Origin of the sequence: Bacillus sp. 0102A, assembly GCF_036765155.1 — a bacterium.
Taxonomy (GTDB): Bacteria; Bacillota; Bacilli; order Bacillales; family Bacillaceae; genus Bacillus; species Bacillus subtilis_G.
In genome coordinates, this window is the sequence record NZ_JBAIZW010000002.1 from 461,372 (window position 1) to 576,714 (window position 115,343).

Here is a 115,343-nt window from a genome sequence, read left to right on the forward strand (position 1 = left end):
TCAATATCCAGGTAAGCATCAATCGGTTTTTTTCCTTCGCCAACCAGATACGCTTCATCTGCTTTATAACGATGATAGGAACCGGAATCTTCTTTTGAATAGACCGCAACTGTACGAATATTTAATTCTGTACAAGCACGGAATATACGGATTGCAATTTCTCCCCTGTTTGCTACTAACACTTTTTGTATAGATTGCTGTGACAAACTTTTTCCCCCTTACCCGAAATGGAATATAATCTATCATAAAGGAATATCCTTCCCATGTACACACTTGTTTTTTACAGATAAACAGTTTTTTCAAGCTGTTTCTTCTTCATTCCCTTTGACGCCACGGGCTCTTTCTTTTTCTTATTCTCTGAATATTTCACGAACATACTGATATTGGCTAATATTCCCATACTCGCCAGCAGCAGCACTAAAGAAGACCCCCCGTAGCTGATAAACGGCAGCGTAACTCCTGTAATGGGAATTAATCCGCTGACACCGCCAAGGTTAACAAACGATTGGATGGCAATCATGCTTGAAATACCGATCGCTAGAAGACTTCCAAACGGGTCCTCGCATTTTCTGGCTATATAAAAGCCTTTTATGACGATAAACCCCAATAGAATAATCACAAACAATACCCCAAAAATACCAAGTTCTTCGGCAATGACAGCCATAATAAAGTCAGTATGCGATTCAGGAAGATAACCGTATTTTTGAATACTTTCACCTAGTCCCATACCGAAAATACCGCCTGATCCGATTGCATAATAGGAATTAATCACTTGCAGGCCAGATGAATCCGCATATTTAAACGGATCTTCAAGGCTCTCAAAACGATCTAAACGCTTTTCTGACAGGATTTTATCCTTGTTTAAATAAATAATCGGACTGACCAAGAGTAAAACAATCCCCCCCAGTAAAATAAGCCTTGCCAAAGTCTTCCCGCTGAAACCGGAACACAAAATCATGCAAGCCGCAATTAATCCGATAATCGCCGCAGTTCCGAAGTCAGGCTGCATAGCGATCAAACCGCAAAGAATGATTGTCATCACCACCGGAGGCGCAACTCCCGTTAACAGATGATCAATATAGCTTTGTTTTTTGGCGTATACGGCTGCAAGGTACAATATGACCACTAGCTTGACAAATTCGCCCGGCTGCATGCTCAGTCCGCCAATTTTAAACCAGCTTTGCGCGTTTCCGGCAACATGTCCGAATACGAACAGCGAAATGAGCGCAAAAACAGAAACAAGCAGCATTCCCTTCTGAAACTTTTGGTGAGCCAATGCTTTGTAAGGAAACAAAGCCATGAGAATAAAAAGAGCGCCACCCGCAATTAAAGCAAACAGCTGCCGCATGAAGAAAAAATTACTGCTTACGTTATAACGAGAAACAGCCGTAATCATACTTGAACTGTATACCATCACTAAACCGAATCCGCATAATAAAACAATTGCGAATATCAGTGAGTAATCATAAGATTTCAGCATTTTTTTTAACATAACATCCTCTTCCCTGCTTCCAACTTCCATTATCTATGGTTTTTATGTATTGATCTTTTTTATTTTACTACAATTTATCAAACAAGATGAAGAATCTCTATACGATTCGGAAGGAATGTGTAAAAAAAGACCGTCTCCGAGAAGGTGGGAGAAAATGTGCGGTTATAAAAAAACCCAAACTGTTAACAAGTTTGAGTTTTATCATTTATTTACCTGTAAACGCGTCATGCAAAGCAGACAATTCGCGCTCCAATGTGTATAAAAGGTCTTTACCGTCTTTTTCATCAACCAATCCCAGGCGGACAGCAAAATCGATTTCCCTCGAAAGCCCGAACATTTGAGTATCTAATACCTCTTCATATAGAGGACATTGAGGCATCGTTAAGTTATCCATTTGTACTCGGATCAGCTTCAAAATCTTCTCAGCGTCAACTTTTAAGAGCTCAAAAGCTTTTTGCCGATGGTCAACTATCATCTCTGAAGCCAAAAGTATCCCTCCGTTCCCCAGGCGAGTACCTAATTCTTCTATTTATCATAAAGGGTATCAGCAGAAAATGCAAGAGGATTTAAGCAGATGACATAAATTAAAAAATACTCAGTTTGTACATTTCAGACATGATTTCCAAAAGCTTCACACCCGCAATGCTGTTCCCTTTTTCGTCCAATGCCGGGCCAAAAATACCAATCCCGAAATCGTATGGCGAAATGCCCATAATCCCTCCGGATACGCCGCTTTTCGCAGGAATTCCGACCTTAATCGCAAATTCGCCGCTTGCATTGTACATTCCGCACGTCACCATAAATGTTTTGCAAATTCTCGCAACATCTTTTGAGATAACTTGCTCCCCAGTCTCGGGGTGTCTGCCGTTCAGCGCAAATACAGATCCGATTTTCGCCAAGTCCAGACTGTTCATTTCAATCGCACATTGCTTCGTGTATAAATCCATTACCGCTTCTACATCATCTTCAAAAATCCTGTACTGTTTCATATAATAACACATTGCCCGATTAATCATCGACGTGCTGTATTCGGATTCAGCCACTTCCTGGCAATATGTAATCTGTTGGTTGTTTGTCAGTTTTCTGATAAAAGAAAGTAAATAATCAAGTCTCTCTTTTACCGTTTTCCCTTTAATCAAGCTGGTCACTACCAATGCACCGGCATTGATCATAGGGTTTAACGGCTTGCTCGGATTCACTGTTTCAAGCTTGATAATTGAATTAAACGGATCACCAGTCGGCTCCTGTCCGACATAGCTGAAGACCTTATCCTTGCCGTATTCCATTAACACCAAAGCAAGCGAGAGCACTTTCGATATACTTTGAAGCGTAAATGTTTTTTCCACGTCACCCGCTGACAGACAAGTAGTATTGGAATAATAAATCGCCACTGACAGATCGTGTTGATCAGCTTTTGCCAAGGCAGGAATATAACTGGCTACCTCCCCCTTGTCCGTCATCTTTTTCGCTTCGTTCACTAAGGTTTCAAGCTCGTCATTATGCCGGCATACCATGCAACCACCCTCGCTCCCTGAGCATTTCAATACACATAATTTGTACACAAAGTGACAATTCATGCGAAAACTTTTATAATTTTGGGAGAAGGGGGTCATAACCATGAGTGTTATACAAGTAAAAGGCAATGTTACATATCCGATCACCATCGATCCGAGCGTATGGATTTTTGATGACCGCAAATTTTCGTTTGAACGCAAAGGGGACAGTCAAGATATACATTCACAATCAGTCGGGGATGAATCCGCTCTTGACCCTGAACGCGTGATCAGAGAGGGCCGGATTGCACCGCCGACATTAAAGACGGAAAAACAATACGAGAAGCAAAAACTAATGAACGGCAGTTTTGCCATGAAACTTGGGACTGTCCTGAAAAATGCTGAGCCTCTCAGCTCCGCGACACAATGCGTATTTGTCACAAGTTCGAAAAAGGCCGCCGTTCCTCTGGAAACCGCACTGAACAGTATTGTCCATTTCAGTGAGGCAGGCAAGCCAATCCAAGAAGGCGGCCCCGTTCATATTTATTTTGAAGATCCAGTTGATCACGATCAGCCGATCACCGATATAAAAGAAATTGAAATCATGTAAGCTTACAGCAAGTCAGCGGCAAGCTGGGCGAGACCCGATCTCTCGCCTTTTAGCAGCTTCACGCTGCCTGAGATGGGTTGTCCTTTAAACCGCTCAACCACGTAGGCTAAACCATTGTTCAGACTGTCTAAATATGGGTGATCAATTTGTTCTGGATCGCCCATTAAGACAATTTTACTGCCCTCACCGACTCTCGTCAGCAGCGTTTTCACCTCATGCCTGGTCAAATTTTGAGCCTCATCAATAATAATAAATTGATCCGGAATGCTTCTCCCCCTGATATAAGTCAGCGCTTCCACCTGAATTGAGCCAATACCCGCCAGAATGGCCTCAAGCTCCCCCGGTTTTTTCGCATTAAACAGAAACTCCAAATTGTCAAAAATCGGCTGCATCCAAGGCTTTAGCTTTTCCTCTTTTTCGCCGGGCAAATATCCAATATCCTTGCCAACAGGAACAATCGGCCTTGCGACGATCAATTTTTTATATATTCCCAAGTCTTCTGTCTGTAATAGCCCCGCCGCCAATGCTAAAAGCGTTTTGCCGGTTCCTGCTTTTCCGATTAGGGTGACGAGCGGAATATCTTCACGCAGCAAAAGCTCTAATGCCATTGTCTGCTGTACATTTTTCGGCCTGATTCCCCATACATGTTCATCGTCAAAAACAAGCCTTTTTAAGACCGTGCCTGTTTTATCCGCCATTCCGACGGCTGAAGAGGATCCTCCCAGCTCATCTTTCATTAATGCGAATTGATTCGGATAAAATGTGTGCTGTTTCATTTCATTTACTGTAATTTGATTTTTCCCATAAAAAGAGCTGAACAGCTGCTGGCTGATATATAAATCCTTATAGCCGTTGTACATTTCATCATTGTCCACAACCCGGTCATTTAAGAAATCTTCAGCATGCAGTCCGATCGCGTCCGCTTTCACTCTGACCAATACATCCTTGCTGACGAGAATAACCGGCCTGCCATCTTCCTTCGTTTCTTCCTCGAGGCTTAAATTTTTCGCAACAGCCAATATACGATTATCGTTCGTTTTTTCAATAAAGATCTCTTGCAGCTGGTGAAACGAACGATGATTCAGTTCAATTCTCAGTGTACCGCCGGTGTCGAGCGGGACCTGCTCATGCAGCCTTCCCTTTTGCCTTAAAGCATCGATCAGCTTAGATACGTGCCTTGCATTCCTCCCAACTTCGTCCATATACCTTTTTTTCGAATCAACTTCTTCTAATACAACAGCAGGGATGACAACCTCATTTTCTTCAAAAGAAAATATCGCGTTAGGATCCTGTAATAACACATTCGTATCTAACACATAAATTTTACTCAAGTCTCAGCCTCCTGATATAAAGGTCAAAGTTCTTCCTGCTTCTCTTACGATAAAAAAGGTGAATGCCTGCTAAAATATATGTTTTTGTGAATAAAGATAGAAGGTTAATTCAACAATAAAATTAATGAATGCATTTCAAGGAGGGAACCCGCAAGTGCGAATTCTTTTCATTATGATACAGCTGACGCTTATCCTGTCCGCATGTGCCTACCAACAAGGAAACCAGGATCAGAATGTTGAAAAAGAATCAACAAGGCAGCAGGAAACCAAACCGATTCACGTAAAGGACACAACTCAGGAGACAAAAGACAATGGGACAAGAGCGGATATTGCGAAGCATCTTGTCAGCGTTGCTGAAAAAATCCCCGATGTTAAGGATGCAACAGCCGTTGTGCTGGGAGGTTATGCCGTTGTAGGGATTGATGTCGATGATACTTTGGACAGAAGCAAAGTGGAAACCATTAAATATTCTGTAGCACAGGCTCTGAAAGATGATCGACACGGTGCCAACGCAGTTGTCATTGCTGACCCGGATACGGTCAGCCGCCTGAATGAAATGAGCAGAGAAATCAGTGAAGGCCGGCCGGTGACAGGCATATTAGATGAATTGGCTGCAATTGTCGGCCGAGTGCTTCCGGAAGTGCCTAACGATGTGATTGACGATGAAGATGAGCCGCAAACAAAGCAGCAAAATGACCAATTAAACAGAAAGCAGCAGCAGGAATTGGAACAGGAGCAAAACGATCAATCTGATCATCATATGAAAAAATAATAATCATGAAAAAGCTATAGCCTCGCGCTTTAGCTTTTTCTTATTTTGGACAGCTTCTGATCCGTGCTATAATACATGTTAGTGAAAGAGGTGATATGATGAGGGTCCAATGTTCTATTTGCGATAAAATTGAAACAATTGATGATGATACCCTGATCGCGAAACGGCTTCGAAACCGCCCGATCCATACATATATGTGCCAGGAATGCCACGATCGGATTACCGAAAAAACAGAAGAACGGCTGAAAACGGGAAAATTCGCATTTCACCCGGGACAGCAGAAGAAAGAAAAAGTCAAAAAATAAAGCGGCAGCTTTACCATACAGAACAAAAAGACTCAGCTCTTCAGCTGAGTCTTTTTATGATTTTGCAGACTGTCCTTTTTTCGACTGATACAGCCGAATTTTGTAAATGATTAAAATCAGCGCAGCGACGACCAATCCCTCTGCCACAGGCAAAAACACTCCTAAAAAGGTTAAAACAGTGCAGCCCAAAGCCAGAAATACATACACCACTGCTGATTTTAATACCGGAAGCCGTTTAGCAAATCCAAGCTTAAATACAATAACGGCCAACACAAAAATCGTGCCGTACAGCAGCCACATGCCTGCCGCAGGCTGCCGGTCTACTTGATATAGAGCGGCGAAGAACGACAGGCGTTCGCTTACGTCATTCAAAAAGATTCCCTCCCCTGTAAACGTACGGGTTCTATCTTTTCAAATTCTGCAAGAGATTAAGACAATCCTGCTGTTTTTTTCTTTTTAGCCGCTTTTTCACGTTCGTTTTTATTGAGGATTTTCTTTCTTAAACGGATGGATTCAGGCGTTACTTCACAGTATTCATCTTCGTTTAAGTACTCTAGAGACTCCTCAAGAGACATGATGCGCGCTTTTTTAATTGTAGTTGTCTGATCCTTTGTCGCAGAGCGGACGTTCGTCTGCTGTTTCATTTTGCTGACGTTAACAACAAGGTCGTTGTCACGGTTATGCTCTCCAACAATCATTCCTTCGTATACTTCAGTACCTGGCTCAACAAAGATGACACCACGGTCTTCAATTCCTTGAATACCATAAGATGTCGCTTTTCCGTTTTCCATTGACACAAGCACACCTTGACGGCGTCCGCCGACTTGGCCCGCCTGCATCGGCTGGTAGCTGTCAAACGTATGGTTAAGAATACCAAAGCCGCGTGTTAATGATAAGAACTCTGTGGAGTACCCGATCAGTCCGCGGGAAGGAACAGTAAAGATGAGACGGACTTGGCCGTTACCATTGTTGATCATGTCAATCATTTCGCCTTTGCGGGCACCCATTGATTCCATGACAGAGCCTGTATGCTCTTCCGGTACATCGATTTGCACACGCTCAACAGGCTCACAGCGTACACCGTCGATTTCTTTGATGATAACTTCAGGTTTTGAAACTTGAAGTTCATAGCCTTCACGGCGCATATTTTCAATCAGAATTGACAAGTGGAGCTCACCGCGTCCGGAAACAACCCAAGCATCAGGAGAAGCTGTTGGCTCAACACGCAAGCTCACATCCGTCTGAAGCTGTGAATGAAGACGCTCTTCAATTTTGCGGGCCGTTACATATTTACCTTCACGACCTGCAAACGGACTGTTATTCACGACAAATGTCATTTGAAGTGTCGGTTCATCAATGCGAAGCACTGGAAGCGGATCTTGATGGTCTACAGGACAGACCGTTTCACCAACATTAATATCTTCCATGCCGGAAACCGCAACGAGGTCTCCCGCTTTTGCTTCTTCAATTTCCACCCGCTTTAAGCCTTGGAAACCGAAAATTTTTGTTACACGGAATGACTTAGCCGTTCCGTCAAGCTTCATAAGAGAAACCTGCTGACCGACTTTCATCGTACCGCGGAATACGCGTCCGATTCCGATACGGCCTACATAATCATTGTAGTCAAGAAGGGCAACTTGGAACTGAAGCGGCTCCTCTGCATTTTCAACAGGTGCCGGAACATGCTTAATAATGGTTTCATATAAAGATTCCATGTTTTCATCCTGCTGTTTCGGATCAAGACTCGCTGTACCATTAATCGCTGAAGCATATACCACTGGGAATTCAAGCTGCTGTTCATTGGCATCAAGCTCAATGAACAGATCAAGAACCTCATCGATTACTTCCTCAGGACGAGCAAAGTCACGGTCAATTTTGTTGACAACAACAACCGGGTTCAGGTTTTGCTCAAGGGCTTTTTTCAGAACAAAACGAGTCTGAGGCATACAGCCTTCATATGCGTCAACGACAAGCAGTACGCCGTCAACCATTTTCATAATCCGTTCTACCTCTCCCCCAAAGTCTGCGTGTCCAGGGGTATCCAAAATATTGATGCGTGTATCTTTATAGTTAATCGCTGTATTTTTCGCCAAAATTGTAATGCCGCGTTCGCGTTCAAGATCATTAGAGTCCATTGCGCGTTCAGCAACCTGTTCGTTGGCACGGAACGTACCAGCTTGATGTAAAAGCTGATCAACTAGAGTCGTTTTTCCATGGTCAACGTGGGCAATAATCGCGATGTTGCGAAGATCGTTTCGAAGTTTCACTTTTTCATCTCCTAAAAAAATTAGATAACTTTCATATTATACCACACTTCCTCTTTAAAAGCGTCACGTTTTTCAGTAAACTTACTATAAGACGTAAAAGGGGATGGAAAATATGAAAAAAAAGAATTGGCTTTTCCTATTATTTGCATTTGCAGCAGTTTTCAGCATTATGCTGATCGGCGTCTTTATCGCTGAAAAAAGCGCCATAGGCATTGCAGGGAGCATTGTACTTGTTTGCGCCGTTATGGGCGGCGGATTTACATTAAAAAAGAAAATGCGCGAGCAGGGCTTGCTTGATTAAAAGCATTGCCCCGCAGGAAATATTATAATCAAAAAACACCGCAAAGAAAGCAGTGTTTCAAATTGTTGACAAAATGCTAAAATGGTTTTCATTTTAGCATTTTGTATCTTTTCAGTGTGATTGAAAACCCTTGAAGTCTAGGAAGGGCGTGCATCGGAGCACAGCCAATGTTCGAATTCGTGAGCACCGACGTGCAGCCTTGACAACGAATGCGAGAGTTTGTCGACACGCTGAAACACCGCAAAAAAGCGGTTTTTTTCATTTTATTAAGCCTTATCTCCCCTGTTTCTTAGTCTGGAAGATGTAAAACAGCATTCATACATAGACAAACGTTCTCATGATGACTCATGTGACCGGTAAAAAATAGTCCGGCAACATATACATAAAAGTCCATAGAGCCTATTTCTCCTCCTCCAATCTCTCCCTATAATGGGATTCGTAGCACAATTCATAAAAGGGAGAGAAGAAACATGAAGAAAACATTTGTAAAAAAAGCTATGCTAACAACTGCCGCAATGACCTCAGCTGCTCTATTCACGTTCGGCCCTGATGCAGCCAGCGCAAAAACATTGACTGATAACACTGCTGTTCATGTTCAGCATCAGACAATCACTAACGAAGATCTCAATACATTCATTGATATATTAAATCAATGTATATACGAACAAGACGGTGTGTATTATTTTGACAGTGAAAAAGCTGTCGAGTTAGGAATGACAAAAGAAGAGGCTCAAGTAATTTCAACATTATGGGAATCGACATCAGAATTTTTCAGCGTTGTTTCACAATGTGTGTATGCCGAAGATGGAAATTACAAATTTGATACAGAAAAAGCAATTGAACTTGGCTTCACAGATAAAGAAGCACTCGCACTTGAACAATTTTTCTCCGCTGTTTCCTTAAAGATTCACATTCTTCAAGCAGCAATTGTATTACAAGAAGGTGTGTACAGCTATGATAAAGATGCAGCCGTACAAGCAGGGGCGACACCTTCGCAAGCTGATGTTTACGGCAAACTCTTCAGTGCTCTGCCACAAGAACAGCTTGCCGCAATCTACGATATGATCCATCCTGAAGCTTAATCTAAAAAAGCGCTTGCCGCAGTCGGACAAGCGCTTTTCTTTATATGAGCAGTTTGATGATCAGCATCACGGCTACCGCCGCTCCGAACCAGCAGGCAGCTTTAACGATCAGCAAACCATAGTACCTCTGTTTGAACCGCATTTCTTCTTCCGGCAGAAAAGCCTCCTCAACGGCCTGTCCACCTTCCAATTCAAAAGGCTCAACCATCATGTCATACATCTCTCTGCAGCTGCTGCAGGTCTTTAAATGTTCTTCAATGACGTGTTCCGTTTCACTTTTACAATCACCTTCAAGATACAGAGGAAGCAGGTCTCTTACTAGAAAGCAGGTCATATCCGCTCCTCCTCTCTTCTTTTCGCCATGTTTTTCTTTAGCTCTAATCTGGCCCGGTGCAGTGTGGTTTTCACCTTTGAAAGACTCCATCCTAATATCTCAGCGATTTCTTCATAAGAAAGCTCTTGGAATTCTCTTAAAATCAAAACGGATTGATGCTGATCTTTTAACAGCAGGATCTCCTGCCGCAACGTTTCGCTTTTTACCGTCCGTGACAGATACTGTTCAGGCTGCTCATAAGTTGTTTGCGTTAATCCTTCATTTTTGCTGATATCAGTCAATTGGTATTTGACATCCCTGCGGTACCAATTGACAAAGGTATGATGTGCAATGGTGTAAAGCCACGTTCTGATGGAAGAATGCCCCCTAAACGAAGCCAGGCCGTTAAGAGCTTTTACAAACGTGTCCTGCGCTAAGTCCTTGGCTGTTTCAAGATGATGAGTCCTTCTGAATAAATAATTTAAAATTTCTCGGTAATACTGTCGATACAAGTCCTCAATAGAATCCCTATGCTTCATTAGAAATAAAACCACACCGTCATCCAAATAGCCAATAAAATGAAACAGATATACATGGCAGACAGGTATACTTTCATATGTCTGATTTGGCTCTCTTCTTCAGCACCCGGGCTTCTTTTTGAACAAGATTCACTCTTTAAGCCTTCCGCATTCTTTTGAAATAACGGCTCTTGCTGTCTCATCCATTCCATTGATTCATCCTCTAGCACTCCTTCTTTATATAGGTCATATAAATCTAAAAATACAGACGCTTTTTCTTTATGATTCATATAGGCTTTCCACCTCTTGTGTGTCTCCATCCACCACATAAGCATCATGGCGGTTTGAGCCAAACGGCTGAATAATGATCAGCCATGCATAATGGCGTTCATTCCCTCTTTGAACGATAATTGGACGCATACGTTTTTTGTAAATGACATCCTGGTATGCAGAAGCTACTTTTTCATAAGCCAATTTTCCATCACGATACGTATATGGAAATGCCCTATCGAGTGTATCGCTGTACACATAAGCGTTTAGCTGACCTTGATCTTCAAAAAGCTCATATGTTTTAGAAGAATCAGTAAACATCACCATGTCACTCTGCCTGCTTTTTTTCTTCATTTCTGATACATCAGCATTGAAGACCGATAATATCTGCCGCTGCAGCTTGTTGTTTGTCAGTGAAATATTCTTTTTCATTGGAAGCGAAAGACTATGTAAACAACCAGATTCACTCTCGAATTCCAAAACAATTCCATCTCTCGTTTCAACGCGCACCAAGCTTCCAAGCAGGCTGTCGCTTTCAATATCAGTGATCTGATAAGGCTGTTTCGGTATGTTTAAAGCTGTAAACACTTCCTTCACTTTGTCTTGTATGTCTTGTTCTGTTACATGAACATGCAGAAGAGAATCAAGCTGATAAATTGAAGGGTCTTCACTAAAGCCCATTAGTGTTTCCTTTTCCCAATAAAATACCGTTCCATCATCTTCATGATCTTTTTTATGAAGTTGATTTTTCAGATATATACGAACGACTATCTGGCCGTCTTCTTTAGATACCGTTGTTTCGATGTGATCTTTATTTAACATACGGCCGTGTCGCTCAAGGAAAGCGATGGACTTCCGCATGTATTCCTGATCCGTCAGCGTTTTCCCCCGCGGCTTTTTCAAGTACTGATAATTTTTAATCAGCTGTGATACTTCATCCACTTCAGCCTCATAGCTCAAGTTTTCAAATGAATAGAAATAATGCACATCCATCTTTGTATCATGTAAATACAATGTCTCATCCGTAGGAAAAAATGACTTAATAATTTGTTCCGCTTTTTCAGATGAAATGTGCTCTCCTACAAAATTGAATGAGTCATGAACATTTGCCGGCTTTGATACAGCGAAAGCAGCCGTTGCTACGTTATATATCGGATTTAAGAGAAAGACAAAAAACAGAATGACAGCCATCGGCAGCCACTTATTCACACGCGCATAAACCTTGCCTGACTTTTGGAACAGATGATAGCTCATCAAAAATCCCGCCATTGCTAAATAAATCGTATATGGCATTACTGCACCATAATCTATGGAGATTTGATTGGGATATGGCGTAAGCAGCAGGACGAGCAGTCCGATAATCAGCGTATAAAATAAACCTAGTAAAATCTTATTTGTTCTCCAATACAGCTTAAAAAACAGTACATTCAACACAATAGGAAGAATGATGATGAAAAACAGGAACACGAATTCAATTGGTTCGATCCCAGTAGGATATTCATTCCAATACGAAAAGAAACTGAATATCATTTGTACGATCGGCAAACTGACAACGGCGAGATCGAACGTATAAAACATACCTTTTCCGCCATGATCACGAGGCATCAGCATATAGTGAAAAGCCGTCAGTAGCACATACCCGTATAACAAAAAATGCACCAGCGGTAGCAGTTCATTGCCGTCCTCTCTTAAGTAAGCGCTGGTAAAGTTTGTTGCTTGCACCTGATGAATGAGTTCAACAGACACCCCGGCCAGCAACACAATCCGCAATGAGACACCTGCCAAGAAAATGGTGCGGTACCGGTTTATCTTGGGATGGTGCACCAAAACATATAAGCCCGCCAAAACTACAATTGCCCATTGAATCAGCAAGGTGCTTTGCCTGCTTAATATAAAATAACGTTCGAAATGCAATACATAATGACTGAATAAATCCAACACGAACAACAATCCTTTACTTCTTATTAAGGCCTCATTCGGTTAGACAGCCGGCTTGCCCAAAAGTTTCAATAAGAAACAAATATTTCTTTTCTTCCCCATAACTCTTGCAATGAGCCATCACATGACACTTGACTCATCTGGATATTATTCAGCAAAAATAAACACAGGACATTTCTATCAATTTTGTCTAGTTATGTTAGTTTTTGTTGAGTATTCCAAAATGCTAGTTTAATATAACGATATAAATATTTTTCAGTATTTTCAAAAAAAGGGGGATTTATTGTGGGTTTAGGTAAGAAATTGTCTGTTGCTGTCGCTGCTTCGTTTATGAGTTTGTCAATCAGCCTTCCTGGAGTTCAGGCTGCTGAAAATCATCAGCTTAAAGAGAATCAAACTAACTTCCTCTCCAAAAACGCAATAGCTCAATCAGAGCTCTCTGCACCAAATGACAAGGCTGTCAAACAGTTTTTGAAAAAGAACAGCAACATTTTTAAAGGTGACCCTGCCAAAAGGCTGAAGCTTGTCGAAAGTACTACTGATGCCCTTGGGTACAAGCACTTTCGATATGCGCCTGTAGTTAACGGAGTGCCTATTAAAGATTCACAGGTGATCGTTCACGTTGATAAATCCGATAATGTCTATGCGGTCAATGGTGAATTACACAATCAATCTGCTGCAAAAACAGAAAACAACCAAAAAGTCTCTTCTGAAAAAGCACTGGCACTCGCTTTCAAAGCCATCAGCAAATCACCAGACGCTGTTTCTAACGGAACAGCCAAAAATAGTAATAAAGCCGAGTTAAAAGCGATAGAAACAAAGGATGGCAGCTATCGTCTTGCTTACGACGTGACGATTCGCTATATCGAGCCTGAACCTGCAAACTGGGAAGTCTTAATAGATGCCGAAACAGGCAGCATATTAAAACAGCAAAATAAAGTGGAACATGCTGCTGCCACTGGAAGCGGAACAACTCTAAAGGGCGCAACTGTTCCTTTGAACATCTCTTATGAAAGCGGAAAATACGTTCTAAGAGATCTTTCAAAACCAACAGGCACGCAAATCATCACATATGACTTACAAAACAGACAAAGCCGCCTTCCAGGTACGCTTGTCTCAAGCACAACTAAAACATTTACATCTTCATCACAGCGGGCAGCCGTTGACGCCCACTATAACCTCGGCAAAGTGTATGATTATTTTTATTCAAACTTTAAACGAAACAGCTATGATAACAAAGGCAGTAAAATCGTTTCTTCCGTTCACTACGGCACTCGGTATAACAATGCTGCATGGACAGGCGATCAAATGATTTACGGTGACGGCGACGGATCATTCTTCTCTCCGCTTTCCGGCTCATTAGATGTGACAGCACATGAAATGACACATGGCGTCACTCAAGAAACGGCCAACTTGATTTATGAAAATCAGCCGGGGGCATTAAACGAATCATTCTCTGACGTATTCGGTTATTTTACAGATACAGAAGACTGGGACATTGGTGAAGACATTACAGTCAGCCAGCCTGCTCTCCGCAGCCTGTCCAATCCGACAAAATACGATCAGCCAGACAATTACGCTGACTACCAAAACCTTCCAAACACAGATGAAGGCGATTATGGCGGCGTACACACAAACAGCGGAATTCCAAATAAAGCCGCTTACAATACCATTACAAAACTAGGTGTATCTAAATCACAGCAGATCTATTACCGTGCGTTAACAACGTATCTTACACCTTCTTCAACGTTCAAAGATGCCAAAGCAGCTCTCATTCAGTCTGCCCGTGATCTTTACGGCTCAACTGATGCCGCAAAAGTTGAAGCAGCCTGGAATGCTGTTGGATTGTAATGTTAGGAAAAGCCTGAGATCTCTCAGGCTTTTTTTCGTTACATGTATTGATTTCCTTTTCTGTTGTAAGCATAACCATTACAACGAAAGGATGATACCATGAGAATCAGCACCCGCTTCACGATAGCCGTACATATCGGTTTTACCCAGCATCATACTCTTAACATTGTAAAAGATTTTTTTAACTGCTATCTAAAGAATGAACGTATGCATATGAAATAAAGGAAGTTCATACGACTGAAGATAGAGCAAAAACATTTACAAAAAATTTTATTTGTGCTATAATTTACCATTAATATATTTGTATGTATAATAAGATTCTCCTGGCCAGGGGAATCTTATTTTTTTATGGAGGATCATTTCATGAGGAAAAATCAGTCCAGCTTAACGTCTTTGATTTCAGCTTTTGCCCGAGCGTATCACAGCCGATATGACACGCCTCTCATTTTTGATGATTTTATTGCAAAAGATCTTATTAACGAAAAAGAGTTTTCCAACATCAGCGAGAATATGATTCAAGGAATCACGTTTTTCAACAAAGAGATTGCTGAACGCCTGCAAAATGATCCCGAAGAAATATTAAAATGGGTTACGCAAGTCCAGCTGTCACCCACGCCCTTAGCACGTGCTTCGTATTGCGAAAAAGTCTTACACAACGAATTAATGCTTGGAGCAAAACAGTATGTCATTCTTGGGGCCGGGCTGGATACTTTCTGTTTTCGGCATCCTGAATTGGAAAACAGCTTAGAAGTTTTCGAGGTTGATCATCCGGCTACACAGCAATTCAAAAAAAATAAGCTGAAAGATGCAAAGCTGACCATCCCGGAGCACCTTCACTTTGTTCCTATGGATTTTACCAAAACGTTTTCCTATCAGCCTCTTATAGATGAAGGATTTGAAAACACAAAAACATTCTTCAGCCTTCTGGGAGTGTCTTATTATTTAACACGAGAAGAAAATGCAAGCTTGATCAGCCATTTATTTTCTCATGTCCCCTCAGGGAGCTCTATCGTTTTTGATTATGCCGACGAAACACTCTTTACTGCAAAAGGAAAGTCAAATCGAGTTGAACATATGGTGAAGATGGCTGCTGCAAGCGGAGAACCGATGAAATCGTGTTTTACTTATCAAGAAATTGAACATCTGTTAGAGTCAGCAGGTTTACTCATCTATGAACATCTATCACCCGACGACATTCATGACCTTTTCTTTGGCAATCGAACAGACGAGTTGTCAGCGTTTGAAACGATTCATTATATTCATGCGGTTAAAAAATAATGTTTCTTTTATCACAGATTCGCCTCTCATTTTTGGGAGGCTTTTTATGGTTAACAGCTTACAAAAAATAAGCTGCTGTTATCATACAGCAGCTTCCGCTAAAGGCTTCACCAGGATCATAAATGATTTGCCTCTATCATATTTCTCCATTTTCAACTGTTCAAACCCGCATTGACCCAAAAACAATATCCATTCACTGCGATCAATAGAAACTGCCGCAAACATCGCTTTATGTTTGGCTCTGAGCGATTTGCTGATCCGTTCAATGATCATCCTCGCATGCCCCTTTTTTTCTTCATCCGGGTCTACAAGCACCGTTCCCAGCCACGGCTTTCCGTTGGAAGGCGCCCATTCGAGATGATAGCTGAGGGCAACAGGCCGACCGTCTTTTTCCCATACAAGCCAGGATCCGTTGTACATGGAGTAGGAGATCATATAGCTTTCAGCATCTTTCTCCCCAAATTCCTCCTCTTTCCATACAGGATGAGCCTCCGCGAGCGTTTCTAACAAGCTGAGGTCGTCCTGTTCAAATAACCTACTTTCCAGCACGAAGGTACTCTTCAAATACTGTTTTATGTATAGTTGGTTTTCCGGCCAAAACACTGTGATTTTCTAAAAAGGTAAACGGCTCACCCTCAATGGTCGAATAAATGCCTCCCACTTCATTTAACAGTACACAGCCGGCCGCGTAATCCCATGGCGCAAGCCGCATCGTAATGTATGCATCTATTCTTCCTGCCGCGACATTCGCCAGCTCTAAAGCGGCAGAACCGTAGGAACGTGTGCCTCTAACTCTTTTCACAAGGGGCGCTAACACACTTGAATCAATTCTTCTGTTTTCCGTTATCCATGTCGCATTAATGCCAAGAATGGCTTCTTCAATAACGGTTTCTTTCAAAGGAGCCAGCTTCGTTTCATTCATATAAGCTCCTCTGCCGCTAAATGCGTGATAAAGTTCATCATGCACCACATCATAAATTAATCCGATTTTCCCTTCTCCGTTTTCAAAAATTCCGATTGAAATCGCAAAATTTCTTTGCTGGTGAACAAAATTCATCGTCCCGTCAATCGGGTCGATAATCCAGACGACTCCCTCCAATGAGTGGAGTTTGTCTCCTTGCCCTTCTTCGCCAAGTATGCGGTGTCCCGGAAACGTTTCTTGAATGCGGTCAATAAAAAACTTTTCCGTTTCTTTGTCAATATTGGTGACTAAATCATTCGGATTTGATTTTGTTTCAATTGTCAGGCTTTCATGCATGGAGTGTTTAATTCTCGCGCCTGCTTCCCTTACCCATTTTTTTGCAATTTCATCAATTTCCGTCCAATTTGTCATTCTTGTGTACCCTCTCTTCTATGTAGACCTTTATTTTATAGGATACTGATAACGGTGGTGAAAAAGCAAGGAAAATGAAAAATATCCCTTCTCATGTAAAAACGAACCATTCATGCGGTTCGTTTTCACTATCGCTTTTTACCCGTTAAGACGAATCCATTCTTTTCTGAGTCGCTCAAGTTTGTTTTTGCTTTGTTCAATTTGTTCTTCATTTTCTTTTTGAATTGCTTCATACAGGGTTGCCAATTCATAATCTACCTCTAGTCTCCAGACAGCTACACGATTGTTTTTCTCTTCCTTAAAACCCTCTTTCACAACTTGCCTCATTGTCTTTCGCCCCTTCCAGAGATCATTTGTTTGTAAAAAAGCATCCCATTTTGCCATTCAACAATGATTACTTCTTATATCGTATGATTGTTCTATTTACGCGTAACATGATTCTGAAAATTGTGTGTTTACCTATTGGTTTATTACCACATTTCCCCTTTCTTCAAACGCGTTCAATCTTTTTGACGCTCGTATGAACTGTGATAAAATATGTTTACTTGCATGAAGGAGGAAAATCATGACACAAATGCGTTTTACAGAAGAAGACTTTAACACATTTACAATAGAAGGCTTAGACGCGCGCATGGAGGTATTAAAAGAGACGGTCCGTCCGAAGCTTACAGCTCTAGGCGAACATTTTGCCCCGACTTTATCAGCTTTAACCGGAGATGAAATGTTTCCGCATGTGGCAAAGCACGCAAGAAGATCCGTCAATCCCCCTGCTGACAGCTGGGTGGCGTTCGCAAACAGCAAAAGAGGCTATAAAAAACTGCCGCATTTTCAGATTGGTTTATGGGAAAGCCACGTATTTGTGTGGTTCGCGATTATTTATGAATCCCCTATCAAAGAAGAATACGGCAAATGGCTTGAAGCGAATCAGGAAACCATAACAAAGAATATCCCAGACAGCTTCGTTTGGTCCGCAGATCACACAAAACCCGGAGTACATAAGCAGTCTGAAATGGATAAGGAACAGCTGAAGACGCTGTTTGAGCGTTTGCAGACTGTAAAGAAAGCCGAGCTGTTATGCGGCATTCAGCTTCAAAAAGAAGAAGTGCTGAATATGAATAACCAGGAATTCCTTCAGCGTATCGACGATGCTTTTCAGCAGCTTGCTTTCTTGTACCGCTTCACCCAAAAGGTATCACAATCATAAACAAGAGCCGGGGCAGGAATTGCCTCCGGCTCTTTCTTACATCTTAATCTTCGCCTGATCAGATTCTCTCGCCTGTTTCACCGTTCGATACGGAGAGTATGTACTTTGTTCTTCAAACTCGCCGCATAGCTTTTTTTCCTCGGCCTTCCCCGGTACAATTTCTTTAAAACGGCGGTAAACTTTAAGAAGCTCTTCGCGATCTGCGCCTTTTTCATATGCAAGCTCAACCTGCTGGAAAAACGCAATCACATCCACTGCTTCTTCAGTTGTCCAATCTTCATTCATTGGGTATTGATATCCCATTTTCTTCACTCCTTATAGATTTGCTCCCCTTAAGAGAAAGCATCTTCATTTGATCATAAATTGTTCTTTACATTCTTTCAAGTTCATAATATAATTCATTTGTTTTACGTCTAAAAAACGGTTGAGAAACTGATTTTAATACACACTATTATGCAGAGGTATGATTACAAAGGTGGGAAAACAATTGTCGCAACATGAAACACCCTTATATACAGGACTGAAAAAGCACGCAAGCAGACAGCCTGTTCAATTCCACATTCCCGGCCATAAAAAAGGGGCAGGAATGGATCCAGAATTCAGACAATTTATCGGTGAAAACGCGTTAAGCATAGATTTAATCAATATTGAACCATTAGATGACCTGCACGCGCCTAAAGGCATCATCAAGCAGGCACAAGATCTGGCGGCTGAAGCATTTGGCGCGGATCACACATTTTTTTCTGTTCAAGGAACAAGCGGCGCCATTATGACAATGGTGATGGCTGTATGCGGACCTGGAGATAAAATTATTATTCCAAGAAATGTGCACAAATCAATCATGACAGCTATTGTATTTTCCGGAGCAATTCCAATCTTTATTCATCCTGAAATTGACAATGAATTGGGCATTTCTCACGGCATTACGCTTGAGTCTGCTAAACGGGCGCTTACCGAACATCCAGATGCAAAAGGGCTTCTTGTTATCAATCCAACTTATTTCGGTGTTGCAGCCGACTTAAAAAGCATTGTTGAACTCGCTCATTCGTTTGATGTGCCCGTTCTAGTTGATGAAGCACACGGCGTTCACATTCATTTTCACGACGAATTGCCGCTTTCAGCCATGCAGGCAGGAGCGGACATGGCAGCTACAAGTGTACACAAGCTGGGGGGATCACTGACGCAGAGCTCTATTTTAAATATGAGAGAGGGTCTTGTTTCCAAAGACAGAGTGCAATCCATCCTGAGTATGCTGACAACAACGTCTACTTCTTACTTACTTCTCGCCTCTCTGGATGTTGCCAGAAAACGTCTTGCGACAGAAGGCCATCAGCTTGCTGAGGAGACACTGATGCTTGCCAACCAGACGAGAGACCGCCTCAATCAGATTGAAGGCATTTATTGTGTCGGTTCTGAGATTCTTGGTTCGAAAGCAGCTTACAGTTATGACCCGACAAAATTGATTATCTCTGTTAAAAGTCTTGGACTCACAGGTCATGATGTTGAAAAATGGCTTCGTGAATCCTTTAATATTGAAGTTGAGCTTTCTGATCTGTACAATATTTTGTGTATTTTCACCCCTGGTGACAGCCAAAATGATGCAGACCGGCTTGCAGAGGCTTTAACAGAGATTGCACATCATATGTCAGAAAAAGATATAATGCACCAGCAAACTGAAGTACTGCTTCCAGAAATTCCTTTATTGGCAATGACTCCGCGTGATGCTTTCTACGCAAATACGGAGGTCATCCCATTAAAAGAAGCATCCGGACGGATTATCGCTGAATTTGTAATGGTATATCCTCCTGGCATTCCGATCTTCATTCCAGGTGAGATTATTACAGAAGACAACATCAGCTATATTTTTAAGAACCTTGACGCAGGTCTACCGGTTCAAGGACCTGAAGATTCGACATTAAACATGATCCGGGTCATTAAAGAGCAAAAAGCGATTCAATAAATAAAAAGCATGCGGGCTCAGCCGCATGCTTTTTATTACTCTTCATCAACAGGACATTGACATTGTCCGCAGCATGATCCATATAATGTTGTCACTTTCTCATCTTCAAAGTAATGAATGGCTTCGTTGCAATCTTGGCAAACAATCGTTCCCATCTCTTATTCCCCATTTCTTTGAATTTTGAAAACGCTTAATTTCTCTTGTTGCTATTATATTAATATGTCACATTTAAAATGTCAACCGCAAACTGTATGTCACATTTAATTTTTATTTCGTTATATATAGTGTTTTTTTATTTTTCACCATACAATATCTTCTTCACGAAACAGCTTTAATCGATACATATGCAAAAATACATCCCGTGATTTCATGTTTTCTTGAACTTTTATGAACGAACGCAGCAATAAATTCTGTATACCCCCAGAATGGCATTTTAAACGATTGATATACTATGTAATCTCACTTTAAAAACGGTTTCAATTATATAACAATTAGGTAACAAGGAGCAGATTCAGCCGCCTCTCATGATAAACTAAAGCTAGTTTACTATTGTTTATACAGAGGAGAAGATAGATGCGATATCGCGCGGTATTCCCCATACTGATAATAGTATTTGCTTTATCGGGCTGTACGCTTTCCACCATCAATCCGATAAAAAAAAGCCGGATTGACAACATTCATCATACACAAATTTTGTTTTTTTCTGATGAAAACCAAATTAACGAGGAAGCGCCATATTACGATGCACTGCTTGATTTAGAAAAAGATTATCCTGAGCAAATAGATAAAATGAAGGTTTATGATAACAAAGAAGGCTGGGAAGATGAGATTGAAACCGTCCCTACCCTTATGGTTGTTGATCAGCGCCATGTCGTTGTAAAAATCGAGGGATGTGTGAAAAAGAAAGAAGACATCATTAAACCATTGCAGCATGTACTGTCAAAATAAATAAAACAGCCCCGCATTGAGCGAGGGCTGTTTTTGGTATGAGCATTATTTTACGATGTGAATCGGACTTCCGATTGCCACTTCAGCTGCTTCCATTGTGATTTCGCCCAATGTTGGGTGAGCGTGAATTGTCATCGCGATATCTTCAGCAGTCATGCCGCCTTCGATCGCTAAGCTTAATTCAGAAATCATATCAGAAGCACTTGCACCGGCGATTTGTGCACCGATTACAAGACCGTCCTCTTTACGAGTGATCAGCTTCATGAAGCCGTCTGTTTCGTTAAGAGAAAGGGCACGGCCGTTTGCTCCAAATGGGAATTTAGCAGCAACAATATCAAGGCCTTCTTCTTTCGCCTGTGCTTCAGTGTAACCAACTGATGCAAGTTCAGGCTCAGAGAAGACAACCGCAGGAATACCAAGGTAATCGATTTCTGCAGGCTCTCCAGCGATAGCTTCTGCTGCGATTTTACCTTCATAAGATGCTTTGTGAGCAAGCGGAGGTCCTTCGATGATGTCACCGATTGCATAAATGTTAGGTACGTTAGTGCGGCACTGTTTGTCAGTTTTCACAACACCGCGGTCCGTCATTTCAATACCGACTTGCTCAAGACCAAGCTCATCAGTGTTTGGACGGCGTCCTACTGTGATCAGTACGTAATCAGCATCAACAGTTTTTTCTTCGCCTTTTACTTCAAAAGTAACTGTTACGCCGTCTGGTTTTTCTTCAACGCCTTTAGCCATCGCATTTGTATGGATTTCAACGTTGCCTTTTTTCTTCAGTCTGCGTGTAACAAGAGAACTCATTTGTTTTTCGAAGCCAGGAAGAAGTTCATCTCCGCCTTCAAGAATCACAAGCTCAGTGCCGAAGTTAGCATACGCAGTTCCGAGCTCAGTTCCGATGTAGCCGCCGCCGATCACAACGAGCTTTTTAGGAATTTCTTTAAGAGCCAAAGCGCCTGTTGAATTTAGGACACGCTCAGTATATTTGAAGTTTGGCAATTCGATAGGACGAGAACCAGTTGCAATGATTGCGTTTTTGAACGTGTATGTTTGAGCAGAATTCTCATCCATGACACGAACTGAATTGCTGTCTACAAAGTAAGCTTCGCCTTTTACAACATCTACTTTGTTGCCTTTAAGAAGGCCAGCTACTCCGCCAGTAAGCTTGTTTACAACAGAAGCCTTCCATTCTTGAACTTTTGTGAAATCGACTGATACGTTCTCAGCAGTGATTCCCATGTCGTCAGAATGCTTTGCATTCTCATAACGGTGGCCTGCATTGATCAGCGCTTTTGAAGGGATACATCCAACGTTCAGACAAACGCCTCCAAGAGTACCTTTTTCAACGACTGTTACTTTTTGTCCAAGCTGTGCAGCGCGGATGGCAGCTACATAGCCGCCAGGTCCCGCACCGATTACAAGAGTATCTGTTTCAATAGGGAAATCTCCTACTACCATAACATTACGCCTCCATTAAAATTAATTGTGGATCGTTCAGTAAACGCTTGATGTGATTTAATGCATTTTGCGCAGTTGCTCCGTCGATCATACGGTGGTCGAAGCTGAGAGAAAGAGCTAAGACTGGAGCTGCTACGATTTCGCCATCACGAACAATCGCTTTTTCTGCAATGCGTCCGATACCAAGAATCGCAACTTCTGGATGGTTGATAACCGGAGTGAACCATTGTCCGCCGGCAGAACCGATGTTTGTAATTGTGCAAGATGCGCCTTTCATTTCAGCTGGAGCAAGCTTGCCTTCACGAGCTTTTGTTGCAAGGCCGTTGATTTCATCAGAAATTTCAAAGACAGATTTACGATCTGCATTTTTCACAACCGGTACAAGCAAGCCTTTTTCAGTATCAGCAGCGATACCGATGTTGAAGTAATGTTTTTGGACTACTTCTTCTGTTTTATCGTCAATTGACGTGTTTAAAACAGGGAATTTTTTCAGTGCAGATGTCAGAGCTTTTACAACGTAAGGCAAGAAAGTCAGCTTGATTCCTTGATCAGCAGCAACCTGTTTGAACTGTTTACGATGTGCAACAAGGTTTGTTACGTCCACTTCATCCATTAACGTTACGTGAGGAGCAGTGTGTTTAGAGTTAACCATCGCTTTTGCAATTGCTTTACGGATACCGCTCATTTTTTCGCGTGTTTCTGGGAATTCGCCCTCTGGAGCTGGTGCAGCAGCCGGTTTAGCAGCTGTTTCCTGCGGTGCAGCTGTTTCTTGCGGTGCAGCAGCTTCTTGCGCTCCTCCGTTTACAAAGCTGTCGATATCTTCTTTCACAACACGTCCGTTATTGCCTGAGCCAGTTACTTTACGGATGTCTACGCCTTTTTCACGAGCATATTTACGAACAGAAGGCATAGCGATGACGCGTTTGTTCGGGTCAACTTCAGCTTGATCCTGCTGTCCTGCGCCAGTTGCTTTTGCAGGCTCTTGAGCTTGCTCTTCTTTCGCAACGTCTTGTCCAGCTTCTGCAGTTGATTGAACTTGTGCTTCAGTTTTCGCATCGTCTGACTCTTCGCTGCCTTTAAATTGAAGGTCTTCGTAACCAGGTGCATCAAACGTAATGATCGTTTGTCCAACAGTTGCAACCGTTCCCTCTTCAACTTTTAATTCTAATACTTTTCCTTTAACAGGTGAAGGAATTTCTACTACTGCTTTATCATTTTGCACTTCAGCCAGTACATCATCTTCGTCTACCTCATCGTTAGGCTTGACAAACCATTTTACGATTTCGCCTTCGTGGATACCTTCCCCGATATCTGGAAGTTTAAATTCAAATGCCACAGTTTTCGACCTCCTAGTTTGATTAAGCAATTTTAACGTTTACATCGTAAGTAACAGATATATAATGGAGGGAAAACGCCCATCTTCCCTCTGAATTATGCAATTTGATTAAAATTCAAGTACTTTTCTTGCTGTTTCAAGAACGTCTTTATGGTTTGGAAGCCATACGCTCTCTGCTTGGGAGAAAGGAAATACTGTATCAGGCGCAGCCACGCGAAGTACAGGTGCTTCCAAGCTCAAGATCGCACGGTCATTAATTTCTGCTACCACATTAGCAGCAACACCGGCCTGTTTTTGCGCCTCTTGAACTACAATCGCGCGGCCTGTTTTTTCTACAGATGCGATGATTGTATCGATATCAAGTGGACTGACAGTACGAAGATCAATTACCTCAGCAGAAACGCCGTCTTTCTCAAGCTCCTCAGCAGCTTTTAATGATTCATGAACCATTGCGCCGTAAGTGATGATTGAAAGGTCAGTACCTTCACGTTTCACGTCAGCTTTGCCAAGCTCAATTGTGTATTCTTCTTCAGGAACTTCCTGACGGAAAGAACGGTAAAGCTTCATGTGCTCTAAGAAAACAACAGGATCATTGTCTCTGATTGCAGAAATTAAAAGTCCTTTGGCATCGTAAGGAGTTGACGGAATGACAACTTTGATACCAGGCTGCTGTGCAATAAGACCTTCTAAGCTATCAGCATGAAGCTCAGGAGTATGAACACCGCCGCCGAACGGAGAACGAATGGTTACAGGTGAAGTCCAGCGTCCGCCAGAACGGTAACGAAGACGGGCCATTTGTCCAGAAATAGAATCCATTACCTCATAAACGAATCCAAAGAATTGGATTTCCATAACAGGACGGTAATCCTGCAAACCTAAGCCGAGAGCAAGCCCGCCAATTCCAGACTCTGCAAGCGGCGTATCAAATACGCGATCCTCACCGAATTCTTTTTGAAGGCCTTCAGTTGCCCGGAAAACGCCCCCTGCAACGCCTACATCCTCTCCAAAAAGCAGAACGTTTTCATTGTTCTTCAGTTCTGTGCGTAACGCATCAGTGATCGCTTGAATCATTGTCATTTGCGCCATGGCTTATTTCGACTCCTTCTCTTTGTAAATTTCAAATTGTTCTTTTAAGTTAAATGTCGGCTCTTCGAACATATTCTCAATTAACTCTGTTACTTTTGGTTTTGGTTCGCTGTCAGCTTTTTTGATGGCCTGTTTGATTTCTTCTTTAGCCTGTTCGATGACTTTGTTCTCTTCTTCTTCAGACCATAGCCCTTTATTCTCTAGGAACTTGCGGAAGCGTACGAGCGGGTCTTTAAGTTCCCATTCGTTTTCTATTTCTTTTGTACGGTACTTAGTCGGATCGTCTCCAGACATTGTATGTGGTCCGTAACGGAATGTAAGAGTTTCAATCAAGGTCGGACCTTCACCGTTAATTGCACGTTGGCGCGCTTCTGCTGTTGCAGCGTAAACAGCAAGGGCATCCATTCCATCAACTTGAACACCTGTAATACCGGCTGCAACTGCTTTTTGGGCAATTGTCTGTGCTGATGATTGCTTTTCTACAGGCGTTGAAATCGCATATCGGTTGTTTTGCACGACGAAAATCGCTGGCGCTTTAAATGCTCCGGCAAAGTTCATCCCTTCATAAAAGTCACCTTGTGAAGCTCCGCCGTCTCCTGTATAAGTGATCGCTACCGATTTTTTACCTCGCTTTTTAAGTCCTAAAGCTACACCTGTTGTTTGAATGATTTGTGCGCCGATGATAATTTGAGGTGATATCGCATTTACTCCCTCAGGCATTTGGTTGCCTTTAAAATGGCCTCTTGAGAATAGGAACGCTTGGTATAAAGGAAGTCCGTGCCAAATCAGCTGAGGGACATCTCGATAACCAGGAAGAATAAAGTCATCCTGCTCAAGGGCAAAGTGTGATGCAATTTGAGAAGCCTCTTGACCTGCTGTAGGCGCGTAGAAACCTAAACGTCCTTGACGTGATAGAGAAATCGAACGCTGGTCTAAAATGCGGATGTATACCATTCTTCTCATTAATTCTTTTAGTTGATCGTCTGAAAGATCGGGCATTGCCTCTTTATTTACGACTTCTCCTTCAGCATTTAAAATTCGAAACGTTTCAAACTGCTTATTAATAGCGTCAAATTGTTTTTTGCTATCAACAATTGAAGTTTTTGTCTTTGCAGCCATCTTTTAAACCACCTCTTCTTTTGTTTAAACGGGGTTTGATACCGTTCATAATCCGTATTAAAAACACTCTTATCATGCTCTGCAATTCTAAAATTAATCATTCAGAAAATCACAAAAAATAAGCAAAGATAATGACGTTTAAACTGTACTAATAAAAATAACTTTTTCATTAGTACAATAATCAACAAACATAGTTTACAGCAATTCCACAGAGCCGTCAATTATTTATAAACTAAAATTGAAACCGCTTTGAAAATAGGGAGAGTGCGAAAAAAACTGTACTATAAAAGATGAAAAACTGTATTATAAAAACAGAATGTTGTAATACAGTTAAAAAAGTAAAAAAATAAAATAAGTTTTTTAACGAACTGTTACAAACCGTAAAGTGTCGGGGAAGTAAACGCAGTGTGAATAAAGAGGAGGTATTTTTGGGTTCCGCCTGCTTGGCAGGCGGAACCCAAAAATACTTTTACTAATTTTAATCTGTTATCCGTTTATTCAATGCCAGCCCACACAATGTTCAGCGGAGTTAAAACAGCATGAGGATTAAACTCTGAAATCGGCGTGAAAAACACATACGTAAACTCTTCTGCCGGATCTGAAAAAAGACCGCACCACCCCATTCCGAGATGCGAAAAGGTTCCTTCACTCATAAAATAATGTTCCCCGGCAGGCCATAGATTGATTCCTAAACCAAAATCCCCTTTTTCTCTCGGAGCTCCGAAGAAGTAAAAGGGAAGTCCCTCCTTTATTTGATTTCGCAACATAGACTCGACTGTTTTTTTACCAAGTAGTTTCTTCTCTTCAAACCGGCCTTTATTTCTAAACATTTCTGCCAGCTTCCAAATGTCTTTCAATGTCGAATACAGCCCTGTAGTCGCTTTATTCGGAAAGTAGGGGTGTCGTTCTTCAACCAGCTGCTCACTCTCGTTATTATTGATAATACAAACTTCAGATTTTAAAGCATTAGGGACATAAAAAAATGTTCTATCCATACCAAGCGCTTTAATAATATGCTTTGTCACATACTCTTCGTAAGACATACCGGTTACTTTTGAAATGATTATTCCTAAAATAACAAATCCAGTTCTGGAATAATTCCAGGCCTCATCAACTTTGTACTCTAGAGGCGTATTGACCAGATAAGCGACCCATTCATTCTCATTTGTTAAGTCAATGCCATTTGCCTTTTGAAGATCCAGATCAAAAGCCAATCCTGCCGTATGAGTAAGCAGATGAAGTATTTTAATTTCGTTAAATCCAGGTTTATCAAATGCAGAGAGAAATAGTTTAATAGGCATTTTTAAGTCGAGCAGTCCCTTTTCTACCAGCTGCATAACAGCAATTGCGGTAAAGACTTTTGTTAGAGAACCAATTTCTCTGATTGAATCAAGTTTGAATTTTTTCGTCTCATTCTCTTTACCCAGAAACTCTCCAAGCGAATCGGCTGCAAAGATTTCTCCGCCCCTTGACATAATGTAACTTGCACATTGTAAGTCTCCATCATCTATCATAGTCTGATAGTGACGGCGCAGCGCGTCAATTTGCTTGGTATCAAAAGCTGGATTACTCAATGTATGTTTCACAGTTGTTTCTCCCCTTATAGAATTATCGTTTTAGACTTTCTAAATAAATATGTTCAATTCTTTATAAAATCAATGACAGTCTTATTAAATTCTCTTGGATGTGTAACATTAGAAAGATGTCCCGCTCCTTCGATTTCCTTTGAAACGGCATTTGTAAGATATTTCTGAAGCAAGTTTGTCTCCTCTAGGTCAACAACCGCTTCATTCTCACCTGTAAGTATAAGCGTTCTTGTTTTAATCTCCTTTAAGAAACTTATAGTAGAATAACCTTCTCTATTATGAATCTCCATAAAGTGCTCAATAGATGCATTTAAAAATTGATTGCTATATAACATTTCATATTCATTCAATCTTCCGATGTTTGCAAAATCCTCCTTAAGCTTCTCCACCACACTATGGTCAGGATCTTCTTTATAGGTGGTGTAACTGCCTGATAGAGTTAGTGTTTTCACTTTTTCAGGATATTCATAGGCTATTCTTTGCCCTACCATTCCTCCCCAAGAAGCTGCTGCAATGTGAATTGGCCATGTTACTCCTATATCTTCTAACACCTCAATAAAAGCACTACTTAAACCACTCAATGTAAAATCATCACTTCCTTTACTCAATCCATAACCTGGGGTGTGTATGACGATTACATTAAAATGATTCGCCCACTCCTTTATTTGCTCTTTCCACATATAAGCCGTCGTTGCAAAACCGCAAATAAGTAAAATTGTTTCTCCTTTTCCGCTCATCACTATTTCCATATTACGGACATTTGCAGTGTTTATCAGAAAATGAACTGTCTCCATTTTCCTGTTCTGATAAAATGAGATCAGTTTTTTAGCGGCATCTATATGATGATTTTGCGAAGGAACACCTTTTTTTATTCTGCTCCAAAAGTTTAAATAATCATCAAGATCGCTGTTGTCTGCTGTGCCCAGTAATTGAACGGCAGAGCCTGTTTTTTCGGGAATGTACGATGAAGCATCTATATCTGCTGCTATCGATGAGTCTCTTACAAGCACTACCCCTGAACTGGAAGGTAACGGTTGAAAGTATGTTATTACTTTTTCTTTTTTTCCATATAACACAATCATTTGATGGCCGGTCTGAGCAAGCGACCTTTTTATAGCTTCTATGCCGTAAAAAGTTTCAAGCGGGTGCAGACCGAGATGGGTTTTCATAATTTTCTGTACTTCATTATCTATTGACATACCTCCGTTTTTCCAAAAAGGCCAATTTACAGAGATTGTTTTACCTTGTCTTCCTGCTGTCTTTCTTATACATTCTCTCCATTCTGCAAAATTGTCTAAAAAACTATTGGCATATGCGTAATCTGCTTGCCCCAAGCTTCCTATTTCCGCGGAAATAGAGGAAAATAAAATAAAAAAGTCTAAAGGCATATCGGCGAGTGCCTCGTCCAAATGAATGACTCCGCTTATTTTAGATTGAAGCACCGAATGTACATCATCGTCCGTTTTATTCATAATAAAAGAATCTCTGATTACACCGGCACTATAAAAAACGCCATTAATTTTCGCAAAGTCTGAATAGACTTTTTCGAGTAATTGGGTTACTTGTTTTTTAACTGTCATGTCAGCTTGAATATAGGTGATTCTTATACCGCGGGAACGAATCTTTTCTAATTTTTCTTCCATCTTTGGAGTCAGTTCTGACCGGCCAGCAATAACAACATTGGCGCGAATATCTGAATAAATAAATTTTGAAAATATCCAGCCAATGCCCCTTAATCCGCCAATTACAAGGTAGACCCCGTTTTTTATTAATGTTGCTTCTGTCTTATGCATTGTTACTGACGGGACTTCTCTATATTTTGAGACAAATCTTCTATTGTTTTCATACTTAACGGTTTGATTAAAATCTCCATTTATTTCATCGAGTAATACAGGTGCTATTTGGATGGTTTGATTTGTTGTAAACTCTATTGTTTTGCATTCAATATTCGGCTGCTCTGCTTGCAAAGTTTTAAAAAAGCCTGAGACAGCCGCATAAGACGGATTCGTATATTGATCTTTGCTATACATGTACAGAAATTTTAATCTGCTGGTTAATTTTTGACTCAGTAAAGCTTTACTTACATAAAGAACAGAATAAAAACTGTGTGTTAAATCCGGATCTAATCTGTTATCCTGGGTTTCTTTTGACAAAAAGTGAATAATTGTCTCGGGAAATAGTCCTGATAACTTTACATCATTTAATATTCTCATGTAATGCTCAGGATTTTCAGGATGGAATTTGTAATGCCTATCACTTATTTTAAGATACTCGGAATCGGCTTGTGCATAAATAACAGTTTTACTGCCTGCATGCTTTTGAATATCATCACTCATAGATCGTTCAAAATCTAAAATTAAAATATTACCTTTAGGAACACCTTCAGATAATAAAGGCGACTCGCTCCACTCTTTTTGCATATATATATTTTCCAAATGCCCTGCATCAGGTGCTTCCTTGCTTTGTTTTTTATCTTCTTCTGATTCCGTTTGTGTTAGCATCTCATATTTTTCTTCTAAATAACTTGCCAAATCATGAATATTGTTATAATCAAATAATAAAGTCGGGTATAACGAAGCACCAATTTTTTCTTCTATCATTTTAGATATCTGCAATAGCTGTCTTGAATCAAGACCCAATTCATAAAACGACCGATATTGGTTTACTTCATATGCTGAGGTCCTTGTTAAATCACCAATAATAAACGCCAACTCATTGGATAAAGTTTCTTTGAGATCTGTTTTCGTAACAGATGCTGCAGGCGGCATGATTTTGTCACCATATTTCCCACACAGGTATTCAGTTAATTCTCCAATTGTAGAGTAATCAAATAATAATGTTGGATACAGCTTGGTCTGCAAGAGTTGTTCTAATGTTTTAGACAAGTTTAATAACTGTTTAGAGTCTAATCCAAGCTCATAAAATGTGATATCAGTTTTGACAGATTCTTCGGGCTTTTGAATCATGGCCGCTACCTGTTTAATAAGACTCTTGTCGAGAGAATCATCCGCAATTTTAATGACTCTATCCTCTTCATCTTTTATTCCCTTGTATTCCAGCCTTTGTATTGACTCCTCGTTCCTAACTCTTTTCACACCGAACCGTTCATAATAAAACGAAAGTTCCCCATCCGAGTTGTATACTTGTATGTCCGCATATAAAATGTCTTTAGAAGATGGCTGCGTGATATTATTTTTATCAATATAAACAAAACAAGTCTCACCCGTCTTATTCAGAGAACGAAAAGTTTTAATATAAATCGGAATAAACGCATCGTTTAATGCATCCGATTCAGCAGACGCAAGCACTCCCAGAAGGCTTAAAGAGCCATCCAGAAAAGCGGGATGCAAATAAAAATCATCAATATACTCTTTTGCAAGTCCGCTTAAACTGACCTCTCCCAGAATATAATCTTTCCCTTCATACACTGTCCCTTCTAGTTTCATAAACTCTTTATGGATTAAGCCGCCTTTCCGCAAATTACTATAAGCGGTTTCAGCATCTGTTGTTCGGAGTGCCCCTTTCTTTAAATCCTTAGGCCGGATTTTTTTTTCGCTTACCTGTTGCCCTCCGCTGGTGATTTCCGCCTGCAAATTGACTGACACTTCATGATCTGCAACATTTCTATCGATCCATTTTCTGCTAACTGTTTCAACTAGCCATCCATTCTTTTGTTCCGTAAACTGAAAGGTAACTTTTTTATCAAATTGGGCAGAAGTTGCAACCGGTTCCTGAAATAATACATGTTTGATTTCAAAGCTTCTAGTGTTAATCCCTTTTGCAGATAAAAATCTTGTAATTAAATCTAAATATGTAACGCCGGGAACGGTGTGCACCTGATGAAGGACATGGTCTGTGACTATATAATCGTCATTTTTGACTAATACGCTGAACCTCATGTAATTCGACAACCTTTCTCTTTTGCAATTAAAAGAAACAGAGTGAGTGTCACTCTGTTTCATCAATAATCTCAAGAAACTGCTTTTTATGCTGTTTCTTTTGTTTATGCGAATAAGCTTTAGGCCAAAACTCTCTTTTATTGAATACGGCCGGTGTCAGCGGTTTTCGAACAATATTGTGCAATTCATCATACCCACTGACCAAAATGTGGGCGTTTGTTCCGCCAAAACCGAAAGCACTGATGCCTGCTCTCCTTTTTTCTTCTTTCCATTCTTTCAGCCTTGTATTTGGATAAAAAGGCGACTGCCCGAATTCAAAGCGAGGGTTTGGCGTTTCGCAATTCAATGTAGGCGGGATTTTTTTATGCCATAGTGACAAAATCACTTTAATAAAACTAGCCGCTCCGGCTGCGCTTAATAAGTGTCCCACATTTGTTTTCACACTGCCAACTCCGCAATATTGAGTTCGCCTTGTATTTTTTTGAAATACTTTTGTTAACGCCTGAAGTTCAATCGGGTCTCCAATCATAGTACCGGTTCCATGTGTCTCAATGTAGCTGACTGAGTCAGGCTCTATTTTTGCTTTTTCAAAGGCATCCTGAATCACTTGCTCCTGCAGTTTTGGGTTAGGAGTTGTAATGCCCATCGTTGCACCGTCATTATTAATAGCGGATGCATCAATTATACCGTATATCTGATCACCGTCAGTTTTCGCTTTTTCCAGCGGCTTTAATAATACAGCTCCAAAACCCTCACCAGGTACAAAACCGTTTGCCCTTTCGTCAAAGGTAAAACACTGACCGTCCGGAGAAAGGGCCCCGCCTTCGCTTAGCATCAAGTAAGGAACTTCATCCAGCAGCAGGTCTGCCCCGCCTGCAATTGCCATCTCTGAATCACCTTCTTTTAAACTTTGGCAAGCCAAATGAATACTCACTAACGAAGAAGAGCAAGCTGTATCCGATACGATGCTTGGGCCGTGAAAATTAAAGAAATGCGATACATGTGCGGCAATAAAGTTCTGGCTGAGACCAACTATATTATGAGTGTTTTCTTTTCGTAATTTATGACCGTACCCCCCCATTCTTGAACCGACAAACACACCGATTTTCTTTCCGGATAATTCTGTTTCTTCATAACCCGCATCCCTGACAGCCTGTACACTAGTTTCTAAAAAATGTCTGATTAATGGGTCAGTTTGGACGACTGTTTCCTCATGCATCCGGAAAAAAACTGGATCGAAACTTCCAATCCCATCAATAAAGCCTCCCCATTTACTAATGCTTTTTCCCTTTGTCTTTACAGGGGAATAGTATTTTTCAATGCTCCAGCGGGATTCTGGAACTTCCTTTATATGCTTTCTTCTTTTTTTTAAGTTAAGCCAAAACTCTTCTTTATTCGCTGCGCCTGGAAATTTGCATCCGATTCCAATAACGGCTATTTTTGCAGATGACGTTTGCAGCTTTTCATGTTTTTCCATGTGTCTTCTTGATTCGGCTACTTTTTCAAAGACATTATGAACAGAAAAAGAGTCAAGTTGTGCCGTTTGTTCCTTCAATTGAAATCCTGTTCCCTTTACATATTCTGCAAGTTTATGAATAGTGTTGTGTTCGAAAAGTATAGTAGGATCCAAGTTCTTCTGAATAATAGCTTCTATACGATGGATAATACTTACAAGAAGTATAGAATCTACGCCATATTCTTGAAAGACAACAAACGGGTCTAGCTTTTCAACCGGGATGCTTAATTCTTCGGCAAAAATGCCTGACAGCTCTCCAACAAGAGCATCAGTACGGTTGTTAGAAATATCTGAAATCTCCGCTTTGCTGCTAAAAACCGCACTAAGATCACTCTTATAAACTTTCAGAAGCGTGTCTGCCTTAAAGACTGCACTATTTTTCACAATAGGCATCATAGCAGCTGTTTTTTTGCAAAGTGCATTGCGTAAAGTTGCCATTCCTTCTTGCGTCGATAGTGAACCCAATCCTAAATCATTATATGAAGGACTCGTTACCCTTCCCATCCCCACCTCTTTCCAGCTTGGCCAATTGATAGATGTAAAATAGGATTTTCCCATTTGAAAATGATAAGCCGCAAAATAGTCCATATACGCATTGGCTGATGCATAATCAGACATCCCTTTAGATAGTTGCGGGACTTGAGCTGCAATTGATGAAAATAGAATAAAGAAATCCAACGGATCATCTTTAAAAATCTGATGCAGATTTTGCAGACCGACGATCTTTGGTCCGTAAACTGTTTTGAAATCTTCAATGCCTTTATGAATAAATGCTGGATTTCCGTTGCTGTGCTGGCCGGCACAATGAATCACTCCGCATATATCCCCGAGGTCTTTTCTGGCTTCAAGAAAAAACGAACGCAGTTTCTCTTTATCTGTAAGAGAGCCGCTGTAATACCGATAGCTAATGCCTCTCTCTTCAAGATTCATAAATAGTTTAATATTGTCGATGATCTTTTGATCTATACTTGCATCCTCTAACAAACCCGCCCATTCACTTCGCAAAGGTAATGGGCGCGTGCCCGTAAGCACTAGTTTTGTTACTCCCCGTTTTACCAGTTCATCTATTATCTCCCTGCCAATGCCACCTGTTCCGCCAGTTATTACTATGGTTTTATCTAAACGAAATGAAAAAGACTCACTCGGTTGAACCCTATCTTCTTCAAAAAACGGAATATACCTGATACCGTGGCGATAGCATACTTCAACCTCTCCAGCATGATTTTCTTGTTCATTTTCTATCATTTGCTTCAGCTCATACGAATTCTGCACACTGTCTGTATCAATTGTTTTACCATTAACATAAGTGTATTCTGAAGAAACAGATTTTAAAAGACCGGCTAATTCTGCTCCTCTCATTCTCGGCTTCTCTGTTTTAAAAATTTGAAGGCCATTTGTCAATTGAAGAACCGATAACGGAGATTCCTTTTTGCTCCGTTTAATAAGCTCTTGAATAATAACAATTTTCCCATACGGTATAAGATTTTGGCTATCGTTGAGATTGCTGATATCAGAAAAATCGAATAGGTTCTCGATCTGCTGCTTCCGGCTCATCAAAATTTCATTGACAGCGGTGTATGCTTGTTTTTCATCTAAAAAAGAACAGTCATACAAATAATCTGATTGTCTTATAAAAGAAGAATTATGCCTTATAATAATAAGATTTTTCTCCTCTATCTCTGAGCATACAGAACGAGCAATTAATTCGGTATCATGATGCACCAATGCTATTGTTAGCCCCAAAACCGGTTTTTCTGAGTTTTTTGCAATATTAAGCTCTCTCCATTTTTTTTGCAAATGGATTTTCGGAGCTGAAGCTTTCACCTCTGAGTTCTTCTCAATTAGACCAGGAACCCAATAGGATTCTTTTGCAAACGGATATGTAGGGATGGAAATACGTTTGCCTGTTTGCCGCGAATACTTTTGAACTATTTTCCAGTCGATATCCGCGCCCCATGCCCACAATTGAGCGAGCTTTTCCATTTCACCGTACTCAATCACGCTTTTTACAAACTGCTCACCGGCTTTACCTTCTATCAATGCCTTCATTTGTTCAACTTGCTGTAGAGCATGCTGATTTAAATATACGCCAGAAATACGTTGAACTTCTAGACAAACATCGTTTAATTTATCCTGTATCTCTTTCAGTGTTGAACCGACAATTGCTAATCTGGATTCCATGGCTTCCCTGCCGACTTGTGTTGTGTAAGCCATATCTCGTAAAACTATTTCGTCCGTTTGTTCTTCTCCATAGCCTTCCTTCGGAAAGAGTCTGCTAACCTGCCCAGTATACTTTTTCAATAAGTATTCCGTTATAGATTGTATTGAATGAAAATCTGTTAAATGATGCATGGAAAGCTCTATTTGAAACGTTTCGTTAATAAAACCTGCAATACTGTTTAACTCTACAGGCCCAAATCCAAATTCCGCAAGATTCTCTATCGGATCGATTTCTTTCGGATTGACATGAATCAATTTTGAAACAAATGGTTTCAGTATTTCATTCACCTTTTCAACCATATCCGGCTGTCCGCTTCGCATTGCGGGTTTTAGAGAGTTTTTGATATACTCTTTCATTTTATCTGCATACTCGAGAAGCCTTTCGTTATTTTTTGCCGATAACAGAACGACGTGCGGCTCTTTTTCAAATTGTTCTGCCGATTTGTTGGCTTCTTCATATTCTTCCAGAATCACATGAACGTTTGTTCCTCCCGCCCCAAATGAACTGATCCCCGCTCTTCTCGGAACCGAAACCTCTTTTCCGCTTTCTTTCAGATTAGGTTTCTCCCAATCTTGCAGTGACCGTTGCACATAAAAAGGCGACGCTTCAAAATCGATATTCGGATTTAATGTCTCTGCATGAATAGAGGGGAAAAGCTTTTTAAGCTTCATTTGTATTAGAACCTTTGTCAGACCTGCAATACCTGCAGCAGCCTCAAGATGTCCGATATTCGATTTAACAGAACCGATCGAACAATATTGAGTCCGGTCCGTATATTGGCGGAACGCTTTCGTCAATCCGGTTATTTCAATTGGATCTCCAAGAGAAGTACCGGTTCCGTGTGCTTCAATATAGCTGATCGTTCGAGGATCAATATCAGCTTTTTTCAGTGCGGCTCCTATCAGTTCAGATTGAGCATTAGGATTAGGAACAGTAAATCCGTTTGTTTTGCCTCCATGGTTTACTGCCGTTGCTTTTATCACCGCATAAATATGATCTCCGTCATTTATTGCATCTGCGACCGGCTTTAATAGAACAGATCCTACTCCTTCGCCCGGTACATAACCGTCGCCGCCTGCACCAAATGTACGGCACCGCCCATCACTCGCAAAAAAGCGACTTTGTTTCAATAAAGTATACTTATTTGGATGAAGCGTAAGATTGACACCGCCTGCAACAGCAATGCTGCTTTCTCCCCGCAGAATACTTTCACAGGCTAAATGAATAGCATTGAGAGAGGATGAACACATTGTATCAACCGCCATACTAGGTCCCGTAAAATTGAAATAGTACGAGACTCTGTTTGCAATTGCAGAAAAAGGAGAACCTACGGCTAATTCATTTCCATTCATAGATTCTTCAACGCCGAAAAATTGATAACTCCCGTATGTGACTCCTGCAAATACCCCGACTTTCTCCTGAGCCAAATCTGACTTTGTATACCCCGCATCCTCTATAGTGTTCCAGACTGTTTCTAAGAAAAGCCGTTCCTGGGGATCAAGATAAGCTGCTTCTTTCGGTGATATCCGGAAAAACAAAGGATCAAATCGATCTACATTTTTAAGAAATCCCCCCCAGTTATAACAGCTCCCTTCCAACATTTTCTTTCGATCATCGGGAATTTTACTAATGCAATCCCGTCCATTCAGAAGTACATTTTGAAAATCCCTAATACTTTCTGCGTCAGGATATCTGCCGCTTACTCCAATAATGGCAATATCAGCAGAAATTGAACGCCTCGGAACTTTCTTTTGTACGTTCTCTTTTATAGAGTTTGGAGCATCGGTTTTTACTGATGTTATTCTTTTCTGACGCAATTCATGTTGGGGTTTTGCAGCAATAGGATTCAACAGTTTCAGCATACGCTCACTATGGTGGTTCAGAAAATAATCCGCCAATTCAGTAATCGAGTGATATTCGAAAAATAAGGTTTTTGATAGTTTGCCGATATTTTGCTCTAACTTTTTGGTTAGACGCATAATCATAATTGAATCAATACCGTATTTCTCAAGATATTGTTTTTCATCAATGAATGAAGCCGATAATTTTAATTCTTCAGACAGCAGTTTTTTCAAATAATGAATAATTTCTTGTTTTAATTCATCGTTGCGTTCATTTTTTTCATCTCGCTGTTCAAAAAGGCTATTGATTATATCAGCACGGTTCAACGCGTCGTCAATTTTTTCTTTTTGACCTTTTACTACAATCAGCTGTTCAGATGTCTGGCACAAGCTATCTTCTAAGGCTCGCAGCCCAGCACTTTCATCTAAAGATTCAAGGCCGAGTTCCCTTCTCATTATTTGTATTCCTTCATAGTCAATATTCATCCCGCCGGCTGCCCACAGCGGCCAATTGACGGAAACTGTTTTTTGGGCATATCCTTTTGCTGAAATAACTGCTGCATACTGATCTAGAAAAGCATTGGCAAAGGCATAATCACATTGGCCGATTGAACCGAAAATAGATGATGTTGAAGAAAACAATACAAACAAATCAAGATTTAATTTTTTTATTTCATTCGCCAGCCATACCGTTCCGTAAACTTTCGCTGCTGTTACCTGATCGATTTCTTCTTTTGTTTTTCTTAAAATAAACGAATCGCGGAGCACTCCGGCGATGTGAAAAACACCGTTTAAATGACCGAATTGATCTTTTACAAAAGTAAATACCCGCTCTGTCTCATCTTTTTTTGAAATATCTGATTGTATATACTCGATGTGAGAACCTGAGCTTCTCAAATCATTAATCTTCCGAGACTGCTCTGCAGTTAAAGAAGAACGTCCGGTCAAAATGAGGTTAGCCTTCCATTTTTCCGTCAAATATTTCGCAATAATATAGCCGAGCCCGCCTAATCCTCCTGTAATTAGATAACACCCCTTACGTTTAAGCGGCTGAGATAATCCGTCAATGTTTGCGCTTTTATAATGTTTCGTGAATCGGCTACCATTTTCGTAGCGTACTTCGAATTGCGAAGTTTGATCGCCTTCACATTCTTTTCGGTAAATATCCGCAATCTCTGAATAATTGTCGACACCCATATCCTGTGCATTATTGACATTGATGATCTGATAGTGAAAATTTGGATACTCCTGATGAACCGTTTTAACAAAAGCGCCTAAAGCGTGATGTAATGGCAGTTGAGCCTTATGTTCAGTTTGAAATATATGTTTCAGCTTTACAGTATTCTTGCATTTCATCTCAATCAATGCCTGTGTAATGTATAGAAGAGAAAATATACCGCTTTCCAGTTGTTTTTTTATTCCTTCTTGGCTTATATTATCCTGACTGTCAGACCATAAATGAAGGATATTCTCAGGCAGCATGAATTGATCTTGGATATACTTAAAAAGTTTTATATAGTCTGCTTTTTTCGCTGGATTAATAGTAAGCACATTGCGATTGTTGGTAGAAAATTTTTCTCCTCGACAAACAAACAAAAGGTTGCAATCCACTAATGAATCGCTTAGTTCTTTTATTTTCCAGTCATTTTCAGCAAAAATAAGAACTAAGCCAGACAAGTCTGCATTTTTCGTATTCGGAATATTTGATTCTATCCATTCAGGCTTATAATATAAAGGCGGATTATCAGTTGCTAGTTCGCCATTGTCTTGAATAGATTTTACACGGGCATATCCTTCGTCAGCCGTTATATTTCCTGTTTCGATCAGCTCAAGAATTTCGCTGATTTGTTCACGTTTTCCCCTCATGATTCTTCCCCCATTAGTTGCTTCAATACAGCCGTTTGATCAATGTCATTTGCCTCCAATTTGCGAAGCAAACAAATTAATTCATCATCGGATTGATCAGCTTTTTCAGTATAGCTATTGCTAAACACTAGCCCTCTGCATTCAGCCAGGATGCTGCCATTTGTGTCTGCAAATGTAATATGGCACGTCAAATCAATATTGTTAGATTGTTTTTCAATTTGAGTATAAATATAAAAATCTTGAGTAAAAACTTGATAGATGGTCACTTCATTCATTCCAATCAGTTCAGCAGGGGTCCCGCCGTTTACAAATAGACCGGATGTCTGAATCGCAGACTCAAATGCAAATGGAAGAAAAGTGAAATCTCCACTGTTTTCATAAAAGTGATCCGGAATGAAAAATAGTGACAGCATTTCACTGTTGTTTTTTGCTGTTTCAGACGCATAAGGTATTGCGAAACCATGTTCAAGCATATCCGATTTTACTTTCGAGATATCTAATAAAGAAGGGAGTAAATCGTTTTCTTTTTGCTCGACAATATGCGCTTTTCCGTGAACAAGCCTTATTTTGTTCTTACTTGAGCTTTTTGCGTATATTTTGAATTGCGCAAAACCTTCTTGAGGCGTTAACTCTATGATTAGCTCTTGTATGTCAGCGGCGTCGCAACTGCCTTGATTCCAAGATATTTCAGTTATTTTATTGACGCTATACCCAAATGCCTCTGACGCATTTGCTGCAGCCATTTCGATTAAAGACACAACAGAGAAAAAGGCCTTTCCGTATTCTGTAAGACTCATTACAAATGGATTGTCCCTGTCGATTGTTTTCGTAAAACTGTACTGATTAAAAGTAGACGTATTAACTCCTAAGAAAGGGTGCCTTGGTTTAAGCTCCCTATTTAAAACATATTCTTTCGTCTGTTCTTTGATCCAGTACCGCTTCTTAATCAACGGCTGCCCCGGGATAGAGACTCGAAAAGAATGCCGGTTTTCCTCAAAAGCCTCCCAATCTATTAGCTCACCTTTTACCCATCTCCGTGCAACTTCTTCATAATCTTTATGAATGCGGGGAGCTTCAGCTTTAACCTCACATTTTAAAATATTACCTGTATAGCTTGATTCACTGGTTTCCCCTCTGGTATAGCCTAAAAGTTCTTCAGCGATCGACAAGCTTGAATCTGCTACTATTGCAAGCCTTTCCTCCATATGCTCACGTCCCGTTTGCAGGGTATAGACAATATCTTGAAGTTTCACACGATCATTCTCGTTTTGCATTTCATTTTCAGATAAAAAGCGGGCCATAACCTCCGCATACTTTTTCAAACGGTTTTTATCTTGTGCAGACAAAATAAAAATAACTCTGCTGCTTTGAGGTTGATTAGTATTTAAGGATTCATATGCTTCCAGAATGAGGTGTGCATTGGACCCCCCTGCCCCAAAGGCACTTACACCTGCTCTCAGTGGATAAACGGTTTCACTGATTTCAGCACCTTTCCATTCAGCTGCGTTCTGCTGCACTTGAAAAGGAACTTGATCAAAATCTATATATGGATTGACAGTATCGGAATGTAACGAAGGAACAAGCAACTTATGCTTCATCTGAAGAAGCACTTTCGTTACTGCAGCTATACCGGCTGCCGATTCTAAATGACCGATGTTTGATTTAACAGATCCAATGGCGCAAGGATGATCCAATTGATAAGAGTCTCGAAGGCCTTGAATTTCAATAGGATCGCCTAATGATGTACCTGTGCCATGCGCTTCAATATAACTGATGGAATTTGGATCAATATCAGCTTTACGAAGCGCTTCTGAAATGACTGTTGTCTGCGCATCTGGATTCGGAATAGAATATCCGCTTGTTTTTCCGCCATGGTTAACAGAGCTGCCCTTAATCACACCATATATTAGATCTTGATCTTCAATGGCTTTTTTCAACGGTTTTAACAAAACAGCTCCTATTCCTTCGCCCGGCACATAACCATTCCCATCCTTCCCGAAGCTTCTGCATCTGCCATCACTTGATAAAAACTGTCCCATACTGAGAAATTTATATTTATTAGGGTGTAATGACAGATTCACTCCTCCGGCTAACGCCATATCGCTCTCTCCGCAATGTATGCTTTGGCATGCATAATGAATAGAAGTCAAAGAGGAAGAGCACATCGTATCAAGAGCTAAACTAGGACCTTTTAAATTAAAGTAATAAGAAACCCGATTAGCAATTGAAGAGTAGACAGAAGCAGGTGTGAAAGACAGTCCGTTTTCTTCTCCTTCAAATAATTGATACTGCCCCCACATTGCACCTACAAATACACCGACTTTCATTTTTTCCAGCTTGTTTTTTTGGTATCCTGAATCTTCAAAACATTCTTTAGCTGATTCTAAAAAGAGCCTTTCTTGCGGGTCCATTAGTTCTGCTTCACGAGGTGATATATTAAAGAAGAGCGGATCAAATTGATCAGTTCCGTTGACGAAGCCGCCCCACTTGCTGTATGACTTCCCTATCACGTCTCTTTCTTCGCTGAAGAATCCATTCAGCTCCCAACGATCAGATGGAACTTCAGTGATACAGTCTTTCCCCACTTTTAAATTCTCCCAAAATTGATTAAGATTATCAGCCATTGGATACTTTCCGCTTAAGCCGATAATGGCTATATCTTGGTCTCTCACAACCGCAGGTTCAACTTTTTGTGTATCACCTGCTTTATCCTTCACAAATTTCTCATGAAGGGCCGCCTTCAATTTTTCTTTGTCACCTTCAAATACAATTAGCTGAGGCAGACGCAGATAAATAGAGTCATAAAAGGCTTTAATCCCGCTGTTTTTCCTAAGGGGAATCATACCGATTTTTTCCTTCATCCAGTCTTCGGTTTGTTTATCCACTTTCATGCCCCCGTCTTCCCATAGCGGCCAGCTAATGGCTACTGAGATACCAGACCGTTCTTTATTTTGTCTCAGTCCTTCCCGCCAGTCAGCAAAAAGATCAACGAAACGATTGGCTAACGCATAATCTGTCTGACCAATGTTACCGAAGATTGAGCTGCTTGATGAAAACATTATAAAGAAATCAAGTGGTTCATCTTGCAACAGGCTGTCCAGTAAAACGGTTCCATATATTTTCGGTTTAAGCACTTTTTGAATTTCACTTTTTGTTTTCTGTATTAAAAATGCATCATTAACTATCCCTGCACTGTGTATAACACCGTCAATTTTCCCGAACTGCCGTTTAATGTTCTTTATCATTCGTTCAGCATCGCGGCTATCCGAAATATCGCCTCTAATATATTGAACTGACGACCCGCAGGCTTCTATTTGTCTGATTCTGTTTTTTTTGCTTTCCGATAGCTCCGAACGGCCAGCTAAAATAATACAGGCCGTTGTTTGTGCGGCAATATGTTCTGCAAATAAAAGTCCGAGGCCTCCGACGCCTCCAGTGATGAGATACACTCCATTTTCTTTAAATGCGGAGTAGGATTTATCTATGGGTTCAGCCTCTCGGAGGACACGGACAAAGCGTTCTCCCGCTTCGTAATAAATGTCAGTTTCCTCTGAAAGCACTTCAACGGATTCATTAACGATTATTCCAGCTTTTTCTTGAACTGAAATCGGTTTACCTGATAAGGAAATGCCTATTGTTTTAAAAACCATTTTCGGGTTCTCCAATGATATTGACTGTCCGGCGCCATGTACTGAAGCGTATAACGGCTGAGCGCTTTTATTATCCGCCGGATAAAGATAAAGGGACACAATCTCCTTTGATGCCTTGCTTCGCATTAAAGCCTTGCTGAAAAATAAAAGCGGGTAGACACCTATAGAAAGCTGTTCATTTATTATGCCGGCACCGGGCGCAAACGATCCATCCGGCCATCCGTAGATCACGACGTCAGGTATTTGCTGTTTTTGCTTTAGTTCAGATGTTAATCTTTCAAAATGGGCTTCCTCATTGTGATCTATTTCATATACACCACCGCCATGATAGTGAAAAGTGTCTCCTGACAAAACTAATATAATTTGTTCGGTATCGTTATTAAAATCACTTTGCATGTTATCGAACAGCGCCCTGTCATGCTGAAACAGCAAATACGTTTTTTTAGCTGTTTTAACGTTATAACCTTTTATATGAATATCTTTTCGTCTCCATTGCGGCGTTAAATAAGTTGTAGCTGTAATATGGTGGTCTTTCTCAGGGTTTTTGATCGCCGAAAGCTTCTCATTATTTGCAGCAAAGTAATTTGCCAGCTCTCGAATTGTTGTATATTCAAACAGCAGAGTAGGGTATAACTCCCTGCCCGACTTTTTCTCTAACGCCTTAACAACCTCCAGAAGCGTTACAGAATCTAAACCCTGCTCATAAAATCCTTTTTCAATAGAAAGGTTATCAGGGGTTATTCCTTGAACATCTGCAATCAGTAGCTGAATCTCTCTCTCTGTCATATGCGGTGAACATAAAGCTTGACCGGATGATGATGCTAAATTTTCTTGTGCATTAGGAATTTCAGCCAATATCTCAGGAGTTGAGAAATGGTTATTCATTTTTTTATTTTCTTCAATATAAGCGGCCAGTTCCCGAATTGTTTTATACTCAAACAGGAGTGTCGGATACAGCTGTTCCCCGGTTTTACGCTCCAGTTCTTTGACGATACTCAACAAAGATGCAGAGTCCAACCCCTGTTCATAAAAACCGATGTCAGCCTTAATGTCATGGCTGCTGATATTCGCTGTCCCAGCTATTAGTCCCTTCAGCTCTGATTCAATATCATTAATCCGCTTTTTGTTCGTTTCTTTTATTGTTTGATTGTCTTTCAGTTTATGGATTGAATTATTTTGGAAGTTGCCTGATGTCTTTTTAAGATTTTCAATTAATTCTTTAGATCGGATATGCTTAACAGATAGCCGGGTAAATTGTGCGATCTTATTTCCCGATACATCGTATAAGCCATAGCTTACTCTGATAACATCTCCGGTATCATGATTTTGGTCTTGTTTCTCGATGTACACATAGCATGTATCCGACAGACGTTTTACCATTTGAAATGATTCAATATGAATAGGAATATACGTTTTGAAACGGCTGGCAGCCGCTCCTTTTGTGAAATATTCCGGACATGCCTGATATAGAACTGTGATAATGGTGGATGCATCAAGAAAAGTAGGATGCATCTGAAAGTAACCGACATATTGTTTCGCTATCTTGCTGAGTTTTAACTCGGCAAGTACATAATCTTCCGTTGCATAGACTGTTCCGAGACTTTTCATAAATTCAAAATGCTCAATGTCGACTTTTCTTAAATAGGCATAGCATGTATCCATATCAGAAACACGCTCAGCTGTATTTTTTATCCTGTCAATATCTATTGAAATCAAGTCGCTGCCTGTTTTCGGCATTAGGCGGCATTGCATATTTTTATCCCAATTTTCGTTTAAAACATGTCCGTCTTTCACTTTTCTGCTTTTCGCTTGAATCTCCCATCCCTGGTGTGAACCTTGAAAGGAAATAAGAATTTCTCTGTCAAAGGTATTAGATGTTGCTACGGGCTCTAAATAGAGAATATTTTGACACTCCAGTTCTTCAATAGGCAAATCTTTGCTAAGTGCCATTCGATAAATAATATCTAAAAACGTAACACCAGGTATGATCCGGGTGCCATGCACCCGGTGATCTCTAACAATATAGTCTGTGTGTTTTATTGTTAATGTGAACTGATAGTTTTGATTACTAGCCACCTGTCTCATCCCTCTTTGGTCTTTTTCATCATAGTTCTTTAAACTCTAGTAGAGGTAAAAGCATGTCTGCTTCTTCCTCTTTATGAGAATGCCTCTTATCCATCCAACACCGTTTTTTATTGAAGACAGCTGGCGGGAGCGACTGTCTTTTCGGCTCTGTATATCCCATTGTAAAATGCATGTTGCTCAATAACATGTGTGCATTTGTTCCGCCAAATCCAAAAGAACTGATTCCAGCCCTCAACACTCCTTTTCTAGGATTCCAATCTTTTAAAGCAGTGTTCGGGAAAAAAGGAGATTGATCAAATTTAAATCTAGGATTCGGCATTTGGCAATGCAATGTTGGAGGCAGCTTCTGACTCCAGATGGATAATGCCACTTTAATAACGCTTGCTATTCCAGCTGCACTCATTAAATGTCCAAAATTCGTTTTTACGCTACCTACACCGCAAAATTGCTTCTCTTCCGTTACTTCCCGGAACACTTCAGTCAGTGCTTTTAATTCAATCGGATCGCCTATCATCGTACCAGTGCCATGTGTCTCGACATAACTGAGTGAAGAAGCGTCGATCCCTCCGTTTTTCAACGCTTTTTTGATCACTGCACTTTGCGCTTTCGGATTCGGTGTTGTCATTCCCATCGTCTGTCCATCGTTATTTACTGCAGAGCCATCAATTACCGCATAAATTCGGTCCCCATCAGTGAGAGCTTCATCAAGCCTCTTCAGCAGAACGGTGCCGCATCCTTCTCCCGGTACAAATCCATCCGCCTTTTCATCAAATGTACGGCATTTTCCCTCAGGTGAAAGCGCTCTGGCTTCACTTAACATTAAGTAAGGCTTTTGGTCAAGTAAAATATCAACCCCTCCTGCTATGGCCATGTCCGATTCTTTTGATATCAGGCTTTGACAAGCAAGGTGAACGCTGACTAATGAGGAAGAACAAGCCGTGTCCACAACCAAATTCGGCCCTTTTAAATTTAGAAAATGCGAGATATGAGCTCCGATGAAATTTTGTCCAATACCCACTATTGTATTTTTTGAAAGTGAACTTATTCTAGACATGAACGTCCCTGCCCGTGAACCGATAAAGACACCAACCTCTTTGTTTGACACCTCTTCTTTTCGGTAGCCGCCATCTCTCAGTGTCTGTACGCTGACCTCCAGACATTTTTTAATTAATGGATCAAGCTGAGATGCTTCACTTTCACTCATATTGAAAAACACTGGATCAAAATGTTCAATATCCTCGAGAAATCCGCCCCACTTACTGATACTTTTTCCTTTCTTGTAAGTATCTGAGTAATATTGAGAAGTATCCCAGCGTGATGTTGGAACTTCGCGGACACTATCTTTCCCTTTTTTGAGATTTTGCCAAAACATCTCTTTATTTTCGGCATCCGGGAAATCACAGCCTATCCCGATAATTGCGATTTGATTCGATTTTTTTTGCTTCTCTTGAAACTCGTTTTGTTTCGGAATCGTTTTCTTATTCATGCGTGTTTTAAAGCCTAGTAAGCCATTGCTTTTTAATGAGCCGTCCTCCAGCTTTACTTCTCTTTCATTTCCCAGAGCGTCAGAACTATGCTGCATGGATACATCCTCATCTTCAAATAATTGATTTAAATAGTACGCAAGCTGTTTGAAGTTGGGGTATTCCAGGAAGGCTGACGGTTCAATTTTTATTTGGAAAGCAGCTTCTGCTTTTTTCACAAGCTGAACTAGCAAAATAGAATCTACCCCGTATTCCGAAAAAGAAGTATCTTGATCTAATTTCTCGCAAGGAATTTTAAGCTCTGTTGAGAAAATATCTTTTAAAATACTAATAATCGCTTCGTTATCAATATCAACAGAGAACTGTTCGTTTACAGCCGATGACTCATGAACACTGGTTTGAATTTTTGTGAGAGGCAGCTGTTGTAATGAGAATTTCTCATGGTTTGCCTTAACCGGAATAAGGCATGGATATCCAGTCACTTTCATTATTTGGTCGAGCATGACTATGCCTGTTTCAGTCCGATGTGACAATAGCCCTAACGCCTGATATGCAGGACTTTTCACCTCACCCATTCCAATTCCCTTCCAACTAGGCCAGTTTATCGATTTATAATAAGTTCGGCCACACGCATGCTGATAAGCCGCAAAATAATCCATAAAAGCGTTTGCCGCAGCATATTCACTCGTTCCCGCTCCTAACAACGGAAATGCGCTCGCGACCGAAGAAAATAAAATGAAGAAATTGAGGTTGTCCTCCAGAAAAATGTCATGCAACACTTGGAGTCCCTGTATCTTAGGCTCAAATACCTCCTTTATTTCTTTACTGGTTTTATGAATGAAAGCCGGATTCACATGATTAGCTACCCCCGCACAATGGATGACTCCTCCAATTTGCCCGAGCTTCTTTCTCACTTTTGAAAAGAACTGCTGTAATTTTTCTTTCTCAGTAAGCAAACCCCCATATATTTCTATCTGAACCCCTTTTTGCTCTAACTCTTTGAGCAGCTTCAATTTTGAATATAAGGTGGATTTTTTATCTGTCTGTTTTAACAGGTCAGCTCTTTCATCAGACTGAGGCAATTCAGTTAGCCCCATTAGTACAAATTTTTTTACTCCCTTGTCAGAATAGTGTCTGGCAAGCTCTGCACCGATTCCCCTCGTTCCGCCAGTAATAACAAGTGTTTGATCCGGTTGGCATACAGGCAGGCGGATTTCTCTGCTAAACTCGGATGAATGTAATTTCTTCACATACTGCGTATACCGAACCCCGTTACGATAACAAATTTCACTGTAAAGATCGTCAGCTGCTGCTTCGTTTTTGATCAATTGTTGTAGTTTGTCCAGACTTTTTGAATGCTGATCTATATCTATTGTTTTCGCTTTAATTTTTTTATACTCGGCGCTTAGCATCTTAATTAATCCTGCTGTTTCCGCACCGGCTAAGGTAGGCTGTTTATTCTTAAACGTTTGCAATCCTTCTGTAATGTGTAAAACAAATAGATGCTTTTGAGCTTTTATCATTTCCTGCAACAGCGTCAGTTTCCCAACAGAGTCGGCTGCAGCCTTTACCGGCTCTCTCCATAAATCAGACAAGTCAACAATACCGGTGATGTCCGTGTTCTCTTTGAGGATCGCCAAAGCCGTCTCCTTTGCACGCAGAGGATTGTCAAAGCTAAAGCCTTCGCCGCTCAGATGTAATTGACTATCAGCTTTTCTGCAAATGACAGTGCAGCCCATGAGAGGATCTGAAGCGAACAGCTCAGAAGCAAACTGCTCATTTTCAATGTTAGCCAAAATAATGATCTGGCCTTTTGAAAGAAAAGACGATGAGACTTGGCTTTCTTCCCAAGATTTACATAGTAAATCAAACGGTATATCATTAGGCTTATCTACTACTGTTTCCCATCCAGAGAAAAACATATTCCGGAAGACCGCCATACATTCTCCTTCGTGTGAAAGTAAGTAAACTGTAAACTGCCTCTCTTCAACGGTTGATTCGTTCAGATCCACAAACACGCAACATTCATTTGGAACAGATTGATAAAAACAAATCTCTTCAATCTCCTGTAAGTAAAACCCTTGATCACCAGTGTGCCTTGCTGCTAAAACAGCTGCTGCTTGAATGGCTCCTTCAACTGCAGCAGGATTTACAGTACATTCTGTATACAAGTCTTTTTCCGGTATAGCGACATCGGCAAGCAAGAAATCATTATGCAAAAATAAATCTGTGAGAACGCGCAAATCCGCATCATAATTTATCAAATTGGTTTCCAGAAGATCATAGCATTCGGACCCGGTCATAGACTCTTTACAATTCGCTTTATAGTCAGCTGAACATTTAAAACGAGCACCTGTTTCACGATTCGCTTCCTTGTATTCCAGTTCTCCGTTTAAAATGATCTGTTCAGCCTCGCGTTCTGAACTTTCATACAATTCGAAAGATACCGCACCTTGTTGATCAAATAGTCTAAGCTCAGTTCGCACGGGTTGTTCTGTTAATTCAAATAGGGCATGTAAACAAATATTTTTCATTCTCCACACATTCTGTTCGGCAGACATTGCTCCACCGGCAGCTGCCATTTCAATTAGTGCGCTAAAAGGCAGATTTTTTTGCTGATTGATACATAAGGCAGGCCATGCAAAAGATGCTTCTGAAAAATCAGTAATAAATTTTTGCATCTTCAAGGTCGAGACATTTTGATCTAGTAAAGGATGCAATCCCGATTGTACTCTTGTCAATCTATTTGTTTGTGTGATTTTTGAGCTTGGCACCCAATATCTATTCCTTTCAAACGGATATGCTGACAGAGAAATTATTTTCGGTGATTCTGTTCTGTACTTGTCTTCCCAATCAATTTCACCGCCATTTACCCAATGAAGCGCTATATCATATAAGTTCTGGAATTGTGATGATGCTAATAGGGTCTTATGATTATTGGAACTAATACGGGCGTTTCCTCTATATAATCCGTGTACTTCCTGACTTGATTGTAAATACTTGGTGAGCTTATCGACAAGCTCACCAACGTCCCGTGCCTCTACAGCCAGCCGTTCTTCCATGGCTTCTCGTCCCGTTTGTAATGTATATGCCACATCAGTAAGTGATGTATTCAAATCAAGTTCATTTATGAGTGAATCAATTAAGATACGGAGCCGCTCTTTGTTTTTAGCAGACAGAAGAATGAGTTGCATTTCTTCGCTCTTTGCGGGATTGGTATTTATTTCGTCTATATACTCTTCAATAATGATATGAGCATTAGATCCCCCAGCACCAAATGAACTGATGCCTGACCTCCTAACATGACTTTCAGGAACCTCCCAGTCTTTTAGTTCAGTCTGGACATAAAACGGTGTTTCATCGAAATCAATATTAGGATTTAACTCATCAGAATGAATGGAAGGTGCCAGCTGTTTGTATTTCATTTGCATCAGCACTTTAGTGATTGAAGCTATCCCAGCAGCAGCCTCTAAATGTCCGATGTTTGACTTTACGGAACCGATTGCACAGCGAAAGCTGCTTTTGGGATTGCTGAAAGCCTTAGACAGTCCGGAAATTTCAATGGGGTCTCCCAGCGATGTACCTGTCCCGTGCGCTTCTATATAACTGATGCTGTCTACACCAATTCCAGCTTTATCAAGCGTTTCGCTGATAACATTTGCTTGTTCATTTGGATTCGGGACAGTGTAGCCGTTTGTTTTTCCTCCGTGATTAACTGAAGTACTCTTAATAACGCCGTAAATAGTGTCTCCTTCGGCAACTGCCTTCGAATGCGATTTTAATAAAATAGCTCCTACTCCTTCACCTGGTACATAACCGTCACCTCCAGCCCCGAAGCTTCTGCAGCGTCCATCGCTCGAAACAAAATGATTTTGAGAAAGCAATGTATATTTATCGGGATGTAAAGATAAATTTACTCCTCCGGCAATTGCAAGGCTGGATTCTCCCCTTTTGATGCTTTCACATGCGAAATGAACAGCAGATAGTGAAGATGAGCACATTGTATCAATAGCAAGACTTGGACCGTGAAGGTCGAAGAAATATGATACCCGGTTAGCGATTGACGAATAAGAAGACAAAAGTGCCTTACGGTCATCATCAGATGCTCCTGCTGCAAAAAGCTGATAGTGACTGTATGTCACTCCTACAAATACACCTGTCTTATACCGTTTTAATTTTTCCCTTGTATAACCGGCATTCTCAAATGTGTGCCATGCAGTTTCTAAAAACAACCGTTCTTGCGGATCTATTAATTCGGCATCACGAGGAGAAATTGAGAAAAACAGCGGATCGAACTTATCAGCGTCTTTAATAAAACCTCCCCATTTACTTTTATGCCGAGCTTTTTCACCAGTATTAAAGTATCTTCGGTGATCCCAGCGTTCGCTTGGGATTTCCGTTATACAATCTTTCCCTGAGGCAATATTATCCCAAAACTTTTCTACATTCTCAGCCATCGGATAACGTCCGGCTATGCCGATAATTGCAATATCTTCTTCGGTAACCGCTGTGGATCTGCAGCGTCTTCGTTGCTGCAGTTGTTTTTTTTCGGCCGTTATTTTTCTTCTCTGTTCTGACTGCGGCGAAAATGCCTTGACTAACTTGTCATAATGATGTTCTAAAAAATACTCCGCTAACTGCTCGATGCTGCTGTATTCAAAAAATAAAGTCTTAGATACACTGCCAAAGTGTTTTTCTAGCCTGGAAGTTAGTCCTAAGATCGTTAAGGAATCAATACCGTAGCGGTCGAACGTATCCCCGGACAAAATACTGTCAGTTGGTCTCCCAGTCTCAGCTCCGATGATTTCTTTCAATAGACAGACCGTTTGATTTTTTAATTGATTTTCACTAATTTGAGGAAGTTCATAATCAGATTCGGATGTTACATCTGTCTCTGTATTATCAACCGAAAGCAATTGGCAGATCTTTTCTTCACTTCCGTTAATAACTGCCAGCTGAGAAGCATTGCTGCTCATGCAATTCTGAAAGGAGGCAAGACCGGATTCCGCTGATAAAAGATCCAAACCGGTTTCCCTTAAAACTTGCAGCTCTCTCGGACCGACTGACATATTCCCTGCGCTCCATAACGGCCAGTTAATAGAGAGTGTTTTTCCCGGACGATTCTTTATGATCCTGTAATCGGTATAACTGTCCATACAGCCATTTGCAAATGCATAATCGCTTTGGCCCGCATTAGGCAGGATGGAGGACAGGGACGAAAACATGACGAAGAAATCAAGAGATTCCCCTTTCGCAGCTTTGTCAAGCCAAACGGTTCCAAATACTTTGGGTGCGATGACCTTTTCTATTCTGTCTCTCCTCTTTTTAATAACAAATGCATCATCTACAAGTCCGGCACTGTGTAAAATGCCGTTTAATTTTCCAAATGTCCGCCGAATCTGATCAATTAATATGTCGGTCTCTTTTTCCTTCGATATATCTGCTGGGATATAAACAGCTTCAGCCCCGAGCTTTTTCAGCGTGTTAATTTTTTGCTCTATTTCCATAGAGCTCGGTGAACGACCAGTCAATATAAGATTAACTTTTGCCAGTTTCGCCAAATATTCTGCGAATAGAAACCCAAGACCGCCGGCACCTCCCGTAATCAAATACACACCGTTCTCTTTGATGTTAAAGTTATTTTCCCGGGATCCAGCTTTATTCACTTTTTTAACTTGCTGTATATAATAATGTCTCGGGTCGTAACATGTAAAACTGCTCGATACACATTGATTATTCCATTCATAAAAAATGACATCAGCGATAAGCTCCTTTGAAAACGGCTCATTACTCATCGACTTCAATTCTGCAGTCTTACACCTAAAATTTGGGTTTTCGGCTTGAACGGTCTTGAGAAAACTCTCAACCGCTCTGTAAATAGGCTGAGCCTCTTCTTGGACATTTTCATATAAATATAAGAACTCTGCTTTCGGACAGAGTTTATTCTCCATTATGGCTTGCAGCAAATAAAATACAGAATACAGGCTTTTATCGAGCTGCTCTCTCATTGTCTTTTCAGTGTCACGAAATGCCCCGACCGAGAGAAAATGAACAATATGCCGGGGCTTTATATTCTGAGAGACAAGCGCACGGCACAAAACTTCATAATCTTCTTTTTGTGTAAAATTCATTTTAAAACAGCCATTTCGGCCAGCTTCGAATCGGTCTCCGGGAGAAACATAAATAAAAGGCGCCGCGGCGCCTTCTAATTGTCTCTTCATTACGCTGTACAAACTTTCGTCACTGGCCAAAAATAAAATTGGCTCTGTCATCTGACGAGGCTGCTCAGTACGTTGAAATATATATTTTACCCATTCCTTTTCATAAATATGCGTTTTACCCAAACCTTTAATTAATCCCAATCCCTCTTCAGGAGTCAGCTCTCGTTCTTTCACCTTCCTAACTATTTGTTCAATTTGTATAGTTTGTTCATTCATGTAAAAGCAACTCCTCTATCAGCTCTGTTGTATCCTTCGTATTAACCTCACCTGATTGTGCTTTTTCAAGAAGCGATATAATTTTAACATCCGAGCTTTCTTCATTTGATTTATGAACCGCCGGCATTATTGAAGGTCTTTCAGCCTGAGGCGTAAATTCTTGTTTAATCCAATGTCTGTTTTTTCTGAAAGGATAGACTGGAAGGGAAAGTCTCATAGGTTTATTTTCTCCCTCATACAGATCTCCCCAACTGATTTCATAACCGATCGTCCACATTTGAGCCAGTTTTGTCAATTTTCTTTTTTGAATTAGCGATTGAATATATGAGTGACCCTCGGGTCCATCAAAAAGCGGGAAATACACTTTATGAAATTGTCTAGCATTTCCTTCAAAAACCTCTTGTAGATCTTCCCCCTGAAGGTAGCCGTTTATCTTTTCAGAAAGCTCCTCTAAGCTTGAGCAAATAATAGCAAGACGCGATTCGAACGATTCACGGCCGGTTTGAAGCGTGTAAGCTATTTGTTCAAGGCTGTACCCTGTTTGATCTCCATGCTGAGATGTAACCTGATTGTCAACAGGCATATTCGATTCATGACAGATATAATGGAACAAATCGTTGAGTGTTGGTTGCTCTGTATATATGCCAATCGGGACCTTTTTTCCAGATATTGTGCTGATGAAAGAACTTAATGCAGTTAAGGTCATCGGATCAAATCCCAAGTCTGTTAAATGTGTCTCCATGTCTATTTCATCTGCATCTAAACTTAGGATTTTTGCTGCCTCTATTCTGATTTCTTCTCGTAGATTATGCTCTCTCACCTTAGGCTCTCCGTACCGGCCAGTTGTCTGCTTCTCTTTTAAAAAGCTTGAAAAATCTTTGGCGTAAGCAATTAATCTTTCTTTTGATTTAGCTGAGAGTACAATTACATGTTCTTGTTCCCTATTTACTTGATTTTCCTGGCTATACTCAAATTCCTCTACAATGACATGGGCATTAGTTCCTCCAAATCCAAATGAGCTGACTCCCGCTCGACGGGGAATTTCGTTTCCTTCCCAATCTATCAATCTATTCCACATTATTGATTTATTCACAATATAAAATGGCGTTCCAGTTAACTGAATGTAAGGGTTCAACTGCTTAACATGCAGGGTAGCCGGCAGGATTTTATGCTTCATGGCGAGCAATACTTTTATCAGACCCGGCATCCCTGAAGCAGGCTCTAAATGTCCGATATTGGTTTTCACAGAACCGATTCCGCAATATTGGTCCGTATTTCTTGTGCTGTCCGACTTAAGGGATACAAAAGCTTTTTTTAAGCCCTCGATTTCAATTGGATCTCCAAGTTCCGTGCCGGTTCCATGTGCTTCTATATAGGATACTGTTTCAGCAGGAATACCAGCATTTTGGTAAACTGATGTTAACAGCGCTGCTTGAGCTTCCGGATTTGGGGCGGTCAGCGAAGCAGCTCTTCCCCCGTGATTTTCACCGGTTCCTTTCAATACTCCGTAAATATTGTCCTTGTCATCAATAGCTTTTTGCAGAGGCTTTAGCAGCAGCACAGCTGCACCTTCACCTCGCACATAACCGTTGGCAAGCTTATCAAACGTTTTGCATCTGCCATCTGCGGACAAAATTCCAAGTTTATCTGTATATAAGTGGGTCACGGGATCTAATAGCAATGACACGCCTCCTGCTACTGCCAGCTCGCTTTCACCAGCTTGAATCGACCTCACTGCTCTATGGATGGCAACAAGACTGCTTGAGCAGGCTGTATCAATAGATTCACTTGGACCTCTGAGATTAAAATAATGAGATACCCGATTACTGATGAGCGCCTGGCTGTTTCCAGTTCCAACTAATGCATGTGCCTTGTCTAAATGCTTCATTAACAGTTGGCGATAATCATTAAATTGAATGCCGGTGAACACTCCGATGTTTTTGCCTGACAGTTCTGATGCCTTGTAACCCGCATCTTCTATCGCTTTCCAAGTTTCTTCTAAATATATTCTGTGCTGCGGGTCCATAAGTTCAGCTTCTCGAGGATTCACGTTGAAAAAAGATTCATCAAATTTATCAACATCCGTGATAAAACCGCCCCATTTAGAATTTATACGGCTGTTTGCTTCGTTATTTTCATAGTTTTTCCAATCCCACCGCTCGAGCGGAATTTCCTGAATCATATCTTTTTCATTGATCAAGTTTGACCAGAATTCACCCGAATTTTTTGCTCCGGGAAAAACGCAGCTCATTCCGATAATTGCAATCGGTTCTTTTTGCAGAGGCTTTTTTAACTGACCTGTTTGCTTTTTTGCAGGCGGAAAGCGGATTTCAGACTTTTTCAACTTCTCAGTGTGCCGTGATTCTCTTTTTTCTTGAATATCTATATCAGATTTCACATTTTCTTTAGCTTCCACAGGCAGTTCACCAACTATAAAGTCAGAAAGCGATTCGATATTACTATAAGTAAAGAAAATCGCCGGTGTTAATTCCAGCTTATATCTTTTGTTTATTTGGACAGAGAGAGTTTTCAAACTGATGGAATCGAAGCCAAAATTGCCGAAATTCTCTGATATATCCAAGCGATCGATATTAATTTTCAGTAATTCAGACACCATCCGTTTCAACTCATCTAATACATGAGCCTGTCTAAATAATTGTGTATAATCACCTTTTTCTTGATCCAACTCAGCTGTTAATTCTTGAACAGACTTATCTTCAGCTGCTGTAAACCTGCCGTTGTTACCAGTAAGTACGGCAATTTGCAGATCTTCATTTGATAAGATTGCCTCAAATGCTGTTATTCCGTCTTCTGTTTCTAAATAGCGGAACCCCGAAGTTAAAAGGTATGCTGATTCAGCTTCTTTACTTAAATGCATGCCGCCTTCTCGCCATAATGGCCAATTAATTGAAATGCTTCTACCCTGTCTTTCATGCTTTAGGCTCTTTTCATTTCGCCAGTGGATATATCGATCTTGGAAATAATTACCTAACGAATAATTAACCTGTCCAAAGTCACCAAATATCGAAGAGATGGAAGAAAACACCACAAAGAAGTCGAGCGGTTCTTCTTTCGTTATTTGATCTAAACATATCGTTCCTTCAATTTTAGCAGCCAGCCCCTTCGAAAAATCAGCGAGACTCATTTCCGTAAATAGACGATCATCAGCATGACCAGCTGCGTGAATAACACCTTGAAGGGGTCCCCAGTTCCGTTTCGTTTCATCTAATACCTGCTTCATCGCATCTTTATCTGTTACATCAGCTTGAAAATACAGCACGGCAGCACCATGTGCCTTTAATTTTTCAATTTCATGCTGTTTTTCAGCTGTTAACGCTGACCTTCCCGTTAACACTAATCTCGCCTTATATTCAGACGCCAAATATTTAGCAAATGTCATTCCAAGACCGCCTAAACCGCCTGTTAACATATAAACCCCTTTATTTTTAAGCATTTTGCCGCCTGCATTCGTTAGCTCTCTATCTTCCAGGGTTTTGACATACCTTATATCCTTTACATACTTGACTTCTTCAGCTGTAATAAGGCCTTTTGCAGATACAATTTCTTGAAGGCAGTGTTCAGCCTGCTTGTCGGCTGAAGTATGTTCAGAAAAGCTGATTGATGCGGCATGCTCTACAGAAGGCAGCACCATGTTTATCGTTTTCAAATAACCTGGTAAAGTCTCACCAAAAGGATCACTCATATCTTCTCTATAAGACTGAGTAATCAGTAAATGTTTAAGAGATAAATTTTTTCGGTCACTCAGCGCCTTTAATAAATGAAAGACCGAATACAGTCCTCTAACCGGATGTTCGCCCGCATCAAAATCTCCCCCTGTATGCAGAACAATGTCTGGGAGCATCTTGTTTTTTTCTAATTTTTCAAACAAATTATTATAATCTGACAGTATTTTAGGGTCTATGCTGAAGGTCAGAGCGTTCTTTATAAGCTGTCGTTGATACGGTGTTACAAGAATTATCCGGTAAGCAGATTGGTCTATTAGCGCCTCAGCAATTTCTTTATCATCTGCAAACAACAAGATCGTACCTGCATTTTTATTTCCAACTTTCACAGGAGAAAGGTTCTTTTGCACCCACTTCTGCAAACAATAATTCACCTCAGTATGCGGCTGTGGATTTACAGTCAGGCCCTTAACCTCTACAAGCACCCGTCCGTTGCCGTCTAACAGAAATACGTGATAAGACGATTTGCCATATTCACTTGGTACTGCGTATGCATATACAGCTTTGGCCTCTTCATCAAAAATGGTACACTCTTCTACTGTTTTAGGCACTGTCCCCGTATTTTTCTCTAAGAGACATAATATCGTCTGATAAGCACTTTCAAGGACAGCGGGATCGAGCGTATAACCCTCTGCCTTGTCGCTTGCCTTTAAGATTGTAAGCGCCTTTCCGTCCCGTATCACGCAACGGTCTATGCCTCTAAGTTTACTGCTGCAATCATAGCCGTTTTCAGCAAGCCGCTGATAAAACGCTTCTCCTGATATCCAGTCAGTATACTCTGACATAAACGGTTTAATATTGATAAATTGCCCCTTTTCATTAAGCCCCTCTAATACAAGTTTGCCGGAGAAATAAAATGATGATCCATTCTGATCTTTTATAAAAAATGAAGCAGTATCGTCTTCCGGTGCCAGCACAATTTGAATTTGGTCATTTAGACCGCTTTGTAAGATCGGTTTTGAAAAAGAAAGATTTGTCAATCGAGTAATCGGATGCCCTGAAGCTATTTCTCCTGCCGCCCTCGCGATTTCTATTTGTAAAAGATACGGAAACATCCTTTCATTGTGTTTTGCTTTTACGTATAAATTATCACCTTTAACATTTATATTGAACTTTTGTTCATTAAAATCTGAAACATTGCAGTTAATATGCGGATGCAGAACATCAATTGCATCTGCCTTTTGGCCGTTTCCAGGTTTAGAGGCGCTTATTCTGCATAATTCTTTGGCAAATGGATATGTCGGTGCAGAAATCCGTCTAGGTTTGTCATTTTCATAGAGGAACGACCAGTTTATCGCGTATCCGCTGATCCAAAACTCAGCAATCCTGGAAAGATCCCTCTCTGCAATTGCTTTTTCAATTTCTTTTTTTGTCTCATGACTTTCAAATTCAATGGTGTTTGATACGGATGTAAGTTCAGATGTAAATAGCTGCTCTGATAATGTTTTTCCCTTTGAATAATCTAAAAGCTTCTTAATCAATTCCTCTTTTGAAGATGCAACGACGGCCAATCGGTATGCCATTTCTTCTCTGCCTGTCTGTAAAGTATATGCTGTATTTCTAAGTGCCTCTGAAGTATAATCTTTTGTCTGTATGTACTCCGCTGCACCCTTTGCATAGTCAACAAGTCTTTCAGCATTTTTGGCGGAAAAAACAAATAAAAGCGGCTCTAGCTCGGTTGTTTCAAATACGGCATTCTCACTATTTACGTACTCTTCCAAGATGATATGGGCATTTGCCCCTCCGGCTCCGAATGAACTTATACCTGCACGCCTTGGAATTGATATTTTTTTTCCGTCACTCTCTGCAACGGAATGCACCCATTTTTCAGGACTTTCCGGTACATAGAAAGGCGTTTCTTGAAACTGAATATGCTCATTCAATTTAGAAGAATGAGTCAGCGATGGAACGATTGTTTTATGTTTCATTTGTAATATTACTTTTGTAATTCCAGCTATGCCTGCAGCTGCCTCCAAATGTCCGATATTAGATTTAATAGACCCGACTGCGCATGTCTTTCTGACTGTCATTGCATCGGCAAATACTTTGCACAATCCGGCAATTTCAATCGGATCTCCTAATGCAGTGCCTGTGCCGTGAGCTTCTATATAACTGATACTTTCCGGGTCAACCTTTCCTTTTTTCAGGGCTCTGCTAATCACCTTACTTTGAGCGGTCGGGTTAGGCACAGTATATCCATTCGTCTTTGCCCCATGGTTGACAGCTGTTGCCTTAATGATGGAATAAATTTGATCACCGTCAGCAATTGCTTTTTTTACAGGCTTCAGTAAAACAGCACCGGCTCCCTCCCCGGGAACATAGCCGTCTCCCCCAGATCCAAAGCTTCTGCAACGACCATCGCTGGACAAAAAACCGCCTTGAGTGAGGAGTTTATATTTATTAGGATGAATGGAAAGATTAACTCCTCCGGCAATTGCAAGCTCACATTCATTCGTTATTAAACTCTCACATGCCAAATGAATAGCAGTCAAAGACGAGGAACACATTGTATCCAAAGCAATACTAGGTCCGCTGAAATTAAAAAAGTAAGATACTCTGTTTGCGATGGATGCATATGAAGAAGAAACGGCCTGCTCATGATTTCCAGCACTGTACAGCTGATATTGCCCGTACATGACACCTGCAAACACGCCGACATTTTTCCTTTCAAGCATTTTCTTCGCATACCCCGCATCTTCTATGGTATGCCACACTGTTTCCAGAAAAATTCTTTCTTGAGGATCTGTTAACTCCGCTTCAGCCGGAGAAATATTGAAGAACAACGGATCGAAATGATACACGTCATCAATAAATCCTCCCCATTTGCTTTGATTTTTTATGTCATGATCAGCTTCCGGCTGATAATGCAGGCTAAAATCCCAGCGGTCTTTAGGGATTTCAGTTATACAATCTTTCCCTTCCATTAAATTTCTCCAGAGAGTGTCAAGATCGTTTGCCATCGGATAGCGGCCACTGATTCCAATGACGGCAATATCAGTGTCCTGATATTTTTCTGCTATTTTCAGGTTTGACTGATGAGCCAGTCCTTTTGATTTATGTTGAAAGCTCGGTACTACTGGATCAGCAGCTTCCGCCGCCTGTTGAACATTACAGCTGTCGTTTACTCTTAATTTCAGCATATGAACCAGAGCATCATGGTGCTTTTCAATGAAATAAACTGATAATTCGGCTGCAGTTTGAAACTCAAATAACAGGGTTTTTGAAAGCGCACCAAAATGCTTCTCCAGCTCATTGGTTATATTGATGATCATGACTGAGTCAAGTCCGTATTTATCCAGCGCTGCCTCTGCGTCTATTTTGTCTGCTGGCATTCTGAATTCTGCTGAAATAATTTCTTTTATAAATGTCAAAGTGTCAGCTTTCAGCTTCTTATCAGGCTTTACCGTCTCACTGACGGTTGTTTCTTCTTGAAGCAGACCGCTATCACGTTCGTACAATTTATGTACATGTCTATCTATATGATCATCTCCGCAAAATACCGTGAATTGGGAAAGCCCGGATGACAAACCTGCTGAAAACGCTCTGATCCCCTCCTCTTTCTCCAAGGGATAAAAGCCCGATTTTTTCATCGTCTCCAACGTGCGCTCATCTACTTGCATGCCGACTTCTTTCCAAAGTGGCCAATTCAGAGATAGGAACATTTTGCCCGGATTCTGAGCGGCACGCATGTTCATCAAATGATCCATATAACTATTTCCGAATGCATAATCAGCCTGTCCAATATTTCCTAAAACGGCTGAAGTAGAGGAAAAACAAATAAAAAAGTCGAGACGCTCCTGCTTTGTGGCTTCATCCAGCCAAAGTGTGCCCAATACTTTCGGCTTAATCACCTGATTGAATTCTTCTATTGTTTTTTTATGAAGAAATGAGTCACGGATGATACCCGCGCTTTGAATGATTCCGTTTATCTTTCCATATGCTCTTTTTGTTTCATTGATTATATATTCTGTCTCTTCTTTTATTGAAATGTCAGCCTGTAAATAAATAGAAGTGGCTCCTAAGGCTTCTAATTGTGCTATCTTGTTTTGTATTTTGTCTGAAAAAGGTGATCTCCCCGTTAAGACAATCTGGCATTTGGTTTGTTGAGCCAAATATTCAGCAAAGGTGAATCCTAATCCGCCCGCCCCTCCTGTGATAACATAAACACCATTTTCCCGCAGTATATATTCCTCACTTGCATGTTTGTTTGCAGGTTTATATGTTATCAGGCGTTTAACAAATCTCTCCATTCCTTGGTAACGGATTTCGATCTCAGGAGAGCTCAAGTCTCTCAATTCATTGATCAAAATATCGCCTAAGCTGCCGTTTGCGAAAGCCGACCGCTCTAATTCAATGATTTTTGGCGAAATTAGCGGATTCTCCTGCTGCCAAGTCCGCAAAAAGCCGCTTGCCGATGCGTAAAGGGGCTGTTCTCCTAAACGCTCGGAAAAATACGCATACAATACGTTTACTTTTTTGCGCTGTTTACTCTTGAAGAAAGCCCGGTTTAATAAAAATAAAGAGTAAACGCCGCTGTCACATTGTCTTTCGATCGCTTTCTCATTACTGCTAAACGGTTGGTCAGACCATAGATGGACGGCTTCTCTTATGTCTGCTTTCTCTTCTTTCAGTAAAGCAAACAAGCTTGTATAATCTTTTTCAGACCGAGGGTTGATTTCAAACACACCATTCCTAACACGTCGAAATTCTTTCCCAGGTATGACTAAAATAATACTTTTATCATGCCGTACAGTCAGTTCCTTAAGCAAATCCTCATTTGTATCAAATAATAAAAGACTGCCCTCTCTTCGGCTGTCTTTTGGATCTAAATCGAGATCAGCTGGCTGCCAATCCGTCTTATAATAAACAGTCTGTTCCCTTCGCTGAGCCATACCAGAATCAAGTTGCTTAATCCGTATTACTCCTTCTTCCAAGGAAATCAGGCCGCTTTTAATGTCAGAAAGTATTTTTTTTCTTACATCACGAGTTACGCTCATAAAACATATCATCCCCTTTACAAATTACATTGTTGAACATCCAGTGTTAATCCAGCATTTGAGCAAGCAAATGATCAGCTTCCTCTGTCGTCAACTCGCCAGCCTGCAATTGACCGAGCAGCTCGGTCAATTTTTCTTGTGTCACGGAAGAAACCTGTTTCTTTTGATACGGATCTCGATCTGAAAATACCTCGCCTTTTCGGAGTGTTACGTTTTGCAGTTGCACAAGCAGGTCTCCTTGATGATTCACCAGCATAATATCGTAAGTAAACTCGAATTGATCTTTTTGGCTTGTTTTGCGTGCATACACCCAGCATTCTTCCGGTACTTTCTGGTGGATATAAATCTCACCTATTGAATAAGGTACATATACAAAAGCACGTTCTCGTCCTTCGGTGATGCCAAACAATGATTGCAAAGCCCCATCAAGCAGAGACGGCGGCAGTATATTGTTATTAAAGGTATGTGCTGCTTCTTGAGGTAGTATTAAATGCGCTAGAGCTTCTGTGTCTCCGCCCCATAATCGTTGAATTGACTGAAAGCTGCGGCCATAGTCAAAACCGTTTTCCCGGAAGTGTCGGTAACATTCATCATGTTCATGGATAAAAGCGCTTCTCTTGATGATCTCGTGTCTGTCAATACTCTCTATGTGCTTGGCATTTTGATGAGCATCATAGCTTAATTCTCCTGATGCAAATACGGCTTTTGTACCTGCATCTTCGTCAGCCGCCATTTTAAAAAGGATGCGTCCGTCTTCGACAGAAATGAAGGAGTAAACAATTATGCTCTCTTGATATAACATTGCCGGTCTAATAAATGTAATGTTTTTCAAACCAGAGACCTTTTTCCTGCGATGTGATAAATTTCCTGCAGCGCATGCCATTTCAAGAAAAACCGCCGCAGGTAAAATACGCTTATCTTTCACCACATGATCCTTTAACCAGATCTCTTTTTCCATTACTGTTTTTTTAAAATATTGCTGCTCAAGGGTAGATTCGTTAGAATCAAGCAACGGATGCAAGACGGTTTTATTTTGCAATGCTGAAAGCTTTTCATCAGAAACACGGGGCACCCAATAAGATTCCTCAGCAAACGGATACAAAGGAAGATCCACCCGCTGCGCTCTAGGTCTATCTTCATATAAATTTCTCCACTGAATATCGACACCGTAAGACCATAACTTAGCAAGGTCATTGACATCCCTTTTTTCCATAACAGCTTTAAGGAATTGTTCTTTCATTTTCCGATCATGGAAAACAAAGACTTTATCATAATCTTTAGTCACATTGCCCTTGTATACATTGTCTCCAATTATTCCTTCATCACAGAAAAGCTTCAAATTCCCCCTAAGTTCACGCAGATCCGAGGCCACAAAAGCAATTCTCTCTTCCATCGGCTCCCTACACGTTTGCAGTGTATAAGCAATATCAGCGACCGATACGGCTGTCTCCTGGTCTGTGTATTGAAGAAGACGACGGGCGTATTCCCTCAGCCTGTCTTCGTTTCTTGCGGAGAGAACTGCGGCATAAGGACCGCTACCTGTATTTTTAACAGAATCAATATGATTTTCATATTCTTCAAGAATAATATGGGCATTCGCCCCCCCTGCTCCAAATGAACTAACCGCTGCCCTTCTACGAGTTATACCGGCTTCTTTACGCCACTCCTCTTCTTTTTGCTGAACATAAAAAGGCGTATTTTCGAAATTTATATTAGTATTTAATCGCTCAGAATGAATGGAAGGCGCCAATTTTCGGTGCTTAAACTGAAGCAGTACCTTTGTAAGCGCCGCTATGCCTGCAGCGGATTCTAAATGTCCGATATTTGATTTAACTGAACCAATTGCACAAAATTGTTTATCATCGGTAAATTGTTCAAAAGCTTTTGTCAGCCCCGCAATTTCAATCGGATCTCCAAGTGAAGTACCCGTTCCATGTGCTTCCAAGTAACTGATGGATCTTGGACTAATGCCTGACTTTTTAAAGTTTTCGGCGATCAGCTCAGCTTGCGCATTTGGATTTGGAACAGTAAAACCATTTGTTTTCCCTCCATGATTTACAGCTGTTCCTTTAATCACACCATAAATACAGTCTTGATCATTGATTGCTTTATGTAACGGTTTTAATAGTACGGCTCCCGCCCCTTCTCCTGGAACGTAGCCGTTCCCACCTTCCCCGAAGCTTCTGCATAGACCTTCTGTAGAAACAAAATTCCCTTGGCTCAGCCAAAGATATTTGTTAGGGTGTATGGACACATTTATGCCCCCAGCTAACGCAATCTCACTTTCTCCCCTTTTTATACTTTCACATGCCAAATGAATGGCTGTCAAAGATGACGAGCACATCGTATCTAATGCAATACTTGGTCCAGAGAAATTAAAAAAGTATGAAACTCTATTAGCTATAGAAGAAAAAAAAGAACTGAGCGCAACAGCATTTCCTTTTGCTGTCTCCTCCGCACCAAATAATTGATATTGCCCGTACATTGCTCCTACAAACACCCCGGCTTTCATACCGTCAAGCCGATCTCTCGTATACCCGGAGTCTTCAAACGTATGCCAAGCGGTTTCGAGAAAAATACGTTCCTGAGGGTCCATCATCTCAGCTTCTTTATGGGAAATGTGAAAAAACAGCGGGTCGAATTGATCAACACGATTAATAAACCCTCCCCATTTACTGTTGATTTTCCCTCTGTCCATTCTGTCAGGACTGTAGTCCGATCTGAAATCCCACCGTTCTTTAGGGATCTCGGTAATACAATTATTTCCACCAATGATGCAATCCCAGAATTCCATAACATTATCTGCCATTGGATATCTGCCGCTTACCCCAATAATTGCAATATCTTCATTAATTGGTGTATTTACACTCACTGCATGTGCAGACTGTCTTTCCTGCTGCATTTTTGTATGTTTTTTCAGTTTTGGTGCGGCTTCTATTTGAGCTATCCCAGCTTCCTTCAATACTGTCTCTTTAAACGATTTCAGAAAGAAATCAGCAAGCTCATCGACGTTTCGATATTCGAAAAAGATCGTTTTAGGCAAATCCCCGAACGTATCTTCAAGCTTTGATATAAGCGACATGATTATAAGTGAATTAATCCCGAACTTTTCAAAAGAATCATAAGCATTTATTTTATGATTAGGGATTTTCAATTCACTGCAAATGGTTTTGATAAAATAATCATTAACTTTATCCTTAATTACAATTTCATTATCTTCAGTGTTTTTCTCTATTTCCGTTTGATTGTCTGAAGGAGTCAGTTTGCGGAAAGGGATTGTTTTTAAGAGCTTGTCCCGGTCTCCTTCCACAGGCATTATGTTACTAAATGAAGATTGCATCATTTTATCAAAAGCTCCAAAAGCCGCTGTTGAATGTATCGGAATCATTCCGAATTTCTCTTTCAAATGGACAACAGCACTGTCATCAAGATTCATTCCGCCCTCTTTCCATAGCGGCCAATTTATTGAAAGTGTCTTTCCATTTCTGTTCAGCTGATTTCGGAACATCGCATAACTGTCCATAAAACTGTTGGCGTACGCATAATCACTCTGACCAGCATTTCCGTTCGCAGCAACAGAAGAAAACAGAATAAAGAAATCAAGATTTTCATCTTTTGTCAGCTCATCCATCCAAATCGTTCCGAATACTTTCGGCTTTAATACTTCAACAAACTCACTCAGATTTTTTTTAGCAATAAAAGAATCTTGAATGAGACCTGCAGCATGGATAATGCCGCTTATTTGGCCACGCTGCTGTTTCACGTCACGGATAAATTGCTCAGCCTTTATTCGTTCCGATATGTCCGTCTGTATATACTCAACAAAAGACCCTTTTGCGTTTAGTTTTCTGAGCTGTTCCTTCTGAACTTCGCTTAAAGCTGAACGGCCTGTCAATATGATGACCGCCTCAACTTCGTTCGCGATATGTTCCGCAAACATAAGACCGAGTTTTCCTGCACCGCCGGTAATGATATACACGCCGCCTTTATGATATGATACATGCTTCGGAGCTAATGAATTTGCATTTTCTAAATCAATATGCTGCATTCCTTTAATATACCTGCTGTGAGAGTCAATTAAAATTTGGCATTCATTTGATTGAAAGCTTTGTAATTCATTACATGCCATCTCCCACAATTGCGAAGCGGTAGGATCTGAATCAGGCTTTTCTCTATGAATTTGAAGCGTTTTCGCCTTCAATTTGGAGCTTTCCATATTTACCGTTTTTATAAAACCCCCGACCGCTTCATTAAACGGCTGAATCTGACCGTTTGTCCAATACATATGCAATAATTTCGTATTATCATATTTTGCATTTATTAAAGCCTTTGTTAAAACAAACAATGGCAAAATCCCATTGAGAAGTGCCTTATGAATCAACTCTTCACTTAATTCCGGAACAGCGCTGTTCCATAGATATAGAACACATCCAGGTGTAAATTTGCTTTTTTCCAAGTCTGCAAACAGGTTTTCATAATGAGCCTCATTTGACGGATCTATTGTGTATACATTTTGCTCCGGACAGCTGAAATAAACATTAGGAGTTACGAGAATAACATGCACTTGATCTTTGTAAAGCATACTAATATATTCTGAAAGTCGTTTATCTCGATCAAAAATTAATATGCTTCTTGGCGCCTGTTGTTTCTGTACATCATCATTTTTTGACGATATCCAATCTCTTTTAAAAAAGACAGTTTGGGACGCAGCTTGCGATTGCTGCTCCGTCCCATTTTTTATTTGTTCTTTTCTGTAAGTGCGAATTAGTTCTAATCCTGTATCAGGAGACATCTGCTGTTCTTCAATCAAGGAAAGTATTTGTTTAATATGCACTATTTTACCTCCAGCAGTTGATAGACTTGGTCAGCGGAGAGCTCACCGTTTTTCAGTTGTTTTAATAGTAAAAGAATTGTCTGATCTTCACTGTCTTCCGGCAGTAATCCTCCCGCGTTCACTTTTCTGACAGAAAAGTTATTCATGCTTGCAGCAATTTCTCCGTCCTCATTAATAAATTGGATGCTATACGTGCAAAATCCAGTCTCTTTTACACGTGCAAAACATTTTTCCTCAAGCGGGCCACAAATAACAAGCTCCTCAAGTGAATAAGGAACATATAAACTTCCTTTATCATTATCATTTAACAAAAATGCGACCGATTGAAATCCTCCGTCAATCAATGACGGGTGAAGTTTAAAATGCTTAAAATCGTTTTTCAGCTGCTCTGGCAGCACAAGTTCTGCCAGTACCTCCTGACCGTTGCAGTAGACGGCGGTCAGGGTTTGAAACCCAGAGCGATAATTCAGCCCCATTCTGCTAAAATGGTGATAACATTCTTTGCGGCTAATTTTTGTATCACTGCTGTGTTTAAACAGTTCAATATCAAAGTGTTCAAGCGGTCTGATAATATTTGATTCCTCGAACTCTGCAATACTTTGTGAGCAGATTTGCAATTCACCCTCCGGCTCTCCTGTGCAGATTGTTATATTCAGTTTATCTTTTTGCATTTGAAGACTTGAATAGATGTGAAACGGTGTTCCTTCGTAGGTAATTGGTTTGTTCCATACGACATCTTTAATCTTACATATAGTGCTCTCAACAGCTATTTCCGCGGAGACAAGAGCCATTTCAAGATATGCTGCTCCCGGTAAAACAGGACGCCCAGAAACAAGGTGATCAGTGATAAAAAATTCAGAGCCGGTAATATTTGTTTTAAACTTCAAGCTCTTTAAAGTTGACAAATTTTCGCTTAACAAAGGATGAAGCTGCTTTTCCAGTTCAACGTTTTTGATTTTCTGTCTGAACCAATAACTCTCCCTTGCAAAGGGGTAGGATGGCAACGGCATTTTGTTATATGTTTTATTGAATATTTGCCGCCAATTCACTTTTGCTCCCTCGGCCCACCATTGAGCCACCAATTCCTCTTTACCGCTATGAATAGCCTCTAGAAGAAGCTCTTCAGTTATAACTGTGTATTTCTTTTTATTTTCATTGATAAATACGCCTTCTTGTTTCTTGTTAAACTCAAGGAAGCTGATGTATTTGTCTCTTAACTCTCTTATATCAGAAGCACATATAGCGATTCTTTCTTCCATTTCTTCGCGCCCGTTTTGCAGCGTACTTGCCATATCAGTCAAATTAACCGAAACTTCTTTTCTGATTGCATGATCCAAATACTGAATCATCAGCTTAATATAGTCGAGCAATTGATCTTTGGTTTTCGCTGACAACACAAAAATGTGGTTTCTTCCACTTTCCGATATTCTCCTGTTCTTTTCTCTGTATTCTTCTATAACAATATGTGCATTTACACCTCCAAATCCAAAAGAGCTGACACCTGCTCGCATTGGTATGTCAGCGTACAGTTCATCTTTCATTCTTTTCCATTTTTCATTTGTATCTGTTATATAAAATGGTGTGCCATCTAGTTTGATATATGGATTAAGTTCAGAAAAATTAACAAGTCCAGGGAGTTTTTGGTATTTAAACGCCAATAATACTTTGATCACCCCAGCTATTCCAGCAGCCGTTTCTAGATGACCTATATTTGTTTTAACGGAGCCTATCCCGCAAGACTTTTGTTCAGTAAAAGGAATGCCCCATTCTTCATATAATGTTTTGAATGCTTTTACAATGCTGTTTACCTCAATTGGATCGCCAAGGCTTGTCCCTGTCCCGTGAGCTTCAATATATCCGACCGTTGCAGGACTGACACCGGCTTTCCTCCAAGCTTCAGTTAATAAATCTACCTGCGCCTTCGGATTTGGTGCAGTCAAGGAATTGGCGTGTCCCCCATGGTTTATCGCTGTTCCTTTAATCAGGCCATATATGTGATCCCCATCCGCTTGTGCTTTACTGAGCGGTTTAAGCAATACCGCCGCTGCTCCTTCACTTCTCACATAGCCGTCCGCTCTTCTATCAAACGTTTTACACTTTCCGTCTTTTGCCAGCATACCTGCTTTGTCGAAAGCTATAAACAGGGTCGGGCTTGTCATAATATGAACGCCCCCTGCAATGGCCATGTCAAATTCTCCCCTCTGAATTCCCTCTGCCGCACGATGCAGCGCAACCAATGAACTAGAGCAAGCCGTGTCAACCGGTTCGCTTGGGCCCGTAATATTCAGCAGATAAGAGATTCGATTCGCCAGTATACAATGATTTAGGCCAGTAGCTGTCTGTGCCTGAATCGGGGTAAGATTTTCACTGAGTCGTTCAGCATAGTCTGTTGTAGCAACACCTGCAAATACAGCGGTTTTAGTCCCTGCCAAATCAGAAGGTTTATAACCTGCATCTTCTATTGCCTTCCAAACTGTCTCTATAAAAATCCTTTGCTGTGGATCCATTAATTCTGCTTCCGCAGGAGAAATTCCGAAAAACAAGGGATCAAATTTATCTGCGTCGTTTATAAATCCCCCTCTTTTTATATTCGTTTTATTTCTCTCTTTTATCGGATCACCATCAAATTCTCTCCAGTCCCAGCGGTCTTCAGGAATATCTGTAATCAAATCACGGCCCTTTTCGATTTGTTCCCAAAGTTCCTCTATTGTGTCTGATTGAGGGAATCGTCCGCTTATCCCCACTATTGCAACAGGCTCATTTAACGTGCCTTCTGCTTCACTGTTTTCTTCCGAAGATGTAAGAGCAAGATCAGCATATCCGTCATCATAATCCAAAGACGGTTCCACTTCGTCTATTTTTTCAGCGTCTGTTTTGGAAGAAGAATCGGTTGAAAAACTGTAACTGTCCCCATACTGATCTATTAAATAACCTGCAACTTCATCTAACGAATTGTATTCAAAGAAAATGGAAGGCAGCAGGTCTGTTCCATACCTTTGATTAATTTCATTTCCAAGCCTTGTAAAAGTGATAGAATCAAACCCGTATTCACCAAATGAAGTTTCTCCTTCTATTTCTTGCCTTTCTATCTTCAAAAGAGCTGAAATGATATGTGCAATTTCCTCTTTCAGATATTCTCTGGTGTTCTTATTCTCATGATCTAATAGATTATTCTGCACCTGTTCTTGTGAACATTCATCATGTATATAATCAAGCAATTCATAAAAATCATAAAAATCAAAAAACTGGGATGGCATTATTGAAATTCCTAATGATTCGTTTAATTCATTACCCAGCATTGTAAACATAATTGAATCAAATCCATATTCACTTATAGGCAGCTCAAAATCAAATTCACTTTCATTAATCTTCAATACGGTGCATATAATGCGTGCCAAAGTGTTTTTCAGTGAAGATATAGTTCTATCTGGCTCATTATTTTCTTCAATGGCTTCTCTATTACCTTTTTCTTCGGCGATACCTATGATTCGCTCCAATTTTAATTCATTGCCGCTAAATACCATGATTTGATGTTCACACCCTGTCATTGCTTTATCAAATGCTGATAGACCCTCTTGTTCACCTAAGGACAACATCCCAAAATGTTCATATAGAAATCTCTCTGAGTGTCTGTCAACTTGCATGCCGCCTTCTTTCCATAACGGCCAATTAATAGAGAGTGTCTTTCCAGGTTTGTCTTCAGCTACTCTCAGCTCCGCAAAATAATCCATGAAACGATTAGCATAAGCATAATCCGTCTGTCCCGCATTCCCTATTTTTGCACTAATTGATGAAAACAGGACAAAAAAGTCCAGTGGCTCTTTTTCTGTGTACTGATCAAGCCAAATCGTACCATGTACTTTGCTTGCTAAGACAGCTCTCACGTCCTCTTCACGTTTGTTAATGAGTAATGAATCTCTTATAACGCCCGCGCTGTGTATAATGCCCTTTAAAGAGCCTAGTTTGCTTTTTATAAGATTTATCAGATCAGCGGTATTTTTTTCCTCAGAAATATCAGTCTTAACATAAAAAATTTCCGATCCGGAGGCTTCCAGTTCTTTTATAAGCCTGACAGATTCCTCAGAAAGTTCTGACCTCCCTATCAACACTATCTTTATTCTGCCTTTTTGTATAAGGTGCTTGGCAAATATCAGTCCTAGTCCGCCTGCTCCTCCTGTAATGAGATAAACTCCATTTTCTTCTACTTCAACTTTTGAAATGCCGTTCGTATATTTAATACCGACGGACTTCTTCACGTATCTGATTCCATCCACATATCTGATTTCTGTGGAGCCGCTGTCGCTAGCAACACTTTCTTTTACGATGCAGTCCAACTCCGGGAAAAGGCCATTCGGCAGCAACTTCTGCCCGCTGCATATTTCAATATTTCTACCTGTAATCATAGGCTGTTCTAGATGAAGCGCCTGAAAAAGACCGCTTAACGCCATTTGATAAGGTAAAACTTGATTTTTTTTTGTAAAAAACACATGAGATATTTTTATTTTATTTTTTGGCTTCACTGACATAAGTGCTTTCGTTATATAGAAAACCGGAAAAACAGCCTCATCAAGTTTACTTTTAATATCATGCGAGATTTTCGTTTCGGGACTCTTTCCAAACAAAACCACATGTCCGATTGTTACTTGCCTTCGCGTAAGAATCCCCAGCAGTGTCTTGTAATCGTCAAGTTTATGACTATTCAGCTCATATGAATAGATTCCCTTTTCTTTAAATTGGTTCCCAGCTCGGACAAAGATTAGCTTCAGGCCAATGCTTTCATACGCATTGCGAATGTGCTGCTCTGTTATATCGTCATGGAGCACAATAGCCAAACAGGTGTTTGAATGGCAGATTTCATCTGAATGGTGATTAAATTCCTGAACCCATTTGTCCTTATAATAACTGATAGAATGCTCCGTTTTTACAATTTGATTGTGCTGTGGGCTCTTTAGTGCTTTGAGAGCTAAGTTTCTCAGTTTCAAACTTACTTGGCCTTTATCATCCATATACATAATATTGAATCTTTTTACAGATGAAGCATTCTTTTCATCAGCTGGTATGACATAAGCATAACCGCTATCCGAGGGAGCACTCAAAATCTCCAGCTCTCCTAATTCAAAAGGCAAATATGGCACTTGACCGCCATCATGCTCAAGCGTAAATCCGATAGTTGACTGGAAAATACCGTCTAACAAACATGGATTCAGCATTCCTCTGGCTCCATTTAACTGAAGATTGTCAGCAAGAGATATGCGTGAAAGAACCGCGTTTGGAAGGATAAACAGCTGCTTAATCACTTGGTAACTGCTGCCATAGTCCAAGCCTGCCTGCTTAAAGCTCTTATAGCACTCATCACCATTGATTGTGCTTTTTTGCTCCTTTAGCAAATTATTCAATTCAAATAGTTCTATTTCACGTGCTGCTTCTGCCTCGTAGAACTTAAGTTTACCTTGTGAATGAACAGCGGTTTCAGAATGCAAATCACTTTTTACTATAAACCTGCTACCTTCTTGATTGGGAAACAGATCAATAGCAATTGTCTTTTCTTCTTGAACGGTAATTGGAAGTGACCATACGATTTGACTCAATTTCACAACTTGTTTTCCATTTAATCTCTCTGCTACTTCTCTTGCGGCTTCAATGACCGCAGCTCCCGGTAAAACAAACTCGCCATTTATGATATGGTCTTTCAGATAATAATCAGAACTTGACAGCTTTTTGTTAAACCGGCTTTCTTCCGCTGAAAAATTAAACAAAGGGTCTGGATCGGCCAATTCTTTTTTCTGCATATGAACAGACTTCGAAACCCTAAGTTTATTCTTTAAAAAAGGATATGTGGGAAGCACAATTTTGCTTGCAGCTCGCTCAATATGGAGATCTTCCCATGCCAAATCTCCCCCTGAGATCCAATAATCAGCCATCTCTGCCATTGTTCGTTTATCTGCCTTCATTTGTATACCGGTTTGTTTTTGTCTTTGCTTCTGATTAATCTTTTTTCCTCTGAATATATTTTGATCTGTAACCCCATTAATGAACTTATTCAGTTTAGAGATTAAATCATAGACATCTTTTGATATAATGGCGAGCCTTTCAGACATGGGCTCACGTCCAGTCAGGAGCGTAAAAGCAATATTTGAAAGACGTAAGGATTTGCAAAGTCCCTCTTGCTCGTAAAAATCACTGACTTGTTTCTTATTTTGTTCCAAAAAGCGTTCTGCCGTAAAATCTTCTGTATCTTGCGGCTGCCTGCTTCTTAAATTGTAAAAGTTATAAATTTCGTCAATCCATGACATGAACAGGTCTGACTGCCAATCGGTGCTTTTCGCAGTCTTTATGTCAACGCCGCATTTTTCAGCTGCTTTTTTAAACTCTTCCTTAACTGCTTGCACAAGAGAATGGTCATGTTTTTGACTGGCCCTTTGGAGATACCCTGCAAGCTGTTTTGCATACTCCTGTAAACTTAGCGGATGTTTTGCTGAAAGTACAATAAGTTCTTCACCTTCCTGCCAGCTGGTATCAGAAATTGCAGGAGGCTCGTACTCTTCAACAAGGATATGTGCATTTGACCCACCAGCTCCAAAAGAGCTTAGTCCCGCTCGTCTTGGATATGTTTTTTCGGGATTTTTCTCATCAGTAAGCTTCACCCACTCAGATGTTTCCTGCTGAAGATGGAACGGTGTCTCGTCAAGATGAAGATCTGGATGTATTCGCTCAGCATGAAGTGTGGCAGCTATTTTTTTATATTTCATCTGTAATATGATTTTTGTCAGGCCGGCAATACCTGCTGCTGCTTCAAGATGACCTATGTTTGATTTAATGGACCCAAGCGAGCAATATGATGACTCGTCCGTATATTCTCTAAAGGCTTTTGTCAAGCCTCTGACTTCAATTGGGTCACCCAGCGGGGTACCTGTGCCGTGGGCTTCAATATAGCCGATGCTTCTGGCGCTCCAATCAGCTGTAGCAAGAGCCTCTTGAATAAGGCTTGCCTGAGCTGCTGGATTAGGAACGGTATAACCGTTCGTTTTCCCTCCATGGTTGATCGCTGTCCCTTTAATAACTGCGTACACCGTATCATTATCCCGAATTGCATCTTTCAGCGGTTTTAGAATAACTACTCCTACACCTTCTCCGGGTACAAAACCGTCACCCCCTGCACCAAAGCTCCTGCATTGCCCTGTCTTTGAAAGCATCCCCATTTGACAGCGGTACAAGTAGTCCGACGGATGTAAATACAGGTTAACTCCCCCGGCAACAGCAATAGAGCACTCACCTTTTTTTAAACTTTCACACGCCATATGGATTGCAGTTAATGATGAAGAACAAGCTGTGTCAACAGGTACGCTTGGCCCTGTAAAATCAAATGTGTAAGAAACTCTGTTCGCAAGAGACCATGGAAACGAGTTTGGGATCACAGTATTTTTATCTGTCGGTATTCGTTCACCGAGCAGTTTATAAGAATTAGTCGTAACTCCAGCAAAAACCCCAACATGTTTTCCCGCTGTTTTTTGCAAACGATTCAGGGTATACCCTGAATCTTCAAACGCCTTCCACACAGTTTCTAGAAAGATACGTTCCTGAGGATCCATGGCTTCTGCTTCTCTTGGTGATATATGAAAAAACAAAGAATCAAATGAATCAGCACTCGGTAAAAAACCGCCCCACTTACAATAAATCTTTCCCTGTTGGGCTTTAGCAGGATCAGAATCATAATAAGCGCGGGCATCCCAGCGTTCTATCGGAACTTCTGTGATAGTATCTTTCTTTTGAGATAATACATCCCATAATTCCTCGATGTTCTCCGCACCGGGATATCGCCCGCTTATGCCAATGACAGCTATACCATCGTGTTTTTCTTTCTCCTTCATTACAGGCGCAATATGAAATTGAGCTGGATTAACAGCTGTAGAACTCTGAATTAGTTTTTCTTTCTTTTTCGCAGGAAATAAACTTTCCAGCCGATCCGGATATTCCTTTATGAGATAGTCTGCCAAGTCTGTGATGGTCTGGAACTCAAATAAAAGCGTTTTTGAAATAGCTCCTAGCGCCTGCTCCAGCTTTGAATTACATTGATGTATCATGACCGAGTCCATACCATATTCAGCTAAGTGCACAGAATGGTCTATTTCCTCAGGTTTAACACCAACTTCGCCTGAAATAATGCTTGCTAAAAATGATCTCGTCTGTATTTTCACATCACCCGAAGCCAACTGAATTGTGTCACTTATTTGTGTGTAATTCGTTTGAAATCGTTGCTTCATAAATTGTTCAAAACGGTCTGAATCTCCGCAGACTGCAATATTATGCAGCTGTCCGGACATCACAATCTGGGCGAACCAATCCGCCCCAGCTTCAGAAGACAATTCTTCAAGACCGGAATCACGAAAAAGTGATGTTCTCGCCTGATCTGATATACTCACTCCCATTCCGGTTTCTTTCCATAACGGCCAATTGATTGTTAAAGTACGCCCGTTGCGCTGAGATTTTTGACGCTTCTGTTCCCTATACTCAGCAAAGTGGTCTAAGAAGCTGTTTGCATATGCATAATCAGTCTGACCTTCGTTTCCTGCAATAGAGACCACTGATGAAAAAACAGCGAAAAAGTCCAATTCAATCTCCTTCGTCGCATTATCCAGATACAACGTTCCTTGCACTTTCGGAGCTATGACTTCTGAAAGCTCTTGCTTTGTTTTTTGAAAAAGGAATGAATCTCTGATAACTCCCGCACAATGAATAATTCCGCTAAGGCCTGAATATCGTTCCATAATATCATCGACCAGTTTTATTACGGTTTCTTCATCTGATATATCCGCCTGCATATAAAAGACTTCCGCATTAAATTGATTTAAAAATTCCAACAGCTTCTGTTTTTTCCCGCGTAATGGAGAACGTCCTGACAAAATGATTGTGCATGTTTCGGATTTTGCACAATACTCAGCAATTTTACTGCCAATCCCCCCTAATCCCCCTGTAATTAAGTACACTTTATCTTTTCCGGGATATTGGACTGGGGAGAAGTTCGTTTTAGTCTTCTTCTCTAATACCTGGGCATACCTTACGCCGTCTTTATACATAATGTTTATGTTATGGTCCGGAGCTGCATCTATTTCTTTATATAAGATGTCTGACTCTTCGGAATACGAAATTGACATTGAGCCATTTGTAAAGCGAATCGCCTTGCAGCACAGCTCAGGATATTCTTGCTTTACTGACTTAAAAAAACCGCCGATCCCTTCAAAACAGGGCAGTCTCTTTTCCTTATCATTACTGAATACATATATAAGCCGCACCTTGTTTATAAGGTTTTCACTTATTAATGCCTTTGTCAGGTAAAAAACGGAGTATATTCCTGTTTGCAATGCTTCATCAAATTCTGATTGTTTGTCAGCCCATGCATGCAAAATGGAATCTGGTATTGCATTTTTTTGTTTTAACAATCGGATCAGACTTATATAATCTTCAGGGTTTTCTCTATTTATTGTGAACACATCATCGCTTATTTGCTCAAAACAATCACCTTTCGTGACAAGATATACAAAAGTGTTCTCTCTCTCTTGCAATACTTCCGAATACCTTTTATGATCCGAAAAAAGCAAAATCGTACTCCTTTGTCCATCTGTGAGAACTTCCGACAGCGGTGATTCCTTCCAAACCGGTGCATATAATGACCGTTTTATATTCTCCACAGAAAATGCCTCTGTTTTGGATATTTCAGGTTTCAAGTCAAAATGATACCGTTCAAATGGATAAACAGGCAAAACTACTTTTTTCTTATTGTGATCACCCAGTCTTGCCCAAACAATCTCTTCTCCTTTTAGCCACATTTGCATAAACACCTGATAAAGAGACTCATCAGGCGATTTGCTCGGCTCAAAATATGCTTCATGCTTAATATTCATCGTAAGAGGCAAGGTTCCGAATTGAAAGGTGCAAAAGTTAGGAATTTCAATATCTCTATTCGGCTCAATTGTTTTTTCCGATATTTTTAGAACAAGGTCAGTTATCTCTTGATTTAAATCCTGTATTTGGTTGTGATCAACCATTAATGGAAATCGGTCTTTTTCATAAAAATCGGACGGTGCCTGTTGTAAATACTTAACTGCCTGTTTTATTCCTTCCGGCTGTTTCAATAACATGCTCATAACAAGCTCTTTAGACAGCACACCGGCATCAATTAGGTACAAGAGTTCTTGAGAATATCGGTTTTCTGATAAGCCTTCTTGCTCTGTTAAATCCCATTTCTTATAGAGTCTTTGCAAAGAAGCAAGGATTGCTACTAACGTTACTACTTCCTCATCCGTCAGTTTTTCTCCGCTAAATCCTGATTCATCAATAATATTCTTCAAGACACTGATTTGCTGAGAGTGCGCCGACTTTTCCCATTCCTCTATGTAGCCTTTAAATGTATATTGATGCTTAAGAAGTAATTGTGCTTTTTTCCGTAAATGAATCGCAGATTCAACTGAGAATTGAATACCATTCAGTAACATCCTGATATAATTCTCATCCAACTGAACTGGAAAATAGGTTTTTGCGGTATACGGACTCAGAAACGGAATGGACGGCGGATCACAAAATAATGCCGATGCCTTCTCAACATTCGCGATAAAAGCGTATACATTTTCAATTTTTAGTATACCGGCTACAGCAAGAGCAATAAAATACCCGTCTCCAACACCGGTAATACAGCTTGGTCTAAAACCTGCAGTCAGCATGCTTTTTACTATTGCAGTATTGATAACTACAGAATACAGTCTGGATTTTTCAGTTGTCCATTTCTCTTTAAATGTATAATCTACAGTCGAAATGCCTTGCAGCATTTTCTCTACTTCTTTTTCTATATTAGGGAATACCCTTTTAATCGCTGTAAATTGTTCGTAGCTTTCCCACTTTAAGTCACCAATAACAAGTATCCACTTACAATCATTTTTCTTATGAATCGTCAGTCCTTTTTCAATATGATTCCTTAATTCGGCCTTGCTGTCTGCTAATATACCTGCTCTATACTCAAACGTTGCTCTGCCGGTCAGAAGCGTGCTACTAATTTCTTCATGTGAAAATTTTTGAAATTCCTCGGACTCACCGGAAAATAATTTCCACTGCTGTAACATTTGCTCCATGCTTTTTTCACTTTTTGCAGAGAAAAGAAACGGTTGTATTTTACCGTTACAGCTTGCTTTTGATACTTCTTTGTGTATAAATTCTTCGATAATGACATGAGAGTTAACGCCCCCAAAGCCGAAAGAACTTATTCCCGCTCTAAGCGGTTCTCCGTCCGGAGCCTGCCAATCACATGAATTCATTGCCAGAACAAATGGTGTTTTTTCAAATTGGATAATTGGATTAACCATATTTACATTTAGCGTTTTCGGTATCCTTCGATGTTTCATCATCATTAACACTTTAATTAATCCTGCCATACCAGCTGCTGCTTCCAAATGACCTATATTCGTTTTGACACTTCCGATCCGGCAATATTGTGTATGATCAGTATATTGCAGATACGCTTTCGTCAAAGCTTCAATTTCGATTGGATCGCCCAAAGATGTTCCCGTGCCGTGTGCTTCAATATAAGAAATCGTTGAAGCATCTACATTGGCACTTTTTAAAGCAGCTAAAATGACTTGACATTGAGCATCCACACTAGGCGCAGTAATTGAACGGGTTTTCCCGCCATGATTTACAGCTGTTCCTTTAATAATGCCGTAGATATGATGACCGGCTTTTACTGCTTCATCCAGTCGTTGAATCAATAAAACTCCTGCGCCTTCCCCAGGAACATAGCCGTTTGCAGCCGCATCAAAACTCTTACATTTACCATCGGGGCTCAGCATTCTGGCCTTTGAGAATGATATGTATTTCCAAGGCTGAAAATTTAAATTCACGCCCGAAGCAATGGCAAAATCGCTTTCCTTTTCCCTCAGTGATCTAACCGCTTCATCCAAAGCAACAAGCGATGACGCGCACGCAGCATTTACAGACATGCTTTTTCCCGTAAAATCAAATGCGAATGAAATGCGGTTGGAAAGAATAGACTCAAAGCTCCCGAGACAAGCATAGCTGTCAATTTCCGAATCAGCACAGCCCATCTGACGATAGTCAGAGTTCATAATACCTGTAAAGACAGAAGTAGTTTTATCCTGAAGCTCACTCAATGATACACCTGAATCTTCAATGCAGCGCCATGTCTCCTCTAAAAGAATTCTTTGTTCAGGATCCATGTTTTTTGCTTCACGAGGAGAAATATGAAAGAATTTATGGTCGAAGTATCTGGCCTGTTCAATAAACCCTCCCCATTTACTGATACTTTTATTTGGAATGTTGATGTCAGCAGAATAATATTGTTCAGGGTTCCACCGTTCAAGCGGCACTTCTCGAATGGAATCTTTACCGCTATGTATATTCCCCCAGAATTCATGATAATTATTAGCATCAGGAAATCTGCATGAAATTCCTATAATTGCTATATCAGATGATTTATACGAGTTATCGCTCCCAGTCTTTTTATTCAAGTGATGAACCATTCGTTTCCAGCAGCCCCTCTCTTTTATTAAAATATCGTGTTCAATCGATACCTTAGTAAGTTTTCTGCTTCAATCATTATCTTTTCACCGATTTCCCCAACATGCCTGTTTCTCCATGCTTCTAATTCTGTTCCCTTCACCCACTGATTGAAAGCACCCAGAGACGGACCGCAATGCACCTGATAATCCACCCTTCTTTTTTCGTCCCCTTCCAATGCAAACAAACTGGCTTTTCGCAAATACCACTTAAAAATTAATAACATCTTAAATTTTGGATTACGGTCTGCTTTTTCAACTAGATTTGGATATGTTCTTTTAATGTCTTCATAGATTTCATCAAAAGTTTTTTTAAAATACTTACTTTCTAACTGGATCTTTGTTTTATCATCTATCTCATCAAGAGACTGAAATTGCTGATACAATTGCTGCAATTTATTTGCTCTGACAGGGAACAACATTCCCCTTTTCATTACCTGGACCTTTGCGCCGAACTCAAACATAGCTTCGGAAGGTGCATAAGCAGTATCCTGTATTTCCATTTCACTCAATAATTCTTTGACAGATTCACTTGTGCCGGACTCAGCTGTACATTGATTGATAGACCCTGTCATAACAAAATCAGCTCCCATTAAAAAAGCAGAGGCTGCTGCTTCGGGAGTTCCGATACCTCCGGCAGCTCCAATTCTAATTCTCTTTTTATAGTTATTCGTTTTCATCATATCGTCACGCATCCTCATAAAAAACGGAAGCATAACTGATAACGCTCCTTGATCAGTATGACTGCCGGAATCCGCTTCAATGATCATATCGTCAGCTACAGGAATGCGGCTTAGCCATTTTACTTGTTGTGAAGTTAAAATGCCCTGTTCGGCCATTTTCTCGACTATGTTTGCAGGAGCTGGACTCAGAAACGCCGCTGCAACTTCCGGTCGGGACACTTTTGCAATGATTCGATTATAAGGCATGACATGACCGTCTTTGTCTTCCTTCAACTGTTGCGCTTTGTAATAAATTAATGCCTCATTAACGGAAAGGTACGAAGACGCTTCTATCACCCTTACATCATGTTTTACATATAAATCAATCAGCTGTTTTTCTTTATCTTGATTATCTGGTTCCGATTGAATATTCATTCCATAAAACTGACTTTTTTCGAGTCCATTCTTAATCGAAATAATCGCTTGCTCAATATCCTCAATTTCTAAGCCTGCAGTTCCGAAAAAACCCATCATTCCTTTTTCACCAAGACGGATGATCATTTCAGCTGAAGAAATTCCTCTATGCATGCCCCCTGCCAAATATGCATATTTCAAATTATAATCATTTTTGAAAGATTGATCTCCCAGTTGAGATTCTGTAGAATTTTCCCCAGTAGATTCTTTCCTTGGGATGGTTTCTGCCGTCAGCTCTATTCCAGAATTTATATCATCATCTTCAGGAATAGAGTCAACGACCTCAGGTGCGTTGATGATAAGCGGCAGCTCATTTTTTTGAATGGTTTGTGTCAACTTCGTCAGGATGTTGCCTGGTCCGACCTCTTCAAAAGCAGTTACACCCTGTCCCATTAGGTATCTGATACTTTCAGTCCATTTTACTGAATGTGTTATTTGTTCAATCAAGTTATGTTTAATGTCTTCTTGCTTATAAGGTCTAGCTAAATAGTTTGATATGACCGGAATGTTTAATTTCGAAAATTGAAAGGGTTCGATAAATTTGGCAAAATGCTTTTTCGCATCCTCCATAAAACGAGAATGAAAAGCTCCCCCGACTTTCAGAACAACATATGCCGTTGCCCCCGCTTGTTCAAAATATACGGCTGCCCGCTTTATGTCCTCGACTTCCCCTGCTATCACAATTTGAGACGACGTATTGTAATTAGCAATATCTATTTGATCAAAATCAAACTGTTTAAGCACCTCTCTTATTTTATTTTCATTGAGTCCAATGACAGCCGCCATTCCGCCTTGTGAAGACGCACTCATTAACTCTCCTCTTTTTGCAACTAATTTGAGCCCTGTTTCAAAGTCAAAGACACCCGCTGCAAATAAAGCTGTATATTCGCCGAGACTGTGTCCTGCTGTAAAATCCGGGGATGCTTTCCCCTCTTTTTTGAGCTTTAAATATTGAAGTGCGCTCACTGTATAAATCGCAGGTTGTGTATATTTTGTATCAGTTAATTTGTTGTCTATGTCTGATAGGCATAAATCCTTTATGGAATACCCTAAAATAGCATCTGCTCTATGAACCAGATCACTGAACTCATTAAATATGTCTCCACCCATTCCTTTAAATTGTGCACCCTGCCCAGGAAAAACGTAAGCCAGCATTTGTTTTTCTCCCCCTGTCCCATATTTCTGCCTTTGTTCTTCAATACGCTTGGTTATCTGTTCCATGCGGTTGATCTCATTTCCAAACGGACTCAACACTGTATGAAACGACGATTTTGAATAATCTGCAGCACTCTCTTCGGCAATCCCCGCAAGACTGCCGGAGGGACTTGTATCGATATAGAATGCTGGGTTTCTTTTTTCATTAAAATCAACTGCATCTAGAAATCGAATGGGCTCTCTTATTGCATCCCAATGGTAGTTTTCAGGAATATATTTCAGTTCTTTACCGTACACCGAAGAGATGAAAGTGATATTTGGTTTCTTAAAAACTTTATGTTTCATATATTCTTTAAACTTTTGTGCAGCACCATCGATTAATTCGGAATGAAAACCAAAACAAACAGGCAATTTTTGACTTGCAATTCCCTTTTTCTGCATTAGAGAGGATGCCTGATCTAATGCTTTTATTTCACCGGAAATAACGAAATGATTACGGCCATTCACCGAAACTAAATTGGTATTCTGTCGTAAAAAAGGCTCAGTATCATATAACAAAGGCTTACCCAGCACAGCCATCATTCCGCCTTGCTGACTGTAGTTTTCTAAAATTTCGGCCTGCTTTAAAACACACTCCATCGTTTCTTCCGGCGACAGTATTTCTGCTACTGCTCCTGCTGCAAATTCACCTAAACTCATTCCGATAACTCCGTCAGGCTCGATACCTTTTTGTATCAGTGTTTGCGCAGCAGCGTACCCCGTCATATAAATTGCCGGGTGAGAAAATAGTATATTGCTGAATTTAGAATTTTTTCGTTTTTCATCATATATATACTCGATGATTGAATATCCTTTCAGCTCGATAGCAATGGCATCAAGTCGGTGCATTGTTTCTCGAAAAACTGTGTCCGTGTTAAAAAGCTTTTTGCCCATTCCCCAGTATTGAGAACCTTGCCCTGAAAACATCAAAATGTTGGACTTTTGCATGTTATTTTATCTCCCCAAATTTCTTCTCTTGATTTAAACACAACATCTTTGAAAACAGCAAAAAACCTTTTATTTAATAAAAGGTTTAAGTTCATATTTGATTTGAATTAGCGGGCTAACTTCAAATGGTGCAAGTCATCGCATTCTATAGGGTTCTCATATAAAATTAAGAATATTCAGTTAATTTATTCTGCAAATATGTTTCTATTGCATCGTAATAAGACATAATGAATCCTCCCAACGTGCCGAAACAACGATTGGTTTTATGTGAATTTATCTCTAAATAAATTTTAGAGTATTAATTTCACATTGTCAATATCAAATACATTTATATCCTGGTTAAACTGTCTTTTTACGGACGGCTTAGCTCATTTAATATCAACTCATATGCTTAATATACTTTACTCCATATTACCTAGTAAACAGTTTTTCTTTTTCTTTGTTGTAATCCTCAGCATAAGTATTAAATTCATCCACTTGTTTATGCACTTTTTCATAAACTGAATTTATTTTTTCAATTTGCTCTGCAAGCTGAACGAATGTCGCCTTTTTATCCATTATCTGCTTGTATAAATCTTTGTCACACGAAATAGCCTTATTCTATTTATGGCACATTGTGTCGATGCAGCATTTCTCTTTCCATGAAATCGATTACACGATTTGCTTTTTCTCTCACTTTCTTATCCTTAATATCTTCAGTTGATTTTTTTGCTCATTCAAATTCTATTTTACAATCAGTAATACTGTCTTTTCTGCTTCCAAATGTTTCTTGCGCTGGTTTGCATTATTTAATGCCTGATTGGCTATTGAGACAATTTTTGAGTAATAATCTATATTAAAATTAAGCAAACTGTCGCAAAACTTACGCTCTATATTTCCCATTTTCCATTACCAGTTTTTGTTCTTTTTGAATCGAATTTTCCACTTATACAGTTTTTCCATTGAATCATGAAGTAATTCAACCGGCTGCTTTCCTCCACAACCTGCAAGCAGTATACTTGCTGCCCCAATTGCTCCCATGCCCAAAAACATGGTTTCGGAAAATTTCCCATATAGAAATCCTACAATTTTGACATTTTCGACTATAGATGCCTAATCGCCATTTGACAATAGCCAAGCTGAAATTACTTTCTTAGGGTCACCTGATGTGTCTGTCAGTAAATTGTCGAAGATAACCGACCAAAAACTTGAGAAAACAAGGCATATGACCATACAACTTTATTGTTTTTACATAGTTTATAGTAGACGCTATGCCTACTAATAAAGGCTCTGGCGTAATTTAAAGAGGAGGTTTTGTAATATGTATGGATATGGTTACGGCGGAGGCTGCTGCGGTTATGGTGGTTACGGATATGGCGGAGCAGGATATGGCCGCACATTTGCGTTAATCGTTGTTTTATTCATTCTGTTAATCATTGTCGGGGCTGCTTATTTAGGCGGAGGCTGTTGCTAATTACACAGCATGAACTTGACCAGCCGAGATGGCTGGTCATTTGTTTCGTTGCACCTTTGTGAAGAAATCCGATATAATTTACATATTAAGCTTTAGGAGTGAAGTTTCTTGATTACTATGGAAAACATCGTACGTGACGGCCATCCAGCCCTAAGAGAGACAGCCGAACCTGTCGAGCTGCCTCCGGGTGATACAGAAAAACAGCAGCTGGCCGACATGATCGAATTTGTTAAGAACAGCCAAAATCCCGAATTAGCCGAAAAATACAAGCTGCGTCCAGGCGTAGGTCTCGCAGCTCCTCAAATTAATATTAAAAAACGCATGATCGCCGTTCATGCGGAAGATGATTCCGGAACGTTATACAGCTATGCTTTATTTAATCCTAGGATCGTCAGCCATTCTGTCGAAAAAAGCTACTTAACTAGCGGCGAGGGCTGCCTGTCTGTTGATGAAGCGATTCCAGGCTATGTTCCCCGCCATGCTCGCATCAGAGTAAAAGGAACAACCCTTGAAGGCGAAAACATTGATATTCGTTTAAAAGGATTTCCGGCTATTGTGTTTCAGCATGAGATCGATCATTTGAACGGCGTGATGTTCTATGATTATATTGATAAAGAAAATCCTTTCAAAGAACCTGAAAATGCAATCGCGATTGAACGCTAAAAATAAAGAAACGGCTGGCACAGTGCCAGCCGTTTCTTTATTTTAAAAGGCCCAATTCTTTGACAGCATACGCAATTCCATCCTCGTCTACCGGCTTTGTTACAAAATCCGCGATTTCTTTCAATTCAGGAACAGCATTTCCCATAGCTACGCCTGTCCCGACATACTCAATCATTTGCAGATCGTTTAATCCGTCGCCGAAAGCATATGTATCGCTGATAGCAAAAGGAAGACGCTCGATGACTTTTTTAATCCCTTCCGCCTTCGAACCTCCATGAGGAAGAACATCAGTCGAAAGCTCATGCCAGCGCACTAGATCAAATTCAGGAAAAGCGGCATAAACCTTTTCTTCTTCATCCTGGCAAAATAGAAGAAGCTGGAAAATTTCTTTTCCTTCATAGAAAAGGTCATCGGTTTCTGGATAATCGGTTTTAAGACTGCCGATTCCCTCCATTACATGAGGATGATCCGCAACAGTCGCTTTCATCGTGTCCTCAGCCATAAACACGACAGGATGTTTGTCCTTTCCCGCCTGCTTTAATAATCGGCTGATTGCCTTTTCAGGCAGTGGATTTTTATAAATCACTTGATTTTCAAAGACAACATACTGCCCATTATAGGAAATAAACGAGTGTATGCCCAACTCCTCTAAAATCGGCTTAACTAAAAACGGAGACCGCCCGCTGGCAATAAACACATGATGCCCTTGGCGCTGCAGCTCCGCCACCGTTTCCCTCGTACTTTCCGGTATATTTTTGTCATGATCATAAATCGTACCGTCAATATCAAAAAAAATTAATTTTGAATCCATTATAAATTCCCCTTTATCGTCTTGATCTGCAATTCCCACCCTCATCATACAAAAAGATTGCCATTCAGCAAACTATTTCGTTCAAAACTCATATTAAATTCCATTAATAACCACGAGAAGTCTTCCATAATCTCCGTATACTATTTGTATAAAAGCACTCTGGACAAGTTATGATGAAAGGAGGAACTAACAAATGCTGCGCAAATTAAGAAAGAAACTCAGAAGACAATGGAACGGAATGCTCCGCAAGAAAGCAATTGCCTGACAAGGGATCTTTCGCTTTTCGAGGGGGCCTTATTTTTCTCAAGGCTTTCCTTATATTCCGTTTTCGAATATAATAGAATAAGCGAGTCTAACATACGGCATTTAAGGAGAGATTTGGATGATTTATAAGGTATTTTATCAAGAAAAGGCTGACGAAGTACCTGTTCGGGAAAAGACAGATTCACTTTATATTGAAGGCGTATCTGAGCGTGACGTCAGAACAAAGCTGAAAGAGAAAAAATTTAATATTGAGTTTATTACACCTGTTAATGGTGCATTTTTAGAATATGAACAACAAAGCGAAAATTTTAAAGTATTGGAGTTATGAGCGGTATGAAATTTGTAAAAAATGATCAGACTGCTGTTTTCGCCCTCGGAGGATTGGGCGAAATCGGTAAAAATACGTACGCAGTACAATTTCAGGATGAGATTGTGCTAATTGATGCGGGGATCAAGTTTCCCGAGGACGAACTGCTCGGCATTGACTACGTTATCCCTGATTACACGTATTTAGTCAAAAATGAAGATAAAATTAAAGGGCTTTTTATCACCCACGGCCATGAAGACCATATCGGCGGTATTCCGTACCTGCTCAGACAAGTGAATATTCCTGTTTACGGCGGTAAACTCGCGATCGGCTTACTTCGGAATAAACTTGAAGAGCATGGATTATTACGACAGACGAAACTGAACATTATCGGTGAGGATGATATCGTAAAATTCCGTAAAACGGCTGTGTCATTCTTCAGAACAACACATAGTATTCCGGATTCCTACGGTATAGTTGTAAAAACGCCGCCCGGAAACATTGTACATACTGGAGATTTTAAATTCGATTTTACTCCAGTCGGTGAGCCGGCAAACTTAACGAAAATGGCCGAAATCGGCAAAGAAGGCGTTCTGTGCCTCCTATCAGACAGCACAAACAGTGAAAACCCGGAGTTCACCATGTCTGAGCGCCGTGTCGGAGAAAGCATTCATGACATTTTCCGCAAGGTGGACGGCCGAGTTATTTTCGCTACATTTGCGTCGAATATTCACCGCTTGCAGCAGGTGATTGAGGCTGCTGTATTAAATGGGAGAAAAGTTGCCGTATTTGGACGCAGTATGGAATCGGCTATCGAAATTGGACAAACGCTCGGTTATATTAGCTGTCCTAAAAATACATTTATTGAGCATAACGAAATCAATCGTTTGCCTGCCAATAAAGTAACGATATTATGTACCGGAAGCCAAGGGGAACCGATGGCAGCTTTATCAAGAATTGCAAACGGCACACACCGCCAGATTTCGATTATTCCTGGGGATACAGTCGTATTTTCTTCATCCCCTATCCCAGGAAACACAATCAGCGTGAGCCGTACAATCAATCAGCTGTACCGTGCTGGGGCTGAGGTTATTCACGGGCCTCTTAATGATATCCATACATCCGGTCACGGCGGGCAGGAAGAACAGAAGCTGATGCTTCGTTTAATCAAACCTAAATTCTTCATGCCGATTCACGGTGAGTACAGAATGCAAAAAATGCATGTCAAGCTTGCAACTGATTGCGGCATCCCTGAAGAAAATTGCTTTATCATGGATAATGGTGAGGTATTGGCGCTTAAGGGCGATGAAGCTTCAGTTGCCGGTAAAATCCCGTCCGGTTCAGTATACATTGACGGAAGCGGTATCGGTGATATTGGCAATATCGTACTTCGTGACCGCAGAATTCTTTCTGAGGAAGGGCTTGTCATTGTGGTTGTCAGCATTGACATGGAGGACTTTAAGGTTTCAGCGGGACCTGATTTGATTTCCAGGGGGTTTGTTTACATGAGAGAATCTGGCGACTTGATCAATGACGCTCAAGAGCTCATTTCAAACCACTTACAAAAAGTGATGGAACGAAAAACGACTCAATGGTCTGAAATCAAAAACGAGATTACAGATACGCTTGCGCCGTTCTTATACGAAAAAACGAAACGCCGTCCGATGATCCTTCCGATCATTATGGAGGTTTAAAAAAAGATGCACTCCAAAGTGAGTGCATCTTTTTTATTGCAGTGTTATGTGCTGAAATGACTTTACATCAAATAATCCTGTTGTCGTCATTTTAATGTCAGGAATGACAGGCAAAGCTAAAAACGACAGCGTCAAAAATGGATTAAACCCGCCTGTGAAACCGACTGACGACAATTTATCATGCAGCGTCAGCAAGCTTTGATTCACCTGCTCCGCAGATTGGTCTGATAGTAACCCCGCAATCGGCAGCGGTACTGAATGAAGCTCTTCTCCATTTTTTATAATCGTTAATCCTCCGCCAATTTCCTGCAGCTTATTAACTGCAGCCGCAATATCGGCATCATTTGTCCCAACGGCAATAATATTATGGGAATCGTGCGAAATGCTTGTGGCAATCGCTCCGCTCTTGAATCCAAATCCTTTCACAACGCCAAGACCGGTTTCTTTTAACCCTTTATGCCGCTCAACAACTGCAATCTTTAACAAATCGAGCTCAGAGTCAGGCTCAAAAACATGGGCATCAGGAGGCGGCACACGCACAAACCGTGTTTCAAGCTGATTAGGAATGATTTGAATCACATGGATTTGCTGCTTTGAATCGATTGGCATATTTAAATTCTGTTTGTTAAGAGGAGCAGCAAGCTTAACAGAATCAAGCAGTGCCGGTTCTGGTGCGGGAGCTGAAGCGCTATCTTGATAGACTGCTTCGCCTCCTTCAGCAACAGTGTGCCCATTTACCATTGTCTTTGTGACAGTGACGTTTCCCAGATCAGAAACAAAGAGCAAATCAGCATCAAAACCCGGAGCAATCGCTCCCTTTGTATCTAATCCGTAGCATTCAGCTGCATTGAGGCTCCCTAATTGATAGGCTAAAAACGGGTCAAGCCCGGCTTGAATCGCCATTTTCACCTGATGATTCACACTTCCCTCTGACAATAAATCATCCACATGCTTATCATCCGTACAGAAGAAGAAACGGCGTGCGTTCTTTTCATTCACCGCCGGGAGCACATTGAGAGTGTTTTTTGCGACTGATCCTTCACGCATCATGACATACATTCCTCTTCTAATACGATCAAGTGCTTCTTCCTTCGTCGTTACTTCATGATCATTTAAGACAAATGCGGTTCTATAAATGTTAATGAGGTCTGTTGATAAACCCGCTAAATGACCGTCAATTCGCTTTCCTGCAACACGGGCATCGAGCAGTTTCTGAATCATATCTTCTTCAGCCTGCTGAACCGATACATAATCCATGACTTCAGCAAGCCCTAATACTTCTTTCTCTTCGTAAAAAGGTTTTAAATCAGCAGCTTTAAGTACTGCGCCTGATCGTTCAAAGCTTGCGGCAGGTACACTGGAGGGAAGCATAAAATGGATATTCAGCGGTGTTTGCCGAGCCTGTTCAATCATAAATGCAATCCCTTTTTCACCAGACACATTCGCGATCTCATGCGGATCGGTAACAACTGTCGTCACACCATGCGGCAATACCGCTTTAGCGAACTCAATCGGTGTAACCATTGATGACTCAATATGTACATGTCCATCAATAAAACCCGGAACAATCATTTGTCCCTCTGCATCAATGTTATTTTCGCCTTCATACTCGCCGAGGCCTACAATGACTCCGTCCGTAATCGCAATATCTTCATATATCCACTCTTGATTAAATACGTCCATGATTTTTCCGTTCTTAATAACGATATCAGCTTTTTGTCTGCGGGCTGAAGCATTCAGCCTATTAACCAGCACTTCTTTATTCAAATAGGCCCCTCCTCTTTTTTATTATATGGTACAACATGCTATCGGAACGCCTGTGCTTAGTCAATAAAATTTTAAGAAATTGCCGCTCATTTCATTAAAGTTGTTATATTCTGATAGTATAAAAAACCGCCCTTTGGGGACGGTTTGTCTTACTGCTATTTTGTATAAAGAACTCTTTTTTCAAAACGGGAAATGTCTGTAACAGAACCAATAACGATGAGGATATCTTCTCGATGGATGACTTCGGTCGCAAGCGGCGACACGATGACTTCCTTGCCTCTTTTAATGGCTACAATATTAATCCCGTATTTCGCACGGATATCTAAATCAAGAAGCGTATTTCCGGCCAGGCGGCTGTTGGCTACGATTTCAACTAGACTATGCTCTTCAGACAGTTCCAAATAATCAAGTACGTTGTTGGAGACGATGTTATGCGCAATTCGTTTTGCCATATCGCGTTCCGGGTGGACGATGTGGTCCGCACCGATTTTAGAAAGCACTTTTTCGTGATAATCGTTCTGTGCCTTCACTGTAATGGTATGAACGCCCAGTTCTTTCAGAATGAGAGTCGTTAAAATACTCGCCTGGATATTTTCACCGATTGCTACAATAACATGGTCAAAATTTCGCAGACCTAAGTTTTTCAGGACAGATTCGTCTGTTGAATCACCGATAACGGCGTGAGATGCGATCTTGGCATACTCGTTGACTTTATCCTCATCGATATCCATCGCCATAACCTCGACGCCTTCTTCGCTTAATGCTTTGCAAATACTGCCACCAAAACGGCCCAGTCCAATTACCGCAAATTCTTTTTTCATAGTGGTGCTCCTTTACCTAACATCATATTGAACAAATTTTATCATATTCTTTTGTAACAGTGTTAATTTCGTTATCCTTTTGGCAGCGAATTCATATGCCGCTTGAGCTTTTCAGCAAACCCCGGTGATAAATACATCTCCGCTCCCCGTTCAATTTCCATCTGATAGTGCTGAGGCGGAGCGGTTTCCGCTTCTTTTTGGAGGACGAGAAAGGTTAAGCAATCTGTGTAGCGCCTTCCGCCTGCTTCAACGTCTACAAATGCAGGCCGATACGTAAGGGATGCAACGCCCTCCCTTTTATATAGATAGGTGAGAGCGGAAAAAGGAATGCGATATAAAACGCCTTCTGTTGTTCCTCCGTCTTCCATCATATCCGCTCTTGAGCCGTCTTCCCTTTTTAGAGTGAAGCGGGTTGTGTACCCTTTTAAAACAGCTCCTCCCACTGGATCTTGAAAATAGTGATCGACTCCCGCCTTTTGAAAGCGGGCATTGTCCATGCAGGACCCATAGGCAAAATAATAAACAGGATTTTGCGATTTGCTGATCATCTGATGTGCTTTCCAGTCACCGCTGCTTATTTTCGGAAAGCCGGCACACACGTCTTTGTTCATAAAATAAACAAGCGCTTTTTTGATTCCGGCATCCGTTTCTACAAGCGCTGTTTGTTTTTCATAGCCTTGATAAAATTGATCGAGCTTATGTATACACCATTCATCTGCTTCATATAACTCGCCGCATATATAACCTTCATCTTCAAAAACAGCTGCGGGCCCCTCATTTGCAGCAAACAGACATCCCTTCGTTCTGGCCTGCTCATTGATACATGCCGATTGTGCAAGCAGATGATGATTCTTTTCATGTTTTCTCAATGTCCCGTATACAAAGAGAAGCGAGTTCATCTTATTTTCCCCCTCTCAGCTGTCTGATTTGAAAGGCAAAACAACTTGAAAGACACTGCCTTTTCCAGCTTCACTTTCGATTTTCAATTCTCCGTCATGTTCCTTCAGGATTCTTAAACAAATGGCAAGTCCAAGTCCGGTGCCCTTTTCCTTTGTTGAATAAAAAGGTTTGCCAATCTGCTTAAGCTTTTCCTGCGGCATGCCGTTTCCTTCATCTTTGACGCTTATCACGGCGTGAGAGGCTGTCTTAGCAGTCGAAATGGTAACGATACCGCCTTTTGGCATTGCCTCAATCCCATTTTTAATGATATTGATAAAGACCTGCTTCAGCTGATTCTCATCCCCGTTAATGATACAGCTATCTGTCTCTTCGAAATTTTTTTCTATGACGATATTGGACAGAATAGCATTGGTATCAAGCAATGTCGTGACTTGTGTCAGGATCTCATTGAGCTGATGCATTTTAAATGTGACCGCCTGCGGTTTTGCAAGCAGCAACAGCTCGCCGAGCACCAAATCGATTCTTTTAATCTCTGAAAAGATGATGTCAAAATAGCCCTTTCTGTCGGGATATTGTGTTTTCATAATCTGAAGGAAACCGCTGACAGAGGTTAAAGGGTTTCTGACTTCATGTGCAATACCGGCGGCAAGTTCACTTGTGATTGACAGTTTCTGTGATTCTCTGGCCAACCGTTCATTAATCTCAATGAGCTCATCTTCAGCCTCTTTCCGCTCAGTGATATCTGACATTGTTCCCAAGCTGCCTGTAAATTGGTCATCCCGATCGTAATAAAGTTTATAATGAACTTCTCCCCAAAAAATCGTGCCGTTCTTTGTCACGTATTTTGCAGTAAACATGCCAGAAGACGCTTGGTTTTGGATTTGGGTGTTGATGTGGTCGGCTACGTGCTTTTCTTTTATGAAGTAATCATTATACATCGTTCCCATACATTCATTGATTGAAAAGCCGGTTATGGATGCCCACGCTTGGTTTAAATATGTAATTTCACCTTTTGCATTCGTTTGAAATACGATCTCCTGCAAATTATCCATAATGCGGTTTTTTTCTTCAGAAAGCTGTTTATACTTCCATTCATTATCCTTCATTGTCTTAACCAGCTGCTGTTTCTCATCAATATAATAAGCCAGCATCCAGACACTTGCTAATGTGACTGCAGTATACACAATATCAACAGGCCAATTAATCGGGTTTTTGCCTATAAAATAAAATAAATAATCCCAAAACATAATAAAAATCATTGCCAAGATGATGGAAATGATACGTGCTTGATATTTTCTCATATGACCACCTGCCGCTTGTGTTTCTCTATTTATTGTACCATTCTTCGACAAATAATTGAGTAAAATATGTAAAGTATCCCAAATCATTCATCACCTGAGGCAAAAAAGGCGGAGATTGTATCTCTCCGCCTTTTTCAACATCATATTATTCTTTTAGAGCGGCTTGAATTTCTTCGAGAAGCAGCTGTGCACCCTCAGGGCTTAACGTAATTTTACCGTTGCCGTATTCCGTATTTTCTGAAGTGATTTCTCCGGTCATTAAACAAACGCCATGAGGTTTATACTTTTTCAAGATAATTTTATCTCCGTCAACAAAAAACTCAATGCTGTCTTTTATAGCAATATCCAGTGCCCGTCTTAATTCTATCGGCATGACAATGCGCCCTAATTCATCTACTTTTCTCACAACACCTATTGATTTCATAAAAAACCCTTCTTCCTTTAAATGTTTCTTTTCTCATGTAATGTTTAAGGATGCACCTCAATATATCGTAGACGTATGAAACTAAGAAAAAGTTTCCCGCTTTCTATAAGAATCACAAGATATTTTTACCATAAAACCGAAAAATGTATTACTTCTGTTACACAGTTCCGTGATTTTTTACAAAAACATTTCTTTCCCGACGAACACCCCCAAAAATCGCTTCATTTCTTAGAAACTTTAAATGTAGAATCATATAAAATCAGGATAGAGATTGGGTGAATAACATGTTTCAATCAACTGAAATCGGGATTGACTTAGGAACAGCTAATATACTTGTTTACAGCAAAAATAAAGGGATTATTTTAAATGAACCATCTGTTGTCGCAGTGGATACAACGACTAAAGCAGTGCTTGCAATCGGGGCTGACGCGAAAAACATGATCGGCAAAACGCCGGGAAAAATTATCGCTGTCAGACCAATGAAAGATGGCGTTATCGCAGACTATGATATGACAACCGATTTGCTAAAGCACATTATGAAAAAAGCCGGAAAAAGCATCGGCATGTCGTTCAGAAAACCGAACGTAGTCGTTTGCACACCGTCAGGCTCAACAGCAGTAGAACGCCGCGCCATCAGTGATGCGGTGAAAAATTGCGGCGCGAAAAACGTCCATTTAATTGAAGAGCCAGTAGCGGCCGCCATCGGAGCGGATTTACCTGTCGATGAGCCGGTTGCCAATGTGGTGGTAGATATCGGCGGAGGAACGACAGAAGTCGCCATCATCTCCTTCGGCGGTGTTGTTTCCTGCCACTCTATCAGAATCGGCGGAGACCAGCTTGATGAAGATATCGTTTCCTTCGTCCGGAAAAAATACAATTTGCTGATTGGCGAACGGACAGCTGAGCAGGTAAAAATGGAAATTGGACATGCACTGATTGAGCATGTGCCGGAAGCAATGGAAATTCGGGGACGCGACCTCGTAACAGGCCTTCCAAAAACCATTATGCTTCAATCTAATGAAATTCAAGACGCAATGCGTGAATCTCTCCTCCATATTCTTGAAGCCATCAGAGCTACACTTGAGGACTGCCCGCCTGAATTGAGCGGAGATATTGTTGACCGCGGCGTTATTTTAACAGGCGGCGGCGCGCTTCTTAACGGGATTAAAGAATGGCTCACAGAAGAGATTGTAGTGCCTGTACACGTGGCGCAAAATCCGCTTGAATCTGTGGCAATCGGCACAGGCCGTTCTTTAGAAGTGATCGATAAGCTTCAAAAGGCGATTAAATAGTCTTTTCCTTCAAAAAATCTCACACGCAGCAAATTTCTTGCTTCTTTTTTCCTCACTCCCTTCATATTGTGGGAAATGGAGAAACTTTAAGGAGGAAACAGATGCTAAGAGATTTAGGAAGAAGAGTAGCGATCGCAGCCATTTTAAGCGGAATCATTCTTGGAGGCATGAGCATTTCTTTGGCCAACATGCCCCATTCACCTGGAGGCGGCACTGTAAAACTGAATCATCCGTAATATCGAAAGACCCAAGACATGTTGTTTTGGGTTTTTCACTTTAGCCTCCTTTCTTTCCTTTATAGGATCATATTTGATATGATGAGAAAAAAGCTCGAGGAGGAATGATTCGTGGATTCATTTTCACAGAAATTAAATACCTATGCGCAGCTGGCGGTAGAGGTCGGCGTAAACGTCCAAAAAGGCCAGTATGTAGTCGTAAATGCTTCAACAGACGTACGGGATTTTGTCCGCTTAATTGTGAAACATGCATATGAAAAAGGTGCCAAAAATGTCACGGTGAATTGGCAGGATGACGAAGTCGCCAAATTAAAATATGAACTCGCGCCTTTTGAAGCATTTGAAGAATACCCTGAATGGGAAGCAAAAGGCAGAGAAGAGCTTGCTAAAAAAGGAGCCGCTTTCATCTCTGTTGTGTCGTCAAACCCAGACTTACTAAAAGGTGCAGATTCCAAACGGATCGCTGCATTCCAAAAAGCAGCAGGCAAGGCATTACATACATACAGACAATATATTCAATCGGACAAAGTCAGCTGGACTGTCGTTGGTGCGGCATCAGCGGGCTGGGCCCAAAAAGTCTTTCCTGGCCAATCAGAAGAGGAAGCGACTCAGCTTCTGTGGGAAGAAATTTTTAAAGCGACGCGCATAAATGAAGACAATCCGGTTCAAGCGTGGATCAAGCATGATCAAAATCTTCATGAAAAAGTTGACCATTTGAACGAGAGACATTACACTGCTTTACACTATCTAGCAGAAGGAACTGATTTAACCATTAAGCTGCCTAGAAAGCATGTTTGGGCTGGTGCGGGAAGCGTGAGTGAAAGCGGCCATGAGTTTATGGCCAATATGCCGACAGAAGAAGTATTCACGCTGCCGCAAAAAGATGGGGTCGACGGAGTCGTATCGAGCACAAAACCGCTAAGCTACGGCGGAAATATTATTGAAAACTTCACCCTCACATTTGAAAATGGCCGTATAGTCGACATTAAAGCCGAAAAAGGAGAGGACATTTTAAAAGAACTAGTGGAAACAGATGAGGGTTCTCACTATTTAGGTGAAGTGGCACTTGTTCCTTACGATTCGCCTATATCACAATCAAATATTCTTTTCTATAACACATTGTTTGATGAAAACGCGTCAAACCATTTGGCGATCGGCAGCGCCTACGCCTTTAACATTGAAGGCGGAAAGCAGATGTCTCGTGAGGAACTTGTCAAAGAAGGCTTAAATGAAAGCATTACACACGTGGACTTTATGATTGGTTCTCCGGATATGAATATTGACGGCATTACGGCAGACGGAAAAAGAGAGCCTATCTTCAGAAATGGGAATTGGGCTTTTTAAATAAACAAAAGGAGGCTTTTCGCCTCCTTTTTATTTTTCTGCTTCATACATTTGCAGATTGGCATACACCGTTTCTAATATAGGTGCTGCAAGAGATAAACGCTTTGCTTTTTCAAGCAAAAAGCCGTGCAGGTGGTTACCTTCAGTCGTTTGTCCGTTTTCCATATCCCGAAGCATAGAGGATTTCATATGGTAAGACATGCTTGTCATCGTACGGAAGCTCTCTTCCTCAAGATCCGGATCAGCCGGAACACCCTCTTTTCGCAAAATAGCGACAATTTCCCCAATAAGGATTTGGGCCGTGTGACGTCCGCCTTCTGTTTCGAGGATTGGGCCAAGCGGTCTTTGAAATAACGTTGTGATCCCTGCTTGCGCCGCAATAAACAGATACTTTTTCCAAATGTCCTTCTCGATATGCCCGCTGATAATGACTTCTGCCTTCACGCCTGAAAACGCCTCTTCAAGTGCTGTTATTCGTTCCGTACGCTCACCGTTCCACTCTCCGAATACAAAACGATGCGATGCGCTCGTATGATAAATTTCTCCCTTGTTGTCTAAGGCACTTTCTATAAAACACAAACCGCCCAGCACCTGTTCTTTTGAAAACGCCGTAAACAGCTGCTCATAATGGCGATACCCGTTTAAGAAAGGGATAATGACAGATTCACGATTGATAAACGGTTTGACATCATCTATCACTTGCTCAAGTGAATAGGCTTTAGAAGCAATGATAACGACGTCAAACTGCCCTGTTTCTCCGGCACTGATTAATCCGGGCTGAAATGATACATCCCCTTTTTCACTATGGATGACAAGCCCGGTTTCTTTAAGCCGCTCAGCTCTTTTTTGGCGTACGAGAAATGTCACATCATTGCCTTTCTCTGCAAGCCGTCCGCCAATATACCCGCCTACTCCTCCTGCTCCGACAACCAAAAATTTCATGTTGTATCTCCTTTCAACTCTATGTATCAAAAAAAGCAGAGGAATCTCTGCTTTTTTTGATTACGCGTATAGTTCAGTCAGTTTTTTCTGCACATCAGCATTTTCAAGGAACTCATCATAGCTCATTTGCTTATCGACGATGCCTTTAGGTGTAATTTCAATAATTCTGTTGGCAATGGTCTGTACAAACTGATGGTCATGAGATGTAAACAGCATAGCGCCTTTAAAGCTGATCAAGCCGTTATTGAGCGCTGTAATGGATTCTAAGTCTAAATGGTTGGTCGGCTCATCCAAAATTAAAATATTGGCGCCGGAAAGCATCGCTTTGGACAGCATACAGCGAACCTTTTCTCCCCCAGATAGTACGTTTGATTTTTTGTGGACTTCTTCTCCTGAGAACAGCATCCGTCCTAAGAAACCGCGTAAAAAGCTCTCACTTTGGTCATGAGGAGAATATTGGCGAAGCCAGTCTACAAGATTTAGATCACTGCCTTCGAAATATTCGCTGTTGTCTTTTGGAAAATACGCTTGAGATGTCGTTACGCCCCATTTAAACGTTCCGCTATCAGCTTCCATTTCCCCGGAAATGATTTTAAACAGCGTGGTAACAGCCAGTTCGTTGCGGCCAGTGAAAGCAATTTTATCTTCTCTATTCATAATAAAGCTGACATTGTCAAGCACCTTTACGCCATCGATTGTTTTCGTTAAGCCTTCCACCTGAAGAACATCATTTCCGATTTCCCGTTCTGGTGTAAAGTTAACGTAAGGATAGCGGCGGGAAGACGGTTTAATATCATCGAGCGTAATTTTTTCGAGAAGTTTCTTTCTTGATGTTGCCTGCTTAGATTTAGACGCGTTGGCGCTGAATCTAGCGACAAACTCTTGAAGCTGTTTAATTTGCTCTTCTTTTTTCTTGTTCGCTTCTTGAGAAAGCTTTAACGCCAGCTGGCTTGATTCATACCAGAAATCATAGTTTCCGACATAGATTTGGATCTTATTAAAATCAAGGTCAGCAATGTGCGTACACACTTTATTTAAGAAGTGACGGTCATGGGATACCACAATAACTGTGTTTTCAAAGTTAATCAGAAACTCTTCCAGCCACTGAATTGCCTGAAGGTCCAAGTGGTTCGTCGGCTCATCAAGCAGCAGAACATCCGGCTTGCCGAATAATGCCTGTGCCAAGAGAACTTTTACTTTCTCTGAACCGCCAAGGTCTTCCATCTTCTTCGTATGAAGATCTTCTGAGATACCAAGGCCTTTTAAAAGAATCGCAGCTTCACTTTCGGCTTCCCATCCGTTCAACTCTGCAAATTCACCTTCGAGCTCTGCCGCACGAATTCCATCCTCATCTGAGAAATCAGGCTTCATGTAAATAGCGTCTTTCTCCTGCATGACTTCATACAGGCGTTTGTGGCCCATAATGACCACTTTCAGCACTTCATACTCTTCGTACTCAAAATGGTTCTGCTTCAAGATGGCAAGACGCTCTCCAGGACTCATATGGACATCGCCTGTCTGAGGATCGATTTCGCCAGATAGCACTTTCAGAAACGTTGATTTACCGGCACCATTTGCACCAATTAACCCATAGCAGTTGCCTGGGGTAAATTTAATATTGACATCTTCAAATAACTTGCGATCCGCAAACCGCAAGCTTACATTATTTACAGCAATCATTTATTATCCTCCATCATGTCTATCATCAATAAAAGTATACCATGAATGCTGGGCAAGAGAAATGATTCCCTGATAAATCGGAGAGAAAACACTTATACACTCAATGCTGCCAGCTATGTTACAATAAAGCAGAGAGGGATACATCCAGCCGGGAAAATTACACACTCTCATGGAGGAACACGTTGAAGCTTTTAACACTTACTGAATACTGCTTATTGATCTTTTTTACGGGCTTTTACCTTGCCGTAACAGGCTTTACCGCTAAAGATATCGGCTTATATATTGGCATAGCCCTCATTTACATATTTTCACATATTTTTTCTAAACGACTTTTAGAAAAACGCGGCAAAGAAAACAAACAGGTTCACCTTTTCTTCAGCGTGCTGGCCATTATCGGTTCAGTGTTTATCACGGTATTATTCATTGCATTAGTCGCTTCTTTTTCAAATTAAAAAACGCCTGCTGTCCAAAGGCCAGCAAGGCGTTTTTATTTTGTTTGGCGCATTTCGTTAAACGGGAAAAAGACAAACTTCGATGTGCCGACAATCCGGTCTTCGGCAATCAGTCCGAGCCCGTTTCGGCTGTCCATTGAATTCAGCCGGTTATCTCCCATGACAAAATATTTGCCTTTGGGAACCTTAACCGGTCCAAAATCGCCAGTCAGACTCACACCAAGTTTTTCTGCTTCTTTTTTGTTTTTAGACAAGTAAGGCTCAGCTGCTTTTTTTCCGTTTATATAAAGCGTGTCATCCTTCATTTGAACGGTTTCTCCAGGCTTTCCGATCAATCTTTTTACGTAATGGATTTTCGACGTCTCACCGTTGATAATAACGATATCTCCGCGCTCCAGCTCGCCGATATAGTTGACTGTTTTATTCACAAACAGCCTTTCGCCGTCATGTAATGTGGGATCCATAGATGAACCTTCGACTAAATAAGGTTCAAACAAAAAGTGACGGATCAAGAGAGCCAGCAGGACAGCGATGACAATCGCTTTTCCCCATTCCAAATACGTATTGGTTTTTTTCTTCGCCGTTTTTTCAGTTTTCGTGTTTTTTTCCTCGGTCAAAGTGTTTCCTCCTAGACGGTTGCTGTGTCAGTTGTTTCCCTTCTTTTACTTTATCATAAATGATAATAAAATACATAACTTAACCGCGCTCTCGCCAGCAGGATAAAGAAAAAGCGCCCTTTCGAATGAAGGACGCTTTTTTCTTATTTCTCTGTAACAGGTTTTTTAAGAATACCGAGGATAATTGCCATCACGACAGCACCAATCACGATACTTAATAGGTAAAGCAGCGGATGGTTTGTAATGAAGGCTACGAATACTCCTCCGTGAGGTGCCGGAAGCGTTACACGGAAGAATTCAGTTAATCCGCCGGCAACAGCTGCACCAGCGACAGCAGCTGGAATCACGCGAAGCGGATCAGCCGCAGCAAACGGGATCGCTCCCTCTGTTACGAAAGCAGCCCCCATGAAGTAGCATGTAATACCAGCTTCACGGTCACGCTGAGTGAATTTATTTCTGAAAATGGTTGTTGCAAGTGCGATACCAAGCGGAGGAACCATACCGCCGGCCATGATCGCTGCGTGAGGCGCATAGTTGCCTGCATCGATCATCGCGATACCGAACGTAAAGGCTGCTTTATTAAGCGGACCGCCCATATCGATCGCCATCATACCGCCCAAAATAATACCCATTAATACAAGGTTGCCAGTACCAAGGCTTTCAAGCCAATTTGTTAAGAAATCCATAAATGCCGCTACCGGTGTATTGACAACGAAACGCATGATAATACCAGTTAAGAAAATACCAAACAGCGGATAGATTAACACTGGTTTCAGTCCGTCAAGTGACTGAGGAATAAAGACGAATGCTTTTTTCAAAAGAACAACAATATAACCAGCCAGGAATCCGGCAATTAGTCCGCCTAAGAATCCAGCATTTGCTTGAGTTGCCATAAATCCACCGATCATACCAGGCGCAAAACCAGGACGGTCTGCAATACTCATTGCAATGAAACCGGCAAGAACAGCCACAATTAATCCTAATGCATTGTCACCGCCGATAAACTTAAGAGCGGCAGCGAACGTGTTGTAAGTAGGATCATCCGGATTGGAAGAATTAATCCCCCAGAAGAATGAAATCGCAACGAGGATACCACCGCCGACTACGAATGGAAGCATGTTGCTGACACCGCTCATCAGATGCTTATAAAACATGCTTCCGATGCTGCCGCCAGACTTGCCTCTCGCTTCATCTTCATCGTTTGAAGCTGAAGAACCGCCGCCGCTGCCTTGGTAAACCGGCGCGTCTTGATTCTTCGCTTTTTCGATAAGCTCTTGCGGGCGTCTGATACCAGCTGTAACAGGTACTTGAAGCACGCGCTTACCTTTAAATCGTTCCATTTCAACCTGCTTGTCCGCTGCGACAATGATGGCAGGTGCATCTTCAATTTCTTGGGCAGTCAGCTTGTGCTTAATACCGCTTGAACCATTTGTTTCGACCTTAATTTCCACACCAAGCTCTTTCGCTTTTTCTTTAAGGGCATCCGCAGCCATGAATGTGTGTGCAATACCTGTCGGACATGCAGTAACCGCTAGGATTTTCCCTTTTCCGGCAGGTGCAGGTGCCGCTTCTTCTTCCTCTTCGTCATCATCTTTATCGTGCTGATTAATAATGTCGATAATAGCATCTTCTGACTCAGCTTCAAGGAGCTGCTTGCGAATTTCTTCACGCATTAACAGCGTTGAAAGTCTTGACAATGCTTCAAGGTGAGTGTTGTTTGCGCCTTCAGTCGCCGCTATCATGAACACCAAGTGAGCCGGCTGGCCGTCTAATGATTCATAATCGACACCGTCTTTTGAACGCCCGAACGCGATCGCCGGGTTGATAACGCTTGCTGTTTTCGCATGCGGGATAGCGATTCCTTCACCAATTCCCGTCGAGCTTTGGCTCTCGCGATTTAAAATGGCTTCTTTGTAGGCTTGTCGGTCATTTAATTTTCCAGCTTTATCAAGAACAGTGACCATTTCGTCAATAACATTTTCTTTTTCTTTGCTCTCAATATTAAGCTTTATTGTATGCTTTGTTAAAAGCTCAGTTATTTTCACTTTTGTTTCCTCCTCTATAGACGTGTGACCTTAACTTCAGGAAGAAGCTGCTGGACAAATTCTTCTGTTCCAAGTTCTTCAGAGAACGCGGTAGCACTGCCTGATGTAACACCTAAACGGAATGCTTCTTCAAGCGGCAACTGTTTGGAAATACCGGCAAGAAAACCTGCAACGACGGAATCTCCCGCTCCGACTGAGTTGACCAATTTCCCCTTTGGCACGTTTGCAAAATAAACAGCTTCCTTCGTAAATAGAAGCGCTCCGTCTCCGGCCATGGATACGATTACATGTTCAGCCCCTTGTTCTACAAGCTTTTTCCCATAAGGAACAGCTTCTTCAACAGATGTAATTGTTGTGCCGAACATTTCTCCAAGCTCATGATGGTTTGGCTTCATCAAAAACGGTTTCATTTCTGTTGCTTTCATAAGCGCCTCGCCTGAGATATCCAGAACAACTCGCGCGTTCTGCTGTGTGCAGGCCTCTGCGATTTTTTCGTAAGTGTCGTGGGGCAGTGAAGATGGAATGCTTCCTGCAAGGACGACGATATCTCCTTCTTGTAAAGACTGGAACTGTTCTAAAAAGGTTTTGAAATCTTCATCTGAAATTGTCGGTCCCTGACCGTTAATTTCAGTTTCATCACCCGTTTTCAGCTTTACATTGATACGGGTATCTTCTTTCACTTCAGAAAAGGCTGTTTCCAGGTTTTCTTCCCGCAAAAATGTTTTAATATATTCTCCGGTAAATCCGCCGACGAATCCGAGCGCTTTAGACGGTACATGGTGTCTTTTCAGCAGTCTCGATACGTTGATGCCCTTGCCCCCTGGATACTTTGTATCGTATGAGGAACGGTTTAGGCCTCCTACAGTAAAATCTTCAACGTGAACAATATAATCAACAGATGGATTAAGTGTTACAGTGTAAATCATGGTTTCACTACCTTTACGACAGTTTTTTCTTGGTAATTATCGAATGTAAGCTCTTCAGCGCCAGTCGTAATGATTGTTGCGTCGCCTATTCCGGCGAATGCCGAAAATGAAATTTCTCCGAATTTCGAAGGGTCTGCTAAGACATAAGCGTGTTTTGCCTGTTTGACAGCTTTCTGTTTTAAAAGAGCCTCATCAGGGTCCGGCGTTGTGAATCCAGCCTCTGTATGGACACCGTTTGTCCCTAGAAAACTCTTGTCGTATCTGTACTGATCCATGGCAATCAGTGAAGCGCCTCCAATAATCGCGCCCGTTCTGTGCTTTACGTATCCTCCAAGCAGGTAAAAAGAAATTTCTTTCCTTATTAATGCATCGACATGCATCACCCCGTTTGTGACTACGACAATATCTTTGCTTTTATCCATAAAATCAATCATGTGCAAAGTCGTCGTGCCTGCATCAAGGTAAATGCAATCTCCTTCTTCTAAAAGAGAAACTGCTTTTTCAGCAATTTTCAATTTATCGTGAAGGTTTTTGGATGATTTTTCAAGCATATCGGGTTCAAGTCTGATATCGGAAAGCTTGGCTGCTCCCCCATGAACACGCTTTAAAAAACCGCGTTCTTCAAGTGTTGATAAATCTCTTCTGATAGTTGATTCAGAAGCGTTTGTAAGATTTATAAGCTCTTGAATTTTTACCACATCATGCTTTTCGATTTGATCAATAATCAATTGATGCCGTTCAGGAGTTAGCATGCTTCACCTCCTAATGAAAACGTATTCATTTTGAATACAATTTCATTGTAAACGCTTTTTTCAATTTAGGCAACTAGAATCATTCAAATTCATTCAATAACTATCAAAATCTTTCACGTTTATCCATATTAACGTATGTCTATAGGGTTTGTAAACTGTAAATTCGACAAAAATAAGGACAATTGTACGACATTTTCTTCTTATTTTAATGAAAAAAGTCTTTTATATTCATAGTAGAAAAACTAAACATGAAAAAACCTCATGCATGTTGCATGAGGCTATTCGTAACGCAGCGCTTCAATCGGATCAAGCTTTGCGGCTTTATTTGCGGGAAGCATGCCAAAAATAACGCCAATGAGCATACTGAACAGCACGCCCCCGCCTACAACCTGCCAGGATATGAGTGACGGCCAGCCAGCAATGGCAGAAACAAGAGAGGCCCCTCCATATCCGATTCCAATTCCAATCAGTCCTCCGATCAGCGTCAATACGACTGATTCAATTAAAAACTGAGTCAGAATCTGTCCTCTCGTCGCACCGAGTGATTTTCTGATTCCAATTTCCCGCGTCCGTTCTGTGACTGATACGAGCATAATATTCATGACACCGATTCCGCCGACCAAAAGAGAGATGCCTGCAATCGAACCGATAATCGTCGTCATAATCGCCGTTACTTTGCCAATTCCGGCCGCTATCTCTTCCATGTTCATCACTTGATATGAATCTTCTGTGCCATGATTGTCATTTACAAGCTGTGCCGCTTCTTTTCCAGCTGTTTTTATGTCGTCTGCTGATTCGACTTGCAATGATACGTTACTGAAATCACTTGTGCCAAAAGAAGATTTCATCATATTAAATGGCACATACATTTCACTTAAACCGAAAGAAAGCAAGCCTGTTTCTTTTTTCAGCACGCCGATGATTTCAACAGGCTGTCCGTTGATCCAGACAACTTCTCCGAGAGGGGATGTTTTATCAAACAGTTCTTCAGCCATCTTTTGAGAGATCACTCCGGCTCTTTTCCCCGCAAAAAAATCATGATCGGTAAAGGTTTTGCCGTTTTCGATTTTTAAAGAATTGACATTCATGTATCCATCGTTTATTCCGTTAATGGTGACATCAGTTTCTTCCTCATGATAACGCGCTGTCATACTTTCAGAAGTCGAGGCAACGACTTGTTTGATGCCCTCTATCTCTTTTAAACCTTTTATATCATTTTCTGTAAAAGTAGATTCGGCTAAGGCGTTCGGATTGCTTGCAAGCTCCTCATCGCTTGGCATATAGTACAGCTCCACGGTATTTCCCGGGCCGCTGATCGACTGTTTCAGCATTTGCTCGCCGCCCTGTCCTACCGCAACCACGACGATGACAGAGCCTACACCAATGATAATGCCGAGCATCGTTAAGATCGAACGCATTTTATGGGCAAGGACTGAGCTTAAAGCCATTCTGATGTTCTCTAACAGGCTCATTCTCCCACGCTCCTTTGTCCGGAGCTGGCAGGAACAATGTTTCCGTCACGCACCATGACGATTCGATTCGTGCAATCTGCGACTTCCGGCTCGTGAGTAACAAGAACGATTGTTGTTCCTTCGACATTTAATGCTGTAAATTGCTCCATAATCGCCGCGCTTGTTTTCGTATCAAGCGCGCCGGTCGGTTCATCAGCTAAAATCAATTTTGGCTCATTCACGATTGACCTCGCAATGGCGACCCGCTGCTTCTGCCCGCCCGAGAGCTCGTTGGGCATGTGGAGCATTCGATCGGTTAACCCGACCTTTTCCAACGCTCTCTCAGCCCGCTCTTGACGTTCTTTTTTGCCTATACCGGAATAAATCATCGGCAGCTCGACATTTTTTTTTGCGTTCAGCCGCGGAAGAAGCTGGAATTGCTGAAATACAAAACCGATGGACCGGTTACGGACTGCCGCTAGTTCTTTATCTTTATATGAAGAAATATCTTCGCCGTCCAATTTATACGTACCGGAAGTCGGCCGGTCAAGACAGCCGATAATATTCATGATTGTCGATTTCCCTGAACCTGATGGCCCCATAATCGAGACATATTCCCCTTGATGAATGTCCAAATCAATAGAATGGAGAACATCAAACGTTTCCCTGCCGATCTGATAGCTTTTTCTCACATTAGAAAGCTGAATCATTTATGCTTTCACTTCCGTTCCATCGGTCACCTGATCAGAGGGATTCAAAATGACTTGATCCTCTTGAGAAATCCCCTCTTTAATCTCTGTCAGATCATCTGTTACTTCACCGATTTTGACATCAGCTCGTTTTGCTTTTCCGTCTTTTACTGTATACACATAATATTGATCATCTTCTTTTTTGACTGCCTTTGAAGGAAGCGTATTTGCTTTCCGCTTATCTGTTTCAATATTCATGATAAATTTAAAGCCTGGCTTTCCTTCTGGAAGATCCCCTTTTATTTTCACTTGAAGCGGATATTGAACCGCTTGTTCTGTTCCTTGTACCGCAGCGCTTTCCTGCTGATCCGGAACAAGTCCGACTGCGGAAACTGTGCCTTTCCATGTTTTATCCTGAATCACATCTGAAGTGAGTGTGACCTTCTGGCCTTTTTTGATTTTCAGTGTATCGTATTCAGACAATTTCCCTGAGACGACAAGGTCTTTTGGGTTGCCGATATGTATGACAGGCTCTTGAATATCTGATTTTTTGGATGCCGCTTCTTGGTTGACACTAATAACCGTACCTTCGATTTCGCTTTTCACTTCAAGATCTGACACCCGATTGGCAAGTGACTGCCGCTGGAGCTCGGTTTGTTTTAAATCGATCTCAGTCGTTTTTTTCTGCATTTGAAGCTCCGTACGCTCAGATTCAATTTGTTTTTTTGCTTCTTTCTTTCCAACCTGTTTTACCAGTTCTTTTTCTTTATGATCTAACCCATTTATCTTTTCTTGAATTTGGTCAATTTGAAGCTGGTTGGATTCAGCCGTTAACTGGTTCTGTTCTTTTTCTAGGCTCAGCTGCTCATTTGTATAGGTGACTAAAGGCGTGCCCTTTTTCACTTTGTCGCCTTCCTTCACCTTAATGTCTTCTAATGTCCCTTTATCCGCTTCATAAAAGACATACTGTTCATTTGAAAATTGAAGTGTGCCGGGAACCATAACCGTTGACGAGATTTCTTTTTCTTCAAGGCTTCCCGCCTGTATCTTTTGGCCGGCGCTGCCGCTTGTAGGGGCAGCAGACCGGTATATATTGATTCCAATAAAAAGAGCGACTAAAATGGCGATTCCAATTCCGATCCATACTTTTTTCATGAGTTTATGCACCCGCCGCAGAATTGATTAAACCTGAAAAGAACGAAAATACAACTAAAATTCCGAAAAGAACAATCACTGAAATCCATCCTGCTTTTTTTGAGATGCCGCCTGTTTTGTGAAGGCCGATTGCTAATAATACATAGCTCCATATGCTAAATATCTCAAAAGTATTTAACACGCTGGCGAGAGCCCCGTCAGACGGAATAATCCCCGCCAATGATGTCATGCTGTAAAGCGAATTCGTGTCAGTTGTAAAAGCAACGATTCCGTTAACCAATAATCCAAGACTGCTAATCAAAGAGACAAACAGACCGAGAGAAAGCATTTTTTTGTATGTCGTAACTCCGCCTGATATTTTTACACAGAGCCAATAAATAAGAGGGGCAATAAATAACGCTGCGATACCGCCGAAAATCGCGCCTGCCATCCCTCCAAATTTGGTTATTGTGGCGACGGTTTCAATTTGTTCAGCTGTTAACCCTTGAGTGTCACTGCTTTTCATAAGCTCACTATAATCCGTACCGAGTGATTGCAGCACGGCACCGACGATGATAATGGCTGCAACAATAAATAGCGGTCCCCATACAGCCGGTCTTTCTCTTATTCTTTCAAATTGAACGGACGGATTTGTGATCACTCCGAAAAGTGACGGCTTTTCAGTCGCCGTTGCGCTGTTTTTTTCTACATTTGTTTCCATTTCAAAACCTCCTTGAGAATGTCTAACAGATAATACGAGAGGGGGATCGAAAAGTTTCATGTTTTTTCTAATAAATTTCCAAAAGCCTTCAATATATAACTGAAGGCTTTTGCTCTTATTCTATCGCTTCGCTGTATTGCGTTTTTACAAGCCCGGCATAAATGCCTCCTATAGCAAGCAGTTGCTCATGGTTTCCTTCTTCTATTTTCTTGCCGTGATCAAGAACAATGATGCGGTCGGCGTCGCGGATCGTGGACAATCTGTGGGCGATCATCACTGCTGTACGCCCTTTCAGCAAGGTTTTTAAAGCCTGTTGAATTTTCACCTCCGTCTCTGTATCAATACTTGCCGTTGCTTCGTCGAGGATGATAATAGCTGGATCGGCGAGCAATGCTCTTGCAAAGGAAATGAGCTGGCGCTGTCCGGCAGACAGTACGCTGCCCCTTTCCTCCACCTCTGTTTCGTACCCCTCTCTTAAACCAGAGATAAACTCATCCGTTCCGACCGCTTGGGCTGCTTTCATCACTTCTTCGTCTGAAGCACCCGGCCGGCCGAAACGAATATTTTCCATGATGGTCCCAGAGAAAATAAATGTATCTTGCAGCACAATGCTGATTTGAGAGCGCAAACTGGCAAGGGAAAGATCCTGAATCGGAATACCGTCTATTTTTATGGTGCCTCCCGCGGCATCATAAAAACGGCTGATTAAATTGGCGATCGTCGTTTTCCCGCTCCCCGTATGCCCGACAAGCGCAAGCGTCGACCCCGCCGGAATAGAGAAGGAAACAGCGCGGAGGGCTTTTCGTTTTTCATCATACGAAAATTCAACCTCTTCGAAGCTGATCTCCCCATTTATTTTTTGCTTATGAATCGCGTCCCGCTTCTCTTTGACATTTGGCTGTTCGTCCAGAAACTCAAAAATCCGCTCAGATGACGCCATCCCCATTAACAGCTGGTTATAGACCTGGCCCAGTCTCGAAATAGGTTCCCAAAACATGCCGAGATAGAAGGCAAAAGAAACGAAGACGCCAATCGTAATGGTTTCATTCATGATGAGTGTGGCGCCATACCAAATCAACACACCCGTTCCAATCGCATTCGTCATTTCTACCAGCGGACGGAACATGGCGTTTTTTCTTGTGGCTTCCTGCCATGATTGATAGTTCTCCTGATTGACGCCGTCAAAATACGCCATGTTTTCTTCTTCCTGCGTAAATGCCTGTGTGACACGGATGCCCTGAATGCTTTCGTTCAAATGAGAGTTCAGCTTCGATTGCTTTAGACGCACCTTTTGCCAGGAGCGGCGTATTTTTTTTCTGAGACTTGTTGAAATAAAAAACATAATCGGCAGTGTCACCATAATGGCTATGGTCAGCTCAGGACTAAGCGTAAACAAAATGATCATAACACCGGCCAGAAGCAGCAAGTCGGTCAATAAGTTGATGACTCCGCTTGTAAAGAGCTCCTGAAGAGAGTTAATGTCATTCATAATTCTGACCAAAATAGATCCAGCCGACCGCTGATCAAAAAATCGATGGGATAAGCGCTGCACATGAGTAAACAAATGCTGGCGCAAGTCGTAAATCACATGCTGGCCAAGCTGATTCATCCATCTGATTCTGAACACATTGGCGGCATAATTAAGGACGTATAAACCGCTAATGATGAAAATGAGCTGGATCAGCAGCTCCGAGTTTTTCTCTGCAATGGCTTGATCGAGAACATACACGCCGATCAGAATGGGGATCACAAGCTTCACAGCAGTCCCAATCAAAACGGTGAGAAAAGAAAGCGGCAAAATGGTTTTTCGATATGGTTTGACATAGCCCAGCAGCCGCCACATTTGAGCCCAGTTAAACGGCTTTTCAATGATTTCATCTGAAGAATAATAGAAACGCTCCAAGATCCCTTGTTTTTTTGCTTGTTTCATATAGTCCTCCCTATCCGACCTGATGCGGCTCATTGATCATTTTGGCATCACGGTATTGCAAATCGTATATCTTTTGATAGTAGCCGCCTTTTTCGAGAAGCTCATGATGTGTTCCTCTTTCACAAATGCGCCCTTTATCAAAAACGAGAATTTCATCGGCGTGTTTCAGTGAAGAAATGCGGTGAGCGATGATAAAGGTTGTGCGGTTTTTCATGACTTCTTTTAAAGCAAGCTGTATGCTGTGCTCAGTTTGCATGTCTACTGCGCTTGTGGCGTCATCCAATATTAAAATGCCCGGGTTCAAACAAATGGCTCTCGCAATGGCGATACGCTGTTTCTGTCCGCCGGAAAGCCCCATTCCCCTCTCTCCCAGCATCGTGTCATATCCATCAGGAAGCTCCATAATAAAGTCGTGTGCCTGAGCCCTTTTTGCCGCTTCGATGATGTCTTCCATTGATGCATTCGGCCTCCCGTACGAAATGTTTGATCGAATTGAAGATGAAAACAGAAAAGATTCTTGAAGAACGACCCCGATATTGGAGCGAAGGGTTTTTAACGAGTAATCAGTGATAGGTTTATGATCAATCGTAATCATTCCGCCAACAGGACTGTAAAATCTGGTGAGGAGCTGTGTAACTGAGCTTTTGCCTGAACCTGTAGGGCCCAATAGTCCGATTACCTTCCCGCTGTTTGCCTCAAAACTGACATTGCATAGCGCGTTTGTTTGTTCTTTACCGTATGCAAGAGAAACATTTTTGAATAGGACATCTCCTGTTAATTTTTGTTTATGCAAAGCGTGGGCATGGTCTGTGATGTCTTCTTCTTTTTCGAGAATTTCCAGCAGGCGTTCACCTGACGCTTTTGCTTGAGAGAACATATTGATGACAAAGCCTAAGTTCATAATCGGCCACATCATATAATTAACAAGGCTGAAAAAAGCGACAAGCTCACCGGGATTGAGCTGGTTCTGCATGACCAAGTAGCCGCCGTAGGAGAGGAGAGCCACAATACAAACATTACCGATGAACTCCATTAAAGGGAAATACGCAGACCAGATGGATGATGTTTGTAAATACTGTGTCCTGTATTCCGCATTGGCCTTATTGAATGTGCTGATCTGAAAATCTTCTCTTGATAGAGATTTAACCGTATTGATGCCGCTGATATTTTCTTGGACTTTTGTGTTGAGTTTCGCAAACGATTTGCGAATCCCTCTGAAGGCGGGATGGACCCTTTTGTCGAACTGATATACCGCAACAGCGAGAAATGGCAGAACAGCGATTGTTACAAGCGTAAGAGGAACAGAATAGTAAAACATGACCGAAAGGCTGATGGCGACCAGCAGACCGAATCGAATGAGTTCAGCTAAACCGTATGATAAGAAAAAACGAAGCCCCTCAACGTCAGCTGTCAGCCTGGACATCAAATCACCTGTTTTCGCGTTATCATAGTAAGAAAAAGAAAGCTTCTGCAGTTTTTCATACAGGCCATTTCTCAGCCGATAAACGGATTTGATGCCGAACATATCTCCTAAATATTGATGAAAAAAAGTGGCGGTTCCTTTCAGGGCCATTACCGCAATAAAACCTAAGCTGACCCATGCTGCAAGCTGATACTGCCTCCCCAGCACGATTTCATCAATCGTGATTTGCAGGATAATCGGGTAAACGACAGTAATCACAGTCATCAAAAGCATGGCCAGAAGCGACCACATAAACACCTTTCTATAAGGCCAATAAAACATTTTTAATCTTTTAAATATCTCCATATCCAGCACCTTTCCATTTATTATCATCTTTACTATATCGATACCCGAAATAAATTTCTATTGTTTTTTTAAAATTCAGTCTAATGGTGGGGTGAGTCTCTTACTTTATAGGGAGTTACTTATGTAAAATAAACGCTTACAGAACATCATTGTATGCTGGGGGTGCTTGGGAATATGCGAATGAAATACAAAAAAACCGGACGGCTGAATGCCGTCCGGTCTCATCCCCCGCTGACAGGCGGAATGATGGCTACCGTGTCCCTTGAAGATACGGAGGTATTTTCTTTTACATAGCTTTCATTAACGGCAATCATAGCTGTATCAATGGATTCGAGGCCGTATTGTTCTTTTAAACTCGCTTTTATTTCGTCTGTCGTTGCTTGTTCCATATCTATTTCCAATGCTTGTGTGCCGGCCTGTTCCGCAAGCCCTGCAAATAAAAGAATTTTAATCATGCCGCTCTCCCTCGCTTAAATCTGGTTTTCCGTTCGGATAAGCTGTTGTTTCAAGCTGGTCGCCGATCCATTGCTCACCATCTTCCCAAATTTCTTTTTTCCAAATCGGCACAATCTGTTTGATTCGTTCGATCGCATATTCATTGGCCTCATAAGCAGCTTTTCGATGGGGAGAGGATACAGCGATCACAACCGCCGCTTCACCGATATCCAGCACACCTATACGATGTGTGATCGCAGCTGAAGCACCTTCCCATTTTTCTTCGATTTCAGTTCCGATTTGAGCCAGCATTTGCACAGCCATCGGTTCATATGCCTCATATTCAAGCCGAACCGTTCTTTTTCCGTTGGTCCATTCCCGAACCGTACCAATAAATGTGGTAATTGCCCCAGCTTCCCGTTTCTCCACTTTTTTGATGATGTCTTCCGTAATAATGGGTGTTTTTGTGACCTCAAACCGTTCCATTACGCAGATTCCCCCTTCAGCTGTGAAAGCACAAAATCCACGGCAACCGGATCATCCGCATGAAAAACGGGTAATCCATGGCGCTCCGTTATATGCTCTTTTTTTCTATAGATGATGGCGATTGTATTAACTGCCTGCAGTGCTTCTAGATCTTCCTTTTCGTTTAGTAAAACCACTTTAGGATAAGGGGCTTTTTTAAAGCCTTCAATCAGAAGGCAGTCTATTTCGAGAAACCGATATAACTCGATCAGGCGCGGCAAATCCCATTTGCGGCGGGCTGTCAGCTGCAACACACCAGCACCTTCTACTGCTGTCACACCAGCACCTGCCGCTTGGTAACGATCAGTGTCTTTCCCTTTAGTGAACGTTTGCGGTTCACCGCCGTGACCGTGATGCTTCAAGCAGCCTAAATTGAGCCCCTGTTCTGAGGCTTTTTCCAGAACACGCTCGATAAACGTTGTTTTCCCGCTGTTCTGAAATCCTACGACTTGGACGATTGGGAAAGGGCGGACCAAGGCCATTCACTTCCATTCTCTTCTCTGATGAGCAGCGCTTGAACCGTTCTGCCTGATTCATATCCTCTCGTGCCGCCCGGCAGGATAATAAACGCATTGGCTTCTGCAAGTGACGTGACGGAGCTGGACTTATCCAATCCAACGGGTTCCGCCAACAGCTTTCCTTCCTGATGGTACACGAAAGCACGAACAAAACGGGTAAATGGGTTCGGCTTTGGGAAATCCTTGGTCAAAACCGCTTCCGCACAAATCGAATGCGGTTTTTCATTGAGCAGCCATGTCTGGATCATTGGTTTGGCAAACAGTTCAAAGCCGACATAACATGCTGACGGATTACCTGACAGGCCAAACAGCAGCATATCGTTTGCATGCGCCACCGTTGTCACGCTGCCCGGTCGCATGGCAACTTTATTAAAGAGCACGTCCGCTCCGAGTTTTTCATAGATCGCAGGCAAAAAGTCAAAATCACCCACTGACACACCGCCAGTTGTGATCAGGAAATCAACTTTTTTCATAGCTTTTTTTACCGCAGCAAAGCTTTTATGCAGATCATCAGAAATTTTCCCTAAATAAAGCGGAGATCCGCCTGCTTCAATCACTTGCGCGTACACCATGCTGGCATTGCTGTTGCGAATTTTCCCCGGCTCCAGCGGATCACTGACATTCAGCAATTCAGTACCGGTTGCAATAATCCCGACAACAGGCTTTCTCACGACAGGCACAGACGCGTATCCGAAGGTTGCCAAAAGCGCAGCCACTCCTGGCGTCACTCTGGTGCCTTTTCTCAATAAAAAACTCCCTTTTTGGGCGTCTTCACCTGTTTTTGAAATATTGTCTCCCGGTTGAAAGCGACGTTTTAAAGACATAAACGCCTTCCCATTCTCATCAAAGTTTTGAGTGAGCTCAATCATGACGACAGCATCTGCTCCTTCGGGGATTTGCGCGCCAGTCATAATCCGCACAGCCTGAAACGGGCCAAGTTCTTGTTCAGATACAGCCCCCGCTCCTATATGGTCAATGACCTCAAACCGAACGGGATTCTCACGTGAAGCCTCAGCCGTATCGCACGCTCTGACAGCAAAACCGTCGTATGGCGAACGATCAAATGCAGGTACGTGATGATCCGCTGTTACATTTTCAGCTAAAAATCGATGAAGGCTATCTTCGAGCGCCACCCACTCTGTTTCCCCATGTTTTTGAAAATGGCTGACACGACGAACTGCCTCGTCTACCGGAATCGGTGTTCTTCTCTCCAGCATTCTGACCCCTCCTGTTGTTACAGTCCAATTACTCTTGCCAACACGGAATTGGCTTCTTTCACATCATTTGTTCCATGCACCAGTGCCCGTCCGTCATTGAAAATGACGATTCTGAAGTCCTCGTAAAAAATATGCATTAAAAACGCATTGGCCTCGACCTTGCCGATTGTTTTAAGCCGCTCGATGAGCTCTTGTTTCGGTATTCTTTTTAATGACTCAGATCTTACCTGAACTGTATCACGGCCGCACAGCACAGCGGCTTTTGGTGTGTTCCAGTCTTGGAGATAAGGATAAACTGCATGTACTCCGCAAGACGGGCAATCCTCACGGCGTACATGATTAACGTTAATCTTCATGTGTGAGTTGTTCCAAACATCGAACGTCACAAACCCGCGCTGTATTGCTTCTCTTTGGCCGGTTAACAGTTTTAATGCCTCAGCCTGCTGATATGCCGAAACGATATGCACAGCGGGCGGAATAATCCCGGCGGTATCACACGTCGCCCCGCCAACAGGAATTTGCTCAAACAAACAAGACAGACACGGTGTTTCTTCCGGGATAATTGTCATATACATCCCTTGGCTGCTCACACAAGCGCCATAAACCCACGGTGTCTTTATTTTCTGGGCAAGATCGTTTATCAGCATGCGGGTTTCAAAATTATCTGTCGCGTCGATGACGACATCTGCTTTCTCAATCAGCGGCTCAAGCGTTTCGGCTGTTCCTTCGCTAACATGCGCCTCAATATGTATTTCGCTGTTAATCGCCGATAGATGCTCTTTAGCAGCCATCGCTTTCGGCATGCGGAGCTTGGCATCGCTTTCTGTATAAAGCTGCTGCCTTTGCAGATTGCTCCACTCCACATAGTCACGGTCAATAATGGTAATCGTACCGACCCCCGCTCTCGCTAGCCCTTCAGCTCCTGCAGTCCCGAGCGCTCCTGCACCGACAACCAGCACATGGCTGTCTGCCAGTCTTTTCTGGCCCTCTTCCCCTATTTGCTTAAATCTAATTTGCCGCGAATAACGCTCCTCCATCTAACCTGTTCTCCTTATCTTTTATGTCATCTTAACATGTTTTTGCCCCGTCAGTCCCACCTGAAGGAGTTCGTTTTTTCTTCCAAACAGCTGAAATCATCACGTGTATTCACGTTGATAAACTCCGCCGGGTTTACTCCAATTTCTTCAGCTTGTACGTAACAAACCGAAATTCGGCCTAACAAATCTGATATTCTTAATCTCTTCTCAGAAAGCTGATCATATAGAATGGGCATGATTCGTTTATGGTAAATTGCAATCAACGGCTGCTCCCGTCCGTCTGAAATCGGGACGACCGCGTCTGTACCGGGAGTCATCAGACGCTCGAGCTCCAGCATCGTCCTTCTTTGGATCAGCGGCGTGTCACAGGAAAGAACAGTATAAAATTCGCCGTCTGTCTTTTTAAAAGAGGTATATATACCAGCCAATGGCCCCATGCCTTGAAATGGCTCAGCATCTTGATACACTTCATTTTCACCGTTTTCTTGAAATCTATCGATAAACTCAGAACGGCTGATGATAACCGCATGTTCTCCAAGCGCCTGTTTGGCCCATTCGTATAACATCCTGCCCCTCCATTTCACAAACGCCTTCGGTTCTCCAAAGCGCCGTGAGGCTCCTCCTGCCAGCAGTACGTTTATATGCTCCATATCATCTCACCCCTATTTCGTTAAAAGCATAGCAAAAGCAAGGTCCCAACGCCACTGCTTGTCTGTTTATTAAAGAGGAATAGCTGTTCAGTTTTTGCATATTGTAGTGTTAACATCATGAGGGAGATGGTTCGAATGAAAAGATCAGGTCCTTTTTTCCACGACGTGTCTCAGGAGAACCTTTATTTAAAATCAGAGATTTCAAGATGCCATAAGCTTATTTCCGAACTTGAAGCAACCTACTTCCATCAGAAAAATAACAAACTGCTCAAAGAAAATAACGATATGAAAGAAAAACTTCAGCGGCTGTCTGCC

73 protein-coding genes and 1 pseudogene (2 of these 74 running past the window's edge) are annotated in these 115,343 nt (G+C 41.3%); 19 read left to right on the top strand and 55 right to left on the bottom strand.

The features are described 5' to 3' along the window. The 4 genes from pyc to glsA form a co-directional block, all read right to left on the bottom strand. Positions 1 to 206: the 5' end (the start) of a pyruvate carboxylase gene (gene pyc, locus V6D41_RS06710; RefSeq protein WP_333517670.1), read on the bottom strand. Its footprint begins 3,241 nt before the window's first position; the window shows 206 of its 3,447 coding nt (coding positions 1–206); it begins with the start codon at positions 204 to 206; its stop codon lies beyond the left edge, outside the window. A gap of 74 nt (positions 207 to 280) precedes the next feature. Further along, positions 281 to 1,492 (bottom strand): FtsW/RodA/SpoVE family cell cycle protein, encoded by a 1,212-nt coding sequence (locus tag V6D41_RS06715; protein WP_333517671.1) that lies wholly within the window; start codon positions 1,490 to 1,492, stop codon positions 281 to 283. Positions 1,493 to 1,697: 205 nt separating this feature from the next. Next, positions 1,698 to 1,979, bottom strand: coding sequence for a YlaN family protein (locus V6D41_RS06720; protein ID WP_003221339.1), 282 nt, complete (start codon positions 1,977 to 1,979; stop codon positions 1,698 to 1,700). A gap of 97 nt (positions 1,980 to 2,076) precedes the next feature. Continuing rightward, positions 2,077 to 3,006, bottom strand: a complete 930-nt coding sequence (gene glsA / locus V6D41_RS06725; protein WP_333517672.1) for a glutaminase A — start codon at positions 3,004 to 3,006, stop codon at positions 2,077 to 2,079. 103 nt (positions 3,007 to 3,109) lie between these two features. Between glsA and V6D41_RS06730 the strand changes: the two genes are divergently transcribed. Further along, positions 3,110 to 3,595 carry a peptidyl-prolyl cis-trans isomerase gene (locus V6D41_RS06730; RefSeq protein ID WP_333517673.1) on the top strand — a complete coding sequence of 162 codons (486 nt, stop codon included), beginning with the start codon at positions 3,110 to 3,112 and terminating at the stop codon, positions 3,593 to 3,595. A gap of 2 nt (positions 3,596 to 3,597) precedes the next feature. On the opposite strand, the gene V6D41_RS06735 is transcribed toward V6D41_RS06730, so the two are convergent. After that, on the bottom strand, positions 3,598 to 4,926 hold the full coding sequence (locus V6D41_RS06735; protein ID WP_333517674.1) for a PhoH family protein: 1,329 nt from the start codon (positions 4,924 to 4,926) through the stop codon (positions 3,598 to 3,600). A gap of 154 nt (positions 4,927 to 5,080) precedes the next feature. On the opposite strand from V6D41_RS06735, the gene V6D41_RS06740 reads away from it, so the two are divergent. Then, positions 5,081 to 5,698 (top strand): YhcN/YlaJ family sporulation lipoprotein, encoded by a 618-nt coding sequence (locus V6D41_RS06740; RefSeq protein ID WP_148961918.1) that lies wholly within the window; start codon positions 5,081 to 5,083, stop codon positions 5,696 to 5,698. 95 nt (positions 5,699 to 5,793) lie between these two features. Continuing rightward, complete coding sequence (locus V6D41_RS06745) at positions 5,794 to 6,003, top strand: YlaI family protein (RefSeq protein WP_333517675.1); 210 nt, start codon at positions 5,794 to 5,796, stop codon at positions 6,001 to 6,003. Between the two features lie 54 nt (positions 6,004 to 6,057). Here the strand turns inward: V6D41_RS06745 and V6D41_RS06750 are convergent, their stop codons facing one another. Together V6D41_RS06750 and typA are read right to left on the bottom strand one after the other, a co-directional pair. Then, positions 6,058 to 6,375 (bottom strand): YlaH-like family protein, encoded by a 318-nt coding sequence (locus V6D41_RS06750; RefSeq protein WP_003232274.1) that lies wholly within the window; start codon positions 6,373 to 6,375, stop codon positions 6,058 to 6,060. 56 nt (positions 6,376 to 6,431) lie between these two features. Further along, positions 6,432 to 8,270, bottom strand: coding sequence for a translational GTPase TypA (gene typA / locus V6D41_RS06755; protein WP_087992181.1), 1,839 nt, complete (start codon positions 8,268 to 8,270; stop codon positions 6,432 to 6,434). Positions 8,271 to 8,382: 112 nt separating this feature from the next. Here typA and V6D41_RS06760 point away from each other — a divergent pair, with 112 nt between their 5' ends. Both V6D41_RS06760 and V6D41_RS06765 read left to right on the top strand, forming a co-directional pair. Next, entirely contained in the window at positions 8,383 to 8,571 is a 189-nt protein-coding gene (locus tag V6D41_RS06760) for a YlaF family protein (RefSeq protein ID WP_333517676.1), read from the top strand. Positions 8,572 to 9,041: 470 nt separating this feature from the next. Then, complete coding sequence (locus V6D41_RS06765; protein WP_333517677.1) at positions 9,042 to 9,653, top strand: hypothetical protein; 612 nt, start codon at positions 9,042 to 9,044, stop codon at positions 9,651 to 9,653. A gap of 40 nt (positions 9,654 to 9,693) precedes the next feature. Here the strand turns inward: V6D41_RS06765 and V6D41_RS06770 are convergent, their stop codons facing one another. The 4 genes from V6D41_RS06770 to V6D41_RS06785 are packed head-to-tail and all read right to left on the bottom strand — an operon-like array spanning position 9,694 to position 12,704. After that, on the bottom strand, positions 9,694 to 9,987 hold the full coding sequence (locus tag V6D41_RS06770; RefSeq protein WP_333517678.1) for an anti-sigma factor family protein: 294 nt from the start codon (positions 9,985 to 9,987) through the stop codon (positions 9,694 to 9,696). Continuing rightward, positions 9,984 to 10,505: an RNA polymerase sigma factor YlaC gene (gene ylaC, locus V6D41_RS06775; RefSeq protein ID WP_333517679.1), complete on the bottom strand. Its 522-nt coding sequence runs from the start codon at positions 10,503 to 10,505 to the stop codon at positions 9,984 to 9,986. The genes V6D41_RS06770 and ylaC overlap by 4 nt, the downstream gene beginning before the upstream one ends. Next, positions 10,505 to 10,774, bottom strand: coding sequence for a hypothetical protein (locus V6D41_RS06780; RefSeq protein ID WP_333517680.1), 270 nt, complete (start codon positions 10,772 to 10,774; stop codon positions 10,505 to 10,507). Before V6D41_RS06780 ends, ylaC begins: the two co-directional genes overlap by 1 nt. Continuing rightward, positions 10,764 to 12,704 carry a hypothetical protein gene (locus V6D41_RS06785; RefSeq protein WP_333517681.1) on the bottom strand — a complete coding sequence of 647 codons (1,941 nt, stop codon included), beginning with the start codon at positions 12,702 to 12,704 and terminating at the stop codon, positions 10,764 to 10,766. The genes V6D41_RS06780 and V6D41_RS06785 overlap by 11 nt, the downstream gene beginning before the upstream one ends. A gap of 273 nt (positions 12,705 to 12,977) precedes the next feature. On the opposite strand from V6D41_RS06785, the gene nprE reads away from it, so the two are divergent. Both nprE and V6D41_RS06795 read left to right on the top strand, forming a co-directional pair. After that, on the top strand, positions 12,978 to 14,543 hold the full coding sequence (gene nprE / locus V6D41_RS06790) for a neutral metalloprotease NprE (protein ID WP_333517682.1): 1,566 nt from the start codon (positions 12,978 to 12,980) through the stop codon (positions 14,541 to 14,543). A gap of 363 nt (positions 14,544 to 14,906) precedes the next feature. Beyond that, positions 14,907 to 15,821, top strand: a complete 915-nt coding sequence (locus V6D41_RS06795; RefSeq protein ID WP_333517683.1) for a class I SAM-dependent methyltransferase — start codon at positions 14,907 to 14,909, stop codon at positions 15,819 to 15,821. Between the two features lie 81 nt (positions 15,822 to 15,902). Here V6D41_RS06795 and V6D41_RS06800 read toward each other — a convergent pair whose 3' ends face one another. The 3 genes from V6D41_RS06800 to V6D41_RS06810 all read right to left on the bottom strand — a co-directional run bounded on the left by V6D41_RS06800 (position 15,903) and on the right by V6D41_RS06810 (position 17,481). Next, the gene (locus V6D41_RS06800; protein ID WP_333517684.1) at positions 15,903 to 16,331 is read right to left on the bottom strand and encodes a GNAT family N-acetyltransferase; all 429 of its coding nucleotides are present in this window, start codon (positions 16,329 to 16,331) and stop codon (positions 15,903 to 15,905) included. 25 nt (positions 16,332 to 16,356) lie between these two features. Next, positions 16,357 to 17,154, bottom strand: a complete 798-nt coding sequence (suhB, locus tag V6D41_RS06805; RefSeq protein WP_333517685.1) for an inositol-1-monophosphatase — start codon at positions 17,152 to 17,154, stop codon at positions 16,357 to 16,359. Between the two features lie 138 nt (positions 17,155 to 17,292). Then, a complete protein-coding gene (locus tag V6D41_RS06810; RefSeq protein ID WP_087992243.1) occupies positions 17,293 to 17,481 on the bottom strand; it encodes a hypothetical protein in 189 nt (62 codons plus the stop codon). Positions 17,482 to 17,719: 238 nt separating this feature from the next. Here V6D41_RS06810 and V6D41_RS06815 point away from each other — a divergent pair, with 238 nt between their 5' ends. Beyond that, positions 17,720 to 18,358 (top strand): YktB family protein, encoded by a 639-nt coding sequence (locus V6D41_RS06815; RefSeq protein ID WP_333517686.1) that lies wholly within the window; start codon positions 17,720 to 17,722, stop codon positions 18,356 to 18,358. Between the two features lie 36 nt (positions 18,359 to 18,394). On the opposite strand, the gene V6D41_RS06820 is transcribed toward V6D41_RS06815, so the two are convergent. Then, entirely contained in the window at positions 18,395 to 18,661 is a 267-nt protein-coding gene (locus V6D41_RS06820) for a UPF0223 family protein (protein ID WP_333517687.1), read from the bottom strand. A gap of 184 nt (positions 18,662 to 18,845) precedes the next feature. Between V6D41_RS06820 and speA the strand changes: the two genes are divergently transcribed. Then, on the top strand, positions 18,846 to 20,318 hold the full coding sequence (gene speA / locus V6D41_RS06825; RefSeq protein WP_333517688.1) for an arginine decarboxylase: 1,473 nt from the start codon (positions 18,846 to 18,848) through the stop codon (positions 20,316 to 20,318). A gap of 35 nt (positions 20,319 to 20,353) precedes the next feature. Here speA and V6D41_RS06830 read toward each other — a convergent pair whose 3' ends face one another. Beyond that, positions 20,354 to 20,473, bottom strand: a complete 120-nt coding sequence (locus V6D41_RS06830; RefSeq protein WP_082022512.1) for a GapA-binding peptide SR1P — start codon at positions 20,471 to 20,473, stop codon at positions 20,354 to 20,356. Positions 20,474 to 20,891: 418 nt separating this feature from the next. On the opposite strand from V6D41_RS06830, the gene slp reads away from it, so the two are divergent. Beyond that, a complete protein-coding gene (gene slp / locus V6D41_RS06835) occupies positions 20,892 to 21,266 on the top strand; it encodes a peptidoglycan-associated lipoprotein Slp (RefSeq protein ID WP_333517689.1) in 375 nt (124 codons plus the stop codon). A gap of 45 nt (positions 21,267 to 21,311) precedes the next feature. On the opposite strand, the gene lpdA is transcribed toward slp, so the two are convergent. From lpdA to V6D41_RS06905, 15 genes and pseudogenes are all read right to left on the bottom strand, one after another. Further along, on the bottom strand, positions 21,312 to 22,724 hold the full coding sequence (lpdA, locus tag V6D41_RS06840; protein ID WP_333517690.1) for a dihydrolipoyl dehydrogenase: 1,413 nt from the start codon (positions 22,722 to 22,724) through the stop codon (positions 21,312 to 21,314). Positions 22,725 to 22,728: 4 nt separating this feature from the next. Beyond that, positions 22,729 to 24,060 (bottom strand): pyruvate dehydrogenase complex dihydrolipoyllysine-residue acetyltransferase, encoded by a 1,332-nt coding sequence (pdhC, locus tag V6D41_RS06845; protein WP_333517691.1) that lies wholly within the window; start codon positions 24,058 to 24,060, stop codon positions 22,729 to 22,731. Between the two features lie 108 nt (positions 24,061 to 24,168). Continuing rightward, positions 24,169 to 25,146, bottom strand: a complete 978-nt coding sequence (gene pdhB, locus V6D41_RS06850; RefSeq protein WP_072183597.1) for a pyruvate dehydrogenase complex E1 component subunit beta — start codon at positions 25,144 to 25,146, stop codon at positions 24,169 to 24,171. Between the two features lie 3 nt (positions 25,147 to 25,149). Beyond that, a complete protein-coding gene (gene pdhA / locus V6D41_RS06855; RefSeq protein WP_087992195.1) occupies positions 25,150 to 26,265 on the bottom strand; it encodes a pyruvate dehydrogenase (acetyl-transferring) E1 component subunit alpha in 1,116 nt (371 codons plus the stop codon). 494 nt (positions 26,266 to 26,759) lie between these two features. Beyond that, on the bottom strand, positions 26,760 to 27,851 hold the full coding sequence (locus V6D41_RS06860; RefSeq protein ID WP_087992196.1) for a serine hydrolase domain-containing protein: 1,092 nt from the start codon (positions 27,849 to 27,851) through the stop codon (positions 26,760 to 26,762). Between the two features lie 53 nt (positions 27,852 to 27,904). Beyond that, entirely contained in the window at positions 27,905 to 31,750 is a 3,846-nt protein-coding gene (locus V6D41_RS06865; protein ID WP_333517692.1) for an alpha/beta fold hydrolase, read from the bottom strand. A 49-nt stretch (positions 31,751 to 31,799) separates the two neighbouring features. Next, positions 31,800 to 39,194 (bottom strand): SDR family NAD(P)-dependent oxidoreductase, encoded by a 7,395-nt coding sequence (locus V6D41_RS06870; RefSeq protein WP_333517693.1) that lies wholly within the window; start codon positions 39,192 to 39,194, stop codon positions 31,800 to 31,802. Continuing rightward, positions 39,191 to 44,920, bottom strand: coding sequence for an SDR family NAD(P)-dependent oxidoreductase (locus tag V6D41_RS06875; RefSeq protein WP_442893049.1), 5,730 nt, complete (start codon positions 44,918 to 44,920; stop codon positions 39,191 to 39,193). Before V6D41_RS06875 ends, V6D41_RS06870 begins: the two co-directional genes overlap by 4 nt. A 28-nt stretch (positions 44,921 to 44,948) precedes the next feature. After that, complete coding sequence (locus tag V6D41_RS06880) at positions 44,949 to 52,850, bottom strand: SDR family NAD(P)-dependent oxidoreductase (RefSeq protein ID WP_333517695.1); 7,902 nt, start codon at positions 52,848 to 52,850, stop codon at positions 44,949 to 44,951. Then, positions 52,843 to 61,590 (bottom strand): SDR family NAD(P)-dependent oxidoreductase, encoded by an 8,748-nt coding sequence (locus tag V6D41_RS06885; RefSeq protein WP_333517696.1) that lies wholly within the window; start codon positions 61,588 to 61,590, stop codon positions 52,843 to 52,845. The genes V6D41_RS06880 and V6D41_RS06885 overlap by 8 nt, the downstream gene beginning before the upstream one ends. 46 nt (positions 61,591 to 61,636) lie before the next feature. Further along, positions 61,637 to 66,424, bottom strand: coding sequence for a type I polyketide synthase (locus V6D41_RS06890; RefSeq protein WP_333517697.1), 4,788 nt, complete (start codon positions 66,422 to 66,424; stop codon positions 61,637 to 61,639). Further along, positions 66,424 to 78,948 carry an SDR family NAD(P)-dependent oxidoreductase gene (locus V6D41_RS06895; RefSeq protein ID WP_333517698.1) on the bottom strand — a complete coding sequence of 4,175 codons (12,525 nt, stop codon included), beginning with the start codon at positions 78,946 to 78,948 and terminating at the stop codon, positions 66,424 to 66,426. Before V6D41_RS06895 ends, V6D41_RS06890 begins: the two co-directional genes overlap by 1 nt. Before the next feature lie 26 nt (positions 78,949 to 78,974). Then, positions 78,975 to 81,275, bottom strand: a complete 2,301-nt coding sequence (fabD, locus tag V6D41_RS06900) for an ACP S-malonyltransferase (RefSeq protein WP_442893054.1) — start codon at positions 81,273 to 81,275, stop codon at positions 78,975 to 78,977. Between the two features lie 135 nt (positions 81,276 to 81,410). Beyond that, positions 81,411 to 82,262: pseudogene (locus tag V6D41_RS21520) on the bottom strand (acyltransferase domain-containing protein); the annotation flags it as partial. Positions 82,263 to 82,673: 411 nt separating this feature from the next. Continuing rightward, the gene (locus tag V6D41_RS06905) at positions 82,674 to 82,853 is read right to left on the bottom strand and encodes a YkyA family protein (RefSeq protein ID WP_333517866.1); all 180 of its coding nucleotides are present in this window, start codon (positions 82,851 to 82,853) and stop codon (positions 82,674 to 82,676) included. Positions 82,854 to 83,562: 709 nt separating this feature from the next. Between V6D41_RS06905 and V6D41_RS06910 the strand changes: the two genes are divergently transcribed. Together V6D41_RS06910 and def are read left to right on the top strand one after the other, a co-directional pair. Then, a complete protein-coding gene (locus tag V6D41_RS06910; protein WP_087992204.1) occupies positions 83,563 to 83,715 on the top strand; it encodes a YjcZ family sporulation protein in 153 nt (50 codons plus the stop codon). A gap of 108 nt (positions 83,716 to 83,823) precedes the next feature. After that, positions 83,824 to 84,378: a peptide deformylase gene (gene def / locus V6D41_RS06915; protein WP_333517700.1), complete on the top strand. Its 555-nt coding sequence runs from the start codon at positions 83,824 to 83,826 to the stop codon at positions 84,376 to 84,378. 37 nt (positions 84,379 to 84,415) lie between these two features. Here the strand turns inward: def and V6D41_RS06920 are convergent, their stop codons facing one another. After that, positions 84,416 to 85,189: a Cof-type HAD-IIB family hydrolase gene (locus V6D41_RS06920; RefSeq protein ID WP_333517701.1), complete on the bottom strand. Its 774-nt coding sequence runs from the start codon at positions 85,187 to 85,189 to the stop codon at positions 84,416 to 84,418. Between the two features lie 382 nt (positions 85,190 to 85,571). On the opposite strand from V6D41_RS06920, the gene rnpZA reads away from it, so the two are divergent. Both rnpZA and rnjA read left to right on the top strand, forming a co-directional pair. Then, positions 85,572 to 85,781, top strand: a complete 210-nt coding sequence (rnpZA, locus tag V6D41_RS06925) for an RNA polymerase subunit omega 1 (RefSeq protein WP_003238840.1) — start codon at positions 85,572 to 85,574, stop codon at positions 85,779 to 85,781. Positions 85,782 to 85,786: 5 nt separating this feature from the next. Further along, on the top strand, positions 85,787 to 87,454 hold the full coding sequence (gene rnjA, locus V6D41_RS06930; protein ID WP_148963702.1) for a ribonuclease J1: 1,668 nt from the start codon (positions 85,787 to 85,789) through the stop codon (positions 87,452 to 87,454). Positions 87,455 to 87,487: 33 nt separating this feature from the next. Here the strand turns inward: rnjA and ade are convergent, their stop codons facing one another. The 5 genes from ade to abhA all read right to left on the bottom strand — a co-directional run bounded on the left by ade (position 87,488) and on the right by abhA (position 92,667). Beyond that, entirely contained in the window at positions 87,488 to 89,221 is a 1,734-nt protein-coding gene (gene ade / locus V6D41_RS06935; protein ID WP_333517702.1) for an adenine deaminase, read from the bottom strand. A 155-nt stretch (positions 89,222 to 89,376) separates the two neighbouring features. Continuing rightward, entirely contained in the window at positions 89,377 to 90,042 is a 666-nt protein-coding gene (gene ktrC / locus V6D41_RS06940; RefSeq protein ID WP_087992209.1) for a Ktr system potassium transporter KtrC, read from the bottom strand. 71 nt (positions 90,043 to 90,113) lie between these two features. Then, positions 90,114 to 90,941 (bottom strand): gamma-glutamylcyclotransferase, encoded by an 828-nt coding sequence (locus V6D41_RS06945; protein WP_333517703.1) that lies wholly within the window; start codon positions 90,939 to 90,941, stop codon positions 90,114 to 90,116. Between the two features lie 15 nt (positions 90,942 to 90,956). Then, the gene (gene kinC / locus V6D41_RS06950) at positions 90,957 to 92,243 is read right to left on the bottom strand and encodes a two-component sensor histidine kinase KinC (protein ID WP_253269053.1); all 1,287 of its coding nucleotides are present in this window, start codon (positions 92,241 to 92,243) and stop codon (positions 90,957 to 90,959) included. Positions 92,244 to 92,388: 145 nt separating this feature from the next. Beyond that, positions 92,389 to 92,667: a transcriptional regulator AbhA gene (gene abhA, locus V6D41_RS06955; protein ID WP_087992212.1), complete on the bottom strand. Its 279-nt coding sequence runs from the start codon at positions 92,665 to 92,667 to the stop codon at positions 92,389 to 92,391. A gap of 284 nt (positions 92,668 to 92,951) precedes the next feature. Here abhA and mreBH point away from each other — a divergent pair, with 284 nt between their 5' ends. The 3 genes from mreBH (at position 92,952) to V6D41_RS06970 (ending at position 95,539) form a co-directional block, all read left to right on the top strand. After that, on the top strand, positions 92,952 to 93,959 hold the full coding sequence (mreBH, locus tag V6D41_RS06960; protein ID WP_333517867.1) for a cell shape-determining protein MreBH: 1,008 nt from the start codon (positions 92,952 to 92,954) through the stop codon (positions 93,957 to 93,959). Positions 93,960 to 94,060: 101 nt separating this feature from the next. Next, positions 94,061 to 94,195: a protein YkpC gene (locus V6D41_RS06965; protein ID WP_087992214.1), complete on the top strand. Its 135-nt coding sequence runs from the start codon at positions 94,061 to 94,063 to the stop codon at positions 94,193 to 94,195. A gap of 111 nt (positions 94,196 to 94,306) precedes the next feature. Beyond that, a complete protein-coding gene (locus V6D41_RS06970; RefSeq protein ID WP_333517704.1) occupies positions 94,307 to 95,539 on the top strand; it encodes an aminopeptidase in 1,233 nt (410 codons plus the stop codon). A 30-nt stretch (positions 95,540 to 95,569) separates the two neighbouring features. On the opposite strand, the gene V6D41_RS06975 is transcribed toward V6D41_RS06970, so the two are convergent. Next, positions 95,570 to 96,481 (bottom strand): ketopantoate reductase family protein, encoded by a 912-nt coding sequence (locus V6D41_RS06975; protein WP_333517705.1) that lies wholly within the window; start codon positions 96,479 to 96,481, stop codon positions 95,570 to 95,572. A gap of 60 nt (positions 96,482 to 96,541) precedes the next feature. Then, positions 96,542 to 98,161, bottom strand: coding sequence for an ABC-F family ATP-binding cassette domain-containing protein (locus tag V6D41_RS06980; RefSeq protein WP_148963708.1), 1,620 nt, complete (start codon positions 98,159 to 98,161; stop codon positions 96,542 to 96,544). 182 nt (positions 98,162 to 98,343) lie between these two features. Between V6D41_RS06980 and V6D41_RS06985 the strand changes: the two genes are divergently transcribed. Then, positions 98,344 to 98,613, top strand: coding sequence for a hypothetical protein (locus V6D41_RS06985; RefSeq protein WP_148963709.1), 270 nt, complete (start codon positions 98,344 to 98,346; stop codon positions 98,611 to 98,613). A 35-nt stretch (positions 98,614 to 98,648) separates the two neighbouring features. Here the strand turns inward: V6D41_RS06985 and sipT are convergent, their stop codons facing one another. The 16 genes from sipT to V6D41_RS07065 all read right to left on the bottom strand — a co-directional run bounded on the left by sipT (position 98,649) and on the right by V6D41_RS07065 (position 115,028). Beyond that, positions 98,649 to 99,230 (bottom strand): signal peptidase I sipT, encoded by a 582-nt coding sequence (sipT, locus tag V6D41_RS06990; RefSeq protein WP_087992219.1) that lies wholly within the window; start codon positions 99,228 to 99,230, stop codon positions 98,649 to 98,651. Between the two features lie 143 nt (positions 99,231 to 99,373). Continuing rightward, on the bottom strand, positions 99,374 to 101,275 hold the full coding sequence (locus tag V6D41_RS06995; RefSeq protein ID WP_148963711.1) for a PTS fructose transporter subunit IIABC: 1,902 nt from the start codon (positions 101,273 to 101,275) through the stop codon (positions 99,374 to 99,376). Positions 101,276 to 101,289: 14 nt separating this feature from the next. Next, complete coding sequence (gene pfkB / locus V6D41_RS07000; protein ID WP_087992221.1) at positions 101,290 to 102,201, bottom strand: 1-phosphofructokinase; 912 nt, start codon at positions 102,199 to 102,201, stop codon at positions 101,290 to 101,292. Next, positions 102,198 to 102,953 carry a DeoR/GlpR family DNA-binding transcription regulator gene (locus tag V6D41_RS07005; RefSeq protein ID WP_333517706.1) on the bottom strand — a complete coding sequence of 252 codons (756 nt, stop codon included), beginning with the start codon at positions 102,951 to 102,953 and terminating at the stop codon, positions 102,198 to 102,200. The genes pfkB and V6D41_RS07005 overlap by 4 nt, the downstream gene beginning before the upstream one ends. A gap of 278 nt (positions 102,954 to 103,231) precedes the next feature. Further along, positions 103,232 to 104,425 carry a sporulation-delaying-protein transporter subunit SkiZ gene (gene skiZ, locus V6D41_RS07010; protein WP_148963714.1) on the bottom strand — a complete coding sequence of 398 codons (1,194 nt, stop codon included), beginning with the start codon at positions 104,423 to 104,425 and terminating at the stop codon, positions 103,232 to 103,234. Next, positions 104,422 to 105,114, bottom strand: a complete 693-nt coding sequence (yknY, locus tag V6D41_RS07015) for an ABC transporter ATP-binding protein YknY (RefSeq protein WP_333517707.1) — start codon at positions 105,112 to 105,114, stop codon at positions 104,422 to 104,424. The genes skiZ and yknY overlap by 4 nt, the downstream gene beginning before the upstream one ends. Next, complete coding sequence (locus tag V6D41_RS07020) at positions 105,115 to 106,248, bottom strand: efflux RND transporter periplasmic adaptor subunit (RefSeq protein WP_333517708.1); 1,134 nt, start codon at positions 106,246 to 106,248, stop codon at positions 105,115 to 105,117. Between the two features lie 4 nt (positions 106,249 to 106,252). Beyond that, the gene (gene yknW, locus V6D41_RS07025) at positions 106,253 to 106,948 is read right to left on the bottom strand and encodes a toxin SDP protection protein YknW (protein ID WP_333517709.1); all 696 of its coding nucleotides are present in this window, start codon (positions 106,946 to 106,948) and stop codon (positions 106,253 to 106,255) included. A 115-nt stretch (positions 106,949 to 107,063) separates the two neighbouring features. Then, positions 107,064 to 108,878, bottom strand: coding sequence for an ABC transporter ATP-binding protein (locus tag V6D41_RS07030; RefSeq protein ID WP_333517710.1), 1,815 nt, complete (start codon positions 108,876 to 108,878; stop codon positions 107,064 to 107,066). 10 nt (positions 108,879 to 108,888) lie between these two features. After that, positions 108,889 to 110,646, bottom strand: coding sequence for an ABC transporter ATP-binding protein (locus tag V6D41_RS07035; protein WP_333517711.1), 1,758 nt, complete (start codon positions 110,644 to 110,646; stop codon positions 108,889 to 108,891). Positions 110,647 to 110,867: 221 nt separating this feature from the next. After that, entirely contained in the window at positions 110,868 to 111,101 is a 234-nt protein-coding gene (gene moaD, locus V6D41_RS07040; protein WP_087992229.1) for a molybdopterin converting factor subunit 1, read from the bottom strand. Beyond that, positions 111,094 to 111,567, bottom strand: coding sequence for a molybdenum cofactor biosynthesis protein MoaE (locus V6D41_RS07045; protein ID WP_289347062.1), 474 nt, complete (start codon positions 111,565 to 111,567; stop codon positions 111,094 to 111,096). Before V6D41_RS07045 ends, moaD begins: the two co-directional genes overlap by 8 nt. Then, on the bottom strand, positions 111,567 to 112,088 hold the full coding sequence (gene mobB, locus V6D41_RS07050) for a molybdopterin-guanine dinucleotide biosynthesis protein B (RefSeq protein WP_333517712.1): 522 nt from the start codon (positions 112,086 to 112,088) through the stop codon (positions 111,567 to 111,569). The genes V6D41_RS07045 and mobB overlap by 1 nt, the downstream gene beginning before the upstream one ends. Beyond that, positions 112,049 to 113,341 (bottom strand): molybdopterin molybdotransferase MoeA, encoded by a 1,293-nt coding sequence (locus tag V6D41_RS07055; protein ID WP_333517713.1) that lies wholly within the window; start codon positions 113,339 to 113,341, stop codon positions 112,049 to 112,051. The genes mobB and V6D41_RS07055 overlap by 40 nt, the downstream gene beginning before the upstream one ends. A gap of 17 nt (positions 113,342 to 113,358) precedes the next feature. Then, the gene (locus V6D41_RS07060) at positions 113,359 to 114,378 is read right to left on the bottom strand and encodes a MoeB/ThiF family adenylyltransferase (protein WP_333517714.1); all 1,020 of its coding nucleotides are present in this window, start codon (positions 114,376 to 114,378) and stop codon (positions 113,359 to 113,361) included. Positions 114,379 to 114,428: 50 nt separating this feature from the next. Beyond that, complete coding sequence (locus V6D41_RS07065) at positions 114,429 to 115,028, bottom strand: molybdenum cofactor guanylyltransferase (protein ID WP_333517715.1); 600 nt, start codon at positions 115,026 to 115,028, stop codon at positions 114,429 to 114,431. A gap of 135 nt (positions 115,029 to 115,163) precedes the next feature. Here V6D41_RS07065 and V6D41_RS07070 point away from each other — a divergent pair, with 135 nt between their 5' ends. Then, a protein-coding gene (locus V6D41_RS07070) for a sporulation protein (protein ID WP_333517716.1) crosses the window boundary here: on the top strand, positions 115,164 to 115,343 show its start. The gene runs 786 nt beyond the window's last position; only the first 180 of its 966 coding nucleotides appear in the window; it begins with the start codon at positions 115,164 to 115,166; the stop codon falls past the right edge of the window.

Excerpts from the sequence above, each read along its gene's own strand:
- V6D41_RS06760 (WP_333517676.1), top strand. The coding sequence starts at position 8,383 with ATGAAAAAAAAGAATTGGCTTTTCCTATTATTTGCATTTGCAGCAGTT.
- lpdA (WP_333517690.1), bottom strand. The coding sequence starts at position 22,724 with ATGGTAGTAGGAGATTTCCCTATTGAAACAGATACTCTTGTAATCGGT.
- V6D41_RS06810 (WP_087992243.1), bottom strand. The coding sequence starts at position 17,481 with ATGAGGCAAGTTGTGAAAGAGGGTTTTAAGGAAGAGAAAAACAATCGT.
- glsA (WP_333517672.1), bottom strand. The coding sequence starts at position 3,006 with ATGGTATGCCGGCATAATGACGAGCTTGAAACCTTAGTGAACGAAGCG.
- V6D41_RS07055 (WP_333517713.1), bottom strand. The coding sequence starts at position 113,341 with ATGCTGGAGAGAAGAACACCGATTCCGGTAGACGAGGCAGTTCGTCGT.
- V6D41_RS06880 (WP_333517695.1), bottom strand. The coding sequence starts at position 52,850 with ATGAATGAACAAACTATACAAATTGAACAAATAGTTAGGAAGGTGAAA.
- V6D41_RS06745 (WP_333517675.1), top strand. The coding sequence starts at position 5,794 with ATGATGAGGGTCCAATGTTCTATTTGCGATAAAATTGAAACAATTGAT.
- V6D41_RS06975 (WP_333517705.1), bottom strand. The coding sequence starts at position 96,481 with ATGAAATTTTTGGTTGTCGGAGCAGGAGGAGTAGGCGGGTATATTGGC.
- V6D41_RS06965 (WP_087992214.1), top strand. The coding sequence starts at position 94,061 with ATGCTAAGAGATTTAGGAAGAAGAGTAGCGATCGCAGCCATTTTAAGC.
- slp (WP_333517689.1), top strand. The coding sequence starts at position 20,892 with ATGCGATATCGCGCGGTATTCCCCATACTGATAATAGTATTTGCTTTA.
- V6D41_RS06730 (WP_333517673.1), top strand. The coding sequence starts at position 3,110 with ATGAGTGTTATACAAGTAAAAGGCAATGTTACATATCCGATCACCATC.
- rnjA (WP_148963702.1), top strand. The coding sequence starts at position 85,787 with ATGAAATTTGTAAAAAATGATCAGACTGCTGTTTTCGCCCTCGGAGGA.
- V6D41_RS06945 (WP_333517703.1), bottom strand. The coding sequence starts at position 90,941 with ATGAACTCGCTTCTCTTTGTATACGGGACATTGAGAAAACATGAAAAG.
- ylaC (WP_333517679.1), bottom strand. The coding sequence starts at position 10,505 with ATGAAGCATAGGGATTCTATTGAGGACTTGTATCGACAGTATTACCGA.
- pdhA (WP_087992195.1), bottom strand. The coding sequence starts at position 26,265 with ATGGCTGCAAAGACAAAAACTTCAATTGTTGATAGCAAAAAACAATTT.
- V6D41_RS07060 (WP_333517714.1), bottom strand. The coding sequence starts at position 114,378 with ATGGAGGAGCGTTATTCGCGGCAAATTAGATTTAAGCAAATAGGGGAA.
- V6D41_RS07020 (WP_333517708.1), bottom strand. The coding sequence starts at position 106,248 with ATGAAAAAAGTATGGATCGGAATTGGAATCGCCATTTTAGTCGCTCTT.
- V6D41_RS06885 (WP_333517696.1), bottom strand. The coding sequence starts at position 61,590 with ATGAGCGTAACTCGTGATGTAAGAAAAAAAATACTTTCTGACATTAAA.
- V6D41_RS06865 (WP_333517692.1), bottom strand. The coding sequence starts at position 31,750 with ATGAGGTTCAGCGTATTAGTCAAAAATGACGATTATATAGTCACAGAC.
- V6D41_RS07065 (WP_333517715.1), bottom strand. The coding sequence starts at position 115,028 with ATGGAGCATATAAACGTACTGCTGGCAGGAGGAGCCTCACGGCGCTTT.
- V6D41_RS07005 (WP_333517706.1), bottom strand. The coding sequence starts at position 102,953 with ATGCTAACTCCTGAACGGCATCAATTGATTATTGATCAAATCGAAAAG.
- yknY (WP_333517707.1), bottom strand. The coding sequence starts at position 105,114 with ATGATTCAGCTTTCTAATGTGAGAAAAAGCTATCAGATCGGCAGGGAA.
- rnpZA (WP_003238840.1), top strand. The coding sequence starts at position 85,572 with ATGATTTATAAGGTATTTTATCAAGAAAAGGCTGACGAAGTACCTGTT.
- skiZ (WP_148963714.1), bottom strand. The coding sequence starts at position 104,425 with ATGAGCCTGTTAGAGAACATCAGAATGGCTTTAAGCTCAGTCCTTGCC.
- V6D41_RS06780 (WP_333517680.1), bottom strand. The coding sequence starts at position 10,774 with ATGAATCATAAAGAAAAAGCGTCTGTATTTTTAGATTTATATGACCTA.
- V6D41_RS06920 (WP_333517701.1), bottom strand. The coding sequence starts at position 85,189 with ATGGATTCAAAATTAATTTTTTTTGATATTGACGGTACGATTTATGAT.
- V6D41_RS06870 (WP_333517693.1), bottom strand. The coding sequence starts at position 39,194 with ATGAGGGGAAAACGTGAACAAATCAGCGAAATTCTTGAGCTGATCGAA.
- suhB (WP_333517685.1), bottom strand. The coding sequence starts at position 17,154 with ATGACAAATTGGACGGAAATTGATGAAATTGCAAAAAAATGGGTAAGG.
- V6D41_RS06910 (WP_087992204.1), top strand. The coding sequence starts at position 83,563 with ATGTATGGATATGGTTACGGCGGAGGCTGCTGCGGTTATGGTGGTTAC.
- V6D41_RS06795 (WP_333517683.1), top strand. The coding sequence starts at position 14,907 with ATGAGGAAAAATCAGTCCAGCTTAACGTCTTTGATTTCAGCTTTTGCC.
- V6D41_RS06770 (WP_333517678.1), bottom strand. The coding sequence starts at position 9,987 with ATGACCTGCTTTCTAGTAAGAGACCTGCTTCCTCTGTATCTTGAAGGT.
- V6D41_RS06980 (WP_148963708.1), bottom strand. The coding sequence starts at position 98,161 with ATGATTGCTGTAAATAATGTAAGCTTGCGGTTTGCGGATCGCAAGTTA.
- V6D41_RS06815 (WP_333517686.1), top strand. The coding sequence starts at position 17,720 with ATGACACAAATGCGTTTTACAGAAGAAGACTTTAACACATTTACAATA.
- V6D41_RS07045 (WP_289347062.1), bottom strand. The coding sequence starts at position 111,567 with ATGGAACGGTTTGAGGTCACAAAAACACCCATTATTACGGAAGACATC.
- V6D41_RS06830 (WP_082022512.1), bottom strand. The coding sequence starts at position 20,473 with ATGGGAACGATTGTTTGCCAAGATTGCAACGAAGCCATTCATTACTTT.
- V6D41_RS06765 (WP_333517677.1), top strand. The coding sequence starts at position 9,042 with ATGAAGAAAACATTTGTAAAAAAAGCTATGCTAACAACTGCCGCAATG.
- abhA (WP_087992212.1), bottom strand. The coding sequence starts at position 92,667 with ATGAAATCAATAGGTGTTGTGAGAAAAGTAGATGAATTAGGGCGCATT.
- V6D41_RS07035 (WP_333517711.1), bottom strand. The coding sequence starts at position 110,646 with ATGGAGATATTTAAAAGATTAAAAATGTTTTATTGGCCTTATAGAAAG.
- ktrC (WP_087992209.1), bottom strand. The coding sequence starts at position 90,042 with ATGAAAAAAGAATTTGCGGTAATTGGACTGGGCCGTTTTGGTGGCAGT.
- pdhB (WP_072183597.1), bottom strand. The coding sequence starts at position 25,146 with ATGGCGCAAATGACAATGATTCAAGCGATCACTGATGCGTTACGCACA.
- V6D41_RS07030 (WP_333517710.1), bottom strand. The coding sequence starts at position 108,878 with ATGAAACAAGCAAAAAAACAAGGGATCTTGGAGCGTTTCTATTATTCT.
- mreBH (WP_333517867.1), top strand. The coding sequence starts at position 92,952 with ATGTTTCAATCAACTGAAATCGGGATTGACTTAGGAACAGCTAATATA.
- V6D41_RS06715 (WP_333517671.1), bottom strand. The coding sequence starts at position 1,492 with ATGTTAAAAAAAATGCTGAAATCTTATGATTACTCACTGATATTCGCA.
- V6D41_RS06895 (WP_333517698.1), bottom strand. The coding sequence starts at position 78,948 with ATGGTTCATCACTTGAATAAAAAGACTGGGAGCGATAACTCGTATAAA.
- mobB (WP_333517712.1), bottom strand. The coding sequence starts at position 112,088 with ATGGCCTTGGTCCGCCCTTTCCCAATCGTCCAAGTCGTAGGATTTCAG.
- yknW (WP_333517709.1), bottom strand. The coding sequence starts at position 106,948 with ATGGAAACAAATGTAGAAAAAAACAGCGCAACGGCGACTGAAAAGCCG.
- moaD (WP_087992229.1), bottom strand. The coding sequence starts at position 111,101 with ATGATTAAAATTCTTTTATTTGCAGGGCTTGCGGAACAGGCCGGCACA.
- kinC (WP_253269053.1), bottom strand. The coding sequence starts at position 92,243 with ATGAGAAAATATCAAGCACGTATCATTTCCATCATCTTGGCAATGATT.
- fabD (WP_442893054.1), bottom strand. The coding sequence starts at position 81,275 with ATGCTGGCTTACGTTTTTCCTGGGCAGGGTGCACAATTTAAAGGAATG.
- V6D41_RS06820 (WP_333517687.1), bottom strand. The coding sequence starts at position 18,661 with ATGGGATATCAATACCCAATGAATGAAGATTGGACAACTGAAGAAGCA.
- pfkB (WP_087992221.1), bottom strand. The coding sequence starts at position 102,201 with ATGATTTACACTGTAACACTTAATCCATCTGTTGATTATATTGTTCAC.